Source organism: Streptomyces sp. NPDC092296 (assembly GCF_044755465.1).
Taxonomy (GTDB): Bacteria; Actinomycetota; Actinomycetes; order Streptomycetales; family Streptomycetaceae; genus Peterkaempfera.
This window is the reverse complement of the sequence record NZ_JBIVRB010000017.1, coordinates 1-110358: the sequence shown is the minus strand read 5'-3', so window position 1 is coordinate 110358 and position 110358 is coordinate 1. Positions and strand designations below refer to the sequence as shown.

Below are 110358 nucleotides of genomic sequence, written 5' to 3'. Positions count from 1 at the left end.
CGGGTCTCCGGCACCTTGGCGAAGACCACCAGCGCACAGAGCAGGGTGGCCGCCGCGTCCGCGACGAAGAGCACCAGATAGCCGTGCGCGGCCACCAGCCCGGCGACCGCCGCCGAGACGCCGAAGCCGATGTTGATCGCCCAGTAGTTCAGGGAGAAGGCTCGGACGCGGTCCTGCGGCGGCACCAGGTCTGCCATGATCGCGGAGGTGGCCGGCCGGGAGGCGTTGCCGGCCAGCCCGAGCAGCAGCGCCGAGACGGCGATCGCGGTCTGCCCCTGGGCGAAGCCCAGCAGCAGGGTGCAGCCGGCGGTGCTCAGCTGCGCCACCAGCAGGGTCGGCCGCCGGCCGACCCGGTCCGCCAGCACCCCGCCGACCAGCGCCGCGACCGCCGAGCCCAGCCCGTAGAGCGAGGCGACCAGGCCCGCGTAGCCGGCCGAGTAGCCCCGGCCCGCCGTGAGGTAGAGCGCCAGGAAGGTGACGACGAAGCCGCCCAGCCGGTTGACCAGGGTGCTGGTCCACAGCCACCAGAAGCTGCCCGGCAGGCCGCCGGTCGTCTCGGCCACCGCCCGGCGCACGGCAGACAGGGCGGGTGGCGCGGACATGGGGCGGCTCCGGAGCGGCGGCGAGGCAGGGGGGTTCGCGGTGAGCGCGACAGGGTGCACCGCTCACCATGCAGGTAAGTAGTGAAACCGCTGAGCGCAGATTACCGACACCCGGCCCAGTAGGGCCACCCGATAACCCTCGATTAGGCTGTGACCATGGCTGACTCCCCGTACCGACTCGTGCTGCTCCGCCATGGCGAGAGCGAGTGGAACCAGAAGAACCTCTTCACCGGTTGGGTCGACGTCGACCTCAACGGGAAGGGCGAGACGGAGGCCGCACGCGGCGGCGAGCTGCTGGCGGCCGAGGGCCTGCTGCCCGACGTGCTGCACACCTCCCTGCTGCGCCGCGCCATCCGCACCGCGCAGATCGCCCTCGACAAGGCCGACCGCCACTGGGTCCCGGTCCGCCGCAGCTGGCGGCTGAACGAGCGTCACTACGGGGCGCTCCAGGGCAAGGACAAGGCGCAGACCCTCGCCGAGTTCGGCGAGGAGCAGTTCCAGCTCTGGCGCCGCTCGTACGACACCCCGCCGCCGGTGCTGGCGGACGGCTCGGAGTTCTCGCAGTCCGACGACCCGCGCTACGCCGAGATCCCCAGCGAGGAGCGCCCGCGCACCGAGTGCCTCAAGGACGTCGTGGTGCGCATGCTGCCGTACTGGTACGACGCCATCGTGCCGGACCTGGCGGCCGGCCGCACCGTGCTGGTCACCGCGCACGGCAACAGCCTGCGCGCCCTGGTCAAGCACCTCGACGGCATCTCCGACGAGGCCATCGCCGGCCTCAACATCCCCACCGGCATCCCGCTGCTCTACGAGCTCGACGCGGACTTCAAGCCGGTCACCCCCGGTGGCCGCTACCTCGACCCGCAGGCGGCGGCGGCCGCCATCGAGGCCGTGAAGAACCAGGGCAAGAAGTAACGCCCGCGACGCCCGCAGCATCGGTGGCCCGGCCCCCCACGGGGAGCCGGGCCACCGTCACGCGCGGGTCAGCCGCAGCCACCGCCGCAGCGGCAGTTGCCACCGGACTTGCAGCCGCAGCCGCACCCGGCGCCGCAGCCGCAGGCCGCGACGGTCGGCAGCGGGATGCCGGCGCAGGAGCTCGGCGGCTCGACCGGGCTGCTCGGAGTGGAAACGGGCGGGGTGGGGGCTTCCTTCATGGTGCGGACCCTCCTTGTAGGCCATGCCTCTCGTAGGCCATGCCTCATCACCGATTGAAGCCGCCTGCTTCACGGAGCGTCAACGGCGCGCGGAAGCGGTCGGCCGGCCCGGTACGCGCCCCTACGCCCGCGCCCGGCACCGGCCGCACCCCCGGCACCGGCCGCACCCCCGGCACCGGCCCCCGCTACTGGCCGGACCCCTCCGCCACGAAGTCGTCCGCGTGCTCCCCGGTCACCAGGAACACCACCCGCTTGGCCACCGACACCGCATGGTCGGCGAACCGCTCGTAGTAACGGCCGCAGAGCGTGACATCCACCGCCGTCTCGATGCCGTGCTGCCAGCGGTCGTCCAGCAGGTGCGAGAACAGGTCCCGGTGCAGCCGGTCCATCTCGTCGTCGTCCCGCTCCAGCTCCAGCGCGGCGTCCACGTCCTTGGTGGTGATCACCAGCCCCGCCTTGGCCACCAGCCGCTGCGCCAGCTGCCCCATCGCCAGCACGGTGCTGTGCAGATCGGCCGGGACCGCCGACTCCGGGTAGCGCAGCCGGGCCAGCTTGGCGACATGGCGGGCCAGGTCGCCCGACCGCTCCAGATCGGCGCTCATCCGCAGCGAGGTGACGACGATCCGCAGGTCGGTGGCGACCGGCTGCTGCCGGGCCAGCAGGTCGATCGCCCGGTTCTCCAGCTCGTGGTGGAGCGCGTCCACCTTCTCGTCGGCGGCGATCACACTCTCCGCGAGCGCCAGATCGGCGTCGAGCAGCGCCGTGGTGGCCCGCCCCATCGCGGACCCGACCAGCCGGGCCATCTCCACGAGCCCGTCGCCGATCGAGTCGAGCTCCTCGTGGTACGCGTCGCGCATTGTCGTCCTCCCGGCTGCCGCCCCGCACCTCGCGGGGCGGACGAAAGCAGTGGTGTCGCGGTGTCGGTGGCGGCCGGACCGGCCTCCCGCCGCGGCCTCGCCGGGCGGGTACGACCACAGTGCGCCGCTCGGGCGACCCCCCACCGGGCGCGGAGTGAACCAATGGCAGCGTGCAGGTGAATTCTCGGCAACCAGTCACCGATCCGGGCATCAGGGTCTTGGGGCTGGTCAGCGCGGTGCGCTTAGGCTGGCGGTATGGACGTGAACGCGGCTGCCGCCGCAGCCTGCGCCATGGCCGGGCTCGGCGTCGGCCTCACGGCCGCACTCGCCTTCCGGTGGAGCGAGCGCGAGCAGGCGCGCAGTCGGGCCGGAGCGCCCCCCGAGTCAACCCTCCCGCCGGGCGTGGACACCGTGCTCTCGGTGCTGCGCTCCTGCGCGATCGTGCTGGGCGACGGCGACGAGGTCGTCAAGGCCAGCTCCTCCGCGTACGCCATGGGCCTGGTCCGCGGCGGCGGGATGGCGGTGGACGAGATCCTGGCCCTGGCCAGGACCACCCGCCGGGACGGCGAGATACGGCAGGTCGAACTGGACCTGCCCAAACCCGGGCTCACCCGGGCGGGCGACCCGCTGGCGGTCGCGGTCCGGGTCGCTCCGCTCGGCTCCCGGCTGGTGCTGGTGCTGGTGGACGACCTCACCGAAGCCCGCCGGATCGAAGCCGTACGCCGCGACTTCGTCGCCAACGTCAGCCATGAGCTCAAGACCCCGGTCGGCGCCCTCTCCCTGCTCTCCGAGGCAGTGCAGGACGCCAGCGACGACCCGGAGGCGGTACGCCGCTTCGCGGGCCGGATGCAGATCGAGTCCACCCGGCTGACCAGCCTGGTCCAGGAGATCATCGACCTCTCCCGGGTCCAGGACGACCAGCAGCTCGCCGACCTGGAACCGGTCGCGGTGGACGAGCTGGTCGCCGAGGCCATGGACCGCTGCCGGCACCAGGCCGCCGCCAAGCAGATCACCATGGCCGCCGGCGGCACCACCGGCCTCCACCTGCGCGGCAACCGGGGCCAGCTCGCCGCCGCGCTCGGCAACCTGGTGGAGAACGCGGTCAACTACAGCACCCCCCGCACCCGGGTCGCGGTCGCCGCCCGTACGGTCGCCGGCGTGGACGACAAGGGCTACGCCGACGGCTCCGTCCTGGTGGAGATCTCGGTCAGCGACCAGGGCATCGGCATCTCGGAGAAGGACCGGGAGCGGATCTTCGAGCGGTTCTACCGGGTCGACCCGGCCCGCTCCCGCGCCACCGGCGGCACCGGGCTCGGCCTCTCCATCGTCAAGCACGTTGCCGCCTCGCACGGCGGCACCGTCTCGGTGTGGAGCGTGGAGGGCCAGGGCTCCACCTTCACCCTGCGGCTGCCCGCCGGGAAGGCCCCCGCCGGCACGCCGGAACCCCCGGCGCCCGCGCCGTCCGGCAGCACCGCGTACCAGCCCGGTCCCCACTCCCACCCCCACCCCCACGACTCCGCGCCCGTGCCGGAGCCCACCCCCGCCACCACTGCCCCGGAGGTCCTTCCGTGACCAGAGTGCTCGTCGTCGAGGACGAGGAATCGTTCAGCGACGCACTGTCCTACATGCTCCGCAAGGAAGGCTTCGAGGTGGCCGTCGCCGCCACCGGTCCGGACGCGCTGGAGCAGTTCGAACGCAACGGCGCCGACCTGGTCCTGCTGGACCTGATGCTGCCCGGACTGCCCGGCACCGAGGTCTGCCGCCAGCTGCGCACCCGCTCCAGCGTCCCCGTGATCATGGTGACGGCCAAGGACAGCGAGATAGACAAGGTGGTCGGCCTGGAGATAGGCGCCGACGACTACGTCACCAAGCCGTACTCCACCCGGGAGCTGGTCGCCCGCATCCGCGCGGTGCTCCGCCGCCGGGGCGAGGAGGGCGGCTCGGCGGCGGTCGGCGGCCCCGGCGCGCTGGAGGCCGGACCGGTCAGGATGGACGTGGACCGGCACGTGGTGACCGTGGACGGCGGCAAGGTCGACCTGCCGCTCAAGGAGTTCGACCTGCTGGAGATGCTGCTGCGCAACGCCGGCCGGGTGCTCACCCGGATGCAGCTGATCGACCGGGTCTGGGGCGCCGACTACGTGGGTGACACCAAGACGCTGGACGTGCACGTCAAGCGGCTGCGGGCCAAGATCGAGCCGGACCCGGGCGCCCCGCGCTACCTGGTCACCGTGCGCGGGCTCGGCTACAAGTTCGAGCCCTGACCGGGCCGGCGGCTGTCCCCGGCGGCCGCCCGGTGTACGCGCGCCCCCGGGAGCGCTTCGGCTGCTCCCGGGGGCGTCGCGCTGCGTACCGTGTGCTGCGTACCGTCTGGCGCGTACCGTCTGGCGCGCGGGTCAGCTCCCGGCGGCGGCCGGGGCGCTCGGCGCGAAGGACGAGTAGTCGCCGGTGCCGCTGACCACGGCCGCCTCCGTCTTGACCGAGCCCGCCGAGTCGAAGGAGAAGGTCACCGGAGCGAAGCCGCCCCGCTGCACCTTGGCGTCGGTGACCCGCACCGACGGCTGGCCGGGACCGCCGAGCAGCACCGAGCCGCCCGCCGGGACGGTGATCTCCCGCACCGTGCCCCCGTCCGGACCGGTGAACTCGGCCGTGCCCGCGTCGCCCACGGTGACCGACTTCAGCACCTGCGCGGTGGAGCCGGCGTTGCTGATGTTGACGCTGACGGCCGCCGGGCCGGACTCGCTCTGGTCGGCGCCCTCGGCCGCCTTGGTGACCAGCAGGATGTTGTTCAGCTTGAGGGTGGTGCCGATGGAGGCGGCCGCGTTGTCCGGCCTGACCTGGAGCGTCTCCGCGTCGTTGGAGGCGGCGCAGGCGGACAGCGGCGCAATCGCCAGGACGAGAGCGGCGATGGCGCCGCGTCGAAGGCTACGGCTCACGGCGGCGGCTTCTCCTTGGACGTGGGTGCGGACATCCGGCGGGCGGGCGTCCGGTTGGGACGGCCCTAGATTACCGACCGCCCTCTTCCGCTCCTCACGGGGTGGGTCCGTGTCGGGGGGTGGGTCCGTGTCGGGAGGTGGGTCCGGGTCGCGACCCGGGTCGCCCGGCGTGCCGGACGGCGCTGTGAGCCTCGGCACACGGCGCGCGACGTCCGATGGCGGCGCGTACGCCCGAAGTGCGCCCGTCCGTCCCCACCTGTGCGTATGCCGACCAGGAACAGCACCGCACCACACGGACGCCGCATCCGATCACGATCCGGACACGGGCGAAAAGAAGATCCAATGAGGGTTTCGGCGCGGTTTCACCGAGCGGCCGAACCGCTTCCCACCTGCGGTAAACGGGTCTCGAACAGGGGTCGCAGCACGCCACGGGGGCGCTTGTCAAGCCCTGAGACCCGCCCTGACCTGCGAAAACGCCCTTCGGATACAGCCGAACCCGTGTTATTCTGGAAAGCCACGGAAGGGGTACCTGTCACATGACGTTCAAGGTTGGCGACACCGTGGTCTACCCCCATCACGGGGCCGCGCTGATCGAGGCCATCGAAACCCGCCAGATCAAAGGTGTGGACAAGACCTACCTGGTGCTCAAGGTGCAGCAGGGCGACCTGACGCTGCGCGTGCCCGCGGAGAACGCAGAGTTCGTAGGCGTGCGCGACGTGGTCGGCCAGGAGGGCCTGGACCGCGTCTTCGAGGTGCTTCGCGCACCGTACACCGAGGAGCCCACCAACTGGTCCCGACGCTACAAGGCCAATCTCGAGAAGCTCGCCTCCGGCGACGTCATCAAGGTCGCAGAGGTTGTGCGCGACCTGTGGCGCCGTGAGCGGGAGCGCGGCCTCTCCGCCGGCGAGAAGCGGATGCTGGCGAAGGCCCGGCAGATCCTGGTGAGTGAGCTGGCGCTCGCCGAGAACACCAACGAGGACAAGGCCGAAACGCTGCTCGACGAGGTCCTCGCCTCCTGATCCAGAGGCGACCACCTCGCTCGGTGCGCCGCCGCGGTCCCCTGACCGCCGGTGTCGACCCGTCGTCGCCTCAGCGCCCGGTGCGATGCGCCCGCGTACCTCTCGTACGTCGGCGCGGCACTCCGGGCGCTGAGGCGTTCCCGGACGCCCGCGCCCCCCAAAGCCTCCGAGGGCGCACGTCCGCGCGGCACCACCCACGCGTACGCCCGGCGCGTCCGCCGGCCCCCACTGTTCCTTCACTCCCCGGTGCCGCCCCGGACCGTCACGGAAGGGATACTCGCCCTGAGGCGAGCGGGCCCGGTCCGGCACGCCTTGGCCATACCCACATCGCCGAAGGAACGAAACCTGAACGCCGCAGCAGTGGTCCCCGCCGCCGGTCGGGGCGAACGACTGGGCCCCGGTGCCCCCAAGGCCCTGCGCGAACTCGGCGGGGTCCCCATCCTGGTGCACGCCGTACGGGCCCTGACCCGCTCCCGCGCCGTCGCCCTGGTCGTGGTCGCCGCACCCCCCGGCGGCGTCGCCGAGGTGGCCGCCCTGCTGGCCGACCACGGCCTGCCCGGCAAGGACGTCCGGGTGGTCGCGGGCGGCGCCACCCGCCAGGAGTCGGTCCGGCTCGGCCTCGCGGCCGTCCCCGACGACGTGGACGTGGTCCTGGTGCACGACGCCGCCCGCCCGCTGGTCCCGGTGGAGGTGGTGGACGCGGTGGTGGACGCGGTACGCGGCGGCGCCGACGCCGTCGTCCCGGCGGTGCCGCTGGCCGACACCGTCAAGCGCGTCGATCCCCGCCCCGGCGGCGGCCCCGAGCCGGTGCTCGACACCCCCGACCGCTCGGTGCTGCGCGCCGTGCAGACCCCGCAGGGCTTCCGCCGCGAGGTGCTGCGGTCGGTGCACGAGCGGGCGCTGACCGAGGAGTCCGCCGGCTCGCTGCCGCCGATCACCGACGACGCCGGCCTGGTCGAGCGGTTCGGCGGCCGGGTCGTGGTCGTGCCGGGCCACGGCGAGGCGTTCAAGGTCACCCGTCCGCTGGACCTCGTCCTGGCCGAGGCCGTACTCGCCCGCAGGAGGGCCACCGATGGCTTCTGAGCCGCTGCTTCCCCGGGTCGGCATCGGCACCGATGTGCACGCCTTCGAGCCCGGCCGCCCGCTCTGGGTGGCCGGGCTGGAGTGGCCCGGTGCCGCGGCCGGGCTGGCCGGCCACTCGGACGCCGACGTGGCCGCGCACGCCGCCTGCGACGCGCTGTTCTCCGCCGCCGGCCTGGGCGACCTGGGCGCGCACTTCGGCACCGACCGGCCCGAGTGGTCCGGCGCCTCCGGGGTGACGCTGCTCGCGGAGGCCGCCCGGATCGTGCGCGCGGCCGGCTTCGGGATCGGCAATATCGCGATCCAGGTCATCGGGGTCCGGCCGAAGATCGGCAAGCGGCGCGCGGAGGCCCAGGCGGCGCTCTCCGCCGCCGTGGGCGCTCCGGTGTCGGTCTCCGGCACCACCACCGACGGGCTGGGGCTGACCGGACGGGCCGAGGGCCTGGCCGCCGTCGCCACCGCGCTGGTGTACCTGGCGCAGTGACCGCCCGGAAGGGCGCAGCCGGGCCGGAGGGCGCTGCCGGGTCGGAGGGCGCTGCCGGGGCCCCGGAAGGGCGTGGATCGGTCGCGCTCGCCACCCCCGGGTGTTTGGATGGCGGGGAACCACTTCCGTGCAGTACGCCGTGTCAGCAACCGACGAAGAGGGGTCGCGCGTGTCCGTGCCACTGTCCGACAAGGCCAAGGAACTGCTGGACGCCAAGAGCTTCGCCACCGTCGCCACCCTCCAGCCCGACGGCAGCCCGCAGCTGTCGGTCATCTGGGTGAAGCGTGACGGCGACGACGTGCTGTTCTCCACGCTGCAGGGCCGCCGCAAGCACCTCAACATCGTCAAGGACCCCCGGGTCTCGCTGGTCATCAACCCGCCGGAGGCCCCGTACACCTATGTCGAGGTGCGCGGCGAGGCGACCCTCAGCACCGAGGGCGGCCGGGAGCTGATCGACGAGTTGTCCCACAAGTACACCGGCAAGGACTACGGTTTCGACGGCCCCGACGACGTCCGGGTGGTCGTCCGGATCAGGCCCGCCAGGGTCGTCAACCACCTGTAGCCGACGGCTCCGGCCGGAAGTCGTGACCGCCCCGTGGCGCACAGGTCGCGGGGCACCGCCGGTTTCCCACTACGCTTGACGCTGTGAGCATTCGCCTGTACGACACCAGCACCCGCCAGGTACGCGACTTCGCCCCGCTCGTGCCGGGTCGGGCCTCGATCTACCTGTGTGGAGCGACCGTGCAGGCCGCTCCGCACATCGGCCACATCAGGTCCGGTCTCAACTTCGACGTGCTGCGGCGCTGGCTCGGCCACCGGGGCTACCAGGTCACCTTCTGCCGCAATGTCACCGACATCGATGACAAGGTGATCGCCAAGGGGCATGAGTTCGGTCAGCCCTGGTGGCAGATCTCCTACGCCAACGAACGGGCCTTCAACGACGCCTACGCCGTCCTCGGCTGCCTGCCGCCCACCGTGGAGCCGCGCGCGACCGGCCATGTGCCGGAAATGGTCGAGATGATGCGCACCCTGATCGAGCGCGGCCATGCCTACGCCGCCGACGGGAACGTCTACTTCGACGTGCGCTCCTTCCCCGACTACCTCTCGCTCTCCAACCAGGAGCTGGACAACCTCCGCCAGCCCTCCGGCGAGGGCGAGACCGGCAAGCGCGACCCCCGGGACTTCGCCCTGTGGAAGGCCGTGAAGCCCGGCGAGCCCAGCTGGGAGACCCCCTGGGGCCGCGGCCGGCCCGGCTGGCACCTGGAGTGCTCCGCGATGGCCCACAAGTACCTGGGCAGCGCCTTCGACATCCACGGCGGCGGCATCGACCTGATCTTCCCGCACCACGAGAACGAGATCGCCCAGTCCCGGGCGTACGGCGACGACTTCGCCAACTTCTGGATGCACAACGCCTGGGTCACCATGAGCGGCGAGAAGATGTCCAAGTCGCTGGGCAACTCGGTGCTGGTCTCCGAGATGGTGCAGCGCTGGCGCCCGATCGTGCTCCGCTACTACCTGGCCGCCCCGCACTACCGCTCCACCATCGAGTACAGCGAGGAGGCCCTGCGCGAGGCCGAGTCGGCCTTCGGCCGGATCGAGGGCTTCGTACAGCGGGTCGTGGAGCGCTGCGGCGCCGTGGAGCCGGCCGCCGAGATCCCGCCCGCCTTCAGCGAGGCGATGGACGACGACCTGGGCGTCCCGCAGGCGCTCGCCGTGGTGCACACCGCCGTCCGGCAGGGCAACTCCGCCCTCACCGCGGACGACAAGGACAACGCGATGGCCCGGCTGGCCGAGGTCCGTGCGATGCTCGGAGTGCTGGGCCTCGACCCGCTGGACGCCATGTGGGCCGACACCGAGCGCGGTGACGACCTGCACGGCGTGGTCGACAGCCTGGTACGCCTGGTGCTGGAGCAGCGGCAGGCGGCGCGGGCCCGCAAGGACTTCACCACCGCTGACGCCATCCGCGACCAGCTCGGCCAGGCGGGCCTGGCCATCGAGGACACCCCGTCCGGCCCCCGCTGGACGATCAGCAACCCATAGACCACCGAGGCGGACTCGCAGTGAGGTGGGCCGCACCGCACCCGGTGCGGCCCACCTCACTGCGGGCCCACCCCACCTGACGAGTAGGACAGGACGTACACCCATGGCCGGCAACAGCCAGCGCAGGAACCGCCGCAACCCGGGGTCCAAGAAGGGCGCCAGTGTCGGTACCGGCGGCCACAGCCGGAAGGCACTCCAGGGCAAGGGCCCGACCCCGCCCGCCGAGGCCCGCAAGGGCCACCCCAAGCAGCGCGCCGCCAACGCCGCCCTCAAGCGCGAGCGTGACGCCAAGGCCCGTGGCGGCATGCGCCGGGCCGGCGGGGCGCCCCGTGGCGGGCGCGGCGGCGCCGGTGCCGCCGAGCTGGTCGTCGGCCGCAACTCCGTGGTCGAGGCGCTGCGCGGCGGCGTCCCGGCGACCGCGCTATACGTGATGCAGTTCATCGACACCGACGACCGGGTCCGCGAGGCGTTCCAGGCGGCCAACGACCGCGGCCTGCCGCTGATGGAGGCCCCGCGCCCGCAGCTGGACCAGATGACCGGCGGCCTCAACCACCAGGGCCTGGTCCTCCAGGTCCCGCCGTACGAGTACGCCCACCCCGAGGACCTGCTGGAGACCGCCGCCGACGCCGGCGAGGACCCGCTGATCGTCGCGCTGGACGGCGTCACCGACCCGCGCAACCTCGGCGCCGTGGTCCGCTCCGCCGCCGCCTTCGGCGGCCATGGCGTGGTGATCCCCGAGCGGCGCGCCGCCGGGATGACCGCCGGCGCCTGGAAGACCTCGGCCGGCGCCGCCGCCCGGGTCCAGGTGGCCCGCGCCACCAACCTCACCCGCGCGCTGGAGGGCTACCAGAAGGCCGGCCTGATGGTGGTCGGCCTGGCCGCCGACGGCGAGGCCGAGATCGGTGACCTGGACGCGCTGTCCGGCCCGGTCGTGATCGTGGTCGGCTCGGAGGGCAAGGGCCTGTCCCGGCTGGTCTCCGAGACCTGCGACCTGACCGTCCGCATCCCGATGCCGGGCGAGACCGAGTCGCTCAACGCCGGTGTCGCGGCCGGCATCGTGTTCTACGAGGCGGCCCGGCTGCGCGCCGCCCGCTGACGGCACCGCCCGCTGACGACACCGCCCGCTGAACGACGGCGCCGCTGCCCGGTCGGGCACGCCCCCGTACGGCGCGCACGCCCCCCGAACGCGCCCCCGCGCGTTCGGGGGCGCGCGCCTGCCCCTGACGCCCCCGCCAAGGCCGCCACGCCCGTCCGACCAGGCCCGCAGGCCCCGCGCCCCGCCCGGGACGGCCGGTGGCCGGGCGCCCGCGGTCTGCCCGATCGGGGCGGGTTGCGCTCCGGGGGGTGTCCTAATGGCGCGTCACTCGGTTAGTGGGGTGTGGACACCAGAACACCTCCCCGTTCCCAGGGGGGACGCTCCGCTGGGATAGGCGAACAGCCCGAGCTGAGCACCATCAAGGTGCCGAGCGACCCGGTGCGGCTCGGCGGCTCGCACGCCAGCTTCCGGGTCCGACTCGGGACGCCGGTCGCCCCGCTCATCGACGCGCCCGCGTACAGCTCCTCGTACGGCGGCCCCTACGCGCCCCCGGCCTTCGCCGCACCCCCGGCCATGGCCCTGGTGGGCGCCGGCGGCCCCGCCGCGCCGCGCCGCAAGGGCAGGGTCACCCCCGTCACCTGGAGCGGCCAGGCGTCCCCCGGCGACCTGGCGGCCACCCGGCTGCTGGACGCGGTCCGGCTGGTCCCCCAGCCCGCCGCCGCCCAGGACGGCGAGCAGAGCACCACCCGGCTGCTGCCCCGCCTCGCCGCCGCCGACAGCAGCCCGTACGGCCGCAGTGTGCCGCAGCAGGGCGGCCACGGCTCCCGGCCGCCGGCCGAGCGCGCGCTGCCCGAGCTGCCCCCGGTCGTCTGGACGCCGGGCGGCGAGGAGTACGAGCCGGAGTACGACGAGAGCTGGTCCCAGGCGCCCGGCGACCTCGCGCACCACGTCCGCTACCCCGGCCGCAAGGTCGACCTGGGCCTGGTCCTGCTGCCGCTGCGGGTCTTCCTCGGCTGCATCTCGGTGTACGCGGGCTTCAGCAAGCTGTGCGACCCCGTCTACTTCGACGGCGGCGACCGCGGCTCCATGATGCGCTGGCTCGGCTCGCTGCACCCCTGGAGCTTCGCCCAGCCGCTGCTGGACTTCGCCATGGCCCACCCGGTGGGCGCCGGGCTCGCGGTGGCGTTCACCCAGATCGTGGTGGGCGTGCTCTCGGTGCTCGGCCTCTGGCAGCGGGCCGCGGCCGCCGCCGCGACACTGCTCTCGGTGGCGCTGCTGCTGACCGTCAGCTGGCGGGCCGTGCCCGCGTACGACGCGCCCGACTTCATCTACCTGGCCGCCTGGAGCCCGCTGCTGATCGCGGGGGCGCCGTTCGGCTCGGTCGACGGCAGGCTGGCGCTGGAGGCGTGGCGGCGGCTCGGTCCGGCCGCCACGGTGGGCCGGATGCGGCGGCGGGTGCTGCGCCGGGGCGCGGTGCTGTCCTTCATGGTGGTCGGGCTGAGCCTGCTGCTGGGCTCGGTGCTGGGCACTGCGGTGCGCACCGGCGTGGTGTCCACCACGGTGGTGCCGCAGCACCCGGCGCCGCCCACGGACTACGGCAAGCCCACCTGGCCGGCCGACCGGCCCAGCGGCGGTGCCTCCACCGCCCCCACCGGCGGGGCGCACCCGTCCGCGCCGCCGTCGGTCCACCCGTCGGCCCGCCCGTCCGCGCGGACGTCCACCCCGCCGCCCGCCACGCCGCAGCACAGCGCCGTGCCCGGCGGGCAGCCCTCCCGCACCACGACCGGGGGAGCGGCGCCGGGCGGCGGCAGCCCGCAGCACGGCGGTGTGAGCCCGTCGCACACCCAGGCCCCGGCGGTCGGCGGCACCACGTCGCCCGGCCAGAACCCCGGCCCGTCGCAGTCGTCCAAGGGCGACGGCGGGGTGATCGGCGGTCTGCTGGGCAGCGACACCATCGGCGGGATGCCGGTGCTGGGAATGCCCGGCGGCGGGCACCCGGCGACTCCGGTCGGTCTCGCCTGACGGCCCGATCCGGTGACACTGCGGACGGCGGCGGCCGTGCCCTCCCGGTTCCCCCGGGGGGACGGCCGCCGCCGTCTTTCACGTACGGTCTGTGTGCGTACGGCCTGCGCGCGTCTGTGCGGGTACGGTCAGTCCTTGATGGCGCCTCGGACGGAGGCGAGTTCCCGGGCGGCCTCGGTGAGGTCCTTGGCGGTGTCGATGGCCCGCCAGTAGCAGCCCTGCGGCAGCTGGTAGCCGGCCAGCTTCCGCTCGCGGGCCAGCTGCGGGAAGGTGGTGCGCTCATGGTCGCCCACGTCGGGCAGCAGGGCGCTGAAGCCCGCTGAGAAGACGTACAGACCGGCGTTGATCAGGAACGGGGAGGGCGGCGCCTCCACGAAGTCCAGGATGTTGCCGAACCGGTCCGTCTCCACGGCGCCCCACGGGATGCGCGGCCGGGCCAGCGCCAGGGTGGCGACGGCGGCCCGCTCGTGGTGGAAGGCGGCCATGTCGCGCAGCGAGAACCGGGTCCAGATGTCGCCGTTGGTGGCGTACCAGGGCTCGTCGGGCCGGGGGAGCGCCTTGGCCGCGTACTTCAGGCCGCCACCCCGGCCGAGCGGCTCGGTCTCCACCACCGTGGTCACATTGACCGGCAGTTCGGCCTGGGTCAGCCAGTCCTGGAGCACCTGAGCGAGGTGTCCGCAGGAGACGGCGACATCGGTGACGCCCTCCTCGGCGAGCCAGGCGATCTGGTGCCCGATGATGGGCACCCCGGTGCCGGGGATCTCGACCAGCGGCTTGGGCCGGTCGTCGGTGTACGGGCGCAGCCGGGACCCCTGGCCGCCCGCCAGGATGACGGCCTGGGTGACGGTGGGGGCGGCCGGGTTCGCCGCAGGGGGCTGCGTGAGATCAGCGGTCATGGAGCCACCCTAAGGGGCGCCCGGCGGGCTCCGGTCCGGCCCGGGACGCCTGTTAGCGCGGCCCTGGGCGGGCAGGCGGGACCCCGCCGGCGACTGCGGGGAGGCCGTAGTCGCCGGCGGGGCGCAGCGGGCCCGGATGCCGGGGCGCCGGGGTGCTCAGTGGCCGGCGTCGACCGCGCCCGCCGCGAACGAGCCGTCACAGACCGGGCGGGCGAAGGAGCGGGCCCGTCGTACGTCGCCGTGGTACTTGCGCACGGCGGCGCGGCCGAGGTCCTGCGCCAAGCCGGTGCAGTACGGGGTGAGCGAGGGGTGCTCCCGCATGGAACGGTCCAGCATGGTCAGCGCGGTGCCCGGGTCGTGCCGCCGGAGGTCCTTCAGCAGGCGGTCGCGCAGCGCGTCCTCGGGGGACGCGTGCTTGGCCGGCCGGTCGGTCCGGTCCGGGGTGATGCCGATGGTGCCGTCGGCGGCGGCCGCGGCGAGCACCTGGTGGTCGGAGGAGGTCGGCGGCGCCCACGGAACGCGGGTGACGGCCAGGGTGCCGGTCGTCACCAGGACGACCGGCAGCGCGAATGCGATGGTCTTGCCGATGCGGCGTGCGAGCTGCTTCACGCCCTGGATCGTAGCGAGAGGTGACGAATCCGCGACATTCTGTAACACGGAAGAGTGATTGGCGTCCGTTTCGTCCCGACTTCCGGTTGACGCCGCCCAGTTGGGCGGGAACGCGGGAAGGCCCCGCCGGACGGTGTCCGGCGGGGCCTTCCTGGCGGACTGCGGGTCAGTCGGTGAGGCGCTTGCCGCTGCTGGTGGAGAAGACGTGCGTCTCGTTGGCCACCGGCACGACGTGGATGGTCTCGCCCTTCATCGGGATCTGGCGGCCGTGCACCCGGACGACCAGGTCCTTGGTCTCGCCGCCGACGTGCGCGGAGCCGTACACATAGCCGTCGGCGCCGAGCTCCTCGACCACGTTGACGGTCACGGCCAGGCCCTGGGAGCCCTTGCTCAGGCCCTCGGCGGAGACGACGTTCAGGTGCTCGGGGCGGATGCCCACGGTCACCGTACGGTCGCCGGCGTTGGCGGCCTCGGCGACGACGTCGCGGGAGACGTTGACCACCGCGTTGCCGAGCTTCACGCCGCCGTCGACGATCGGCACCTCGACCAGGTTCATCGCCGGGGAGCCGATGAAGCCCGCGACGAAGAGGTTGGCCGGCTTGTCGTACATGTTGCGCGGGCTGTCCACCTGCTGGAGCAGGCCGTCCTTGAGCACCGCGACCCGGTCGCCCATGGTCAGCGCCTCGACCTGGTCGTGGGTGACGTACACGGTGGTGATGCCCAGGCGGCGCTGGAGCGAGGCGATCTGGGTACGGGTGGACACCCGGAGCTTGGCGTCCAGGTTGGACAGCGGCTCGTCCATCAGGAAGACCTGCGGCTCCCGGACGATCGCACGGCCCATCGCGACACGCTGGCGCTGACCACCGGAGAGCGCCTTCGGCTTGCGGTCCAGGTAGTCGGTGAGGTCGAGGATCTTCGCGGCCTCCTCGACCTTCTTGCGGATCTCGGCCTTGTTGACGCCGGCGATCTTCAGGGCGAAGCCCATGTTGTCCGCGACGGTCATGTGCGGGTAGAGCGCGTAGTTCTGGAACACCATGGCGATGTCCCGGTCCTTCGGCGGCAGGTGGGTGACGTCGCGGTCACCGATGCGGATGGCGCCGCCGTTGACGTCCTCCAGGCCGGCCAGCATGCGCAGCGAGGTCGACTTGCCACAGCCGGACGGGCCGACCAGGACGAGGAACTCACCGTCCGCGATGTCCAGGTCCAGCTGGTCGACGGCCGGGCGCTCGCCGCCCGGGTACACACGGGTTGCCTTGTCGTACGTGACAGAAGCCATGGTGGGGCACTCCTCCACCGGCAGGAACGTGCCGGACGATCCGAGTAAAGGTCGATGTGACGGCCGACCGCAGTGGTCTAGTCCACTTGCAGGCCGACTCACCCGACGCTACCCGGCGTTCCTTTCCTTGTCAGCACCTCCCTGCCACCGATTTGGGCATCAATCCGGTGACATTCACGACACACCCCCCGCTACTGCCCCATCCCCCCACCCCAAAGATCCGTTCCCCGCCCCCACCACCCCACCACCCCGGTAGACTCCATGCCGGTGCCGCCGTGGTCCGCTGCGGACGGCCACCACGCCGCGTTAGCTCAGCTGGCCAGAGCGTCGCTCTTGTAAAGCGAGGGTCGTCGGTTCGAATCCGACACGCGGCTCATAGTCTGACCAGTAAGAACGCCCCCAGTCGATCATGGCTGGGGGCGTCTTTTGCCTCAGGTAGGAGACGAGACGGAGAACGCAAGCACGTCGGTTGTCCAAGGTGCGGGTGGTCAGTGGGGTTCGTCGATGACGGGGTTCTCCAGCGTTCCGATCTTCTCGATCTCGATGCGGACGGTGTCGCCCGCCTTGAGGTACCTGCCGGGCCGGTGCCAGGCGATGCCGCTCGGGGTGCCGGTGGACAGGACGTCGCCGACCTCCAGGGTGAACGCACTGGACAGGTAGGCGACCTGCTCGTAGAGGTTGAACAGCATGTCCGCCGTATGTCCGTCCTGGCGCAAGTCGCCACTGACGTATGTACGCAGCCGCAGGTCGAGCGGGTCACCGATCTCGTCCGGGGTGACGATCCACGGGCCGATCGCGCCGTGGGTGTCGAAGGACTTGCTGACCACCATGCCCGGCTCAAGCGCCTGCCAGTCGCGCACGCTCACGTCGTTGACGATGGTGAACCCCGCGATGACGTCCAGCACCGCGTGCTCGTCGTTCGGGACGTTCTTGCAGCGCTTGCCGATCACCACGGCGAGTTCGCCCTCGTAGTCGACCTCGTCCGGGGCGATCGCCGGGACCCAGATGGGATCGCCGGGCCCGATGATGCTGGTCTGCTGCTTGTTGAACCAGGCCTGGCGGCTGGGCCGCTCCATGTGGGTCTCTTCGAGATGCGCGGCGTAGTTGTAACCGATGGCGAGGAACTTGGGCGGCCGGGGCACCGGTGCGCACAGCTTCACCCCCGACAGCGGCAGCCTGGGGGCGGAGCCGGAGGTAGCCCGCACCTTCCTCGGATCGCGCTCCAGCAGTTCGATCACCGTCGCCAGCGACGGATCGGCCGCCGTCAGGTCCACCACTTCGTCACCGTCGACGCAACCGACATGCTGCCCGGCGCCGGTATCGAACGTCGCGAGTTTCATCGGTCACCTTTCGCGTAGCTGGGTCTCCTGGTAGCCCATGCCTGGTCGACAGGGGCTGGGAGCGGTCGAGGGGGATGTCGTAGCGTGCGGGTATGGGGACAGCCGGGCGGGGTGGGGGAGTGGACGTGGCGGGGACGGCGGGGTACGGGGAGGATGCCCAGGCGTTGGCCCGTCAGTATGAGGGAGTGGCCTTCGAGGCGGTGCACCGCGAAGTGCTGGCGTGGCTGCCGGCCGTTCCGAGCCGGGTGGCCGACATCGGGGCCGGCACCGGTCGGGACGCCGCCGCACTGGCCGCTCGCGGGCATCGGGTGGTGGCCGTCGAGCCCACGCCGGAGCTGCGGGAGATCGGGCGGCGCCTCCACCCCGACACCGCCGTCACCTGGGTCGATGACGCCCTGCCGGCGCTGCCCACGCTGTCCGGGGACTTCGACCTGGTGCTGCTGACCGCCGTGTGGATGCACCTGGACGCGCCGGAGCGCACCGCCGCCATGCGCCGGTTGCCCGAGTTGCTGAGACCGGCCGGCCAGGTGGTCATGTCGCTGCGGCACGGCCCGGTCCCGGTCGGACGGCGCATGTTCGACGTCTCCGCCGACGAGACCGCCGCCCTGGCGGCCCGGTGCGGCCTGCGGACGGTCCACCGCGCTGAGCGGTCGGACCTCCACGGCCGCGCGGAGGTGCACTGGAGCACGCTGGTGCTCCGCAAGGTGCCGTGAACCGATCACGTCGTCCCCCGCCCGCTGAGGCGGACCCCGCGGCTCCACGGCTCACGGCGCGGCGGGGCCGGCGGCGGACAGTGGCCGGCTTTCCTGCGTGCCGTGCAAGCCGCCTGCGACTGATCGCGGAGGCGGGTTCCGCGCCGGTCGGCCCCGGCCCCGGGCGGGGTCGGGGCCGGAAGGGGGGTCAGGAGGGGAAGGTGGCGTGGGCGTGGAGGGTGGCGGCGGTGTTGAGGTCGAGGGCGGCGTGGCCGCAGGCGGAGATGACGTCCAGCCAGCGGCGCTGCATGGGGTCGGTCTGGCGCTGGGCGTGGGCGCCGGAGGCGCGGAGCAGCTGCCCGGCGGCGGTGGCGCACAGGTCGGCCGCCACCGCGAGGTCGCGCAGGTTCTCCGCGACGGTGAGCGGCGTGGGTTCGGCGTGGTCCGCCCGCCGGCAGGCGTACTCCATCAGCAGCCCGGCGACGTGGATGTCGGCCGAGGAGCGGGCCAGCACCTGCTGGACGGTGGGCAGGTCGCGGGCGGGTCGGCCGTCCGGGCTGCGCCGGGCCGCCATGTCGGCGGTCCAGATGCGCAGCGCGGCCCGGGTCGCGCCGAGGATCGGGGCGGCGAACTGGAGCGAGGACACCAGCTTGAGGGGGACCGCGTGGCAGCGCGCCACCCCGGGCCGCACCTGGTCGAGCCCTGCCAGGGTGAAGGACCGGTACGCCGGGACGACGGCGCCCTTGACGGCGACGGTGTTGCTGCCGGTGCCCTTCAGGCCCATGTTGCGCCAGGTGTCCAGCACTTCGTAGTCGGTCCGGGGCAGGGCGAAGATCCTGCGCTCCCGCCCCCCGCCGTCGGTGTCGGTGTCGGCGGCCAGCAGCGCCCAGTGCGCGTGGTCGGCGCCGCTGGCCGGTGCCCACCGGCCGCTGAGCCGCCAGCCGCCGGGGACGCGGGTCGCGCCGCCGGGCGGCGGGACGATCGCGGCGGCGATCCGCACATCGGGCGAGGCCGCCCACAGGTCGCGCTGTCCGGCCTCGGGCAGGTAGGCGGCCAGCCGGCCGTGGGCCGCGTACAGGCTGGCGCACCACGCGGTGGAGGTGCAGCACTCGCCCAGCAGGGCGCTCGCGGCGGTGGCGGTGGCGAAGTCCCCGGCCGTGCCGCCCCAGCGGGCCGGGACGAAGTGCCGGGCGAAGCCGGCCGTGCTGAGTGCTTCGGCCAGCTCGGGGGTGAGCCGGTGCTGCTGCTCCAGCAGCGGCCCGGTCTCCTCGGCCAGGCGGGTGATGTCGGCGACGTTGTCCAGCAGGGTGCGGGCCGGAGGCGGCGGTAACGGTACCGGCACCGGGGTGGCTTGAGGGCGCGTCAACACGGGGTGACCTCCCGCTGCGGCGCGACGAGGCTGTCGTCGCGGTTCCTCCGGGCTCCGTGCAGCTGGGCGGTGGCGAGTTGCCGGCCCTGCTGTACGGCGGTCAGGTGGACGGTGCCGGAGGGTTCGGGCCGTACGGTGATGGCCACCGGGGGGTCGAGTTCACCGAACGTCTCGAAGGTGATCCTCCCGGTGGTGAACCGGTGGTGCGCGGCCGGGTTGGCCCCGCCGGTCAGCAGGCAGGCCTGCCGGAACGCTTCTGCGAGCACCATTCCCGGGATGTGGTCCGAGGAGTGCTCGAACAGCACCGGGTGGCTGCGGTCCAGGTCCAGCAGCCAGGTGCCGGCGGTGTCGGCGGTGCTGGCGGCCAGCAGTACGTCCCGCTGGTGCTCGTAGCCGAGGACGGCGGGCGGCAGCGGGAGCACCGGGGGGCGCTCCGCGGCGTCCCTGTCGGTGGGGGCCTGGGCGCGGCCTCGGCGGCGCAGTGCGTGGTAGCAGCGCGGGTCCATCGCCTCCCACCGTGTGCTGGCCCGGCCGCAGGGCCGGCCGGCGATGCGGATGTCGGCGTCCAGTGCCAGCTGGTGGCGGTGTGCGTGGGCGGTGGTCCGGGTGAGGGTCACCGTCAGCAGGATAGGCGGCGGGAGCGGGGAGCCGCCGCCGATCGCGGTCGCCGGGTCGAGATCGACCTCCAGGGAGAGCATGACGAATGGAAAAGTGTCAGGTACATGGTAAAATTCATGGGACAAGTGGATGGCGGACTGCCGCACCGTCTCCATCATCAGCAGCGGGTCGATGCCGGGATCGACGGCGCTCTGGTGCAGGAAGTGGTTGCGGGGCCAGTGCGCCGCCACCTCGAACCGGTCCTCGCCCAGTCTGCGGGAGCCGGTCAGCAGTACCTCGGTGTCGGTCGTCTTGTGCACGTCGGCGGGGGTGATCCGCCGTCCGACGGCTGGGGTCAGGCTTGCTCGCGGGGCGGAGAGGGTGCCGAGGGTGTGCAGCGGCGAGAGTATTTCGGGCATGACATCGGACATGGACGTGCTCCTCCCGGACATGGGTGTGAGGTTGTCGTCCTGGCGACGGTCGGGCAGCGGTGGCGATCCGCGCGGCGGGCGCCCGGCGAGGATGGCGTACGGGATGCGGTCGAGGTGCGGCTGCTCGCATGGGTGAGGTTGCGCGTCCTCGGGACCACGCCGACTACGCAGTGGTGCGGGCGGGTTGTACGCAGTGCGCGCGCCCCGCCCCGACGTGAGCCGGTCGATCCCCCCGTGCGCAGATGCCGGTCGAACGCCTCGCCCCCATGCGTACCGGTCCCCCAGTCGGGCATGATTGATCGAGGCCGTGCGTCGATGCTTGTCGTACCGGTCTCTTGCGCGGCCAAAATATACCTTCCGGAATGTATATAACAAGAGGTCTTGCAACCCGCTTTACCTGTTGCTCCCCGCAGCAGGCCCCCGGCCCCCAGGAGAGGCATTAGCGTGAAACCGTCATCCCCCGTACCGGGCTGGGAGATCCATCCCTCCCGTGCGGGCCAGAGCCCCGACCTTTCCCAGGACCGGGCGATGCGCACCCGGGCCAAGATCCTGCTGTGCGCGGCGGAGCTGTTCGCCGAGCACGGCTTCAAGGGCACCTCGGTCCAGGACGTCGCCACCCGCATCGGCATGACGAAGGGCGCCGTCTACTTCCACTTCCCCAGCAAGGACCTGCTCGCCGTCGCGGTGGTGGAGGGGCACTACGCCCGCTGGTCCGTCCTGCTCGAAGGGGTCCGGGCCCAGCGCCTGGGCGCGCTGGACACCGCCATGGCCGTGCTCGACGGGGCGGCGGACGCGTTCGCCCATGACATCGTCGTCCAGGCCGGCGCCCGGCTCCAGATCGAGAACAGCCTCATCGGCCTGCCGCTGCCCACCCCCTACGCGGGCTGGATCGAGCTGATGACCTTGCTGTTCAGCGAGGCCCAGGACGCCGGAGAGCTGCGGGCCGGAGTGGACCCGGCCGCGGTGGCCCGGGTCTTCGTCACCGGCTTCTTCGGCATGCAGCACGTCTCCGCCACCCTGCACCAGCGCAAGGACATGGACGAGCGGTGGGCGGAGCTGCGGGAGTTGGTGCTCTTCGCCGTCCGGGCCTGACCCGACCCCTACCCCCCATCGCTGCGCCAGGCCGCCGACGGACCGGCCTGGGCAGCGCCGGCGGCCGCGGTGGCGACCCGACCGCCCCGGGCCGCCCCGCCGTGCCCTGCCGTCCCCACCCGCGCACCTCCCCGTCCGCGCACCTCCCCCGTCCGCACAGCGTCCCCGCCCGCCCGCCCGGCCCGCCCGGCCCGCCCGGCCCGCCCGGCCCGCCCGCTCGTCCGTCCGTTCGCATGCCGTGCAACGGCCGGGCCGGCGGCCGGGATATCGCCGCAAGCCCGGTCCGTTCGCCATTCTCGCGCCCCGGAAAGAACAAGTCGCCGCTGATCAAGAGTCTGCGGCAAGGGCGGCAAAAAAATCGCGGCAATAGATTCGTATGCGCTTTCCCCGGCCGGATGAATGGCCGCGCGGAAGAATTCCTTCACGCCGTCGGCGCAGGTGGGGGCCCATCGCCCCGGCCCCCGAACGCGCCCGCGCCACCCGTGCGCGGCCCTCTCCCCAGGGCGCCCGGAGCCGTCCGCCGGCGCCCGGCGGACCGGTGGCACCCGGTGTGCACGGAGTTGCCAGATGCCGTGCGCGACAGCGCAACTGCGACCCGGAATCCTTGCCTAGTTTTGTCACCACAGCCCCACGAGGGCCGCAGCCTCTGGCCCCGGACAGCCGCAGGCCAGGAGACCACCGCACCGGGCCCCTTCGGCCGGCGGCCGAGGGCGGCCCCGTCCCCCGCGGTACCGGTAGTCGCACCGCTGCCCGCACGTTCGAATCCAGAGAGGAACCACCATGGCTCAGGCTGCTACCGACCCGGAACAGTCGGGCGTCGAGGCGCCCAACGACCTGTTGACCGGCGACACCTACCTGGAGAGCCTGTGCGACGGCCGCCAGGTGTACATCGACGGTGAGCTGGTCAAGGACGTCACCGAGCACCCGGCGTTCCGCAACGCCGCCCGCTCGACGGCTCACCTGTACGACGCGCTGCACCACCCGGACACCAAGGACATGATGACCACGGTGGACCGGTACACCGGTGCCCGGGTCCACCGCTTCTTCACCCCGGCCCACACCGCCGACGACCTGGTCAAGGCCCGCGACGCCATCGAGCACTGGGCGCGGCTCAGCTACGGCTTCATGAACCGGACGCCCGACTACAAGGCGTCCTTCATGGCCGGCCTGGCGGTCACCCACGACTTCTACGAGCCGTTCGGTGACAACGCCCGCGCCTGGTACGAGAAGTACGCCCGGCAGGGCCTGTCGATCAGCCACGCGATCGTCAACCCGCCGGTCGACCGGCACAAGGCCGCCCACGACATCCCCGATGTGTACCTGCGGGTGGTCGAGGAGCGCGACGACGGCATCATCGTCGAGGGCGCCAAGCTGATGGCGACCGCCTCCGCCCTCACCCACGTGGCCTTCGTCGGCCAGATCCACCTGGCCAACCTGGAGCAGGGCAAGGCCGAGGACATGGCCCTGGCCTTCCTGGCGCCGCTGAACACCCCCGGGATGAAGGTCATCTGCCGCTCCTCGTACGAGCAGAAGGCCGCCAGCCCGTTCGACAACCCGCTCTCCAGCCGGTTCGACGAGAACGACGCGGTGCTGGTCTTCGACAAGGCGTTCATCCCGTGGGAGAACGTGCTGATCTACCGGGACACCGAGAAGATCAACCAGTACTTCCCGCGCTCCGGCCTGCTGAGCCGCGGCTTCTTCCAGGGCGCGATCCGGATGGCCGTGAAGCTGGAGTTCATGGCCGGCATCCTGGACCGGGGCACCCGGCTCAACGGCACCGACAAGTTCCGCGGCGTCCAGGCCGGGCTCGGCGAGCTGCTCGCCTGGCGCCACCAGACCTGGGCCGTCACCACCGCCATGGCGATGGACCCCGAGCCCGGCGAGGGCGGCACCGTACTGCCCCGGATGGACTACTCGGCCGGCTACCGCGCCCTGGCCCCGATCAGCTGGGACCGCACCCACCGCTTCTTCGAGGAGCACCTGGCCGGCGCCCTGCTGATGACCCCGTCCAGCAACAAGGACCTGCAGAGCGCCGAGCTGCGCCCGCTGTTCGACCGCTACTACCGGGGCTCCGGCGGCAGCGCCGAGGAGCGCGCCAAGCTCTTCAAGCTCGCCTGGGACGCCATCGGCTCCGAGTTCGGCGGCCGCCACGAGCTGTACGAGCTCAACTACGCCGGCGGCCCGGACCAGGTCCGGCTGGACACCCTGAACTGGACCCGGGCGGCCGGGCTGCTCGACAACTACGGCGACTTCGTCCAGAAGGCGATGGACGACTACGACCTCGACGGCTGGCGCACCGGCCGCTGGGCCGACCTCGGCTGACGCCGAGTCACCCGAACACGGCGGCGGGCGTCCGCCCTGCGGTGGACGCCCGCCCTCCCACAGGAGGTGCTACATGAGCCAGGATCTTCGAAGTGTCATGCGCCATTTCGCGACCGGGGTCTGCGTCGTCAGCACGTACTCGGACAAGTCGGGCACCCGTCAGCATGACGCGGTCACCGTCAACTCGCTGAACTCGGTCTCCCTCCACCCTGCCCTCATCACGCTGTGCTTCCGGCACGACTCACGCTTCCTCGCGGACCTCAGAGCGGCCGGGGTCTGGGGGCTGTCGATCCTCGACGGGGACACCGAGGCGTACGCCCGAGTCTTCGCCCGGGACCCCGACACCCGCCAGGTCGCGCTGCGGGACGCCACGTACCAGATCGGTGACACCACCGGAACCCTGCTGCTGGACGGCGCCGCCTGGATGGAGTGCGCCTACCGGGACGAGCTGACCGTCGGCGATCACGTGATGGTGATCGGCGAGGTGGTGCAGCTCGGCGTCTGCGACTCCCGGCAGCCGCTCATCTTCCTGCAAGGCGGATTCCACACACTCGAACTCGAAGGAGTCTGAATCATGGCCCGCTCCCTCAACTCGCTCCGCAGACCCGTGCTCGCGGCCGCCGCGGTGGCCGCCATGGCCGGCGGCGCCGCGCTGGCGCTGCCCGGCCAGAGCACCGCCACCACCGGGTCCAACCCGACGCAGCCCACCACGATATGTCTGACCGGGTCGACCAGCACCGCGACCGAGGTGACGGTCACCCTCCCGCAGGTCGCCGCCGACCCGGTCCTCGCCTACACCCCCTCCTACGCCGGGCCGTGCGCCTCCTACGGCGCGCCCAGCAGCCTCGGCAACGGCACCCTGCGCACCTTCGCCCAGCTGGACAGCGCCCAGAAGCCGCTGGCGATCGGCATCGTCTTCCCCAAGCCGACGCTGCAGAACCTGCCGACCACCATGACCGACCAGCACCACTGCTACGACGTCGACGGCAACGGCCAGATCGACGAGCACACCGAGTGCATGGGCGGCCACGAGTTCCCGCTGCCGCTGCCCGGCGCGCTCACCAGCGCGCCCGGCGTGCCGTACAAGTGGGCGCTGGTCAACTTCAACCTGATGGGCCACGGCCCGGAGGGCATCTACGACGTCCAGCACTTCGACTTCCACTTCTACATCCAGCCGAAGGCCGAGCGCGACCAGATCCGCGCGGGCTCCTGCGGCCTGGTGATGAACTGCGACGACTTCGCCACCGCCACCAAGCCGGTGCCCGCGCAGTACATGCCGCCGGACTACATCAGCAACGGCACCGCCGAGGTCGCGATGGGCAACCACCTGGTGGACCAGACCTCGCCCGAGTGGCACAACGTGCTGTTCACCAAGACCTTCATCTACGGCGCCTACGACTCCAAGATCTCCTTCCTGGAGCCGATGATCACCAAGGCGTACTTCGACGGCCTGTCGAGCGGCAGCAACACCAACGGCTGCTTCCCGATCAAGCAGCCGCAGAGCTTCGAGGTGGCCGGCTGGTACCCGCAGGACTACTGCATCAGGTACCGCGCCAACCGCGACGACTACACCGTGTCCATGGAGAACTTCAAGCACAGCTGAGCCATCGATCATGCAGGGCCACCCTCGTCCTGCCAAGGGCCTGATGCGCTGAGGACTTCCCCGGCCCGGAGCGCCGGGCCCCCACTTCCACAGGCCATTCGCTAGCGGAGGAGACAGCTCATGTATGGCGCCGGACATCAGAGCGGGGCAGGGGACTGACCATGCCATCCGCGATCTCGATCGCAGTCATCGGAGGCGGCGCTTCGGCGGTCTGCCTGATCGATGCACTGGCCCAGCGGGAGACCGGCCCCGGCAGCCTCACGGTCTTCGAGCCCTCGCCGCACCTGTGGCGGGGCCGGGCGTACCAGTCGGACACCGCGACCCTCCGGGTGAACGCCACCCCCGACGACATGTCGGTCCGCCACGGGGACCCCCGGCACTTCGAACGCTGGCTGATCACCAGGGACCGGGTACTCGGGCTGCCGGAGGGGGTCGCCGGCCTGGACCACCAGGCCGGCGCCCGGTTCGCCCCGCGCACCGAGTACGGCGAGTACCTGGAGCAGACCGCGCACGCCGCGCTCGCCAAGCTGCGGCTGCGCGGCTGGCGGGTCGACCTGGTGAGCGAGGCCGTCACCGCCGCCAACCAGGCAGCCGGCCGGGTGATGCTGCGCACCGGAGCCGGCCGGGTGCGGGCCTTCGACTACGCGGTGCTGTGCGTCGGCGGCGACAGCCCCAAGGACGTGTACGGGCTGCGGGGCGCGCCGGGCTTCCTCGCCGATCCGTACCCGATCGTCCAGAAGCTCCAGGAGGTCGCCCCCGACCAGCACGTGGCGGTGATCGGCAGCGGCCTCACCTCGGTCGACATCATCATCTCGCTGGCCGCCCGCGGCCACCGGGGCCGGATCAGCCTGCTCTCCCGGCGCGGCATCCTGCCCGGCGTGCGGCAGCGGCCGGTCCACTTCGAGCTCAAGCACGTCACCCCGGTACGGATGCAGCAGCTGTCCCGGCGGCAGACCAGCATGCGGGTGCAGGACCTCACCGAGCTGATCGGCGCCGAGTTCGACGAGGCCGGCGCCGACCTCCGCGAGGTGGTCAGCGAGGTCACCGGGGCCTACCGCGAGGCGCCCGTGGAGCGGCTGCGCCGCCAGATGGCCGCCGTGGACTCGCCCGACCTCGGGCTGCGCATCCTCCAGCGGGCGGTGCCGGACACCGGCCCCGACATCTGGCCGCTGCTCTCCGAGCGGGACCGGGTCGAGCTGCTGCGCACCCACTACCGGACGATCATGAGTCTCTGCTGCCCGATGCCGCCGAGCAGCGCGGGCGAGCTGCTGCGGCTCGCCGACGACGGGCAGCTGGCCATCTACTCCGGGCTCCAGCAGGTCTCCCCCCGGTCGGACGGCGGATTCACCATCGAGACCGCCGAGGACGGCGACTTCCCGGTCGACGTCGTCATCAACGCGGTCAACGCCTCCGAGGGCAAGATCCCCACCAGCGCCGCACCGCTGGTCAACTCGCTGGTGGCCAACCGCCTGGCGGCCCGTCACCCGCACGGCGGACTCTACATAGCCCGGACCACCAGCCGGCTGACGGTGGACGGCCGACCCGAGCCCCGCTGCTACGCCCTGGGGAACATCGCCGCCGGGACGCTGTTCTTCACCTTCGGCATCCCCTCGCTGGTGGACCGCAGCCAGGACATCGTCCGGGCGATCCACGCCCACGCCGAACGGTTCCAGACCCTGCGGACGGAGCACGTCCTCCAGCACGCCTAGCGCGGGCACGCCCAGCGCGAGCACGCCCAGCGCAAGCACGCAGTACGCAGCACGCAGCACGTCGTACGAGCAAGCCGCACGGACCAAGCCGAAGGGACCACCGATGACGACCACCACACCCGTCTACCTCGCGGACACGGCCACCGGGCTGCCGCTTCCCGGCGACGCGGACTTCGCCAGCCCGGCGGCAGAGCGGGTGCACCGCAAGCAGAGACTGGCCGCCGCGCTCCGGCTGTTCGGCAAGTACGGCTTCGGAGAGGGCATTTCCGGCCACATATCGGTCCGCGACCCCGAGTACCCCGACCGGTTCTGGGTGAACCCGTTCGGCGTCTCGTTCAAGCGCGTCACCGTGGGCGACCTGATCCTGGTGGACTCCGAGGGCCGGGTGGTCGAGGGCCGGCACAAGGTCAACCCCAGCGCCTTCGTGATCCACTCGCAGATCCACGAGCTGCACCCGCACGCCGAGGCCGCCGCCCACGGCCACACCGCCCACTCCCGGGCGCTGGGCACCCTGGGCCGGCTGCTGGAGCCGATCGACCAGGAGTCGGCGGCCTTCTACGGCCGGCAGTACCTGTACGAGGACTACGAGGGCCCCTCGGTCGCCCTCGAACAGGGCCGGGACATCGCGGAGAAGCTCGGCGACAACCGGGCGATCCTCCTGCGCCACCACGGCCTGATCACCGTCGGCGGCTCGCTGGAAGAGGCCGTGCACTGGTTCTTCACCTACGACAGCTGCGCCCAGGTGCAGCTGCTCGCCGCCGCCGCCGGAACGCCCAAGAAGATGACCCACGAGCAGGCGACGGCCGCCGGTGACGGCTTCGGTGACGCGCAGCTCGGCCGCTTCAGCTTCGAACTCCTCTGGGACGAGATCGTCCACGAGCAGCCGGACCTCCTCGACGAGTAGCCCGGCGGCCCCCACAAGCCATCTGACCGCACCACACAGCAACTGAATGCATTGGGAGATCGACATGAAGGTTCTGCTCTTCGGGGCCACCGGGCACATCGGCAGCGCCATCGCCGCTGAACTGCTCAGCCGCGGCCACCAGGTGACCGGAGTCACCCGGTCCGGCTCCAACGGCGACGACGCCGGGTTCCCGCTGGTCGCCGGGGACGTCTCCAACGCGGCCCAGGTCGCCGAACTCGCCGCCGGGCACGACCTGGTGGCCTCCGCCGTCGGTCCCCGCCTCGGCGTGGACGACGACCGGGAGATCCTGATCGGCGCCACCAACGGCCTGATCGAGGGGCTGCGCAAGTCCGGCGTCAAGCGCCTGGTGGTGCTCGGCGGCGCGGGCAGCCTGGAGACCGCCCCCGGCGTCCGGGTGATCGACAGCCCGCACTTCCCCGAGATGTGGAAGGCCAACGCACACGCCCAGATCGAGGCGCTCGGCATCTACCGCGAGGTACAGGACCTGGACTGGACCTTCATCTCGCCGGCCCAGATGATCGAGCCCGGCGAGCGCACCGGCAGCTACCGGGTCGGCGGCGAGCAGCTGCTGGTCGACGCCGAGGGCAAGAGCCGGATCAGCATCGCGGACTACGCCATCGCGTTCGTCGACGAGATCGAGCGCGGCGCGTCCATCCGTACCCGGATCGCCGTCGCCTACTGACGGACCACCGGGTTTCCCAGGCCCGGCGCCCAGGGTTCCCCCAGCCCCGGACGCCGGGCCCCGGGCCCCTCCCCGCCGAGCCCCGCCGACACGGTCCCCCCGGCGGGGCTCGGCGGGGACGGCCCGGTCCTTCCGGCAACCCCAAGCCAAGCACCACCACCCCGCCCGGCCGCCCGACCTCGTAGGTCCGCCGGGCAGGGCCCGTACCCTGGAGGGAATCCATCGCCATGACATCGCCTGAGAACACCGCCAAGCCCAAGGGCGGCGGTGCACTCGTCGTCATCCTCGGCGCGCTCACCGCACTGGGACCGCTGTCCAACGACACCTATCTACCGGGCCTGCCCGACCTCACCCACGATCTGCACGCCACCGCCTCCGCCGGGCAGCTGAGCCTCACGGCCTGCCTGCTCGGCCTCGGCTTCGGTCAGCTGTTCGCCGGTCCGGTCAGCGACGCGCTCGGCCGCCGCCGTCCGCTGGTCTTCGGCCTGGGCGTCTACACCGCGGCGGCGCTGCTCTGCGCCATCGCGCCGAACATCTGGCTGCTGGTGGCGCTGCGCGCCATCCAGGGCCTGGGCGGCGCCGTCGGCATCGTCACCGCCGCCGCGATCGTCCGCGACCGGCACGAGGGCGCGGCAGCGGCCAAGTACTTCTCGCTGCTGATGCTGATCACCGGCCTGGCACCGGTGCTCGCCCCGGTGGCCGGCGGGCAGTTGCTGCGCTTCACCTCCTGGCACGGCATCTTCACCCTGCTGGGCATCATCGGCGCGCTGATGCTGGTCGTGGTCGCCGTCGGCCTGCCGGAGACACTGCCCGCCGAGCGGCGGCACTCCGGCGGCCTCAAGGCCACCGGGCCGGTGTTCCGCACCCTGCTCTCGGACCGCCTCTTCGTCGGCTACACCGTGGCCGGCGGTCTGGCGTTCGCGGCGATGTTCGCCTACATCGCCGGCTCCCCGTTCGTGCTCCAGGACATCCACGGCATGTCGCCGCAGGGCTTCAGCGCGGTCTTCGCGGTGAACGCCGGCGGCCTGGTGGTGGCGGCGCAGGTCTGCGGCCGGATCGTGCACCGCACCGGCCCGCGCCCGCTGCTGGCGCTGGGCCTGTCCGGCTCGGCGGTCGGCGGCGTCGGCCTGCTGGTCACCGTGCTGGCCGGCGGCGGCCTGGTGCCGCTGCTGGTGGCGCTGTTCATCGTGGTCTCCAGCGTCGGTCTGGTGATGCCCACCTCGACGGCGCTCGCCCTCCAGGACCACGGCAGCTCGGCCGGCTCCGCGGCCGCGCTGCTCGGCCTGTCCCAGCACGTCTTCGGTGCGGCCGTGGTGCCGCTGGTCGGCCTGGCCGGCGAGGGGACGGCGGTGCCGATGGGCATCGTGATCGCCGCGCTCGGCGTCTCGGCGCTGACCTTCTTCGCCACGCTCACCCGGTCCCGCGGCCTCCCCGCCGACGAGACCGCGGAAGCCCGCACCGAGCAGACCGCCACCGCCTGACCCCCCGGGCGCCCGGCCGATCCGACCGGGCGCCCGGCCCCCCTTGGCCGCGGCCCGCCGCCGAGGACACGCTGCCCGGCCTTTCCGCTAGCGCGACCCGCAGTTGCTCGGCACGACCGATGAACGCACCAGTTCCCGTGACCCGGAGATCGCCATGCCTGACCGCACCTCGCTCTACACCCTCTCTGCCGAAGAGTCCTGGCGAGCGCTGCCCGCAGCGCAGCAGCCGGACTGGCCGGACCAGGCGGCCCTCGGCCGCGTCCTCGACGAACTGCGCGCCTCGCCACCGCTGGTCTTCGCCGGCGAGTGCGACAACCTCACCGAACGGCTGGCGGCCGTCGCCCGGGGCGAGGCGTTCCTGCTCCAGGGCGGTGACTGCGCGGAGACCCTCGACGGCGTCTCGGCCGACCAGATCCGCGGCAAGCTCAAGACGATGCTCCAGATGGCGGCGGTCCTCACCTTCGGCGCCGAGGTGCCGGTGGTGAAGGTCGGCCGCATCGCCGGCCAGTACTCCAAGCCCCGCTCCCAGCCGACCGAGACCCGGGACGGCGTCACCCTGCCGACCTACCGGGGCGACTCGGTCAACGGCCTGGAGTTCACCGCCGAGGCCCGGGTGCCCGACCCGCAGCGGCTGCTGCGTACGTACCACGCCTCCACCGCCACCCTGAACCTGGTCCGCGCCTTCATCTCCGGCGGCTACGCCGACCTGCGCGAGGTGCACTCCTGGAACCAGGACTTCGTCCGGGAGTCGGGCTCCGGCCAGCGGTACGAGCGGCTGGCCGAGGAGATCGACTCGGTGCTGACCTTCATGCGCGCCTGCGGGGTCGACCCGTCCGAGGTGCGCGGCACCGAGCTGTACACCAGCCACGAGGCGCTGATCCTGGACTACGAGAGCGCCCTCACCCGGCGCGACAGCCGCACCGGCAAGCTGTACGACGTCTCCGGGCACATGCTCTGGATCGGTGAGCGCACCCGCCAGCTGGACGGCGCCCACATCGAGTTCGCCTCGAAGATCAGCAACCCGCTGGGCGTCAAGCTCGGCCCCACCACCACCGCCGACCAGATACTCAGCCTGATCGACCGGCTGGACCCGGAGCGCACCCCCGGCCGGCTCACCTTCATCACCCGGATGGGCGCGGAGAAGATCCGCGACCTGCTGCCGCCGCTGGTCGAGAAGACCACCGCCGAGGGCGCCCGGGTGGCCTGGATCTGCGACCCGATGCACGGCAACACCTTCGAGGCGTCCACCGGCCACAAGACCCGCAACTTCGATGACGTCCTGGCCGAGGTCAAGGGCTTCTTCGAGGTGCACCGCGCGCTCGGCACCCACGCCGGCGGCATCCACGTCGAGATCACCGGCGACGACGTCACCGAGTGCGTCGGCGGCAGCAGCGGCCTGGTGGCCGAGGACCTGCACCAGCGGTACGAGTCGGCCTGCGACCCCCGCCTCAACCGCTGCCAGTCGCTGGACCTGGCCTTCCTGGTGGCCGAGATGTACCGCAGCGGCCGCCTGGCCGAGGCCGCGCCGGCCCTGCGGGCGGTGAGCTGAATGCGAGCCATCCGCGGCGCCGTCCAGCTGCGCCGGGACGACCCGGCCGAGCTGCTGGAGGCCACCAGGCTGCTGCTCAGCGAGGTGCTGACGGCCAATCTGCTCGACCAGGACGACCTGGTGAGCATCTTCTTCACCGCCACGCCCGATCTGCGCAGCGACTTCCCGGCCAAGGCCGCGAGACAGCTGGGCATCACCGACGTCCCCCTGATGTGCGCCCAGGAGCTCGACATCGACGGCGGGCTGCCCCGGGTGGTCCGGGTGCTGGTCACCGCGGAGACGACGCTCAGCCGGGAGCAGATCCGGCACGTCTACCTCGGCGGCGCCGAGGTGCTGCGGCCCGACCTGGGGTCCGCCCGACTCAGCCCGGTCCGATGATCCGTACCGCAGCGGTGGTGGGGGTCGGCCTGATCGGCGCCTCCGTGGCCCTGGCGCTCAGCCGCCGCGGCGTGGCGGTGTACCTGCTCGACCTGGACCAGGACGCGGTACGCACCGTGGTGGCCCTCGGCGGCGGGATCGCCGGGCCGCCCGACCGGTCGGTGGACATCGCCGTGCTGGCGGTGCCGCCCAGTTCGGTCGGCCGGGTGCTGGCCGAGCAGCAGGCCAGGGGGCTGGCGGAGAGCTACACCGATGTCGCCAGCGTGAAGCGCGAGCCCGAGCAGGCCGTCGCCGACGGCTCGGCGGACCCGGCGAGCTATGTGGGCGGCCATCCGATGGCGGGGGGTGAGCGATCCGGCCCGCTGGCCGCCTGCGGCAATCTGTTCGAGGGGCGGACCTGGGTGCTCACCCCCTCCGAGGCGACCTCCCGGGAGACCCTCAACCGGGCGCTGGCCCTGGTGGCGCTCTGCGGCGCCGTCCCGGTCGTCATGGAGAGCGCCGCCCATGACCGGGCGGTCGCGCTGGTCTCCCATGCGCCGCACGTCCTCGCGGCGCTGATGGCCGCCCGGTTGCAGCACGCCCCCGAGGAGGCGTCCCGGCTGGCCGGGCAGGGGGTGCGCGACATGACCAGGATCGCCGGCGGCGACCCCGGCCTGTGGGGCGACATCCTGGAGGCCAACGCGGCGGCGGTCGCGGATGTGCTCGGGGAGTTCGCCCGCGACCTGGCCGGTACGGTGCGCGCGCTGCGCAGCCTGGCGGTGGCCGACGCCTCCCGCCGGGCGGAGGGCATGACCCGGGTGATCGACCTGCTCGGACGTGGGAACGCCGGCCGCTCCCGGCTGCCGGTCAAGCCGGGCTCGGCGTCCCGGGGTGCGGTGCTGCCGGTGGTCATCGGGGACCGGCCGGGCGAGCTGGCCCGGCTGTTCGCGGCGGTGGACGAGGCCGGGGTGAACATCGAGGACATCTCCATCGACCACGCGGCCGGCAAGCCCAGCGGCCTGGTGGAGATGGTGGTCGCCGCCGACCGGGCGGAGGCGCTCGCGGACCGCCTGATCGCGGCCAACTGGACCGTCCAGCAGCCGCACCCGGTCTACCCCGGGCGCTGGACGGACCCGGACCGGGGCGAGCTGCGGCCGTCGCTCTCCTCGGCGGCGTCCGGCTGAGCCCCCCGGCACGGGCCGATGGCGCCCGACCCGCTGGTGCTCCCGTCCCCTGTGGGTGTCCGTCCGCTGTGGGTGTCCGTCCACGGGCCGACCGGCTCGTGGACGGACTGCTGTCCGGCGGCGGCCGGGCGTACGGACGCCGCCGGGCGTACGACTGCGGCGCACGGCCGAGGCCGTGCGCCGCCGGTTGCCGTCAACTGACGGGGTTGAAGCGGGAGGGCGCGGCGAACTTCCAGCGCAGCGCGGTGAAGTTGTCCAGCTGGACGACCCGCTCGACCTCGAACTCCACCAGCCGCAGCGCCCCCGGGACGGCCTCGGTGCGCCCGGGGTCCCAGTCGATCCCGGCGCGGCCGGTCACATGCAGCGCATGGCCGTGGTCCCAGTCGAGGAAGGTCAGCCCGCAGACCGGGTCCAGTTGCAGATTGCCGAGCGTCATGTAGAAGGAGTTGCCGAAGTAGTCCGGCCAGACCAGCTTGCGGTCCCCGACCACCTGGACGAAGCCCGGTGCGCCGCCCCGGTGCGAGGCGTCCGCGCCGTGCTCGGGGGCCCGGCTGGCGATGAAGAAGGTGTCGGCCTCGGTGATCCAGCGCCGCTGGGCCTCGTCGAGCGCCGTGGAGTGCCGGGCGGTGGGCGGCGGGGTGCCGACGGCGTCCGGGAGCAGCACCCGCTGCTGGAGGTACTTGGGGCAGTTGCCCAGCGCCTGTTCGGTGCGGACCACCAGGAAGCCGCCCTGCCGCTTGGCCACCCCGTTGATCCTGACCCGCCGGCTGTGCTCCGGGTCGATGGCCAGCAGCCCGATGTCGCGGACCCGCTCGAAGACCCCGTCCAGCGGGTCGCCGGGGACGGGGAGCGCGTGCACGATGATGGTCCGCTCGTCGATGGTCTCGATGAAGCCGTACGGGCCGCTGAGCACGGTGGACCAGGCCGCGCCCGCGTCGTCCACCGCGCCGATCACCAGGATGCGCTGCCGCAGCAGGAACGGGACGAACCCGCGCGGGATCTCGGCGTCGAACATGGGGGAGCCCCAGCCCTCGTGCCCTTCGCCAGCGCGGCGCTGGACCGCCTGCTCGCCCTCGTGATGCGGTGTCTTGACCATTGGCCGGCCCTTCCTTCTGCTCGTCCGCCGACGGGGGGAAGCGGTCAGGCCCTGTCCATGACGGGCAGGGCCTGACCTCGGGGAGCGCTGATCAGCCGGCCGCACCGAGCAGCAGCACGGTGTCGACCACGCGGTTGGAGAAGCCCCACTCGTTGTCGTACCAGCCGACGACCTTGACCTGCCGGCCGTTGATCACCTTGGTGAGACCGGCGTCGAAGATGCAGGAGGACGGGTCGGTGACGATGTCGCTGGAGACGATCGGCTCCTCGGTGTAGGTGAGGATGCCGGCCAGCGGGCCCGCCGCGGCCTGCGCGAAGAGCGCGTTGACCTCCTCGACGGTGGTGTCCCGGCCGACGGTGACCGTCAGGTCGGTGATCGAGCCCACCGGGACGGGCACCCGCAGCGCGAAGCCGTCGAGCTTGCCGTTGAGCTCGGGGAGCACCTGGCCGATGGCCTTGGCGGCACCGGTGCTGGTGGGCACGGTGTTGTCGGCCGCCGAGCGGGCGCGCCGCAGGTCCTTGTGCGGCCCGTCCTGGAGGTTCTGGTCCTGGGTGTAGGCGTGCACCGTGGTCATCATGCCGGACTCGATGCCCAGCGCGTCGTTGACCACCTTGGCCAGCGGGGCCAGGCAGTTGGTGGTGCAGGAGGCGTTGGAGACGATGTCGTGCTTGGCCGCGTCGTACTCGTCGCTGTTGATGCCGTAGGCCACGGTCAGGTCCTGGTTGGTGGCCGGCGCGGAGATGATCACCTTGCGGGCGCCGGCGGCCAGGTGGGCCTTGGCCTTCTCGGCGTCGGTGAAGACGCCGGTGGACTCCACGACCACGTCGACGCCCAGCTCGCCCCACGGCAGGTCGGCCGGGTTGCGCTCGGAGGTGACCCGGATGGCGCGGCCGTCCACCACGATCTCGTTCTCACCCGCCGTCACCTCCACCCCGAGCTTGCCGAGGGTGCTGTCGTACCGGAGCAGGTGAGCCAGCGTCGCGGGGTCGGTCAGGTCGTTGATGCCCACGACCTCAAGGTCGGCGTTCTGCTCCAGCGCGGCGCGGAAGAAGCTTCGGCCGATCCGGCCGAATCCGTTGATGCCTACCTTGATCGCCATCGGTGGTCCCCTTCGTGGTGGTGCGCCGAGGCGCGCGCAGCGGCCCTGGTACGAGCGCTCGGCACTCATCAGTGCGTCCGACGCTAGCTCTCCGGCGGCGGCCCGGATTGCCGTTCCGTGCACGGTTTATGGCGTATGCGCGCAGACTTCGACGTCGCCCCCGGCGGCCGTCGGCGGCGGCAGACGGAGCGTCAACTTCCATCAGTCCTGCCGATTCCAATAGGAAACCTTCGGAAAGGTATGTTTCCATGATGGAGGGCCTGCCGCATCCGAGCAGACCGGTGAAGTGGAGCTGCCCCGACCCCCGGTGAGGGAGATGAATACTGTGCGAGCTGAGATCACACCGACCGTGGAATCGGTCGCGGGTGCCGTCCGTGAGGTCATCCTGGGCGCCGTCCGCATCAGGCTGGTGGAGGCGGAGCAGAGCGGTGCCGCACCGGATGTGGTCCGGCTCGACCGGCGCCAGGCGCCCACCGCGGAGGCCTACCTCCAGGTCCACTACCCGCTCTCCGGCGGCCCGGTGCTGCCCCGGCTGCTGCGTCAGCTGGCCGGGCAGGAGGCCGAGCCGGGCGGCCGCACCGCCGAGCTGCTGGTGGAGAACATCACCGGCCTCATCGAGCAGGCGTGCGCCGACTACGTGGACCGCAGCCGACCGAGGCCGGCCGCCGCCGACCACTCCCAGCTGGCCCGGGACGCGATGTTACTGCGCATCCAGGACTTCGCCCGCAGCCGGCTGGCCGACCCCGCGCTGAAGCCGGAGATGCTCGCCCGCCACCACCACATCTCCCTGCGCTACCTGCAGAAACTCTTCAGCGAGCACGGGCAGAGCCCGGCCAGCTGGATCCGTGACGAGCGGCTGAGCCGGTGCAGCGACGAACTGCGCGACCCCCGATTCGCCCACCTCACCGTCGCGGCCATCGCGGAGCGCTCCGGACTGTACGGCGCCTCGCACTTCAACCGGCTGTTCCGGGACCGGTACGGGCTCACCCCGGGCGAGTACCGGCGGCAACCCGCCAACCTGCGGATCGCGGCCTGAGCCAGGTGGACCGACCCGCAGCCACCCGTCGACCGAAAGGCTGTCCCTTGTCCAGCTTCGAGTTCCCAGGCGAGTACTACGAGGTCATACGCAAGGATTTCCGCGACCTCGCCGCCGAGACCGACTTCCTCGCCTCGTACCTGCCGCTCGGCGGCACGGTGCTCGACCTCGGCAGCGCCACCGGCACCAACCTGCGGGCACTGGCCGCCCTCGGCCACCCCGGAGTCGGCGTCGACCAGAGCGCCGCCTTCACCGCCCACGCCCGGAACGCGGCCCCGGCCCCCGGCGCGGCCCCGGTGGAGTATGTGCACGCCCGTACCGCCGACTACACCACCGAGCAGCGCTTCGACCTGGTCTACAGCCTGTTCGGCACCCTCAACCAGCTGCCCCGCGCCGAGCTCAAGCAGCTGTTCGCGGACGTCCGCGACTGGCTCGCCCCCGGCGGCCACCTGGTCGTCGACATCGGCCACCTGCTGAACTTCGTGGACGGCTTCCAGCCCAACATGATCGCCCACCACCAGGGCGACGACCTGCTGATCACCCGGCTGGCCCGGCAGTCCGTCAACCCGCACGCGGCGATCTGGCGCAATGAGGAGACCATCATCGCCCGGGGCGCGGACGGCACCGTCGCCATGTACGCCAACTTCTTCGACCAGGCCGTGCTCACCTCGCCGGAGATCCGCGACCTGCTGGCCGCCGCCGGTCTGGAGGTGGTCGCCGAGTACGGCGGCTTCCGCAAGGAGCCCGGTCCGCGGATCGGCCGCGGCCCGCTGCTGTTCGTGGCCCGCGTCGCCGGGGCGGTGACGGCATGACCACGACCGTCGACCCCATCGCCAGCGTCGAGCCCGCCGACAGCGGAGAGCCCGCTGACCGCAGAGCGCCCGCCGACGGCAGAGCGCCGGCCGTGCTGGACGGCGGACCGCTGCCCGAACTGCCCGTCGCCACCCTCGGCGCGGCACTGCTGCGGGCGGCCGCGCTGCCCGACGCCGGGCTGATCCACTTCGTCCGCCCGGACGGCGGCGATGTGAGCATGACCTACGCCGAGCTGCTGGACGACGCCCGGTCCATCCTCACCGGCCTGCGGGTCGGCGGCGCGCGCCCCGGCGACAAGGTGCTGCTCCAGATCCGCTCCGAGCGCGAGGCACTGGGCACCTTCTGGGCCGCCCTGCTCGGTGGGCTGATCCCGATCCCGGTCGCCCCCGGGACGGTCGAGGACCGCGCGGCGGCGGCCGAGCGGCTGGAGCTGGTCTGGGAGGGCTACGGCCGCCCCTGGGTGGTGGTCGGCAGCGACGGCCCGGCGGCGATCCCGGCGATGGACGCGGTCGGCTCCTGGCTGGGCCGGGTCGGCTGGCTGCGCGCCAACGCCCCGGCCGACGAGTTCCACCAGGCCCGGCCGGAGGACCTGGCCGTCCTGCTGCTCACCTCCGGCAGCTCCGGCACCCCCAAGGCGGTGGCGCTGACCCACCGCAACATCATCGCCCGCAGCACCGCCACCGCCGCCGTGCGCGGGCTGGACCGCACCACCCGGTCCTTCAACTGGATGCCGCTGGACCACATCGGCGGCCTGGTGATGTTCCACGCCCGGGACGTGCTGCTGGGCTGCACCCAGGTGCACGCCGGGTTCCAGTGGATTCTGGACGACCCGACCCGCTGGTTCGACCGGATCTCCCGGTACCGCGCCGACACCACCTGGGCGCCCAACTTCGCCTTCGGGCTGGTCAACGACCGCGCCGAGCAGCTGAGCGGGCGCGACTGGGACCTCAGCCGGCTGCGCTACATCATGAACGGCGGCGAGTCGGTCAAGGCCCGGGTGATCCGCCGCTTCCTGGACCTGCTGGCGCCCTACGGGCTGCCGCGCGACTCGATGCACCCCGGCTGGGGCATGTCGGAGACCTCGGCCGGCGTGGTCGACTGCGTCTTCGACCCGGACGCCCCCGAGGGGCGCTTCGTCGAGGTCGGCCGCCCCCACCCCGGCGTCACCCTGCGGGTCGTGGACGAGCACGACCGGCCGCTGCCCACCGGCACCGTCGGCCGGCTCCAGGTCCGGGGCGCGCCGATCACCTCCGGCTACTACGAGAACCCCGCGAAGAACGCCGAGGCGTTCACCGAGGACGGCTGGTTCCGCTCCGGCGACCTCGCGGTGATCGAGGACGGCACGCTGACCGTCACCGGCCGGGTGGACGACCTGATCCTGCTCAACGGCACCGAGTGCCACGGGCACGAGATCGAGGCCGCGGCCGAGGAGCTGGACTTCGTGGAGCCCTCGTACACGGTCGCCTCACCGGTCACCGTCGGCCCGGACGGCGGCGAGCAGCTGGCCGTCTTCTACCACCCGCGCGGCGACCTGCCGCCCGGCGAGGCCGCCCGGCGCATTCAGGAGCGGGTCGCGGCCCGCTGCGGCCTGGAGGTCGGCCAGGTGCTGACCATCGCCAAGGAGGACGTCCCCAAGACCGGAATCGGAAAACTCCGGCGCGCCCAGCTGCGCCAGCAATTCGAGGCGAGGACCGCACCAGGAGGCGTCGGCTAGCAGCCGTACGGAAACGTGCGAGCCGTCGGTTTCCGCCCTATCCCAGTGGTCCCCGTCCGGTAATGGTACCGGACGGGGACCACTGGGCCTTTGGCGCGGGCGCGGAAATATGCCGGGGTAATTCCCCCTGTATCCCGGCGCGGAAAATCATCTCACCGGGCACGGCAAGCCCGGAATGGAGGCAGTAGATGGCTAAGCAGGAAAGGGCCAAGCGCACCTATGAGGCGGTACTCGACGCGGCGGCACGTGAGTTCGCCGCGCACGGCTACGCGAATACCAACCTGGGTCTGGTCGCTGCCCGCAGCGGGCTGACCAAGGGAGCCGTCTACGGCCACTTCGCCTCGAAGGAGGACCTGGCCGCGGAGCTGACGGGCCATCTGGACCAGGCGTGGAAGCTGATCGAGAAGACCACCGGGGAGCCGGGGGACTCCCCGGTGCACACCCTGCGCGCGGTCACCTGCGAGCTGACCGCCATGCTCCAGGGGGACATCCGGGTCAACGCGGCGCTGCGGCTGGTCATCGAGGACGGCCAGGCGGTCGGCCGTACGCCCGTCTTCGTCTCGGACGTGGAGCGGGTGATGCACCGCATGGTGATGCAGGCGCAGCAGGCGGGTGAGCTGAGCGACGTCTACCCGGCGGAGGCGGTGGCCCGGCTGCTGGTCACGGTGATCTTCGGCTCGCACTACCTGGGATCGGCCAGGGCGGAGCTGGATCTGATCACACGGGTGAGGTCGAGCTGGGACGTGCTGCTGCCCGCGCTGGCAGCACCGCCTGGGGCGGCGGGCCACTGAGCGACCGGGCCTCCGGAAGGGGCCGCCTGCCCCGGGCTCGGGGGGCGGGCGGGCGGCTGCCGGCCCCCGCGACCTCCTGCCGGGCGAGGTCGGCCAGCGCCACGATCCGCTCGGCGACCGGCTGGAGGCGCCGACCGCCCTCGGTCAGCGAGATGGTCCGCCCCTGCCGGTCGAACAGCAGGGTGCCCAGCGACTCCTCCAACTGCTGGATCTGGGCGGTGACGCTCGACTGGGCGTAGTGCAGCTTCCGGGCCGCCCGGGTGAAGCTGAGCTCGCTCGACACTTCGAGGAACGATCGGAGGTGCTGTAATTCCATCATCTCTCCATCCGTGGCTCGCTCTCCCGGTACCGTCCGCGCCGGCGCCGGGAGAGGTCGTCAGGCGGGGCGCGAACCCGCGTGGACGGTGCTGCGGGCGGTGGTGGGGTGCAGGAAAAGGAGGCTGCCTCAGATCCGCCGGGCGGAGAGGGCGTACGGCACGGTGGCGGGCTGCTGCTCAGGCAGGGGCCGCGCCGGGGATGGGGCGGGGTCGACCTGCTGATCCGGTGCGCGGGTATCCACTGCGAAACTCCCCCCGAAGTTGTCTGGACGGCAGCAGGGGCGCCGTCCGGGGCTGTTCGGGGCCCCGGCTCTGCGCCACGGAAAAAAGATACCTTTAAGAAGGTATTTTGGGCAAGGCTCGCGGTCGGCCGACTCGTTGATCGATTACGGCGGCGGGCCCGGCGGAGAAATCAGGCCGCGACCGGGCGGGATTCACCGGCCGCGGAATGTTGATCAATTCCCGGGAGGGCCCCGCAGCGCGGTCCGCCCCGCCGCCGGCAGCACGCTGGCTGCCGGCGGCGGGGCGGGGGTCACTGCGGGGCGGCCCCTGGTGGGGCCAGGGGTCACGCGGACATCTCACTGGGGAGCAGCAGGTCCCGGGCGATCTGCGGCAGCAGGGAGTCGAACAGCGCCTGCGCCCGCACCTCGCCCTCCAGGGTGCAGGGGATGCCGTCCACCGGCACCACCAGGGCGGGCAGCGCCGGCACGATCCGGGCGCAGACGGCCCGGACCGCGCGCAGCGCGCTCGCCTCCCGCTCCGCGTCGACCGGCACATAGGCGACGATCAGGCTCTCCCCGTACTGCGGCACCTCGGCCAGCAGGACGGCGGTCGCCCGGGAGAGGGGGAGTTCGGTCAGCGCCGCCTCCAGGGCGGGCAGCTGCTCGGCGAGGTCGAATTCCAGGACACCGTCCTCGTGGGTGTCCGGGGGCAGCGCGGTGGTCATGCGGGGACCTCCTTCGCGTACTGCTGGTCGAGGTGGACGTTCAGGGAGATCAGCGGCAGCACCCGGGCGGTCAGCTCCCGGGTGCGGATCTTGCCGGTCGGGCTGTACGGGATCTCGTCCACCGCCACGGTGTGCGTGCGCAGCCAGGGCACCCGGCGGGCGCAGGCGGCCTCGATGGACCGGTGGCCGGCCGCCTCCCGGTCCGGCGCGACCGGGACGAACGCGACGGCCAGGGCGTCGCCGTACTCGGGCAGGTCCAGCCGGAGCACCGCGGCGTCCCGGATGCTGGGCTGGCTGAGCAGGTCGGCCTCCAGGCCGAAGACGGCCGCGTCCCGCTCGCCGTCGACCTGCACCTTGGGCACGCCGCCGGTGCGGCCGGTCACCTCCAGCCGGCCGTCGTAGTCGATCACGCCGTTGTCGCCGGTGAGCAGGAACCGCCGGGGGCCCTGCTGGTCGCCCAGGTCGACCAGGACGGCGGGCGCCGGGGTGCTGCCGTAGCTGTCCATCAGCTGGTAGCCCGCGACGGCCACCCGGCCCCGGACGCCGATCGGCACCGGCCGGTCCAGCGGGTCCAGGATCGCGATGGTGGTGCCGGGCAGCGCCCGGCCGGAGCGGCAGGAGGCGACGTGCAGCTCATCCGGCGTGATCATGGTGATCAGACCGGTCTCGGTGGTGCCGTAGTAGAGGTGCAGCACCGGGCCGAGCCGCTCCCACGCCTCGTTGACGATCCAGCGGTTGAGGTGCCGCCCGCCGGAGAAGACGTAGCGCAGCCGCGAGGCGACGCGCAGCTCCGCCGAGTCGGGGTGGGAGAGCAGCCGGGAGAGCGTCGGCGGGACGATCAGGGTGGCGGTCACCCCCTCGTCCACGATCAGCCGGGCCATCTCCGCCAGGTCGTGGTAGGGGCCGAGCACCACGGTGCCGCCGAGCGCGAAGAAGATCCGGGCCCAGCTGGGGCTGGACGCGTGGTACATCGGGACGGTCACCAGGTAGATGTCGTCCTCGTCCAGCGCGAACTCGTCCGCCAGGTCGGCCAGCCGGCGCCGCTCCACCGAGCCGGCGCGCACCACCAGCCGGGGCGGTCCGTCCACCTCGTAGGTGAGCGCCAGCGACTCGTACGGCTGGTCGCAGGGGGTGGTGACCGGGCTCTGGGTGGCGGCCAGCGTCGCGTAGCTGACCGGCTCGCCGGCGCTGGGCTCGAAGACGATCGGCTCGGGTGCGGCCAGCTCCTCGCCCACGCCGTGCAGGTGGACCTGGAGCACGCCCTCGCGGTCCGCCCAGCCGGCCGCGATCAGCAGCGGGCGGTGCAGCTTGGTGCTGAAGACCACGGTCGGCCGCAGCTGCTCCAGCGCGGCGGCGGTGGCCTCGGGGCCGGCCTCGAAGTCCAGGCCGGTGATCGGCAGGCCGATCGTCTCGCAGGCGGCCATCGCGACCACCAGTTCCCAGCCGTTGCAGGCCAGGAAGGCGGCTCTGGCGGGGCGGCCGGCTGGTATGATCTTCGACAGCCCGCCGGCCACCTTGGCTATCTCATCGGTCAGTTCGGACCAGGTGATGCGCCGCCCGCCGTCGATCAGTGCGATGTGGTCCGGGCGGTCTGCGGCGTGCCGCAGGGCATCCTGAAGCTTGATCATCTCTCACTCATTCCCCATGGGCTCGAGTTCCGCCCGGTCGGTTCCATCGGGTGTGACGCAGGCGTGCGTCGATCTCCCCGGTGCTGTGCCCACCTGTGGTGCTGGGCGCGCGGAGACGCTGATTCGATGAAAGCAAACCTTCCCGAAGGTATGCAACTGCCATCGGCAGCTTCGATCCGGTCGCGCGTACACCGGATCTCCCCGCCCGCACAACCACTCTGACAGCACGTCAGCACCGTGGTGACGGCCCGGCGGGGACGGGCGTGGATGCGCAAGGAGCCGTGCGCTGGCCCGCAACACCGGCCCGTCCGGGATGACTAGCTTCGGCCTGGAAGCGGCCGCAGCAGCCCCAGCCGGCCCACTCCGGAAGGAACCCGCCATGAACCGCAAGCTCGTCTCGCTCGCCGTCCTGCCCCTGCTCGCCACCGGGGGCATCGTCTACGCCGCCCAGGGCGCCGCCGCCGCACCCGCCCCGGCCGCCGTGACCGCCAACGCCGCCTCGGCGCACGTCCTCCCGCCGCTGTTCGCCGGCCACACCTACCTGGTCACGATGGACAACGGCAACGTCTACCGCAACACCTACTCGGCGGACGGCAGCACGCTGCACTCCGAGACGGTCCAGGGCGACGGCGTCGGCGACAGCTTCGACGCGCCGCTGCAGGTCGTCCAGACCGGCATCGCCCAGTACTTCGTCTCCTGGGTCGAGCCCAACGGCGTGACCATCAGCCATGTGATGAACCTGCTCACCTCCACCGTCCAGGCGTACGTCACCTTCGGCACCGCCGCCGGCGGCCGGGTGGGCCAGCTGCACTCCGCGACCCTCACCCTGGTCCGCCGGTAGACGCTGCCCCGATCCGCCGACAGGGCGAGTGACTGATGGCACGTCAGATACGACTCCCGATCGGCCGTCAGGCATCGTACGGAGCGGCGCCCGCCCCCCACGGCGGGCACCGCTCCGGCCGCGCTCCGGGCGTCCGCCGACCCGACCGGCCCACCCCCGCCGGTCCGGCCCGACCGGGGCGGCCCGGCGGGGGGCCGCCCGCTGCGCCGAGGAGGTGAAGCGGCCGACGGCCAGCCGATAGGGTCCGGTGGACACTGTTGGTTGCCTGCCCCCGCCTCCGTCGTGCCGCGCGTCTCGATCCGCGTCGTTCCCCGCGACGGACCTCAGCGGGTGGGCGTCCCGGAGAGGAACCCAGCCGTATGAGCCGCCGCTCCAGCGGGCTGATAGCCACCTTCGCCGAGATCCAGCGCCAGCAGCGGCGGCAGCAGGAGGCCCAGCACCGGGCCCGCGTCCAGCAGCAGCGCGAACAGGAGCGGCAGCAGCGGGCCGCCGAGCGGGCGGCCGCCCGCAGCCAGCGGGAGCAGCAGGCCGCCCACCGGCAGGGATGCGAGGCGGCCGCGGCCCGCCGCACCGAGGAACTGGCCGCCCGGCTCGCGGAGTTGCGCGGCCTGCTGGCGGCGGGGTGCCGCGCCCCGGCGTTCGGCACCGCCGCCCTGACCCGCCCCGAGCAGGTCGAACCGTTCGCGCCCGGACCGCTGGCCACCCCCGTCCCGATGCCCGACCCCGCCGCCTACCAGCCGCCGCCGCAGTCCGGCTGGGGGTTCGGCGCCCGGCGGCAGGCCGAGGAGCAGGCCCGCGCCCGCTATGAGCAGGACTGCCGGGCCGCGCAGGCCGCCGAGGCGGAGCGCCGCCGCCGGCTGGACGCCTACTGGCAGCAGTACCAGCGCTGGGCCGAGCAGCAGCTCGCGGCGGTCCGGGAGCAGAACGCGGGCGTCGAGGGCCTGGTCGCCGCGGTGCGCCGGGGCGACCCGGAGTCGGTGGTGGCGTACTTCTCGGCGGCGCTCTACGCGTCGCGGAGCTGGCCGGAGGGGTTCCCGCAGCAGCCGACGGCCGCGTACGACCCGGCCGCCCGGCAGCTGGTGCTCGACTGGGAGCTGCCCGGCGACGAGGTGGTGCCGGAGATCGCCTCGGTGCGCTACATGCCGACCGCCGACCGGGAGAAGGAGACCCGGCTGACCCGGACCGAGCGGCGGACGCTCTACCGGGAGGTGCTGGCGCAGTGCCTGCTGCTGGTGCTGCACGAGCTGTTCGCGGCCGACGGGTTCGGGGTGCTGGAGTCGGTGGCGCTCAACGGGTTCGTGCCGGGCGCCGACCCGGTCACCGGCCTGCCCAAGGAGGTCTTCCTGGCCACGGTGACGGTGGCGCGCGGCGACTTCGAGCGGCTGCACCTGGCCCAGGTGAGCCCGGTCGACTGCCTGGTCGAGGGGCTCCGGGGGCAGCTCTCCCAGGGCGCGGACCGGCGGGTCGAGGTGCGGCCCGGCCGCACGCCCGCCCAGGTCGGCCGTGCGGTGCCGTCGTACGCGGACGAGGTGGAGCCGGACCTGTACGAGATGGACCCGATCGAGTTCGAGGAGCTGATCGCGGAGCTGTTCCGGGCCCGGGGGATGCGGGCGGTGACCACCCAGCGGTCCGGTGACGGCGGGGTGGACGTGGACGCGCTGGACCCCGACCCGATCAGCGGCGGCCGGATCGTCGTCCAGGCCAAGCGCTACCGCAGGACGGTGCCGCCGACCGCCGTCCGCGACCTGTTCGGCACGGTGCAGGACAAGGGCGCGAACAAGGGGCTGCTGGTCACCACCTCCTCCTTCGGGCCCACCTCGTACGAGTTCGCGGCCGGCAAGCCGCTGACCCTGGTCACCGGCCCGGAGCTGGTGGACCTGCTGCACCGGCACGGTCTGGGCGGCCGGCTGGGCGACGGCCCGGCGGCGCCCGCCGCCCCGGCGGCAGCGGCGTCCGCACCGGCCGACGACGCCAATGTGCTGGGCATGTCGTGGTCCGGCAGCGTGGCGCTGGATGTGTGCGCCCTGGTCTGCACCGGCACCCGGGTCGTCGCGGAGGAGCACTTCGTCTTCTACAACAACCCGGCCACCCCGGACGGCAGCGTACGGATGCTGCCCCCCACCGGCCCGGACCGGGCCGCGCTCCGGGTGGCCTTCGACCGGCTGCCCGCCGCCGCCGACCGGCTGGTGCTGGTCGCCGCGATCGACCCCGAGGCCGACCCCGCCGCCGACCTGGCCGGCTTCACCGACGCCCGCATCCGGCTGGCCGACGCCGCCGGCACCGAGATCGAGCAGCTGGCCGTCTCCGACGGCCGCCCCGGCGAGACCGCCCTGGTGCTGGGCTCCTTCCGCCGCCGCGCGGGCGACGACTGGGCCTTCGTGCTCGGCGGCAAGGGCTACCCCGGCGGCCTGGCCGCCCTGGTCGAGGAGTACGGCATCGAGGTCGCCTAGGACCCGGGTCCCGTACGGAGCCGATCGCGCTGGTCAGGCCGTGCCGGCCTGCAGCCTGCCCTTGATCGTTGATGTTGGTCCCAGAGAGTGATCTCAGTAGCGTAGCGGCCGAAGTCGGTATGGACATCAGTACTATGCTCGAACGGAGCCAACTTCGTGCACGTCCCTAGCGCGTCTCTGATCACCGCCTTCGTGCTCCTCGGTCTGATGTGGGGGAGCGTGATGGTCTCAGAGTCCGTCAGCCCCCAGCGTGGCCAGGTGGTCGCGGACCACCGTGACGTCCGGCAGGTCTAGCCGCTCGTAGAGCACCAGCGCCTCTGACCAGAACGTCCGTGCGGCGGTGGCCCTGTGGAGGGCCACCGCTGTCTTGGCCAGTCCCTCCAGCGCCCGAGCGGTCTCGAAGGTCGCGTCCAGCCGTCGGGCGATTGCCAGTGCTTCCCGGTCCGCCGCCAGGGCAGCCTTGTACTGCCCCATCCCCCGCCGGGTCGCCGCGATGCCGAGCAGGGCCTGCTGCCGGGTGAGTCGGCTATCGATCCGCAGGGCGATGCGCTCGGCCATGGTGAGGTGGGTCAGGGCTTCCCGGTACCGCGCCAGCTTCAGGTATGTCAGGCCGATGTTGATCAGGGAATCGCTCTCCGACCTGGGGTCGCTGAGCCCCCGGAAGAGGTCGACTGCCTTGCGGGCGAAGGTGAGGGCGCGGAAGGGTTCCCCGGTGTCCCGGTAGAAGTTTCCGAGACTGTCGAATAAGTTTCCGAGTTCCTGGACGCCGCCGACGCTTCGGACCAGTGCCATCGCCTCGTCGTAGTGGGACCGGGCCAACTGGTGTCGGCCTAGGCGGCTGTAGCTGTCCCCCATGTTGTTCAATGCCCATATCTGGCCATGCTTGTCGCCGATCTCCAGGTTCAGCATCAGCATCGACCGGAACTGCTCCAGCGCCTGGTAGAACAGGCCCGCCCGCGATAGAGCGATCCCCTGGAGGTTGCGTACCTCCGCCTCGCCCCGGTGGTTGCCGGTCTGCTGGTGCAGCAGCAATGCCTCCTCCAGATCGGGAAGTACCTCCCGGGGGCGCCCGGAGACCAGGCGAACCCGGCTGATCTGGCAGAGTGCCTCGGCCTGGCCGCGCGGGTCACCGACCGCCCGGCTGAGCCGCAGAGCTTCGAGCCCGCAACGCAGTGCTTCTTCGTGCGAGCCCAGCGTCCAGAGCATGGAGGCACGTTCCATCAGGATCTGTGACCGGGCGACCTGGTCACCGCTCTCGCCCCACGCTGTGAGCGCGGCCTGATGGAGGCCGTCCGCGATCTGCCAGGCCCCCCATCCATAGAACGCCTTGGCCAGTACGTGGGGGAGCAGCCGGGCATGCATCGGTGAGTGGGCGGCGGCGACGCGGGAGACAGCCAGCAGATTGGAGCGTTCCACATCGAGCCAGGCCCCTGCCTCGTCCGCGTCCGCGAAGACGGGACGCACTGCCGGAGGGTGCTCCAATCGGTTGGCCAGCCTCCGGCGGCGTGGATGGGCCAGCCGGTCGGCGTGGTCCGCGACGGCCAAGTAGTAGTCCAGCAGGCGTCCGACAGCCGCGCGCCGGTCCTGCTCGGTGTCGTCGCGGCGACTCATCCGCAAGGCGAAGGCATGCATCAGATAGTGCAGTTGATGGCGGTCCCGGAGCAGCTCGCTCAGGAAATGGCAGTCCGCCAGCTCATCCAGGCTGCGGCGGACGTCCGGGACCTGGCGCCCGTCCAGTGCGACAGCGGTGTACAGCGTCAGGTCCGGCCCCGGGTGCAGCCCCAGCAGGCGGAAAAGTCGCTGCTCGGCTGGGCCCAGCTCGCTGTACGAGAGTTCGAAGGACCCCAGGATGCCCGGCAGTGCGTCCAGCTCCCCGGGTTGGTCGGGTGTCCGGCTCAGTCGATCCACCAAGTCGTCCACGTCCCAGGCGTGCTGATGGCGCAGCCGACTGGCCGTGAGTTGCAGGGCCAGGGGGTGGTGGCCACACAGGTTCACCACCCGGCGCACACTCTCCGGGTCGGAGATTCGGGACGCGCCCGCGATCCGGGTGAACAGCTCTACAGCCTCGGCCGTCGCGGGTACGTCCAGCGGCAGTGGTTCGGCGCCTTCCAGCTCGGCAAGCCGATGCCGACTGGTGACGAACACCCGGCAGTTGGGCGTACCGGGCAGCAGCAGGCGGATCTGTGCGGCGTCCCGAACGTCGTCCAGTACCAACAGGGTGCGGCTACCAGCCATCCGGTCACGCCACAACGAAGCCCGTCCGTCCAGGTCGGCGGGCAGCGTCTCCGGTGGAGTACCCGCCATCGTCAGCAGCAGGGCGAGCGCGTCGGCCGGCTCCCGGGGGGCCGGCCCGCTGTAGGCGTGCAGGTCGAGATGGAGCAGGCCATCCGGGTAGCGGTCGCGCAACAGATGGGCCGCGTGGATAACAAGGGTGGTTTTCCCCACCCCTGGCATCCCGGTGACCACTTTCAAGGACAGCGAGGTCGCGTTCGGGGGATTCTCCGCGAGGAGGACGGCCAGTTCCGCACGGCGGCCGGTGAAGTCGGGCAGGTCGCGCAGCAGGGTGTCCGGGGCCCGAGGGGGCCGGTGCTGCGGGTGGTTGGTCGGGGCCGGGGCGGCTGCCAGGGCCGGGTCGCGGTGCAGGATTCGCTGGTGGAGTCGGCTCAGCTCCGGCCGGGGGTCGAGGCCGAGTTCGTCCCGCAGGCGGGCCCGAGCGTCGCGGTACACGGCAAGGGCCTCGGGGTGTCGGCCGCTGCGGTACAGCGCCAGCATCAGGTCCATCACCACCGGCTCCGCCACCGGCCGCTCGGCCGCCAGCTCACCCAGCTCACCGATGAGTTCGGCGTGCCGTCCGAGGTCCAGCTCCAGCCGGACGCGCTGCTCCCGGGCCGCGCGCCGCTCCTCGCCGAGCCGGGCGCGCAGGCCGGCGGCCCAGGTGCCGTCGAAGCCGGACAGCGCCTCCCCGCGCCAGAGCGCCTCGGCCTCCCGCAGCAGCTCCACAGCCCGCCCTGGGTCGCCGCCCGCGGCGGTGGCGCGGCCCTGCCGGTGCAACTGCCGGAATCGGTGCAGGTCCACCGCTGTGGGGTCGATCTGGAGCCGGTAGGTGTGCGCGGCGAAGTCCACCCGGGCGCGCTCCCCGGCCGCCGGCCGCAGCCGGCCGCGGAGTCGGGAGACGTAGGACTGGAGGGTCTCGACCCCCGGCGGTTCCTTGCCGTCCCAGATCCGCTCCAGCAGGGTGTCCACCGTGACCGGTGATCCGGCCGCACAGACCAAAATGGCCAGCAAAGCCCGCTCTTTTGTCGATCCCAGCCGGATTTGCCGACCGTCGGCCCACACTTCAAGCGGTCCCAGCAAACGGAACTCCACCAGCGGTTCCCCTCTGCGCCGGTTGTTCCTGACATTTGGTGATCGATTTCGCTCGTGTGCATCGCGCGGTGGACCGATTTTGGCATGTTCCGTCATCTAAGGGCAGTGGGCCGCTGCAAGTCGGCTGCAGGTCTTCTGCAAGCGCCGCATCCAGCGGGCCGGGCATCCCTCCGTCATCGGCTGCGGGCATGGCAGCCGACAGGACAGCGCGTCGCGCGGGCCGCCGGTTCGGCCGGTCCGGCGCGGACGCGCCTGGGCAACGGGGGTTCAATTGAGTTCCGCATGGGATGTCAGCTGGCGGCAGGTGCCCGTACGGCTGGACGCCGAACGCTGGGCCACCAGGCCGGGATGCCGGATGGTCCTGGCCGTCGTCCACACCGTCACCACCGGTCAGCGGCTGCTCGACTCCATCCGCCTGCTGGAGGGCGACCTGCGGGTGCAGGTGGTCTTCACCATGGCGCCGGACGTCTTCAGCAACGGCGTGCCCGAGTTCCTGGCCGGCCTCCGGGCCGTGGTGGTGCCGTGGGAACAGGCGGTGGAGACACGGTTCGACCTGGCGCTGGCCGCCGGATACGGGGGGATACACCAACTGCACGCACCGGTGGTCGTGCTGGCGCACGGTGCCGGGTACAACAAGGTGGTGTTGGACGGTCACCGCCCGCACGCGGTACCGGACGACGGTGCCTACGGCCTCGGCCGGCAGTGGCTGGTCAGGGATGGCGCGGTGGTGCCGGCGGCGATCACCCTCGGCCACCGCGAGGAACTCCTCAGACTCGGCCGAGGCTGCCCGGAGGCGGTGCCTGTCGCCTCGGTGGTCGGCGACCCGAGCTACGACTGCATCCGGGCCAGCATGCCGCTGCGCGCGGTCTACCGCGCGGCGCTGGGCACGGGAGTCCACCAGCGGCTGGTGGTGGTCACCTCCACCTGGGGTCCGGACTCACTACTGGCCCGCGCATCGGAACTGCTGGAACGGCTGGTTGCCGAGCTTCCGCGGGAGGGATACCGGGTGGCGCTGCTGCTGCACCCCAACGCCTGGAACGCACACGGGGAATGGCAGATCCGGGCCTGGCTCTCCCGGCTCCGCCGGACGGGCCTGGCCCTGGTGAGCCAGCACGCCGACTGGTGCGGCGTGCTGGTGGCCGCCGACCACATCATCGGTGATCACGGTTCCGCGACCCTGTACGGCACGGTGACCGGCGCGCCCGTCCTGCTCGGTACCTTTCCCGAACGGGGGGTCGACCCTGTCTGCCCGATGGCCGAGCTGGGGGAGCTGGCACCCCGCATCGCGCCCGGGAAGCCGCTGGCCCGGCAACTGGTAGGTGACCCGCGGACCCAGCGGTGCGACGACTACGCCCGGATCGCCGCCCGGATCTCCTCCGAACCCCAGCGCTTCGCCCGCAACATGCGGGCCCTGATGTACCGCAAGCTCCGACTGCGCCTGCCCAAGCAGCACTTCCCCGATATCGAGCCGGCCGCTCCGCCGTTTCTGGCCCGGGGACCGCTCGAAGAGAGTGAGGCATCGTGATCCCGCGTACGAGAGCCGGGGCGGCTCCGGCCATGGACCACCCGGCGCACGAGCCGGGGCACTCCGCGGCGGTCCTGCTCCCGTTGGACGGCGGACCGGCCCGCGGCCGGGCCGTCCTGTGGTCAACCGGCCACCCCGCCGACCACGCCGTGCACATCAGTACCGCCGTCTGGCACCCGGAGCGCACCGGCCCGTTCCTCGACCGCCATCTGCGAGCCGCCGCCCACGGCCCGCACCCCTGGCCGCAACTGGCTGACGTCCTGGTCCGCGTGAGCGACCCCACCCGGATGGAGGAGGAGCCGGACCGCCACCCGGGCGCACTGGTGGTGGCCTCCGTCCACAGGGCGCGGCACTGCACACTGCGGCTGGCCACCGCCACCCCGCTGACGCTGGACGCCGCACCGGTGGCTTCGGCCGCCGCGTGGCTGCCCTGGGAGGTGCTGGCCTCGCTGGTCCACGGCTGGCTGGCGGCGGGGCTGCCCCCGCTGGCGCTGGCCCCGGCGGTGGTCCAGCCGCTCCGGCCCGGGGCGCCGGGCTGCCCGCCGGAGCGCATCCTGCTCCGGCGTACCTAGCGGCCGTACGGGAGGCCGCGCGACTGTCCGCTCCACTGAAGGCGGCCGCGCGGCTCCCTCACGTCCCGGGCCGGAGGGGACCGCCCAGTCGATCGAGCCGGGCCCTGGCGGCGGCTGCTCCCGGGGCCCCCAGCTCGCCGTAGAGCAGCGCCGCCTCCTCGTACCGGGTGCGGGCGAGTTCCGGCTGCCCGCGCCGCTCCGCCAGTTCCCCCAGCGTCTCCAGTGCCTTGGCCACCTCGCGCCCGGCGGTCATCCGCCGCAACTCGGCGTGGGCCTGATCGAGGTGAGCCTCGGCCGCGTCGTACCGGCCCAGGCAGAGCAGTGCCCGGCCGAGCAGCACACCGGCACGGGCGGCGTTGTACGGGTCCTGCTCCGCCGACAGGACCGCCTGGGCTGCGGCGGCCTGGGCCTCGGCGGCAGCGGCGTCGGCGCGCTGCGGGTGCTCGGGGGCGAGGGCGGTCTCCGCCAGGTTCAGCCGGGCCAGCGCGGCGCCCCGTACGTCGCCGTACTGGGCGCACTCTTCCGCCGCCCGCTCGAAGCAGCGGATGGCCTCCGCCGACCGGCCGAGCCTGCGGAAGGCCAGCCCCCGGTAGTTGAAGGTCCGGGCGAACCCGAGCCCGTCGCCGGTCTCCCGCAGGATCTCGGCGGCTCGCGAGAACATCTCCAGTGCGGCGACGTGGCCGCCGGCCCCCAACTCGCCGAGCCCGCCGGAGGTGAGCATCCGCGCCACCGCCGCAGGATCGCCGCACACCTCGGCCGCCGCCAGGCCGTCCAGATGGGCGGCCCGCCAGTCCGCGTAGTACTTCCGCCGGACGAACAGCGGCCACATGGCGTCGACCAACTGCCAGGCGGTGGCCGGGAAGCCGTCCCGTCGAGCGCAATGCACCGCAGCCATCAGATTGGACCGCTCGGCCTCCAGCCACGCCAGCGCTCCCGCGCTGTCGTCACCGAAGTCCGCGGTCACCGGATCGGGCCCCAGCTCGCGGGGGAGCGAGCGGTGGTGCGGATCGAGGATCTCCTCGGCGCGGGTGGCGGAGGCGAGGTAGTGGTCCAGGATGCGGCGCCGCACGGCCGCACGTACCTCTGGCGGATCTGCCGCCGCCTGCGCGGTGGCGTGCAGCCGGACCAGGTCGTGCAGGCGGTACCGGTCGCCGCCGTCGTCGGACAGCAGGCTGGCGTCGATCAGCAGGTCCAGCCAGTCGACCGGGTCGCCCTGACCGGGGTCGGCGGCCAGCACTGTGGCAGCCACCCCGGCGCCGAAGTGCGGCCCGGGGTGCAGCCCCAGCCCACGGTAGAGCCGGGCGGCGGGCTCGGGCAGCGCCCGGTAGGAGAGGTCCAGCGTGGCGCGGACGGCATGGTCGCCTCGGATGGCCAGGACGTCCAGCCGGTCCCGCTCCTCCGCCAGCGCCCGCACCATCGTGGTGATCGCCCGCTGTGGCCGGGCGGCCAGCCGGGCGCCCGCGACGCGGACCGCGAGCGGCAGCCCGGAGCACAGGTTGACCAGCGTCCGGGCTTCGGCCAGCTCCCGGTCCACCCGGTCGTCGTCCAGGGTGACCGCCAGAAGTTCGACGGCCTCGTCGACGCCCATCGGCTCCAGGTGCAGCGCGGAGAACCCGTCGACGGACAGCCCCGTCAGCCGCCAGCGGCTGGTCACCACCGCCACCGAACGTCCGCTGGGCAGCAGCGGCCTGACCTGGGCGGCGGTGAAGGCGTCGTCCAGCAGGACGGCCAACCGGCGGCCCGCGGTCAGGGACCGGTACAGCCCGGCCCGCTCCCCGGCTGTCCGGGGGATGCGTTCGGACGGTACGCCCAGGGCGCGCAGGAAGCTGCCCAGGATCTCGTCTGGAGCGACCGGGCCGGCTGTGCCGTTGCCCCCCAGGTCCGCGTACAGCTGGCCGTCGGGGAAACGGGAGCGGTTGCTGTGCAGCCAGGACAACACCAGGACGGTCTTGCCCACCCCGCCGAGCCCGCTGACCGCGATCAACGCCTGACCGCTCGACTGCTCGGCCTGGTCGCGCAACTGCTCCAGCGCGGCGGTCTCGGCGGCCCGTCCGGCGATCCGGATCGCGGGCGGGAGCTGCCACGGCTGCTGCGCGTCGCGCGGCTGCGCCGTGCCCAGGTGGATGCCCCCGTAGACCGTACCGGCTTGGAGACTGGGTCCCTGCACCGTCCCGCTCAGATCATTGCGGGCCTGCTGCCCACGCCCCGGCCCGTTACCGCCAGTCGCATCCGCTCCATGCATGCGTCCCCCCGTACTCAATAACCCAAGACCTGCCGCCGACCGGATTCGCTGCTTTTCTGGGCAGGAGTTGACCTGGTCCCTACAAGTTCTTTCCGAAGTCGGCGGCCCCCACACGGGTGGGCAGCGTGACATGGGCCGTCTGCCCAGGCCGGAGGGCGCGGCGGCGGAGTCCTCGTACACAGCAGCCCGGTCGCGGTTGTGACCGGTTCAGTGCGGGTGCCCGGTGCCGCCGGCGGGGGAGCCGCCCATCGTCCGGAGCATCGCCGGGCCGCCGGTGCGGGCGAAGCGGACCACCAGGGCGGCGGCGAGCAGCAGGAAGACGATGTTGAGCCAGGTCGTGTAGTCCCAGGAGACGCCCTGGTCGGGGAGGGTCGCGGCCGCCTGGTCGGGGACGAGCCCGAGGCCGCCGAAGGCGAACTCCACCGCGAAGCCCGCCACCACCATCGCCGCGTAGAAGGTCCCGGCCAGGAAGAGGGCGGTGCGCAGGCCGTAGTACTTCCGGTAGATGGACAGGATCGGCAGGATCAGCAGGTCCGCGAAGATGAAGGCCAGCACCCCGCCGAAGCTGATGCCGCCCTTCCACAGCACCACGGCCAGCGGCACATTGCCGATCGAGCAGACGAACGACACCACCGCCACCACCGGGCCGATCACCGGCCCCCACAGCCGGGCCGCCAGCGGATGCCCGTCGAAGAAGAACGCCCGCCAGAAGGAGTCCGGCACCCAGGCGGCGATGGCGCCCGCGATCAGCAGCCCCACCACCAGGTCGCGCAGGATGGCCGCCCACTCCATCACGAAGACGTGCGCCACCGCCGTGAAGCCGTCGCGGGAGAACAGCCGCCGGGCGAACGACCCGCCGCCCCGCACCGACATCTCCATCGCGGCGTGCCCCTCCATCGACCCGGCGACCCCGCGCTCCGCCTGCCGCCGCGCCTCGTCCAGCAGCCGCCGGCGCAGCAGCAGCCGGAACAGCACCGCCAGCACCACGATCATGATCGGCCCGCCGACGAACTCGGCCACCGTGAACTGCCAGCCCATCAGCAGCGCCAGGATCACCCCCAGCTCGACCACCAGGTTGGTCGAGGCGATCTCGAACGCCATCGCGGCGGTGAAGTCCGCGCCCTTGCGGAACAGCGAGCGGGCCAGCGCCACGGCGGCGTACGAGCAGGACGAGGACGCCATCCCGAGCCCGGCGGCCAGCGCCAGCGTGCGCGGCCGGTTGTCGCCCAGCGCCCGCACCACGGTCGACCGGCGCACCACCGCCTGTACGACGGCGGAGAGCGCGAAGCCCAGCACCAGCGCCCAGGCGATCTCCCAGGCCATCGAGCCGGTGAGGGACAGGGCGTGCAGGACCGCATCCATGGCGGGCGCCTCCGTGTGCTGCTGCGGGCGGTGCTGCCGCCCGAACCCGGGCGCCGGTCAGTAGCGCTGCGCCTTGGCCACCTTGGGCGTGGTCGGCGCGGTGCTGGTCTTGGCACCGAAGGCGAGCACGGTGGCGGACGCCCCGGCGGCCAGGTCGCGGGTGCCCACCACGGTGCTCTGCACGGCCTTCCCGGCGCTGTCGACGAAGTCGATCCGCACGGCGTACGACGCCTGCTTCCCGGAGTGGTTGGTGATGTGCACGGCGGTGGCCGGGCGGCCGGCCGGGGTGGTCGCGGGGATGCCGGTGAGCCGGACGTCGGCGACGGCGTTGCCCTGGCCGGTGACCGACTTGAGCGCCGCCGACGCGGAGGCCCTGGCCGACGAGGCCTGGGCTGCCACCGACGACTGGAAGGACGCCGCGCCGCCGCCGGGGGTGCTGGGGGCGCCGGTGGCGCTCGGGGTGGGGGCGCCGGGGGCGCCGGTGGCGGCGCTCGGGACCGGCGGCGTACCGGTGGAGGTGTTGGGGGAGCTGCTGCACGAGGAGGCCCCGGCGGTGATCCCGGCGGCGGCGAGCAGGATCGCCGCCGCGAGGGCGGCGCGGTGCGGGCGCAGCGGCTCGGTGCGGGCGGTGGTGCGCTGATCGGTGCGGCTCACGGGTCTCTCCTCGGGCGGGTCTCTCCTCGGGCCGGGCTCTCCTCGGGCGTCCTGCCTCGGCTGCCACCAGGCTGGCGGCCGTTCCAGCCTGCCGCGACCGGGGTTGATCCGTCCGGGGTGCGGGCTGGAATTCGCTCATTCGAGCTATTCAGTGAAAGTACGGGAATGAATGATGAGTAGTTTTATATGACTTAAAGATGCACCCATTCGAGTGATGGTTTACTCGCGCCCCACCAGTCACCATGGATCACGCAAGCCATGGCAAATCTGCTGGGAGGGCCCCGAATGTCGGTCGAGACAGGTGTGGATGCGGCGTCGCAGGACGGACGACCGCAGCTCAGCCTGGGTACGGCGGCGGCCAGGAATCTGGCGTCGACGACCAAGTCCGTGCCGCAGATGCAGGAGATCAGCTCCCGCTGGCTGCTCCGGATGCTGCCGTGGACACAGGTGACGGGCGGCACCTACCGGGTGAACCGGCGGCTCAGTTACACGGTGGGCGACGGTCGGGTGACCTTTGTCCAGACCGGTTCGCAGGTGAAGGTGGTGCCCGCCGAGCTGGGCGAGCTGCCGGTGCTGCGCGGCTTCACCGACGCCGGTGTGCTCCAGGAGCTGGCCGGCCGGTTCGAGCAGCACGAGATCCAGCCGGGGCAGGTCCTCGCGGAGGCCGGGCAGCCGGTCGACCGGGTGGTGCTGATCGCCCACGGCAAGATCACCAAGGAGGGCGCCGGAGCGTACGGCGAGCAGACCGCGCTCGGAGTCCTGGCGGACGGCGGCCACTTCGGCGGCCATGTCCTCGACGGCTCGGACGGCCGCTGGCCGTTCACCGCCCGCGCGGCCACCGCCTGCACCGTGCTGACCCTGCCGCGCGTCGAGCTGACGGCGGTCGCCGAGCGCTCCCCGCAGCTCCGCGCCCATCTGGCCGAGGCCGCGGCCGACGGCCCGGCGCGCAACAAGTACGGCGAGGCGGCCATCGAGCTGTCGGCCGGCCACCACGGCGAGGCGGTGCTCCCGGGCACCTTCGTGGACTACGAGCCCGAGCCCCGTGAGTACGAGCTGAGCGTCGCCCAGACCGTGCTGCGGGTGCACACCAGGGTGGCCGACCTCTACAACCACCCCCACGACCAGGTCGAGCAGCAGTTGCGGCTCACCATCGAGGCCCTGCGCGAGCGGCAGGAGCACGAGCTGGTCAACAACCGCGAGTTCGGACTGCTGCACAACGCCGACTACGGCCAGCGCATCCAGCCGCACTCCGGCCCGCCCACTCCGGACGACATGGACGAGCTGCTGTCCCGGCGGCGCGGCTCGCGCTTCTTCCTGGCCCACCCCCGCGCCATCGCCGCGTTCGGCCGCGAGTGCAGCAAGCGCGGGCTCTACCCGGGCAGCGTGGAGATCCACGGCAACATGGTCCCGGCCTGGCGGGGCGTGCCGATCCTGCCCTGCAACAAGATCCCGATCAGCGACGCCCGGACCAGCTCCATCCTGGTGCTGCGCACCGGCGAGGACGAGCAGGGCGTCATCGGGCTGAACCAGACCGGCATCCCGGACGAGTACCAGCCGAGCCTGTCGGTCCGCTTCATGGGGATCAACGAGCAGGCGATCATCTCCTACCTGGTCAGCGCCTACTACTCGGCGGCCATCCTGGTCCCCGACGCCCTCGGCGTCCTGGAGAACGTCCAGATCGCCCAGCGCGACTGACACCCGTCCCGGCGCTGCGGGGGCACCCGCTCCCGCAGCGCCGGCACCGAAGCCGCCGCCCCGCCGCCCGGGGTCGGCGGGTCCTGCTGCGGAGAGGGAAACGGCCATGGGAGGCCGCACACTGGAGCGCGAGAGCGACGAGGCATCGGACCTGCTGGCCCGCACCCGCCTGCTGGTGGACCCGGTGCTGCGCACCGCCGTCGACTCCCTGCCCACCGCCATGCGCCGGGTCGCCGCCTACCACTTCGGCTGGGCCGAGGCCGACGGCACCCCCGCCCACGGCGACCCGGGCAAGGCGATCCGCCCCGCCCTGGTGCTGGCCGCCGTCCAGGCCCTCGGCGGGCGTACCGACCAGGCCGTGCGGGCCGCTGCCGCAGTGGAGCTGGTGCACAACTTCACCCTGCTGCACGACGATGTCATCGACCGCGACCCGACCCGCCGCCACCGGCCCACCGCCTGGTCGGTGTTCGGCTCGTCGGACGCCATCCTGGCCGGCAACGCCCTGCACGCGCTGGCGCTGCGCCTGGTGGCCGAGGAGCGGCACCCGGCGGCGGCCGTGGCCACCGCCAGGCTCGCCGACTGCGTGATCGAGCTGTGCGAGGGCCAGCAGGCGGACTGCGCCTTCGAGACCCGGTCCGGGGTGACGCTGGCCGAGTGCCTGCGGATGGCCGAGGCCAAGACCGGGGCACTGCTCGGCTGCGCCTGCGCGCTGGGCGGGCTGTACGCGGGGGCCGGGTCGGTCGCGGTGGAGGCGCTGGACGGCTTCGGCCGGTTGACCGGGCTGGCCTTCCAGTACATCGACGACCTGATCGGGATCTGGGGCGACCCGGAGACCACCGGCAAGCCGGTCGGCTCCGACCTGGCCGCGCGCAAGAAGTCGCTGCCCGTGGTCTTCGCGCTCTGCTCCGACACCCCCGCCGCCACCGAGCTGGCCGACCTCTATGCCACCGGCCGACCGCTGGACGACGCCGAGTTGGCCCGCGCGGCGGACGCGGTGGACCGGGCGGGCGGCCGGGACTGGGCCCAGGCCCAGGCCTGCGACCGGATGGCCACCGCCATGGACTTCCTGGCCCGCGCCATCCCCGACCCGGCCGCCGCCGGCGACCTGCTCACCCTGGCCGAGCTGGTCACCCGCCGCAACCGCTGACCCGCCCTGTCGGCCACCACGGGCGGCCCGGCCTGTCCACGGCGGCGACCGTCTCCATGCCGACGACGCCCATGTCGGTGTTTATGGAGCGGCCGGTCTCGGCAGGAACCCATGCGAAAGCACGCGGGTCGAGACGGTGGCTCGCGCTTTCCGCCGGCGCCGACAGGACGGGGTGAGCATGGGCGGGAACGAGCGATCGCGACTGGTCCTCTGGGACATCGACCACACCCTCCTGGACGGCGGAGGCGTGAGTCGGGACGCCTACCGCAGCGCCTTCGAGCGGGTGACCGGACGCCCGCTGGAGCACATGGCGGACATGGCCGGCAGGACGGAGCTGCTGATCGCCGGGGACACGCTCAGGCTCCACGGCATCGCCCCCGCACCCGACCTGTTGACCCGGTTCATCAACGCGGTCGCGGCGGAACTCGACGCCCGAGCCGACCTGCTGGCCGCTCGCGGACGAGCGCTGCCGGGAGCGTCCGATGCCCTGGCGGCGCTGAGCCGGGTCCCGGGCGTGCGGCAGTCGGTCCTGACCGGGAACATGCGTGTCCTCGCGGAGCTGAAGCTCAGGGCCTTCGGGCTCACCGACCACCTCGACCTGGCGGCGGGCGCCTACGGGGACGACGCCGAGGAGCGTATCGCCCTGCTCCCCAAGGCCCTGGAGCGCGCCTACGCCCATTACGGCCACCGGTTCACCGGCGCGGACACAGTGATCGTCGGGGACACCGTCCTGGACGTGGCCACGGCGAAGGCGGGAGGCGCGACCATCCTGGCCGTGTCCACCGGGGTGACCTCGGCCGAGGCGCTGCGAGCAGCCGGGGCCGGCACGGTGCTGCCGAGCCTGTCCGACACCCGGGCCGTCGTCCGAGCGGTACTGGCCGCCGACCCGGACGGGGATGCCGCTGTGGCAGTCGCTCAGTGACCCGACAGCCGGCCTCGACCGGGCGGTGGCGGTCGCCGTGAGCCCTGCTGGACCAGCTCGCCGGGGACGACCGGATCAGCGACCACCACCGGCTGCACGCGGTCCGCGCCCATCTGCTGGAGCCGGCCGGCGACCACCCGGCGGCTCGGGAGCACTACCTCCCCGCCGCCCACCGCACCGGCAGCCTGACCGAGCGCCGCTACCTGGAAGCCCGCGCTGCCCGGCTGGCGTCACCTGCGGTCGCCGGGTGACCCGTTCCGCGCCGCCGGGCCGGGGTGGCCGGGCCGCCGCACTCAGGGTGGTCCGGCGGGGGAGTTGTCAGAGGGGGCTGGCAGAGTTGGGGCATGGCGGACGAAGAGAGCGACGACGCGGTGGAGCGCCTGGTCGTGGCGGACGCGGAGCTGATGGCCCAGGTCGGGCTGGTCGAGCGGGGGCTGCTGGGGCCGCTCGCCGACCCGGCCGAGGGCGCCGGCACGGCGCTGCCGGAGCCCGCCGCCGCGCTGGCCGCGCTGCGGCGGGTGCGGGAGGCCGTGTCCCGGGCCGTGGCCGCCGGGCCCCGGGTCTGGGCGCCGAACAGCCGCTGGGAGCACGCCGGCCTGCGGCTGGTCTCGCTGGAAGCGGCCGACACCGACCTGCTGTACGCCACCCTCCGCGCCCTGTCCGGTGCCCTGGTCGGCACGGCCCCCGCCGAGAGCGGCCTCGCCCGGCGGCTGGTCGCGCTGGCGGCGGCCACCGGGGACAGCCCGGCCGCGCTGGTCGGCGCTCTGGCCCGCTCACTCGCCGCCGTCGACCTGGTACCGGACGCCGACACCGACCGGCTGGCCGCCGCCCTGCGCGCGGCCGACGACGGGCAGGTGCGGCTCACCGCCGAGCAGGAGGCCGCCTGGCAGCGGCTGGCCCACCGGGTGACCATGCTGCTCACCGAGTCGGCTCCGCTGCACCGCTTCCTCGGCTGAGAGCCGTACCGGCCACCGCCACCGGGCCCGGCCGTTCGCGCAGCAGCAGTACGGCGGTCAGCGCCACCGCGACGCCGGTGGCGCCCGGCCCGGTGTCGGCTGCCTCCCCTGATGTCCCATCCGGCGGCCCCGACCCGACCCGGTGTCTGCGGCTACCTCGCCCGCCGGTGGCGCCCGGCCCTGCGTCCGCCGCCGCCCCTGAGGCCCCACCCGGTGGCCCTGGGCCCGGTCGTTCGCGCAGCAGCAGTACGGCGGTCAGACCACCGCGCCGCCGGTGGTGTCCGGCCCGGCGCCCGCTGCCTCCCCTGATGTCCCATCCGGCGGCCCCGACCCGCCCCGGCGTCCGCCGCTTCCTCGCCCGCCGCCAGCCCCCAGCCCGGCGCCCGCCGCCACCTCTGACGCCCCATCCGGCGGCCCCGACCCGACCCCGCCGGCCCCGGCTCACCGGCGGCGCCGCACCTGGCCCGGGGTGGTGTCCAGGCGGTCGCGGAGGAGGGTGGTGAGGGTGGTGGCGTTCGCGTAGCCCACGCTGCGGGCCACCGCCTCCGTCGGCAGGGCCGTGGTACGCAGCAGGTGCACCGCGTGTTCCAGCCGGATGCGCTGGGCGAAGCGCAGCGGCGAGACGCCCAACGCCCGGTCGAGCGCCCGCTGTAGCGTGCGCTCGCTCGTACCGAGCGCCCGCGCGGCGTCCGCGATGCCCAGCGGCCGGTCGAGGTGGTCGCGGACCCAGCGTTCGAACGCGGCGACCGTCGGATCGGTCCGGGCCAGCTGGCCGGGGATGGCGTAACCGGCCTGGGTCGGGCGGGAGTCGATGACGAGATAGCGCGCGGCCAGGTCGGCCAGCGTCGGGCTGCTGTCCCGTACCAGGCCGAGCGCCAGGTCCAGGTGGGCCATGGCGGCTCCGGCCGTGGTGACGCCGGGCGCCCGGACGACCATCAGGCTCTCGTCCAGCGCCACCCGGGGATAGCGGCGGCGGAACGCGGGCGCCAGCCACCAGCTGGTGGTGGCGGCCAGCCCGTCCAGCACGCCGCTCTCGGCCAGTACGAAGGTGCCGGTGCAGGCCGCCGCCAGCAGCACGCCGTCCGCGCGGGCCTGCCGGACCGCCGCGCGGACCGGCCGCTGCTCCGGCGCGGCGACCCACGCGGCGAGCGGCTCCGGCCGCCGGTGCCAGGCGCCGGGTACGACCAGGACGTCCGGCGTCCCGGCGGCCTCCGGCGGCACCGCGTCCACCAGGTTCCCGGCCGCCGTCCGCACCGGGCCGCGCGGGCTGACGCACCGCACCTGCCACGGCGGCGGCGGTTCGGGCAGCTCGCCGCGCAGCTCATTGGCGGTCCGCAGTACGTCGAGCACCGAGGAGAGGCCGGAGTCGAAGACCCCGTCCACGACCAGCACCGAGATCTTCATGGCGGAAACGGTAAGGGATCTGTCGTATCCGCCACTGGGAGGGCGGCCGGACCGGCCCCTACGTTGATCGGCAAGCCCGCCGCCGACACCCCCGCCGCCGACACCCCCGCCGCCGATACCCCCGCCGCCGACACCCCGGAGCGAACCCATGACCACCACCGTCCCCGCGACCACCCGCGTCGGCCTCCTCGTCCGCCTGGAGGCCAAGCCGGAGCACGCCCGGGAACTCCAGGAACTCCTCACCGAAGCCCTCCCCCTGGCCGAGGCCGAGACCGGCACCACCGCCTGGTTCCTGCTGCGCCTCGGCCCGACCTCCTTCGGCATCTTCGACGCCTTCCCGGACGACGACGCCCGCCAGGCCCACATCGAGGGCAGGATCGCGGACATCCTCCGCACCGAGGGCCCCCGCCTGCTGGCCGCCCGGGTCGACGTCCGCCCGGTCGACCTGCTGGCGGTGAAGCTCCCCGCCGCCTGACCGCCCGCAGCGCCGCACGACACCGGCGCCGCCGCCCCGCGACCACGCGGGACGGCGGCGCCGGGACACCGGTCGGCGGGACCGGCGGTTCTCGGTGCCCCGGGCGTCCGGCCGCTCCCCGGCGGTCGGAGCGGGCGCCCCGGGGGCTTCAGCCGCGCGGCCGGGCGATGCGCGCGGTGACCAGGTTGGGGTCCTGGCCGGTGAGGTACGCGGCGGACGGTACGTAGACCTTGCCGCCCCGCACGGCCACCGACGTGGGGTTCTGCAGGCCGTCCCGCGCGGTGAGCACGATGCGGTGGCGGCCGTCCGGCTCGACCAGCGCGACCTCGCTGGACTGGTCGAGGGCGGCCAGCAGCCGGTCACCGCGGCCCGGGAACGCGAAGTCGTCGATGCCGTCCAGGTTGCGCGCCCTGACCTCGGGCGCCCCCGCCCGGCCGTCCCGGGTCACCGGGAACCGTACGACCGTCCCCTTGTCCATGTTGGACACCCAGACGGCGCCGCCGTGCACCTTGAGCCCGTTGGCGCCGAGGAAGCCGGTCGACGCCAGCTCCGCCCCGTCCGCCCAGACCGTCGGCCGGCCGCCGCCGGTCGGCACCCGCCAGATGACGCCCCGGACCGAGTCGGTGAGGTAGAGCGTGCCGCTGCGCGTGTCCAGCGCCAGGCCGTTGGGCAGCCCGTCGGCGGGCAGCGCGGCGATGCGTCGCGGGGTGCCGCCGGGGGTGAGCCGCCAGACGCCGGTCAGGTCGGCGGTGCCGGTGGCGTACAGGAAGTACAGCGTGCCGTGCTCGGCCCTGACCAGGCCGGTGACCAGCGGGAATCCCAGGGCGGGCGTGTTCACGCCGTCGTCGGCCGGCTTGGGCAGCGTCGCCAGGACGCGGATCTTCCCGGCGGGGCTGACCCGGGCGATCTGCCGGGCACCGGCAAAGGTCAGGTCGACGCTGCCGTCCGGCTCCAGGGCGATGTTCTCCGGCATCTGGCCGGCCAGCAGGTCGAAGTGCTCGGCAACGCGCGCCTGGGAGACGGGCTGCTTCACAGGCTTGCCCGCAGCCGACGCCGCAGCCGCAGCCGACGCCGACGCCGGGCCGGACAGGCCGGCCGTGAGGGAGGCGACCGCGACGGCGGCCACCAGCATGGTCCTTGCGAACTTCCGGGACATGGTCTTCCTTCTGCTGCTGTATAGCTGAGGTGCTTGAGCACCACCCTGCTGCGCGGCGGAAGGAGCAACCAGCCCCGCTGCTGCCTATCCCCGGCAGGGTCAGGCTGCTCGCGGCACCCCGATGCATACTCGGGCCATGGACGGACACGGACGGCTCGGCAGCTTCCTCCAGGCACGCCGGGCGCAGCTGCGGCCCCAGGACGTCGGGCTGCCGACCTACGGCGACCGCCGCCGGGTGCCCGGACTGCGGCGCGAGGAACTGGCCCTCCTCGCCGGGGTCAGCGCCTCCTACTACACCCGCCTGGAACAGGGCGCCTCCTGCCACGCCTCGGTGGAGGTGCTGGACGCGATCGCCCGCGCCCTGCGGCTGGACGAGCCGGAGCGGCTGCACCTGCGCGACCTGGCCACCGGCTGCCGCCACCGCACCGCCGCCCGCCGCCCCCCGGCCGAGCGGGCCGGCCCGGCGGTGCGCGACCTGATCCGGGCGATGGGGGAGGTGCCGGTCCTGGTGACCGGGCGCCGCAGCGACGTACTGGCCTGGAACACCCTGGGGCACGCCCTGCTGGCCGGGCACGTCGACCCGACCGGGCCGGACCGCCCGGCCGACCGCCCCAACATGGCGCGCCTGGTCTTCCTGGACGCCCACCTCCGCGAGCTGTACGCCGACTGGCCCGCGAAGGCGCGGGCGGTGGTCGGCAACCTCCGCCTGGTCGCGGGCCGGCACCCGGAGGACGCGCAACTCACTTCACTGATCGGGGAGTTGACCACCCGCAGCCCCGAGTTCGCGGGCATGTGGGCCGACCACCGGGTGCGGCCCTGCGACCTCGCTGAGTACGAGCTGCGGCACCCCCTGGTCGGCACGCTCACCGTCACCCAGCAGACCCTCACCGCGGCCTTCGCCCCGGAGCAGTCCCTGACCGTCGTCACCACCGCCCCCGGTTCCCCCTCCGAAGCCGCCCTCAAACTGCTCACCCAGGCCACCACCCCGGCCCCTTCGCCCACCCGCGTGCGCTCTGCTGCCACCGCGTGAATTGCGGGCCGCCCGAGGTATCGGTAGTGGAGCGGCAGAAAAGGCCGGGGTTTCAGCCTTGTGCGCCCCACACCTGGAGATTTCCTTCGGTGCTCAGTCCGCTTCGGGTTTCGGTGCGGCCGCTTACCGCATCGTAGGTGGCGAGGGTGCCGTCCTGCGGGTTGGCGGTGATCAGGCGAGATCCGGACCAGGCGGAGGGCATGTCCTCCTCGATGTCACGCGGCGCCCCGGGGATCAGGGAAGCATATGTGCCGAGGGTGCGTACAGTACCGGATTTCAGGTCGCAGACCACCAGATTCAGGGAACCGTCCGGTGATACTGCGGCGGAGGCGAAGTAGCGGCCGCTGAGATCCATGATTCCGGCCCCGGCGAGGAAACCCCCATTGGGCAGCGGGCCGATTTTCGGCTGATTTCCGCTCGTCAGGCCGATGGCTTTGACGCAGTCCGACCGGTCGCATTTCTGCTGGAAGGCGAGGACGGTTTCACCAGCGGCATCGAGCAGCGTGGCATCGGCCTGCACCGTGCGCAGAGTGCGGAGATCCTTGCGGTCGATGAGCTGGACGTCCGCGAGGACGGTGCTTCCGTTGCCGGAGGGCTCCGCCTGGGGGTGGAGGGTCTCCACGAGCAGGCCGGCGGCTGTGTCGGCGGCGGGCCGCTGGCGGCAGGGAAGGTAGCGGGCCGCGTCCAGGACCGCTCCGTCACGCAGTCGGAAGTGCTCGACACGGTATCGGACCGTACCGGCGCTGGTGCCGGGGATGGCGGGGCAGACTCCGAGGTCGGGGGACTGGGTGACCGTCCAGGCGCCGGTGGAAGCCGCGTCGGGGAACCAGTCGCCGGCCGGGGCGATTGTGCGCGGGGTGCCCGGGTGGGCCGGGTCGAGTGCGATGAGCTTGCCGTCACGGAGCCCGGCCACGGTGTCGGAGGCGGGCTGCCGGACCTGGCTCAGGCTGAGCGGGTCCGCAGCGACTCCACCTAAAGGCTCCCCGGCAACAGGATGGGCCGGGCCGGTGGTGCCGTCGAGGACTTCGACCACACCGTCACGGTCGATGACGATGCCGCGCGGCGCGCCCGACAGCGCCGCCGGGGCGTCTGGCCGGCTGCAACTGACCGTCAGTGCCGTTGCGGCCAGGGCGAGGAGTGCGGCGGCTGCTGTCAGGCGCGTCGTCGGCATGGAGTGAATCCTTACGGCTTGGGAGTGCGGGCGCCAGCGGCGACGCACTCCGAGACACGTGATGGTGAACGGGCGGTCGGTCCGTGACTAGCGGAGTCGCCGTTCGAAGCAGAGGGAGCGGGGGGCGTCGGCGTATGCGCCGAAGTTGGCGATCCGTTCGTAGCCGGAGCGGGTGTAGAAGCGGACGGCGTCCGGTTGGGCGTCGCCGGTCTCCAGCCGGAGCCGCGTCCAGCCCTGGTCGCGGGCCCATTCCTCCAGGGCGGTCAGGATCTGGGCGGCGACGCCTGTGCCGCGCCGGGCCGGGTCGACGTACATCCGCTTGACCTCGCCCACTCCGGGTTCGAGTCGGCGGAGTCCGCCGCAGCCGACGGGGGTGCCGTCGTCGTCGCGGGCCACGAGGAACACCGCGATGTCGGCCTCGGACGGTGCCACCCCGGGTTCGCTGTCCGGGGTGCCGTAGCGTGCGGCGATCTCGGCCCGCTGCCGGGCGCGCAGTATGTCGGCGTCCGGGTCGGTCCACTCGACCTGTTCGATCTTCATGCCGCCGATTGTGCCAAGCCGCTGCTCAGGCCGGTCGCCCGCCTGGCCTGAGCAGCGGCTTGGCGGGTCACCGGGCTTCCGGCGCGTCGGCGTCCACGGCTCGCGTACGGGAGGTGACGGTGACGGCCGCTGCGACCGCCGCCAGTGCCGCGCTGACCCACGCGGCGTGTCGGTAGTCGTGCGCTGTGCCGGTCGCGGCGCCGGTGAGGAGTGGTCCCAGGAACGCGCCGACGTGCAGCGCGGCCCTGGCGCACGACCCGCTCAGGGAGGGGGCGCCGGACGCGACGACCATGACGCGATGGACGAGCGTCGATCCGATGCCGAACGACAGCCCGCCCTGCACGATCGTCACGGCGAACGGCGGGACCGGCCGGGTGCCCGCTGCGGCCGGGGCCGCCCAGCCGGTCGGCAGGGCGCACCGGGGGAGGACCGGGGCCCGCCGCAGCTGTCCGTCGGCGGTACGACCGGCTGCGGTGACCCCGATCAACACGCCGGTACCGAACGCGGTGAGCAGCCCGGGAACCGCACCGCCGGGCAGCCGGGCAGCCAGGCGGCGTCCGTGGTGATGACGGCGAGGTGGCAGAAGGTCGCGAAGGACGTCATGCCGGTGTGCGGAACGTCGCGGCACCGCGCGGCCGGCGACGGCCGGCGACGGATGGCGGCGCAGAGCACTCCCGGGAGTCAGTCCAGGATGGCGTCCAGCTCCAGTTCGACGAGCCATTCGGGATCGATGAAGCGTGAGACCTCAACGAAGGTGCAGGCCGGACGGACAGCGGCGAACCGTTCCCCGTGCGCTCGCGCTGCCTCTTTCCAACGAGTCACGTCGGTGAGCATGACGCGGGTCCGCACGACGTCCTCCAGCGACGCCCCCGCCGCCTTGAGCGCGGCGTCCGCGATGTCCAGGCACCGGACCGTCTGGGCGTAGACGTCGCCGCGCCCCACGGTCGTGCCGTCGTCCCCGATGGGCGCGGTCCCGGCGACCGCGACGTGCGCGCCCTTGCGTACTGCCCGGGAGAAGCCGATCTGCGGTTCGAGCGGCGATCCGGAACTGACCATCTGTCGGACGTGATCCATCGCCCCATGCTCCCAGACCACCGCCCTTCGGAGACAGCCCCGGCGGCCGTCGCGACACCGGACTGCCCGCCGCCGCTGAGCCTGGCCGGGCAGCCCGGCCATGGTGACGATCCCAGGGCCCGCCGACTGGCCTGCGGCGAACCGAAGGGTTGGTCGGCCCAGGCGGGGCCCGCCGCTGTGGGTCAGGCCGACTCGCCGGGGGAGGCGAGGGCGAACACGACCGCCTGGGCCCGGTCGCGCAGCGCCGGCTTGGCGAAGATCCGGGCCACCAGCCGTACGGCGGCGGCGAGGGCGGCATGGACGTCGTGGTCGAGGTCGAAGGCGGTCAGCGTGATCACCCGGCAGTCCGGGACCTGCGCGAGGACGCGGCGGGCGGCCTCCAGACCGTCCATGGCGGGCGTCCGGAACCGCCGTCCCGGCTAGCCGAGGGCGTGCCCCGGCGCGGCGCGCCCGGTGAGGGTGCGCACTGTGCCTGACTGTGCGTGTAACAACCATGCGTCAGGCGGTGGTCGGCGGCACGGTTCGCGGGGCCGGGCGGGTCCTGCTGATCAGAGACGCCCGCTCGTACCGACCCGTACCGAGAGCCCGGCACCGCCAATCGATACCGAGGAAGAAACGATGCGCGTTCACAAGCTCACCTTCGCGGCCCTGGCCGTTGCCGCAGGTCTCTCGCTCACGGCCTGCCAGAGCGACAATGACGGCCTGGGGCAGAGTGACCCATCGTCTGCGTCATCCGCGTCCACCTCGGGCGGCGGTTCGCGCTCGGGCAGTTCGGATCAGGGCGACGACAAGGTCTCCGACGGGACGAGCTCCAGCGGGAAGGGCACGGCTGCCGGGACCGGCTCCAACCAGAACGGCAAGGCTGGCAGGTGCCGAACCGACGAGCTGGCGATCACGGCCGCGAACAACACCATCGACGGCGACCCCGACGGGACCGTCACGGTGCAGCTGAAGAACCGCAGCGGCCGGGACTGCGCGATCTCCGGGTACGCGAGCGTCGACCTGAAGACCAGCGCAGGGTCGCTGTCCGCGAAGCGCACTGGTGAGAAGGCCAACCCGGTCACCCTCAAGAACGGGGAGTCGACGGCCTTCGGCATCAATTACCCGCTCAACAAGTCGGGCGGCTCCGGCGTCCGCATCACGGGGCTGCTGGTGACCCTGCCGGACGAGACGAAGTCGGTCACCCTCGACTGGCCGGGCGCCGCCACGCTGCCCGTCACGGACGGCTCCGGCTCCCCGGTGAAGGTCGGCCCGGTCGGTAACGCCGGTCAGGGCGGCTGACCCGTACGCCCTGGAGTCCGCCGTCGAAGTGATCTCGGGTTGTGGCTCATGGCGTGGTCATAGGTCGCCATGATCCAGGTGCGGCAGCCGCGCCCTCACGTCCGCGTGGGCGGCCGGCTGTCAGACCAGGCAGAACTCGTTTCCTTCCGGATCTCCCGACACACGGAACTAGCAGTTCTGGAGTGTCGTCGTGGTTGCATCGGTCCTGGTCAAGCCCGGTACGGAGTCGGACAGCGAGATCCCCCCCGCTCCCTACAGCGGGCATGACGACTGCCAGCACCCGGAACCCCCTCGCGGGGACGGTCTACACCGAGACCCTTCGGGGTGTGCGGTGTGTCCGTCTGTCCGTGCTCACCGACGAGACCACTTCGCCCGAGCGGCAGCGCGAAGCCGGAGACATAGCCGCAGCGGCACTCAACATCGACTTTGGGTCGGGCGACCAGCTTCGGGAAGCCGTAGACCTTGACGTGAGCGCGAGCGCGTTCGGTCGCTTCGAGCGTCCCGAGCTTGGCGGGTGGCTCAACCGGCCCAATGAGTACGACGCCTTGGTTTGGTGGCGTTTTGACCGTGCCATTCGGTCGATGGGCCATGCACGAGCTTGCGAAGTGGGCGAAGCAGCACCGGAAGATGCTCGTCTTCGCGGAGGGGATCGGGGGGAGGCTCGTCTTCGACTTCCGCAACCCGATGGACCCCACCAGCGAACTCATGATGATGACGCTTGCGTTCGCCGCTCAGGTGGAGTCGCAGAGCATCAAGGACCGGGTTACCGGCGCGATGGCGGCAATCCGCCGGATGGCGCTCCGGTGGCGTGGTGGCGGCAAGCCCCTTACGGCTATATGCCCGCCGAGATGCCCGCCGAGCACGGCGGCAAGGGCTGGACGCTCGTCCCGGACCCCGAAGCGGTTGCGGTCATTACCCGCATCGTCAAGGAACTGTTGGAGGGCGTCAGCGTCTCCCTGATCTCCGCCGGTCTCCACCGGGACGGAATCCCCACCCCGCGTGATCACTGGGCGTTGAAGCAGAAGCGGAAGACGGGCGGCAAGACCGGCGGGGCGAAGGGCGAGAAGGGGACCGTCCGCGAGCGGTTCGCGTGGAACCCGGCGGTCATTACCCGGATGCTCCGTAACCCGACGCTGCTCGGCTGGAAGATGCACAAGGGCAAGCCCATCCGCGACGACCAGGGCGACCCGATCACCTCACCCTCCCCGATCCTGCGCGGCAGGGAGGGAAAACTCGCGCCGCAGCTACCGCCCTTTGCGCGGGGTCGCCCCTCGGGAGTCGTGGCGCGTCATCCTGGCGGTCGGGCTTCCTGGCCGTGGCTCATGGGCAAGCCTCATCACGCGCATGAGCCGGCGACCGACGCCCACGCCCCGCACAGCCCCCGTACTGCCCGCCCCCACGAGGACGGGCAGTGCGGGGGCTTCTCGCGTGTCAGTAGCAACTACGCCTCTGGCAGGCGCACTTGACGGCCTCCCTCGACTGGGCAACGATCGAGCAATCATCTGCAATCAGATCGACACAGGCGGTAGTCATGCGCTTGCGTTTCCTTGGGATCATTCCGAACACCGGCAAGGACGATTCGCCCACCATTTGGCTGGACGAAGACTCCGGGGATCTACTGATCCAGTCGTACACCGCAACGGAAGAAGAGGTGAAGGCGTGCCAGGAAATCGGCTCGATTCCCGGGCACGGCACTGACGTGCCGAGCCATGAGAGCGTCATCCGCCTTCCCAAAGTCATGATTCAGTACATCCCACGCCCGGATGGAGACTAGTCGCGTGAAGCCCCCCGCTCGTGAGCCACTGGCAAAGGCCACAGCCTCCGCCATTCACCTTGAAGTTCGTGATCACTACGCAAGTAGCGACCCGGACTACTTGGAATGGCGCAACGGGAATAGGGAGTTCACGCGCGAAAACCGGGACACTTGGTGGGAGGGCTGGCACGAAGCCGTTCAGTCGGCCGTCAGTCGCGGAGTGAAAGTACGGAGGGCGCGCGTTGTCTCCGAGCCGTTGAGCGAATACGTACAGTGGGAGTACGCCTACACGCTAACCAACTGCCTGGCCGGGGAAGAAGTGCGGTGGCTGCCTCGGCGGGAGACCAAGAATCTTGCCGTGCCCGCCGTGGACTTCTGGGTATTTGACAGTAGTCTCGTCCTCTTTCACCATTTCAGCGGTGACGGTGTTCTGATGGAACGCGAGTACACCGAAGATCCCGAGTTGGCGAAGTGGTGCACAGCATCCTTTGAGGCTGTCTGGGAACGCGCAACCCCGCACGAAGGATACTCGCCGGTCTAATTCACCATGTCTCAATCGGAATCCTCTAGCGTTCAGCAAGCCCGCCAGGTTCTTGCGGGCAGGCTTCGCGAACTAGCGCAAGACGCTGGGCTGGAAGGGAAGGGGCTGGCCGCTTTGTGCGGCTGGCATCCTTCCAAAGTATCTCGGATCGCAACCGGGAAAACTCGACCGAGCGAAGATGACATCCGCCTTTGGTGTGCCGCTTGTGGAGCGGAGGACCAGATGCCGGACTTGCTTGCTTCTCTACGTGACGTAGAGGGCATGTGGCGTACCTGGCGCCGACTGGAGCGGGCCGGGCTTCGGCGCTCTCAAACTGAGCGACTTCCGCTGTATGAGCGAACCCAAAGGTTCCGTTCGTACAGCTCGTGGGTATTTCCTGGACTTCTGCAAACTTATCAATATACCGAAGATGTGCTGCGGATGATTCAGAAGCAACGGGTCACATTGGATGACGTTGCGGACGCGGTAGCCGCGAGAATGGAGCGCCAGCGGGTTATCCGCGAGGGGCGGCGGGCTTTCTCTTTTCTGGTCGAAGAGTCCGTTCTGCGAAACTCGTTGAGTTCCGTGGAGGCGCACGATGAACAGCTCGCACACATCATGACAGTAATCGGGTTGGCGAACGTGAGCATCGGAGTAATTCCGATGCGAGGGCAGCGTATGCAACTGCCCGTTGAGAATTTCTGGATTTACGATTCCACGCAAGTGAATGTTGAACTGGTCTCCGGATATCTAACCCTTACGCAACCCAGTGATATCGAAGCGTATTCGGAAACATTTTCGCGGATGGCTGATATGGCCGTTTATGGAGCCAAGGCGAAAGCGCTGATCAATAGGGCCCGAGAAGCCATCCAGTAAGTGGCGTGCAATCGCATAGAATCGGCTTGGCCGCCTGTCGTTGAGTTACCTAGCGTAGTACGGAATCGCGCTACGTAAGGGGGCTACCCGGTGAGCCAAGATCGTGCTGAACCGCCCGAGTTGGGCACGCTGCTGGTGGACGCGAACGGCAAGCTCGGCGTGTTCATGGGCAGGGGCGGCCCCCGCTACATGCTCCGCCCCGTGCGTGGCGGGTGTGAGTGGGAGGCCGAGCCCGCGACCGTGCGCGAGCCGACCCCGGCGGAACGGGAGACCGCCGAGCGGCAGCGCGCCGAACAAGAGACGGTGCGTGCCGCATGAGCACCCGCAGCCTGTTCCGCTTCGTCTCCTGGACCGTCAAGACCGACCGCGAGCCCGACGCCGCCCCCGTCACGCACCTGTACCGGTGCACCAGCGAGGACGAAGACGGAAACGTTTGCGGAGCCGAGTCCGAGCGCACCGAAGACGGGGCGTACGCCGAAGACTGGGCGCTCGTACGCGAGTTGGACGGGCCGCACAGCGGGGCCGTCTGGGGCGTCTGGACGGACCGCATCCCGCCGTACCGGGTCCGGCAGATCCCCGACTGTCGGGTGATCAGCCCGGAGGGGAGGGGCAGGCGTGCCCGCTGTACGAGGGGCACCCGGGCCGTTGCCCGTTCGAGAGCGCCAACCCGCCCGCGACCCCTGGCACCACCCATTGACTCCGGTCCGGGTAGCGGCTGCCCTGACGCGTCGCCACCCGGGCCGGCTACACCCCTGAAGGGAAGGGGAGTCCCTTGGAACCGTCCGACAGAGCCCGACTCAACACCTACTGGTCGCGCATCGCTGCCGACTTCGCCCCCGAGCCGACTGCCCGCCCGTCCTCGCTGCTCATCACGCACCTGTTGCCCGAGCGGCCCGCATTCGTCCGCGCCGTGGGGGCCGTCTCCAATCTGCGCGCCGTACTGCCCAAGCCGAAGTCGATCAACGACAACGCGCGGCGCGAAGTGGAACGGGCTTTCAACGTAGACGAGTTGACGCGCGAGCTGTTCACCGATCCGGACTTGGCGTTGGCCTATATGGAGAGCCGGGCGCCCGGCGAACGAATCGTGCTGCTCGACGTGGGCGGGTACTTCGCGCCCGTGCTGGACGACCTGTGCGCGCGGTACTCCGGCACGATCCTGGGCGTGGTCGAAGACACGGAGAACGGCCACAAGCGCTACGCCGAGCGGGACGAGCTGCCGTGCCCCGTGGTCTCGGTCGCTCGTTCTCCGCTCGAAGACCCGGAAGACTTCCTAGTCGGTCAGAGCGTGGTGTTCTCCGCCGAGGCGCTGTTGCGTGAGCGCGGGGACATCCTGCACGGCCGTTCCGCGCTCGTGATCGGCTTCGGCAAGCTCGGGTCCAGCATCGCCCGTCTGATGCACGCGAAGGGGGTCCACGTCACGGTGTACGACATCGACCCCGTACGGCGTGCACAGGCGCTCTCGCAGGGCTTCGGGGTCGCCCGGGACCGGGATGCGGCCATACACGCCGCCGGGCTCGTCCTGTGCGCCACGGGGGCTCTGTCCCTGCGGGGTGAGGACTTCCCCACGCTGCGAAACGGCGCGTACGTCGCCACGGTCACCAGCTCGGAAGATGAGTTGGAACTGTCCAGCCTCCCGGAGGGGTACCGGCGTTCCAACTTCGGCGACCACGTGACGCGGTACGAGACGAGCGGTCACTACTTCTACTTGCTCAACGGCGGGGAAGCGGTCAACTTCCTGCACGGGGCAAGCGTCGGACCGTTCATCTTCCTGGTACAGGGCGAGATCATCGCAGCGACGCGAGCGATAGCCCGGGGCGAACTGTCGCCCGGGATGCACGAAGTCCCCGCCGCCGACCGAAGCGCCATCGCGGCGCAGTGGCTCAACTACTGGAACAGGTAAGGCACATGGCCATTTCAGCCGAACACATCCGGACCGTTCTGACGGGCTACGCGGACGAGCACCCCGAGGACAAGGACAGCCTTGCCCCGGTGTTCGCCGCGCTGGACCGGGACGACGACCCGACCAGCCGCAGCACGTCCCCGCTGCACGTCACCGCCGGGGCGGTGCTCATCAACGACGCCGGGAACGTGCTGCTCATCCACCACAACGCAACCGGCAAGTGGCTCACCCCCGGCGGGCACCTGGAGCCCGAAGACGCCGAACTCATGCGCGCCGCGCTGCGGGAACTCGCCGAGGAAACCGGCGTGGACGGAGGGTTCCTCCCCATCCTGGAGATGCCCGTTCACGTGGACGTGCACGACATCCCCGAGAACCCCGCGAAGGGCGAGCCCGCCCACCAGCACGCGGACTTCCGGTTCGTCTTCCGCGCGGTCCGCGAGGTGAACCCCCGGATTCAGGAAGAGGAGGTCTCCGCCGCCGAGTGGCGACCGCTGGACGACCTTCCGAAGACGCTGCACAAGCGCGTTGCCGCGCTGGTGTAGCACCCCCAAGCCCCACCCATCCGGCGTGCTCTCTCTCCGCCGGGCGGGTGGTCGTCGGCCCCGCGTGACGTGGGGCTGACCGCACGGGTCACGGCGTCCGGGGTGCGGTCCCCGTCCGCACCTTCGTGACCCGCGAGAGCCCCGCTAGGCGATCCCTCCCCCGAGGCTGCCGTGCGGGGCTCTCATGCGTCCGGGGCGTCGTCCTGGCCGTCGTCGGTGCCCGTCGGCTCGGCGACATAGGTACCGCGTTGAGGCACCGTGAAGACCAGCCCCGCCGCAACCAGCTCGGCCACGGCTCGGCGCACCGTGGGGCGTGACAGCTCGTAGGCGTCACAGAGCGCGGACTCTGACGGGATGGGGCTCCGGGGCTCAGCCGACCAGCTTTAGGGAGCTGACCGACCGTGCGCGAGTTCATCGCCCTGCTTTCCTTCGTCCCCGCCGCAGCGACGCTGTGGTACCTGATCAACCCCCGTTCGAAGAAGACACCCCGCCGCCCCGGGCGGCACTCCGCCGAATCCTCGCTGCCGCTCGCCCCGAGCCTCACCGGTTCTGTGTCCATCACATGGACGTGACCGTCCCCGCGCACGTCCTCGCCCGCACCATCCGCCCCCGACCGGACGACTTGGACCCCATTCGGCCGTACTACCGAGCGTGGGAGAACGACCCGTCCCACACGGTCCGACTCCGGGTGATCCGCGAGCGGCAACGCGAGGTGCGATGGCCGCGCGTGGTCCAGGTGGAGGAGCGGCTGACCGCCGCAGGCGCGACCGTGGTCCGCGAGGAGGACTTGCACGGCAGACCCGACCACGTGGTGATGGCCGACCCCGACACGTCTGACTACCAGTTCTCGGTTCCGGCGCGTGCTCGGGGCAGCCGTACAGGGTCACCCCGGGGCCGCTCTGCCGTTCGATGTACCGGAGGGGTCGCGGGTCGTCGGTCCACTCCTCGCAGACCACGCAGGCTTCCGCGTCTCTGCGCGCCTTCCTAGCGCTCTCTCGTCTCCTCGGTGGGGCTCAGACGGCCCGGCGTCGCTCGGCGCTCATGCGGTCGCCCTCTTGGCCACGGCGGCGAACTGGTCACCCTCCCACGGTGTCTCACGGCCGCCGCCGACCTGGACGTCCACGTGCACCCGGTTCTTCACCGCCTTTGGCTCCGGCACCTTCAGGAACGACAGGTGGGGACCGGCCCCCTCGGGATCGCAGAGGTACGCGCCCTCGTCCCACTCGTCTGCCGGGACCCCGTGCTGAACGGGCGGCGCCCGGCCGTGCGAGGCGCGGCATTTCGAAATGTTTCGGCGCCGGCGCGGCGGTTTGCAGAGTCATGGGATGCAGCTGAATGTGTTCGCCTGACTGACCTGGGGTTACAAAGGGCCACTCTCGAAACTTTCGGAAAACTTATCGATACGAATGCATTGACGGCCCTGCTGTGAGGTTTCACAATCGCTCACGGCTTCCGGGGCTGCCCGGGTCTGCCATCGCCCGATCCCCCGAGGAGGAACACGGTGACCCAACCCCGACACCGTGGGCCGCATCTCCACCGCCGCCTCACCCTGCCGGCCGTCGTGGCGGCGGTCTGCGCCGCGCTGCTCACCCCGGTCGCACTGCCTGCGGCACCCGCCCGAGCCGACACCCTGCTGATCACCTCACAGGCCGAGGCCATGACCAACGGCGGGGGCTGTACCAGCCTCCAGGCCACCCAGGCCGTCTACTACTGCAACAACGACAGCACCCGCGCCACCTACAACTTCGCCCAGGCCGGCCGCTACCGCATCGACGTCACCGGTGCCTCCAGCGCCAACAACACCGCCGGGATCAGCGTGTACGTCGGCGGCAAGAAGGCCGCCGCCCTCTCCTTCACCGGTACGGCATGGACCGTGCAGCAGGCCGTCTTCGACATAGCGACGCCCGGCCCCACGGAGATCCGGTTCACCCTGGAGACCGACAACGGCAGCAACGACACCTTCATCGACCAGTACGCGGTCTTTTACCAGGGCCCCATCCCGCCGCCGCGCCCCGCGCCCGTACCCCCCACCACCGGCGCGTACGCCAGCGGCCAGTACCGCAACCTGTTCCGGGAGTGGGACCCCACGCTGACCGACGCCGCCGTGCAGGCCAAGCTCGACGGCTACTGGAACTCCCTCTTCGCCAGTACCGACGACACCAAGCGGCTGTACTACCCCGCCGGTTCCAACGCCCAGGGTCCGCTGGCCTACATCGAGGACACCGGCAACTCGGACGTACGCACCGAGGGCATGAGCTACGGCATGATGATCGCCGTCCAGATGAACAAGAAGCCGCAGTTCGACGCCTTGTGGAACTGGGCCAAGTCCCACATGCAGCACACGAGCGGCTCCCGCACCGGCTACTTCTGCTGGAAGGCGACCCTCAGCGGCTCCTGCTCGGACGACAACCCCGCCACCGACGGCGAGGAGTACTTCGCCACCGCGCTGTTCTTCGCCGGGCACCGCTGGGGCAACGGCACCGGCATCTACAACTACACGGACCAGGCCAATGCCATCCTGAACGTGATGCTGCACAAGGAGGACATGAACGGCGGCGTGGTCGACAGCGTCACCAACATGTTCAACCCGACCAGCAAGCTGCCGGTCTTCGTGCCCTACGCCAGCTCCGCCCAGTTCTCCGACCCGTCCTACGACCTGCCCGCGTTCTACGACCTGTGGGCGCGCTGGGCCGACGGCTACCAGGGCAAGCAGGCAGCGGACCGGAAGTTCTGGAGCGACGCGGCCCAGGCCGGCCGCGCCTACTTCGCCAAGGCCACCAACCCCACCACCGGCCTGGCCCCCGACTACGCCGAGTTCACCGGCAGCCCCAACAACACCGGCAACCACGGCGACTTCCGCTTCGACGCCTGGCGCACCGCCGTCAACTGGGCGGTCGACTACGCCTGGTGGGCGGGCAACACCAGCGCCAAGACGCTCACCGACCGCCTCCAGAACTTCTTCGAGTCCCAGGGCGTCAACGGCTACGTCAATCAGTACTCGCTCTCCGGCAGCCCGCTGTCCAGCGACCGTTCACCGGGGCTGATCGCCTCCAACGGCGCGGCGTCCCTCTCGGCGACGGACGCCCACGCCTGGGACTTCGTCCAGGGGCTGTGGAACCTCCAGCCCCCCACCGGCCAGTACCGCTACTACGACGGCCTGCTCAGCTTCATGGCCCTGCTGCACGCGAGCGGCAACTTCCGCATCTACCAGCCGAGCGGCACCCCCACCGCGCCGCCGACCACCGCGCCCCCGACCACGGCCCCGCCCACTACGGCCCCGCCCACTACGCCCCCGCCGACCACCGCGCCCCCGACCACCGCGCCGCCCGGCACCCGCGACCCGTACGCCACGATCGAGGCCGAGTCCTATGACTCCGCCTCCGGCACCGCCACCCAGAGCGGCGACGGCGGCACGGTCGTCAAGCTCAATGGCGCGGGCAGCTACCTGGTCTTCAAGGACGTGCAGTTCGGGTCCGCCGGCGCCGGCGGCGTCCAACTGCGCGTCTCCACCACCACACCCGGTGTCAACGTGAACATCCGCCTCGGCAGCGCCACCGCCGCCCCGGCCTGCACCGTCTACCCGGACAGCAACGGCACCTGGCACCTCAAGTCCAACTCCTGCTACCCCAAGCCCGCCGGTACCAGCACCGTCTACCTCACCGTCACCGGCCCCGCCACCCTCAACAGCTTCACCTTCACCCGCTGACCCACCGCTCCACCGCTCCACCACCACCCGCCCGGCGTACCGGCCACCCCGCCGGTACGCCGGGCACCCCGACCCGTTCACGCCCGCCGGTACCGCTCCTTGCGAGCCTTCCGCAGTCCCGTCAGCCGATCCGTCAGCCGACCCTCCACAAGGCGGCCTCACAGGCACCGCACCCCGGCCGCCACCGCACCTTCGCCCAGGCGCGGTGCCGGCCGAGTGGGCTTGGTGTCAGCGCGGAACCTCGGCCTGGGCCCGGAACTGCCGCAGGTCCTCGGCGGTCTTGGCGATCTGCATACCGGACTGCACCTCGCTCTCGCTGTACACGATCGCCGTGTTGACACCCACCACCGCACACCGAATGCCGCTGGAGTACTGCTGGCCGAGCACGTCCGGCTGGTCCATTTTGGTGATCGACTTCGCGCACTGCATCTCACCGCCCAGCGGGCCGGGGTCGACGTCCTGGATACCGGAGAAGACGGTGTGGGTGGCCGCATAGGCGGGCTCGGGCGCCCATGCCTCCTGGAGCGCCTGCTTGCGCTCCGCGTCGGTCAGCGGCTGGCCCTGGGAGGCGGCGAGCACCGTGGCGTGCCGCTCGCCGAACTGGCCCCCCGTGTACACGTCCATGGCGATGTCGGCGTTCGGCTGCTCGACCCGCATGGTCTCCAGCGCATCGCCGAATCCTTCAGTGATCTGCTCGTTGTGCTGCATGCCCAGAAACGAGTTCGGGAACTGGACGCGCCACAGCTTCCGGTCCGCCGGGACCCGCACCTTGCCGCCGGTCCCGCCGGTGCCTGTCCCGATCCCGGTTCCGGGGTTCGCCGCGTCGCCGTCCGGGTTCGCCGCGTTGCCGCCCTGGTCCCCGCCGCCGTTGCCGTCCGGGGCCGGCCCGTTGCCGGACGACCGGCCCGCAGCCAACGGCTTGCCGTTCCCTGCGGCCAGCGCGTAGCCCCCGCCTCCCGCCAGCAACACCCCGACCACTGCGAGCGCCACCCACAGGCCGGTGCGCGGGCGCCGCACCGTAGTGGGCGGCGGCCCGTACCCGGGCGGCGGCGGGTAGCCGGGCGCCGGGCCGGCCGACGGAGGCGGCGCGTAGTACCTGGGCGGCGCGGACGGCGGATAGGACGGGGGCAGGGGCGGAGGGGGCGGAACGTCCCCGGACGGGGTACCGGGCGGCGGTTCGTACATCGGTGGACTCCTGGAGTCGCAGTGGGCCTGTTGTGGCCCAACTGTGCTGCTCCGGTGAAGGATGGCGGACGGCCGAGGCCGTCCGATACTCCTCCCGGTCCACTGTGGCCGATCTGTAGCACCACAGGTACACGGTCCCTGGCGGGCAGTCAGCCCGTGCGAGAGGACGGCCGACAGATGCGAACTACGGTTCGACACCAACCAACCAACCACCTCGGCCCTGCGCCCCGACGAACCTGCTCCCCCCTGGCTTGTGGTCCCCGGACCCCCCGCATCCGGGGACGCCGGTAATCCGGCATGCCGAGCATCGCAGTGCACCGCAGGCCGCGTCTTTGACGCCCGGCAACCAGTGATTTGACGATCCGTGCCCGGGGTCCGCGCCGCAGCCGAGCCGACCGCGGCGGGGAGGTTAGCCGCCTGCCCCGACCGGCTCGGCGGACCTCCGGCGGTAGTCCTTGGGCGGGATGCCGTAGGCGGAGCGGAATGCCCGGGTGAAGGTGGCGTGGTCCTTGAAGCCCCAGCGCGACGCGATCAGGTGGACGGGCAGGGCCCGCCGGGCGGGGTCGGTGAGGTCCTGGCGGGCGCGTTCGAGGCGCTGGTGGCGAATCCAGGCGGCGACCGTCGTGTCCCGCGCCGAGAACAGCCGGTGCAGATGGCCGACCGAGATGTGGTGGGCGGCGGCCACGGTCGTCGGTGAGAGGTACGGGTCGGGCAGGTGGCGCAGGATGAACGCGTCGACGCGTAGCAGTAGTGTCCGGTGGCGGCAGTCCTCCGGCACTGCGGCGTCGGCGTCGAGGTGGTGGGCGGCCAGGGCGGTCATCAGGTCCTGGGCGACCGAGGCCAGGCGGGGCACGTCGGCCGGGCGATAGGGCGTGGGATCGGCGGTCACGGCGGTGAAGAACTGCCGCAGCAGGCCCCCGAACCCCGTCGCCCCGGGGAGGGCTCGGGCCACCAGGCGCTCGGCTCCGTCGGCGGAGAGCGCCAGCATCGCCCGGGGGATGTGCGCCCGCAGCATGGTGGTCGGCTCCCCTCCCGCGCCGATTCTCAGTCCGAACGGAAGCGAACTGTCGTAGAATGCGATGTCCTGCTCGCCCAGCACCGCCTCCCGCCCCGCCTGGCTCACGACGAGCTTGCCGGTGGACGCCACGACGACGCAGCACAGCTCGGGGTCCGCCTGCCGGACCATCTTCGGCGTACGCAGCACGTCCGAGGCCGCGACGGTCAGCTCGACCAGGTTCACCGCCGAGATGTCGGCGGCCCTCGCCGTCGCCGTGAAGTCCCCGGGCCCTCCGTTCGAGATCCCCATGGGGTGCTCGCTGGTGACGAACAGCTCGTTCAGCGCGGCCAGTCGGTCCCGTGGCGGGAGATCTCCACGGTCGAACATCGTCTTCAGCATCCGCCCTCCCCCTCGGACAAGGGTTCGTCGCCCCTGGAGCCCCCGCGCGATCGTACGCTCGCCCCGCCCGCAGGCGGTGCGGAACCGGCCAGGGCGGCTCCGGCCTCACCCGCCTCGGTGCGGCCGCAGCGAGCCTGCCGAAACGGAGCCCCCCAGCCGTCAGCGCGTGCGCCTTCCGCCCATGGCCGGCGGCGGGCGTCTTCAGGCCGCGTAGTCGAGGAAGGCGCGGACAGCCGGGATGTGCTGGTGGCCGGCGAACTGTCCGCGGAGTTCTTCGAGGGCGTCGGTGGCGCGGGCGGAGTCGATGCCGCCCATGGCGGTGATGACCTGGTGGCCGATGTCGAGGGCGGCGTCGATGTCACCGAGGGCCAGGTGGGCTTCGGCCTTGCGGGCCTGGTAGATGGCGGCGCCCCGGGTTTCGCGTTCGGTGTCGTACGGGTCGGCGTGGGTGAGGGCGGCGTCGAAGTTCTCCAGCGCCCGCCTGGGCTCGCCGAGGCTGAGGGCGGAGCTGGCGGCGACCTGGTGGAGTTCGCCGTGGTTGATCCAGTACATCGACGGCAGGTCCGCCTCCGGGCTGTCGGCCCGGCTGTAGGCGTCGAAAGCGGCGTCGACCTGGTGCCAGGCGGCAGTGGGCTCGCCCGCTTTGGACTGGGCGCGGGCAGCGCGGGCGTGGAGCATGGCCATCACGCGGGGCGAGGAGATCCTTCGGCGGTGGGCGAGGGCTCCTTCGATGAGGTGGAGGGCGCCCTGGGGGTCGTCCGCGTTGTAGCGGAGGTTGGCCCAGAAGGCGAGGGTGACCGCTCCCAGGGTGGGGTCCTCCGCGCAGGCGCAGGCGCGCAGAGAGGTGATGAAGTGCCGCTCGGCAGCGGCGGTGCGGCCGTGGTCGTACGCGCACCAGCCCGCCAGACGGGATGCCTCTGCGGCGGCCGCGAACAGACGCCGTCCGGTTGCTTCGCTGTACGAGGCGTGTTTCAGGAGGTCGGTGACCAGCCGCAGCTCCAGGGCGGCGGCGTCGTAGACCTGGCCGGCGCCGACGGTGTCATCGAGGTGGCGCAGTGCGTCGAGGCGTACCTCGAACAGGGCGGCGGCCTCGCCGCCGACCCGGCGCCCGCGGCCGGTGACCGCGAGGGCTGGTTCGGCGGTGATCCATTGCGCGACGGCCGCGGCCAACGTGCTGGTGGAAGCGATCAGAAAGCCGCGCCGGTCCACTGGACCTCCCACATCCGTCGGTGAGTTCACCGTACCCACCACCGTCCACGGCGACTCCAGTACGGTCCGGTGGTCGTCGAGGCCCGCAGCAGGAAGTCCGGCCGGCCGTACCGGTCGATGTCCGAGGGCTCGCCTGGCTGACCCTCGGTGCGGCTGAAGGGCGCCGGGCCCCCGATGCCCTGCCCGCTGAGCACCGCTTGGCTCACGACGAGCTTGCCGGCGTACGCAGCACATCCGAACCGGCGACGGTCAACTCGACCAGGTGCACAGCCGGGATGTCATCTGCATCCGAACAAGAGCGCGTCGCCCTTGGAGCACCCAGTCGGCCCGGGACCCGACGCCGGCTCCGCCGCGTCATGACCGATCCGCGTCCAGACGGCTTCGTCGATCGACAGCCGTACGTGGCCCTGGCGCTCCAGGGCCTGCGCGTACGTGGCCTTGCCCGAACCCGCGATGCCGCACAGCATCACGACGGCTGCGTGCTCACCCATGGTCCCCGGTGAAAGGCATGCGGACCGCCCGTGGCCAGCGGCGGCCCGCATGTCTCAGGCGCTGGGGAAGTCGCCGGTCTTGACCCCGGCGATGAACCCGGTCCAGGCGGCGGGGGTGAAGGTGAGGGCGGGGCCGTGGGGGTCCTTGCTGTCGCGGACGGGTACGGCGCCGGGGAGGCCGGGGGCCCACTCGACGCAGTCTCCGCCGTTGGTGTTGCTGTAGCTGGATTTGACCCAGGTCACGCTGGAGAAGTCGGTCATGCGGGCAGCTCTCCGAAGTCGCCGGTCTTGACTCCGGCGAGGAATCCGGTCCAGGCGGCGGGGGTGAAGGTGAGGGCGGGGCCGTGGGGGTCCTTGCTGTCGCGGACGGGTACGGCTCCGGGGAGGCCGGGGGCCCACTCGACGCACGAGCCGCCGTCGCCGTTGCTGTAGCTGGACTTGACCCATTCCACGCGGGAGAGGTCCGGGGTCGTGCTCATGTGGGCAGTCCCTTCATGACTTTACGGATGAACGCCGCCGTGTCCGTCGGCGACAGGGCATATGCCCTGAGAAGATCGTAGGCCCGAATCCGAGCCGTGACCCTCACCGTGTCCTCCAGGAGCTGCCCGGTTGCGATGCTCTCCTCGTACGCGACGGAAGTGCCGTCATCCAGGGTCAGCAAGTCCAGCTGTCCGCCCATCAACGCGTGGCTGCCGTGCGCGAACGGCAGCAACTGGATCACGCAGGAGGACGTGTGCACTTGCTGGGCCAGCAGCTCCAGTTGAGCGCACATGATGTCGTGGCCGCCCACCGGCCGCAGGATCGACGCCTCGTCCAGGATCACCGACAGATGCGGCGCGCGGTCGCCCCGCAGCAGGGCCTGCCGACCCAACCTGACCGCCACCATCTCGTCGATTTCTTCCTTCGTGGCCTCCGGGTTGCTGACCTCGAAGAGATCCCGGGCGTACTCCTCTGTTTGTAGGAGTCCCGGCACCACCTGGCCCGCGTAGCAGCCGATGCTCCGCGCCCGGGTCTCCATCTCCATCCGGCGGCGGTAGCGGTCCGGGTGGATCTCGTGCCGGGCGATCCCGTACAGCCGTCCGAACAGCCCGTCCGTACCGAACGCCGCGTCCAGCGCGCTCGGCAGGTCGGGCGGGATCATCGAATCAGCCACCTCGATGCGGGACAGGTGACTCCGGCTGTACTTCACGACTTCGGCCAGGCGGTCGAGGTTCATGTTGGCGAGTTCGCGGTAGCGGCGGATCTCGGCGCCGAAGAGGTGTCGGGCCGAACGGTCCGGTGTGAGCTGGCGAGGAGGCCGTGCCATGGGTGATCCCCCATTCTCTCTGCCGCCCTGTCGGGACGGGATGGTGCTTCAAATCCTAGACGCGGAGGGCGACTCTTGAGTCACGGATAGTAAGAAAGGACCCTCGTGACTCTCTTTCCGCGACCGACCAGTGACGACCCGTACTTGCTGGCGCTCCGGGCGGCCAACGAACTCCAGGCGTCGTGCCGCAGCATCGGCTACGACCTCCGAGTGCTGCCCCAACTGCCGCACCAGGGACGGCCGTACGTCTCCCTGCTGGCCCCGACCGACGAGGCCACCCGGGTCGTGGCCCGGCTGCGGCGGGGGAGCGGGGTGCCGGATGCGGGGGAGTTCCCGCCCGGTTCGATCGCCTTCCCGCCGTGCCGCTGCGGTCACCCCAAGTGCCCGGACTATGACGAGGTCGGCGCCCGGCTCCGGGCGGTCCACGGGAGGCACACGCAGTGAGCACCACCGAACACGCCCCGGTCCGGCACCGAGCGCCCTGGGGCGCGACCCTGCTGGCGGGGGGCGACCCGCTGCGGCCGTACCGGTGCGAGGCGGTCGCGTACCAGGCCGGCACCAACCGCGAATGGCTGCTCGGCCGCTACGCCGCGCCCAACACCGGCCGGGCCGTCGGCTGGCTGCGGCACCGGGCCGTCCGCTTCGCCGTCCAACTGGGCCCCGGTACGGCATGGATCGCCCGGGAATGGGCTCGCGACCGGTCCGAAGCCGCCTGGGCGGCCCGGCTGCTCGCGGAGGGCGAACCGTACAGCTTCACCCTCCCGGACGGGGACGTCCTCTACCGGCTCACCGCGCGGCCCGCCCCGGCCACCGCCCTGTCGAGGAGGGCTGCCCGGTGACGGCACGACCCACCGTCGTCCCGCACGTGACGACGTGGAGCGGCGAGAAACCGGTACGGCTGCGGGAGTTGACCGTACGACCGGACGGCAAGGGGCTCGGCTACCGGCACGAACAGCCGGGCGACCGGGACGCGCACGGTGTGCTCTGGGTCCGGCTCGGCGGCGAGCCGGGGACGGGCCGGCCGACGTACCGGGTGATGCACTCCGAACGCCAGCGCCGGACCATGCTCGACCTGCGCTGCCAGATCTGCGCCGGGCCCGCGTCCCGTACCGCGCAGGGGTGGCTCTTCCTGGTGGCCCACACCGAGCAGCAGATCGCGGAGGCGGGCGGCACGGAGGACATGCTGACCATGCAGCCGCCGCTCTGCCTGCCCTGCGCGGACACCGCCGTGCGGCAGTGCCCCCGGCTCACCGAGCAGTACACGGCCGTCCGCTCCCGCAAGCCCGTCCTGTACGGCGCCTGGGGCAGCCTCTACCGCCCCGACCCCCACGGCCGCCTGGCCGAACTGGGCGACGGCACCGTCCTCCCCTACAGCGACCCCGCCGTCCGCTGGCTCCTCGCCGCCCAACTCGTCCGCGAACTCCGCCGCACCACCGTCATCCCCCTCCCCACCGAACTCCCACCGACCCCACCCACCCCGGTCCTCAGGCAGCCCGCAGCCGCTCCAGGAATTCCGGTACCCCGTCGACCTGCCGGTAGGGCGTGAAGGCGCCTCAGCTGCCCCAACGCGCGCAGGTCCGCGGTGCACCTGCCACGGCTGACAACGGCCCGGAGCCAGGCACTGACCGAGTTGGAGCTGCCGAAGTGGGACCGCGAGGCATTGCCCCGACTGCAGTTGACCGCCCTGACCGCCCTGACCGCCCTGACCGACTTCGTGGCCGAACTCGACGAACTCATCGAGGGCATCCGACCGATCTCGGCCGTTCCTTGATGGAGGCGTTCGAGAGACTCATGCACGGGGTGCCGGAGATCACCGATGGGACGGTGACGGTCGTCAACATCTGTACCGAGGCGGGCATCTCGCGCGCGTCCTACTACCGCTCACCGGTGGCCGCTGCGGTGGCGGCCAACTTCGGCAGGAACTGGAGACAGGCAACGGCCAGGTTGTCGCGCTACCGCCATCCGCTTGATCGCTGGGCAGTAACTTCCCTTCTGATCCCTGTGCCCCCGCGCTTCACCGGGTGAAGCTCAGTCCGATCGTGCGTCGGACGGTGCCCGGGAGGACTACTGTGGCTCGGCGTGACGAGCTTTCTCTGGCACCGCGTCTGGCCCGCTCCCGAGGGCCTGCCGGCGCGTCAGGTATATGCCTGGATCGTCGACGAGGACGCCCGGGTGCTGCTGCTGGAGATGCCCGGCGGCTGGAACCTGCCCGGCGGCACCCCGGAGGACTTCGACGGTGACTGGCTGGCGACGCTTGAGCGCGAGGTGCTGGAGGAGGCCGACGTGACGGTGCGGGACGTGGTCCCGCTCGGGTATCAGGAAGTGCGACCGGAGGCCGGTAAGCCGTTCGCGCAGCTGCGGGTCGCGGCACGGGTGGACCAATGGCTCCCGGCGACGCCGGACCCGGACAACGGCCAGGTGTACCCGCGGGTGTGGGTGCCGCTGGGCGAGGCCGCCGAGCGGTTGGGGTGGGGCGATCCGGGCCATGCCCAGGCGGCTGCCGCCGCTCAGGTCGCGTTGACGCTCTACGGCTTCGCCGCCGCAGCCCCGATCGCCCAGGGCGACAGGGCAGCCAGCACCCCGGTGATGCAACTCGTGTAGTCGCGTCCGGCGACCAGGAGCTTCCCGGCCTGCCGCAGTCGTGTGACCTCGGCTGGGGGTGCGGCCAGTGCGCGGCCGATGGCACGGGCCAGGGAGCGCGGGTCGTCCGCAACGGCGCTGTAGCCGGTGGCGTTGTCGATGACGGTCTCGGCCAGTCCGCCAGCGGTGGTGGCCACCACCGGTCCGGCTCCGGCGGCGAAAGCTTCGAGCGGGATGCGGCCCAGCGGTTCGCTGCGCGAGGGGACGACGACCGCCCGCAGCGCCGGGTGGTGAAGCAGTCCGGGCAGTCCGGGGTCGAAGCGGGTCCACAGCGTCACCTCCAGCCCGAGCGCGATGGCGCGTCGGCGAAGGTGGTGCTGGTAGGCAGTGGTCGGGCCGTCGGTGACCGCGGCCAGCAGCAGGTGCGGCAGGCGTACGCCGATGCCGGCGAGGTGGCCGAGGGCGTCGAGGAGGTCGTCGAAGCCCTTGTAGGGCTGGGCGCGGCCCATGCTGAGCAGGAATCCGCCCTCGGCCTGGTCGGGCAGGGGCGGGGCCGCAGTCAGCGGGACGTGGTCGGTGGCGGTCAGGCCGCCGGGGATCTCGATGATCTGCTCGTCCGGGACGCCCTTGCCGGTCAGCAGGGTGTGCATGTGGCTGCTGATCGCGCCGAACGCGGCTCCCAGAGCGGTCCAGCCGTCCAGTCCCTGCTGTTCCCAGGCGGCGCGCTTCGGGTCGGCGTGGTGGTCGGCGCTTGAGCGCGGCAGGTACAGCAGGGTCCATCCGGGCGGAGCGGCGAGCAGTGGGCCAAGTCCCGCGAAGGGCTGGTCGATGGCGATCAGCAGCCCTTGCGGGTGATGGCGCATCAGCGGGTTCAGCACCTCGGCGGCGTGGCGGTCCACGTGCTCGAAAGCGCTCAGGTCGCCGAAGCGCTGCTGTCCGGCGGTGCCGTTGTCCAGAGCGGTGACATGGTGGGGCACGTCGGCGAGGAGGTCGAGCACGGCCCGGTGGGCGGTGGGTGCGTACTCGGGACTGGTGGGGTGCAGGTCGACGGGCAGCAGGACCATGCGGACCCCGGGGGCCAGGGCGTGGGCGACGGTAGTGATCAGGGCCTGGTTGCTGCGGCCGGCTCCGGTCGCAGCGCTGAAGTAGCCGTCGTGCAGGGCGATGGCAACCACCGGGGCGTTCACCGCGCGCACACCGCATCGACCGCGCTGGCCAGCTGGCCGGTCGACGCAGTGGCGTCCACCCTCTGCCGAGGAACGGCGGCGACCAGTTCGGCCAGCCTCGGATGCGCCGTGGCCAGGTGGGTGGGCGGATCGAGGTAGAAGGCGCGCAGCCGTTCCAGGATCGTGGGATCGGACCATGGGTGCCCGGGGTGGAGGCGTTCGGATCGGCGCTGGAGGCTGAGGTGCGGCGGCAGGTCCAGGATGATCCATCGCCCGGGTGGCATCAGCCGTCCGGCGGCGAGGTGGCAATAGATCCAGTCGGCACGGCGGGCAAGGCCGCCAGTGCTCGCCGCCCAGGCCAGGGCGGTGAGCCAGTCCCGGTCCACCCACACCGGCCCGCTGTGCCCACACAGTTGGTCGGCCTTGCGCAGCCAGTTCGCCAGATGGCTGTCCTCGTCGTCGTGGTGCGGGTGCCGGTCCTGGTCCAGGAGGTCTCCGGCGGGGGTGGTGTACTCGGGCAGGACGGTGCGGCCAGCCCTGGCCAGGGCGGCGAGCACGGTGGTCTTGCCCGCCCCCGGCATCCCCTCGACCACGGTGACCGGTGCGGGCAGGTCAGAAGAGCGCATCCTGTTCCTCCTGGTGGCTGGGCTTTGCCAGGGCGGCTAGGGCGGCGGTCGGGGCGGTGCCGGGTTCGGCCCGGCCCAGGGCCCATCCGGCTAGCAGCCGGGTGTCCAGCAGTACCAGCCCCGGGGCTGTGTGCAGATACAGGTCGGTCCCGATCCGGCAGGAGATCCGCCCGCTGATCACCTCTCCGGGGGTGAGCGGCAGCATGACGGCGTCCGGCTGCAGTCCGCCGCCGGGCAGGTCGTAGGCCGTGGCGTGGTCCACCACCTGCGGCGCGCACCGGTTCTGGCCCTGCGGCCACTCCAGCTGGGCGGCGCGTTCGGCGGTGGTGAGCAGGTCGGCCGCGCGTTCGACGGCGGTCCCGGGGCGGATGCGGGCCTGCCACTTGCGTACCGCGCTCATTCGGTCGGGCAGGCCCAGGGCCGTGCTGAGCAGGCTCTCGGCCCGGCGGGCGGCGATGAGGGTCCCGGTGGAGATGATGGCGGAGGCCAGCGCTCCCTGTTCCAGCAGGCGGGCGTCGCCGCGTTCGACGGCGGTGATGCCGACCTTGACGGCGGTGCCGTGGTGGGCCAGGTAGACCGCGAAGGGCCGCGGATCGTGGAGGCGGGTGTCGGCGGCAATGGAGTCCGCGCGGTCCGCCGCCTGGCAGGCCGGGCACAGCACGTAGCGCACGGCCGGGTCGAGTGCGGCCGACACCGGGCAGGCGCGGCGGCGGTCCGAGCGCCACACCCCGACGCATTGTCGATCGGCCCCCACGGTGAAGGCCAGGTCAGTGCCGGTGTTCAGCGGGCTCGTCCTGGAGGTTCCGCCGCTGGGGGCCGACCATTCCAGCAGCGCGGTGCCCTGGTCCCAGATGAGCCCGGTAGCCCGCCATGCGGGCGGCGACCCCTCGCTGATCATTGCCCTCCCATCGCCGGTAGACCTCTTCGAGTACGTGCCAGCCCGCCAGTTGCGCGATGTCGGCCAGGGCCTCGGCCGGGTTGTCGGGCATGTGCAGGTGGTTGACCAGCATTCCGGCGCCCAGGTCGGCACGCACTATCCGTTTGAGGACCGTGCCGGCTTGGACCGCGTCCGGTCCGCCGGCCAGCACCACGATCTGCACGCTACCGCTGGTGAGGTAGTTGGTGCGCTCGGCGACGAAGGAGGGGCCATAGGCGTCCGGGTAGAGCCGGTCGCAGTCGGCGGCCGACAACTGCCGAGTCGTCACGTGGACCTCGCGCAGCACCGACCGCAGCCGAGAGCGGATCGCCCGCACCGGTGCCCCGGGCTTGAGCATCGCCAGCGTCAGCCGCTGCTCGGGCGCCGGGAGTTGGGTGTCGGCCAGGGGCGCGCGCATCGCCTGGGCCCAGACCCGGTGGCAGTCGCAGTCCCACTCGCCGTGGCCCGGGTGCTCCGGCACTGCGGCCGAAGCTGCGGCGGCGGCCCGCTGGGTGCACTGTGGGCATGCTCCGGTGGTGCCCGTGGCAGGCCGGGCCAGGCCGCTGGAGCGCACCGCCGTCCACCACGCGTCCCAGGGATGCTCCAGCAGGGTCGGTGCGGCGGACCGCCCCGCGCTGAGCACACCGTCCAGGGCCAGGCCAAGAACGGCGGCCAGGTGCCCCCGGCCCACGCCGGGAACGGGGGCGGTCACCGCAGCACCGCTTCGGCGGTGGCGGAGCACTCGGCCGATTCCGTCAGCGTCAGCTCCAGTCGCTCGACGGCGGGGCAGACCGCGCCCAGCCGACGGGCGAGCTCGGCGACGAGGTAGCAGGCCAGGGCCTCGGTGCTGGTGCCCGCGATCGGCAGCAGGGCCGTCCAGGAGCGCGGCAGGCTGAAGCAGGCCCCGCCGCCGGTCACCCGCAGCTGGTCACCGCCAGTCTCCTCGACCCGGACACCGGGGGTGTCCACCGCGATCAGGGTGCGTCGTTTCAGCGGCGCGATGACCTCGCGCAGTTGCTGCTTGAGGACCCGGAAGTCGGCGACCATCCCCGACTCATCCGGCAGTCCCCATGCGGCCAGCACGACCTGGTAGGTGTGCCCGTGCAACGGTTCGAACGCCCCTTCGTGCAGTCCGGTGTGGGCGGCGTTGAAGTCCCACCCGGCCCCGCCGACCCGCGCCTGCACCAGCGGGCGGGCACTGGCCTGGACCGCGGTCACGACGCTTTCACCGCCAGCGACATGAACTCCGCGCGAGCGGCCGGGTCGTCCAGCAGCGCCCCGCGCAGCGAGGAGGTCGTGGTGCGCGAGCCGGTCGCCCCGACACCGCGCAGCGTCATGCAGGTGTGCTCGGCGGTCATGAGCACCGCCACCCCGGCCGGCTCGAGGTGCTCGACCATCCAGTCCGCGATCTGCCCGGTCAGCCGTTCCTGGACCTGCAGGCGCCGCGCGCAGTGATGCACCACCCGGGCGACTTTGCTCAGCCCCAGGATGCGCTTGCGCGGCACGTAGCCGATGTGGGCGACGCCGGTGAACGGCAGGACGTGGTGCTCGCACACCGAGACGAAGCGGATGTCGCGCACCAGGACCAACTGGCCGGGCTCGGCGGTGGCCTCGAAGTCGGTGGCGGTGAAGTCGGGCGGGGTCGTCATCTCCTTCAGCGCCCGCACCATCCGGCCAGGCGTCGCGGCCAGCTCCGGGCGCGTGAGGTCGAAGCCCAGGGTGGCCAGCAGCCGGGCGGCGAGGTCCGCAGCCTCGTCCAGGGGGGCAGGGGCGGTGATGAGGGGGGTCATGGTCGACACGCTCACGTGGACTCCTGACGGGTACGGCCCCGCCAGCGGGGCCACCGGGATGCGCGGGCGGACTGGAGCCGCCCTTGCCGCGGGCCGCCCGGAGCGGGGGGAGCTGTCGCCCCGAGCGGCCTCGGGTTCCAGTGCACCGCCGACCGGGCCCGTGCGGGGCCGGCCCGACCGGACGTTTCACCGGACGTTTCCGGTGACGGGGCGGGTGGGCAGTGGCATGGTGGGCTGACTGCACGTCATCGACCGGGGAGCCGCGGTGGCACGGAGCAACCTGGCGCACTTACGCAGGGCCGCCGGGCACACCCAGGAGTCCTTCCTGGCCGACTTCACCCAGTGGGCGCACCGGATCGGGGCGAACGCCGCAGTCGGCGTGCGCCAACTGCGGCGCTGGGAGGGCGAGGACCCGCCGCCGCTGCCCCACCCCGGCCAGCAGGACGTCCTGGAGGCGATGTTCGGCGTCCCCCTGGCGGAGATGGGCTTCACCGTGCCCCAACACCGGCACCGCCCGGTCGCCCGGGTGCGCGAGACTGGACCGGTGCGCAGACGGGAGTTCATCGCGGACCTCAGCGGCCTGGCCGCCGCCGCAGCCCTGTCCGCCCCCGGGCCCAGGGTCGGCATGGACCAGGTGCGCGACCTGCGCGGCCGGATCGACGGGCTGTACCGGACCGACCACGCCAGCGGCGGCCAGAGCGCCCGTCAACAGGCACACGGACTGCTTGAGCACATCGGCGAGCGACTGACCGGGAGCCTGTGCACGGAGCGGGTCGCGGTGCAGCTGCACGCCATGCTCGGCGAGATCCACTGCCATCTCGGGTGGCTGTGCCACGACGCCGGCCGCGACTCGGAGGCCCGCTCCTCGGTGCTGGAGGCGATGGCGGCGGCACGGATGACCGGCGACGCCCAGCTGGAGATGCGGGCCCTGTCCACCCTGTCGCTGCTGGCCGTCGACAGGCACCAGCCCTGGGAGGCAGCTTCGGCCGTCGGAGCCGCCCAGGACCTGGCCAGCCGTCACGCCGGGCCTGGAGTCCGGCTGGTGCTGTCGCTGCGCGAGGCGCGCGCGACCCTGGCCGCAGGCGACCTGACCGGCTCGCGACGCGCGCTGAGCGGGTCGATCGCCCTGCACGACCGCGCCGCCGAAGAGCCCGACGCCCCGCGCTGGGTACGTTTCGCCGGTCCTGTCGAGATCGACTACGCCACCGGCACCCACTACCTCCAAGCCGGACAGCCGAAAGCCGCAGTGCCGTTCCTGCGCGCCGCCGTCGACGGACTGGCCGTCGGATACGCCCGCAACACCGCTCTGTACCGCGCCCGGCTCGCCTCCGTCCTGCTGCAGGCCGGAGAGGTAGAAGAGGCATGCGCCCAGATGGCCACCGTCGTCGCAGGTGCCGACGCGCTCACCTCGGCCCGCTTGACCTCCCGCATCACCGTCTTCCGCCAAGCAGTCTCCGGGATCGACACCGCCGCCGCTAGGGACACCGTCGAACTCCTGGACAACGAGACGCAGGAGGGGGCATGACTATCGAGCGGTTCAACGGCGAGGACGCCGCCTGGATCGAGGACGAGCTGCGGCAGGTCTACCGCGAGGCGTTCGCCGAACCTCCCTACAGCAAGACCGACCTGGACGCGGAAACGAACTTCCAGCGCTTCCGCGCCCAGGTGAAGAAGGACGGCTTCCGCGCTGTGCTGGCCCGCAGCGACGACGGCGAGCCCGTCGGCATGGCATACGGCTACCCCATCCCCGCGACCACCGGATGGTGGAGAACCCTGACCACGCCCGCACCGGCCCGGGTAAGTCACGAGGACGGCCAGCGGACCTTCGGCCTGTTCGAACTCGCCGTCCGCCCCGCCTGGCGCCGCCAGCACCTCGCCACCGCACTCCACCGCGCCCTCACGGAGGGCCTCACTCACGAGCGGGTCCTACTCAACACCCGACCCGAAGCCGAAGCAGCTCGCCGTGCATACCGGTCCTGGGGCTACGAGAAGGTCGGCGAGAACCATCCCTGGACAGATGCCGCACTACACGACGTGCTGATCCTGACCCTGGCCGGGCAGAATCCGGCAGCGCGATAGTTGCCAGGACCGGCTGCTTGAGACTGGGCCTGTCTGATCGGCAGCTGCCGTCCTGAGACATTCTGGGATGAGACAGCTTGACAGCTTCCATAACGGCCGGGCTCATCCACGCGCACCAGCCCGGGGCCGGGTCGGAGGCGGTGGCCGACAGGGCGGTCTCGGCGGCGGTCAGGTCGCGGTAGCAGTCGGAGCTCTCACCGAGCGCCGCATTCGGCTCCAGCCAGGTGCGCTACGGCGCGGGGGAGATGACCTCTCCGGTCCGGGTGCTCGTCAACGGCCGAGCGGCGCGAGCGTGCGGGGACACCGAGATCCCGGTCGACGAGCTGGCGGAGGAGACCGTCCGGGCGTTCTTCGCCGAGCGGCTCCCCGAGATTGTCGACCACCTCGACGTCCGCCTCCGCGTCACCAGCAACTCCAGCCCCGGCGCGGTCCTCACCGGCGACGGCACTCCGGAGCGGGGTCGGTGGTTCGCGCCGCGCTCCGTGGACGACCTCCGCGAGCGTCGGACGCTGCTGGCCAACGACACGTCGCTGGGCACCGGCTGGGCACCGCTGGGCCCGTTCGAGTCCTTCGTCCGCGAGCTGGCCGACGACTTCTCCGGAACCAGTACGTTCACCCAGACGCATCCGTGGTGCGGCAGCGACGTCAAGGTCATGGGCTACTTCGAGGGCGACCGCGCGGACGTCGTGCTCTGCGTCCCGCAGAAGAGCCCGTTCGTGCCGGACCGCACCGCCTACCTGGCGAACAAGCGTGCCGTACTGGCCGAGTGCCGCCGCCTCGCCGGTCTGCACCTGCCCGGAACACCCGTCGGCTTCCGCCTCAACGTGCGCGACGTGCCCGAGAGGGACGAGCTCTACCTCACCTACACCGGCAGCTCCATCGAGTCCGGCGACGAGGGCGTGGTCGGCCGAGGCAACCGGGTCAACGGACTGATCACGCCGCTGCGGCCGATGAACCTGGAGGGCGTGAACGGCAAGAACCCCGTCTACCACGTGGGCAAGCTCTACAACATCGCCGCCACCAGGCTGGCCCAGAGGCTGCGCCAGGAGACTGGTGGCCACGCTGAGGTCCACCTGGTCAGCGCGACCGGCGAGCCGCTCGACCAGCCCTGGCGCGTCCTGATCCGCCTGTCCGAACCCGACGCCCAGGTGGACCAGGTGCAGTCGCTCGTCCTGGAGGCGCTCGCGGGATTCCCCGCGCTGACGCAGGAGCTGGTCCGGGAGGGGGTGCTGTTGAGTTGACCGGCTCGGCCTTCCTCGCCCAGGTACCGTCCGGCTGCCGAGAGCGGCTGACCGCCCACTACGGATCAGCGGCTGCTCCGTGGCTCGACGAGGTTCCGCGTCTCCTTGAAGCCGCTGCCCGGCAGTGGGGCCTGACGCTCACCGAGTTCCACGACGCCGGCCATGCCTCTGTCCTGGCCATGGCAGCCGACCCGCGAGGAAAGGCCGTCGTGCTGAAGGCATGGTTTGATCCCGAGCGTCACCAACGGGAGCTTGCAGCCCTTCGCTTGTGGTACTCGGGCGTGCGCCGGGTCGTCCTCGCGTCCGACCCGGCGCACGCGGTGGCCGCGCTGCGTCTGGTCGGAACGGCGCCCGGCGGCAGCCCGCCTCCGGACGACGAGTTGGCGCAGGTGGCCAAGGCCATCACCGCCTTGCACTCAGCAGGCCGGCGGTCGCCGGGTCGATCGTTCCCGCTCCTCGACGGTTACCTGGCCGAGGAGGTGCTGCCGCGCATCCGGCGACGAACCGAACGTCGAACGGGCACTCGCTTCGCTGACCACGCGGCCGACGTGCTCCCGCTGCTCGGACGGCTCCCGGAAGGCCCGGCTCCCAGGACCGTCCTGCACGCGGACCTGTACCGCGAGAACATCGCGTTCGACGTCACAGGCAAGCCCGTCCTGCTCGACCCGCTGCCGATGCGCGGGGACACCCTCTTCGACTGGGCGTTCTGGTGCGTCTACTACCGGCTGGGACGGGGAGCAGCGGCACGCCTCCGCCTCGCGGGCCGGCACTCCGGCACGGCTCCGACGCTTCTGCTCCCGTGGTGCCTGATGCTCGCCCTCGATGGCCTCCTCTACTACGAGGAGTCCGGAGACCGTCGGTTGCACACGATGGCCCGCCTTTTCGACGCTCTTCTCGAACAGCTCCGGAGGGACCAGGCATGACCAGCGTCCTGCTGCGGGACGTCAGCGACGAGCCGGATCACGTAGGGCCGGCCGAGGGGGACGGGGGGAAACGGCTCGGGCGGCACCGCCGTTCCTTGCTACCGTCGATGCCCTACGGAAACCGCCCGAGAAAAGACTCCCTCATGCATGATGCACGCGCTCTGATCGACATGGGGGACGAGGCAGTCCGCCGCCTCGCCCGCCGCGGCTACACCCTGGACCTCTCCTCCATCGAGTCCCTCCAGTCCCGCCGCAACCAGAGCATCCGCATCGCCGACGAGTTGCGTTCCGAGTCCAAGCACGTCGCAACCGAGGTCCAGCGGGCCGCGAAGGCGGGCGAGGACACCTCCGAGCTCAAGGAGCAGGCCCGCAAGCTCAAGGAGCAGATCCGCGAGACCGAGGCCGAGCACGAGGCCATCCAGGAGGAGCTCACCCAACTCCTGCTCACGATCCCGAACCTGCCCGCCGACGAGGCCCCCGACGGCGACTCGGAGGAGCACGCCATCGAGCAGCGCCGCGTCGGCAACCCGCCGACGTTCGCGTTCGAGCCGAAGGACCACGTCGACCTGGGCGAGTCCATGGGCATCCTCGACTTCGGCCGCGCCACCAAGCTCTCCGGCCCGCGCTTCAGCGTCCTCAGGGGTGTCGGCGCAGCTCTGGAGCGGGCGCTCACCGCGCTCTTCCTCGACCTGCACACCCAGCGCCACGGCTATGTCGAGCACTCCGTGCCGTTCCTGGTCACCCGCAAGACCATGACCGGCACCGGACAGCTCCCCAAGTTCGAAGAGGACCTGTTCGCGACCGGCGTGGCAGACCGCGAGCTGTTCCTGATCCCCACAGCGGAAGTTCCGCTGACCAACCTCTACGCGGACGAGATCATCCCGCCGAACGAGCTGCCGATCGCGCTGACCGCGCAGACGCCCTGCTTCCGCTCGGAGGCCGGCTCCTACGGGCGTGACACCCGCGGCCTGATCCGCCAGCACCAGTTCGCCAAGGTCGAGATGGTCCGCATCTGCTCGCCGGAGGATGCTCGCGCCCAGATGGAGCTCATGGTCGGGCACGCCGAGGCGTGCCTCAAGGAGCTCGACCTGGCCTACCGTGTGGTCACCCTGGCCGCCGGGGACACCGGCTTCTCCGCCCGGCTCACGTACGACATCGAGGTCTGGCTGCCCAGCCAGAGCACCTACCGCGAGATCTCCTCGGTCTCCGACTTCGGCACTTTCCAGGGCCGCCGCGCCGGCATCCGTACCCGCGACGAACGCGGCAAGACCACCCCCGCCGCGACCGTCAACGGCTCCGGCCTGCCCGTCGGCCGCACCCTGGCCGCCGTACTCGAACAGCACCAGCAGCAGGACGGCTCCGTCCTGCTGCCGCAATCCCTCGTCCAGTACCTCGGCTTCCGCCGGATCACGGCGGACGGAGCGCCCTCGGAGGCATAGGTGTTGGTCGGCGTCTGCGACTTCCCAGGCCGGTACGCGTTCCCACCCGTCGGCTACGGCGGAATCGAGCGGTGGCTCTGGGCAACCGCAGTAGGGGCAAGAGCCGCAGGCGCCGACGTCCACCTCCTCGGGCCGGGGTGGCGTGAGGAGCTCGGCCTTGAGTGGACCCGGATACCCGTCCGACTGGAGGACGTCCCACCGGGCTCGCGCACCGCCCGCATGCTGGCTTCCAACGGCTACGACCTGCTCATCGCCGGCCACGAGTACCCCAGCCTGCCCGCTTGGCGGCGCATCCAGGAGACGCTGGGCTGCGACGTCGCCACCTTCCAGCACGACCGCGACTTCCAGCACACGCCCGACGCCTTCGACGGTGTCCGCGACCGCCTGTACTGCTACTCCCCCGAGATGCTCAGCCGCTACGCCACGCATCTCCCGATCCAGGACCTGGCCGTCCACCTGGGCTTGGCAGAGCAGGAACCACCTGCTGTCCACGGCCGGGACCTCGTCTGGCTCGGACGCATCGACGAACAGAAGGCTCCGCACATCGCCGTGCGCGCCGCCCGGCTACTGCGGCGCCGTATCCGCCTCGTCGGCCCCGTCTTCGACAACGACTACGTCCGCCGGCACGCCCGGCTCTTCGACGCCGACCACGTGGAATGGGTCGGTGAACTCGGCGGCCCGGACAAGACCGCAGCGATCCACAGTGCCACCACCTTCGTCTACACCTACGCCCGCGACTACGTCGAAGCCGGAGCTGCGGTCTTCGGCGAGGCCCTCCGCGCCGGCACGCCCGTTGCCGCCCTCACCTGGCGCGACGGCACCTGCGCCCAAGCCGCCCTCTGCCCGGACACCGGGGCCACCGCTGTCCTGCCGCCCGAAGCCGACGACGAGACCGCCGCGAGGACCCTTGCTGACGCGATTGCGCGCACGGATCACCTCGACGCCGTCGCGGTCCAGGAGATCGGACTGCGCCGATTCGACCCGCGACGCCACTTCCGGGTCCTCGCGGCGCGTCCGTGCTGACGGCCCCCGGCCCGGCCGGCATCCATCACCTGCTGCGCAGGACCCTCGGACCGGCCTGGGATTTCATCAGCGACGGTGACCACCTGGAGGTCCGTCACCGTGACCACGGCACGCCCTATCGGCCGCCCCGACGGCTGCTTCCGTGGGCGGAACTCCTCTCGGTGCTTGAGGACGCCTTCGCGGAGCAGGGCGTCCTACGAGTGCCCGTCCTTCCGCTGCGCTGGGGCCGAGAAACCGAACTCACCATCTCCGCCATCCAGGCCATGGACCCCGTCCTCAAGGACGGCCGCACGACCCCGTACCGCCAGGGCTTCATCCCCCAGCCCGTCGTCCGGCTCACCGCCGAGCGGCTGCCCACCGGGGCGCTCGCTGACGGCTTTCTGACCTCCTTCGTCAACACATCCCGTGTGGAGCTGATCCCAGACGTCAAGGCATACGCGACGGCCTTCGACGAGTTGCTCACCGTCCTGTCCCGCCTGGGTCTGCACGCCCGCCACGTCAGCTTCCACGGCCGACTCGCCGTCTGGCGCCGCCGCCAGGTCGAGGGCGTCAGCCTCCATTTCCACCACGCCGACATGCCCGTGGGGGACCTGGTTCTGCTGTGGAACATCGACCGCCCGGATCGCCTCATCCTTGACCTCGGCACGTCCCTCGAACGATTGGCGTGGGCCCGGAGCCGAACCTCCTGGTGCGAGCTGATCTTCGGCCGCCTTGCGACGGCCGCCCCGTTCGATGTCCTGGACACGCTCCGCACCGCCACACTGCTCATCGGCAACGGCATCGATCCGACAGCCCGGGGAGCGGGGAGCATCACACGGAGACTGCTCCGCCAGATGCCCACAGGCACGGTGATCCCAAGCATGTGCCGAGTCGTCCGCGAGAACCTCCTCTTCTGGAACCTCATGCAGCCGGCACAACGGTGCTGGCCGGACGTGGCGACGATCATGGAGCGCGAGCATGCCCGTGCCACCGGAGCGGCAGCGTCTCCGAGGTCGTCGGCTATGCCGGTGCCTTCGACTACTCCTCCGGCAGCGGCTCGGTGACCCGGCAGTTCACCTTCCGCGTCACCGTCGAGCAGCGCGAGCCGGTCGTCCTCACCGAGCACGACGCCTCGACCTGGGCGGCCCCGGCCGACCCGCCGGCCGTCAGTGACGAGACCTGGGCACTCCTCACCGGCTGAGCGGCCGTGCGTTCCCCGGTCGCGGTCGTACCGGGTGCGTCGGCGGTGTGGCTCAGGACTGCTCCTGGGGGCCGCCGGTGAAGAAGTCGATGAAGCCGTACGGTGCGCGGTCACCGAGGGAGAGGTCCAGGATCTCGTGCGCGTCCGCGTAGAAGCCCTCGCAGCGCGGGAACAGCGCCTCCTCGTAGGCGGTGAGCGCCGCTTCGGGGTCGCCGGGGTGGGCGGCGATGGCCTTGCCGAGTTCGGCGCCGTCGAACATCGCCAGGTTCGCGCCGTCGCCGGACGGGGGCATCAGGTGCGCGGCGTCACCGAGGAGCGTCACCCCGGGCACGCGGTCCCAGCGGTGTCCGTCCGGGAGGGTGTGGATCATGCGCGCGACCGGAGGGGTCTCGCCGTCGGTGATCAGCGCGGTGAGGTGCGGGGCCCAGCCGTCGAACTCGGCTGCGACCCGGGCGCTTGCGGCGGCGGCGTCGGTGAAGTCGATGCCGGCGATCCACTCGGCGGAGCGGTTCAGCTCGACGTAGGTGTGCAGGATGTCCCCCGCCTCGCGGTGCGCGACGATCCCCTTGCCCGGTGTGAGCGCGCACATGGCGCCGGCGCCGACCGCCGCAGCCGTCGCGGGGTGCCGCTTGTCGACGTCGTACAGGTAGGTTTCGATGAATGTCGTGCCGATGTATTCGGGCCTGGCAGCCGAGAGCAGCGGCCTGACCCTCGACCAGGCGCCGTCGGCGCCGACGAGGAGGCTGCTGGTCACGGTCGAGCCGTCGGCGAAGGCCAGTTCATGGCGGCCGTCGCCGAGGGGCCGGATGCCGGTGACCTTGCGTCCCCACTGGACCGTCCCGTCGGGCAGGGAGTCGAGCAGGACGCGGCGCAGGTCGCCGCGGAGCACCTCGGGACGCGCGGCCGTGCCGTCGTCGGGGATGTCGAGCAGCACCGTGCCGTGCTGGTCGAGTACGCGCGCCGCCTCGGCGCCCTCGTGGATGATCGCGCGGAACTCGTCGGTGAGGTCGGCGTCCGCGAGCGCGCGCTGCCCGTCGGCCGCGTGGATGTCGAGCCGGCCGCCCTGGGTGCGGGACTCGGCCGAGGGGTCGGCCTCGTAGACCGTGGCGGGGATGCCGTGGACGTGGAGGACGCGCGCGAGGGTGAGGCCGCCGAGGCCCGCGCCGACGATCGTGATCGGTGTCGTCATGGTGATTCCTTCCGGAACAGGATTGGAACGCTGTTCCATCCGCCATGTTGGAACAGCGTTCCAGGCATGTCAAACTGGTGGACATGGCGACCAGGGCACAGCGGGCCGAACGGCGCACGGACGCGCTCTCGAAGGAGCGCATCGTGGAGGCCGCGATCGAGATCCTCGACACCGGCGGCGAGAGCGCCCTGACCTTCCGCGCGCTCGCGGCCCGCCTGGCCACCGGGAGCGGGGCGATCTACTGGCACGTCGCCAACAAGGACGACCTGCTCGCGGCGGCCACCAACGACGTCATCGCCCGTGTCGTGACGGACGTGGCCGGTGACGCGGAGCCCCGGGAAGCGATCCGCGCCGTGGCCCTGGGGGTGTTCGACGCGATCGACGCACACGCCTGGGTGGGCACCCAGCTCGCCCGCGCGCCGTGGCCGACCGCGATGCCGCAGATCTTCGAAGGCATCGGCGGCCAGCTCCAAGCCCTCGGCGTGCCCGAACGGGCGCAGTTCGACGCCGCGTCCGCCCTCGTGAACTACACCCTCGGCGTCGCCGGGCAGAACGCTGCCAACGCCCGCCTGCACGCGCACGGGACCGACCGAGTGGCCTTCCTCAGCGCGGCCGCCGCACGGTGGGCGCAGCTCGATCCCGCGCGGTACCCGTTCGTACACCAGGTGGCGGCGCAGCTGCCCGAGCACGACGACCGCGAGCAGTTCCTCGCCGGGATCGACCTCATCCTGGCCGGCATCGAAGCCACCCGCTGACCGGTACCCGCCGTGCGGGGACGTACGGCGTGGCGGTCCTGGGCGTTGCCGGATTCAGGGCGGGCATGCGGTCAAGCGGTGTCTGTCCCGCCGTCAGCTCTGCCGGGCTCGCCGGTGTCTGGGAGGATCGGCGCATGAGCGGAGAGCTGGCGCGGGACCGGGGCGAGCACGTGCGGCGTACGCGGGAGGCGTACGACCGGCTGGCGCCGGTGTGGGCCGCGACGACCGACGACGGCGCGTACAACGGGCACCTGGAGCGGCCGGCGCTGCGCTCGCTGGTGCCGCCGGACCTGCGGGGTTCCGTGGTGCTGGACGCGGGGTGCGGTGCCGGCGCCCAGGCCGAATGGCTGCTGGACCAGGGCGGCGAGGTCGTCGGGGTCGACCTGAGCCCGGCCATGGTCGAACAGGCCCGGCTCCGCTGCGCCGGGCGCGGCCGGTTCCTGGTCGCGGACCTGGCGGAGCCGCTGCCCCTCGGACCCGCGTCGGTCGACGGCATCACCTGCTCGCTCACGCTGCACTACCTCAGGGACTGGACGGTCGCGCTGCGGTCCTTCGCCCGGGTGCTGCGGCCCGGCGGCTGGGTCGTGCTCTCCCTCGACCACCCCTTCGGCCCGCCGCTGCCCGGCCGGCAGGGCGGCTACTTCGAAACGGAGCTGGTGAGCGACACCTGGCGCAAGGCCGACGTCGAGGTCACCCAGCACTTCTGGCGCCGGCCGCTGGCCGCGACCGTCGACGCCTTCGCCGAAGCGGGCTTCGCCGTCGACCGGGTGGTCGAACCGCAGCCCTCGCCGGAGGCCCTGCGCCGCTTCCCCGTCGAACTCGGCGGCCTCGTCGGCGTCCCCGTCTTCATCGTCTACCGGCTGCGGCTGCGGCTGCCGACCGGCTGACCGCCGGTACCTCCGGCAACTGCTCGCTGCCCCGGCGGTTCGGCGGACCCGGGCGCGCCGCCGACCGCCGGCGACGCGCCCGGGGCACTCCTCACCCGCTGACCGGCCCGGGTCGGTGCGGGAGCGAGGGGCCGGATCTCACCCCAGGCTGATCACGGCGATCCGCCAGGCGGTCTTCGGATCGGCCGTGACCTTCCAGTCGAGGCTTGTGAAATTGGCTCGCGGAACTTCCCCGCCGAATACGTTGCTGTTGCCGGCGGCGTCGCAACTGCCACCGACATGGACCTTCCCGTCGCTCTCGAATGTCATCCGGCCAGGGCCGGCACAGCTCCAGGTGACTTTGAGCGCGGTGGCCGAACGCGGCATCCCCCGGAGGTCGAGGGCGGCCGATCCCGCTCCGGTCCCGTGGTAGAGGACCTTGGCGCCGAGCGGCACGGCGCTGTCCATGGGGTCGGGCAGCCGTGGTGCGGCCGGGGCGCTTGCCACCGCGCTCGGCGGGGAAGCGGGCGGCGCGGCGGCCGGCTTCCCCCCGGTGCATCCGGCGAGAGCGAGGACTGCTGACAGTGCTGCGCCCACAGTGACGGCTCTCGCGGTCGTGCGCATGGGGTGCTCCTCGCGGTTCAGGAATGGGCCACGTAAGGAGTCTGGGCCGGCAGCTTTGCCGTACCGGACCCCAGGGTGCTCTCGCCACTGCAATTGCCGTTGGTCCGTGTGGTCTTCCAGTTCATGGAGTACCCCTGCGAACCGATGGCGAGCCACCCGCTGGACTGGGAGCTCGGTACCTTCCACGAGCCCGACAGCGTCACCGTAGTCGTCTTCGAGTAGGCGATACTGGCGCTTATGGTCTGCTTCGCAGCCACGACGATGAGGCTCTCGTCGATCTCCCCGGACCCACTCACGGTGCCGGTCAGGACACTTCCCGCAGCGGCCGAAACCGTCAGCGTCGTACCCGAGTCCCCATAGACGATTTTGCCGGGGTCGGGCACGAAGACCGCCTTGCTGTTGGAGACGGTCGTGGAGAGGTCCGGCGGGCAGGCGTGGGGCTTTACGGTGCCGGCGAATGATGCCGGTGCCTGAGCGCTCAGCGCCAGCACGACGATTGATCCGACAGCTGCCACGCGAGCGGCGTTTATGCCCTTCATTTATTTCCCTTTGTTCCTGTCAGGGATCATCAATCATCTCGTGGGGGTCTCCCGCGTGTCCCTGACATGTCAAACCTTAGGGTCCGCAGAGGCCAAAGGAAGGGCTGGCAGTAGGGGATATTTGTGACCTGCATCACAGGGGATATTCACTTCGTACAGTATCTATGATTTCCGTCCGATGAAATGGGTAGTTGCCCGTATCGAATGCATATCTCCCGGATTCGTCGCGGCGGCCTTGTTTCCACCGCCACGACCGGCGGGGTGACTCCCGCGCCACGGCAGGCCCGGCAGCGGGTGCTCTCTGGAAGGATCGGCGCACGAGTGGAGAGTTGGCGCGGGACCGGGCGGGCACGTGCGGCGTACGCGGGAGGCGTACCACCGGCTGGCGCCGGTGTGGGCCGCTGCCGCGAGCCGATGACCGGACGCGGCTAATCGCCCGTGAGCCGCAGATAGCTGCCCGGTGCTGCCGCGCGGGCATCGGGCAGTTCGGTGAGGTTGTGGAGGGGAGCCGCCTGGGGGCCGTCGGTGTGGTGCCGTGACAGGGCGGCGACTTCACGGGAGGACGGCCTGTGCTTGCTGCTCGTTGAGCGGGGGGTGCCCCGGGCGCGGGTCGCTGATTCGCAGCACCGTCCGGCCGAGAAAAGTCGCCGCAGGTGTCACCCGGGTCGGTGGTGGACGGCGTTGTAAGGGGTGGAGAGGCGCCCTCCGCACCTACTGGATCTGCCGCAAGGAGTTCATCCATGATCCGGATGATCCGGACGAAGAAGTACCTGGTTGCCGCTTGCGCGGTGGCCGCCTTGGCCGGTGCCCCCACCGGGGCGTTCGCCCTCGGCACTCCCGATGTGGCGGCGCCGCTCTCCGCCGGGCACTCGGGGGCCGCCGCGCACTCGGGGGCCGCCGGGAACGAAGGGGCGGTCAAGGTGGTGGCCCCGGGGGAGAAGGTCCCGATCGGCGGTGGGGCGACGCTGTGGCTGACGGAGGACGGTCGGCAGTGCGTCCGGCAGCCGGGGTCGGCCGAGGCGCGGTGCAACACCGCGAGCAGGAGCAGGCCCTGGGTGGTGATGACCTTCGTCAGCTCGGGCAGTGACGGCCGCACCACGATCGCGGGCTCCTTCACCGCTGGGGACGCTCCGGCTCGGATCAGCGCGCGTACGCTCAACGGGGTTGCCGAAGGCACCGTGGTGACCTTGGCCGGGAACCCCGGCTGGGGTGCCTGGTACGCCGATGCCGGCATCGGTGGCGCCTCCCGGTCGCCTCTCAAGGGTTCCAGGATCTTCCTGCGCGGCCTCACCCTCTACGGTGTCGACGGCCGGGCCATGGTGTCGTTCGAGGAGGGCAAGCACATCGTTCCTCGGGGGAAGACCCCGGACGGAGAAGTGACGGTCGCGTCCCCCACCCCCTGATCCCTCCAGGGGCGGGGGCCGACCCGGGCCCCCGCCCCCCTTCTGGTGCCCTGAGGACGGCTGTCCGTGAAGCCCGTACTTGATGACGACGGCGATTTCGCCCAGTTCGCCACCACACGCTGGAACCGGCTGCTGCGCATCGCCTACATGCTCACCGGTGACTTCCACGACGCCGAGGACCTGGTGCAGATCACGCTGGTCAAGGTGTGCGACCACTGGCGGCGCCTCCCCAAGGCGGAGATCGACCTCTACGTCCGCCGCGCGCTGATCAACAACCACCGAAGTCGCCTGCGCAAAAGACGCGTCACCCAGTTCCTGACCTCGCTGGTGCCCGAGCCCGCCCACCACGGACACACCGAGACCGCCGAGCACCGCGTCGCCCTGGTCCAGGCGCTGGACTCACTGACCGTCAGGCAACGCGCGGCGGTGATCCTTCGCTACTGGGACGACATGAGCGAACAGGAGACCGCCGAGATCCTCGGCTGCTCACCCAACACGGTCAAGGTCCACACCCGCCGTGCCCTGGCCGCCCTGCGCGCCCACCCCGCCCTGGCCGCCTACGCCCCCATCCTCACCGGAGAGATGCCATGACCTCCACCGCCGAGGCCGAGCAGTTGCGCCGGGCCCTGGACGACTTCGCCGGCACCACCCCCGCCGCCCCCCTCCGGATGGAACGCATCCTGTGGGCGGTCCGCAGGCGGCGGGCCCGCCGCCGCGCCGCAGGCATCGCCGCCGGCTGCGGCCTCCTCCTCACCCCGCTGGCCCTGCTCGCCGGCGCGGGCGGTCCTGCATCGACCACGGTCTCGCCGGCCGCTCCCCGGGGCGCCGCCGGTCCTCGCATCGTGGGACCCGGGGAGAAGATCACCGTCGGGAGGGGCATCACCATGCGGCTGACCGAGGACGGCAGGCAGTGCGTGCGGCAGCCCGGGGAAATCGAGCCGTTCTGCAACCGTGTCGCTGGCCCCGGGTCCGGCGGCGCGAACAAGTTCACCCTCAGCTGGGACCAGAACCGCCGGGCCATCCTGACCGGCAGCTTCGGCGGCACGATCACCCCCGCCCAGGTGGTGGTCCGCACCCGCAGCGGCAGCTACGAAGGCAGGCTGGTGACGCTGGCCGGTCGGCCCGACTGGGGGGCCTGGTACGCCGACGCCGGTGTCAGCGACGCCTCCCCGGCCGACCTCGAGAAGAGCCCGGCCTTCCTGCGAAGCGTGACCCTCTACGACGCCAACGGCGAGATCATCGCCGGATACGTCGGCACCGGCCCCGAGCCCAACGCCATCGGCGGAATGAGCCTCCAGCTCACCGGCGCACTCACCGGCACACCCGAGAGCCCCTGACACCGGATCGCCACGGAGCGCGACCGCTGCCGGCCCAGGGTGCGTATCGAGTCATGATCAGCGGGTCGTTCGGGTGAGGTCTTCGATCCAGATCAGCGAGGCGCACAGGTGGCGGCCGGCGAGGCGGCTCTCCGGGGTCTGGTCGTACCGGATGGCTCTGCCCCGCCGGGCTTTCAGCTTGTCGATCAGGCGCTCGACGGCCTTCCGCCCCTTGGAGGGGCGGCGTGGCCCGCTCCTGAAGCCCTGCTAGCAGGGCGGCGGTTCGGCGTTGGAGAGGTCGACGTCGTCGAAGAGTTCCAGCATCCGGCCCAGCACCCGGACGCAGGCGGCGACGTCCGTACCGGTGAGGTCGCCGGACGCCTGGCGCAGCAGGGCGTGCTCGCGGGCGGTGACGGCGGTGATCGCCGCGTGGCCGTCGTCGGTCAGCCGGATCAGCGAGGAGCGTTGATGCGCGGGGTTGGGGATGCTCTCGACCAGCTTCCGCGCGGCGGCGTCGTTGACCATCCGCTGGACGAACTGGCGGCTCAGCGACTGGGCGCGGCCCAGCTGCGGGACGGTCATCGGGCCGTGCGCGCGCAGCAGGTCCAGCACGGCGCGGACGCCGACGGAGAGGCCCTGGGCGGCGTCCTGCTCGATCTTGCGCTGGACGCGGCGGTAGAGCGGTCCGACGAGGGCGAAGACCTCCATCAGCCGTTCCGGGAGTTCGTCGGGGGAGAGGGGGCGGTCGGTCTCGGTCACCGCACCATCATGACACCTCGGTTGCCATGTGGGCGGAGGATATGACACCTTGGTTGTCATGACTGAGCCTGCCATCTCCGTCCCGGCCACCGCCGCCACGCCCGATCTCGCCACCTTCGCGTCCGACGACGGCCCGCTCGCCTACCGCGACGCCGGCCCCCGCGACGGCCGCCCGCTGGTGCTGCTGCACAGCGGCTTCGTGGACCACACCCAGTTCGACAACCTGGTCCCCGGCCTGGTCGCCCAGGGCCACCGGGTCATCGCCCCCGACGCCCGAGGCCACGGCTACTCCGCGAACGCGAGCAAGCCCTTCCGTCAGGCCGACGACCTCGCCGCCCTGCTGCGCCACCTCGACCTCGGCACTCCGGCGGTCCTGGTCGGCGTCTCGCTGGGCGGGCTCATCGCCATCGACACCGCGATCGAGCACCCCGGACTCGTCCGGGCCCTCGTCGTCAGCGGCCGCGGCCTCGGTGAGCCCGACCTCAGCGACCCGTGGTCCGCAGCGCTTCAGGAGGCCCAGGCCAGGGCGCTCGCCACTGGCGACATCCCCGGCTGGCTGGACTGCTTCGCCCAGTGGGCGGCGGGCCCCACCCGCACCCTCGACGACCTCGACCCCGACCTCGTGCGCCACATCAAGGAGATGGCGCTGCGCACCCTGCTGAAGCACACCCCGGACGAGCCGAACCACTGCGTCCCGGTCGCGGACGTGGCCCTCCGCGCCAAGGACATCGCCGTCCCGGTCCTGGCCGTCAACTGCGCCCTCGACACGCCCGGCTGCCTCGACACCGTCGCCGCCCTGCTGGACGCCGTACCCGACGGCCGCAGCACGCAGCTGGCCGGCGCCGCCCACTACACGACGATGGAGCAGCCGGCGGAGTTCACCCGCATCCTCATGGACTTCCTGCGCGAGGTCCATGCCGGGGAAGGCCGGTAGGGGACCGGTCCAGATGGCCCGAGCCGCCACCATCCCCGCCGAGCCCAGGCGGATACCGGGATTCCGGTGTGGCCGGGCCTGCGGTGTGCTGACATAGGGCCATGGCGAATCGGACGGGTGATCAGGCGGGTGATCGGACGGGTGATCCGACGGGTGATCCGACGGCCGTGATACGACCCGCCTGCGGCGCGGTTCCCCACCGTACGTCGCGGCGCGGGAGGCGATGGTGGAGGTCCTGAAGCGGTGGGCCGTGGCGGGGCGCGTGGACTCGTACAGCGCGCTGAGCGCGGACCTCGATGCCGTCGAACACCCGGTCTGCCACCACTCGAGCACGATGAGTCGGCTCCTGGAGGAGGTCTGCCGCCAGGAGCAGCGTGCCGGGTCGCCGGTGATGCTGTCGGCCATCGTGGTCAAGGCGCGTCGGGTGCCGTCCGAGCAGTTCTTCGTCCTCGCCAAGCAGAGCCCCTTCCACCGCCAGGACCAGGCCGACTGGACGTGGGAGAAGGAGCGAGACCGGGTCTTCGCCCACTACCGGCAGGCGGGATGACGGCCCCCGAGCCGGCACCGGCGCTGACGCGGCCGGTGCTGGAGCAGCAGGGTTTCACCGGGTTCGTCACCTTCGCGGAGCTGCCGGCCGCCCCGGTCCCCGACCAGGGCGGCGTCTATGTCGTCGTACGGACCGGTGACCAGGCCCCCGTCTTCCTGCCGCACAGCACCGCCGGGTGGCGCAAGCAGCGTGACCCGGCGGTCGGCGTCGAACGGCTCGCGGCGAAGTGGGTGCCCAGCGCGGAGGTGGTCTACATCGGCAAGGCGGCGGCGGGCGCGACCGGCCGCCACGGCCTGCGGGGGCGGCTCGGGCAGTACCGCGCCCACGGGCTCGGCGGGACCAGCCACCACGGCGGGCGCTATGTCTGGCAGTTGGCGGACTCGGCCGCACTGCTGGTCGCATGGCGTACGACGCCCGGTGAGGACCCGCGCGCGGCGGAGAAGGCGCTGCTCGCCCGGTTCCGGGTGGCGTACGGGGTGCTGCCCTTCGCCAACCTCAAGGGCTGACGCACTCGGCGTCACCCCTGGATGCCACCCAGGAGGTTGCGGACCAGGGCGTCGGCGAAGGCGGTGTCGAGCGCTTCGTCCGGCAGTAGCAGGCGGTGGTAGCAGGCGCCCCAGAGCTGGTCCACGACCACCTGGGGGTCGACCTCGGCGCGGATCTGGCCGAGGTGCTGGGCTCGGGTGAGCCGGTCGACCGCGAGTCGGCGGCGCGGGTGGGTGTAGTGCGTGGCGAGGGCGGCGGCCAGGGCGGGGTCGGTCTGCGCGGCGCCGACGAGCTGGGCGATCACGGGTCCGGTGGGCGGTTCGGTGAGCAGGCCGACGAAGGAGTGGAGCTGCGCGGTGAGGTCGCGGGCTATGTCGCCGCTGTCCGCGAACGCGAGGGTGTCCTCGACGGCCGCGAAGTAGGCCTCGAAGGCCAGGGCCCCCGGTGAGGGCCACCACTTGTACAGCGTCATCTTGCTGGCGCCGGCGCGGGCGGCCACCTTCTCGAAGGTGATCTCGGCCAGTCCCGATTCGAACAGCATCGCGCCGGCGGCCTCCAGCACCGCCTGGCGCACCTGCGCGGTCGGCCGGCGGCCGCGACCGCGCCTGGGGGGCGCCTTCGACTCCTCCACCTGTGTCCTCCTCTCAAGCTTGCCGTATATGGACGATCAGTCTACAGTCATTTTATGGACGAGTAGTCCATAAAATGACAGGAGGCCGAACCCCATGGACGACACCGCAGCACCCGCCCCGCGCGCCGCAATCGTCACCGGAGCCTCCGGAGGCATCGGCCGCGCCGTCGCCGTACGCCTGGCCGCCGACGGCCTCGCCGTCGTCGTGCACTACGGCCACGACCGGACCCGCGCCCAGGACGTCGTGGCCCACATCGAGGCGGCGGGCGGGGTCGCGACCGCGATCGGCGGCGACGTCGCCGCCGAACAGGAGATGACCGCGCTCTTCGAGGCCACCGAGCAGCTGTACGGCGGCGTCGACGTGGTCGTGAACACGGCCGGCATCATGCTGCTGGCACCGATCGCGGAACTCGACCTGGCCGACTTCGACCGCATGCACCGCACCAATGTGCGCGGGACGTTCGTCGTGTCCCAACTCGCCGCCCGCACGCTGCGCCCCGGCGGCGCACTGGTCAACTTCTCCACGTCCGTGACCCGGCTCCAGCAGCCCGGCTACGGCGCGTACGCCGCCACCAAGGGCGCCGTCGAGGCGATGACGCTGATCCTGGCCCGCGAACTGCACGGCCGCGACATCACGGTGAACGCCGTCGCGCCCGGCCCGACCGCCACACCGCTGTTCCTGGACGGCAAGCCGCAGGCCGTCATCGACCACATCGCATCCCAGACCCCGCTGGAACGCCTCGGCACCCCGGCCGACATCGCCGAAGCCGTCGCCTTCCTGGCCGGGCCGGGCCGCTGGGTCAACGGCCAGGTGCTCTACGCCAACGGCGGCATCGCTTGACCTCCGCAGGCATGGCGGGCAAGGCACACCGGCCGGTTCCGCTGCGGCGCACTACCGTCCCGGTATGAGCGCATCCCACGAACCCGACCCGGCTCGCTACGACCGGTCGCTGCCCCGCAAGCGCATGGCTGCGGGCGTCCTGCTCTTCGACACTGCGGGCCGGTTTCTGCTGGTCGATCCGGTCTACAAGGACGGGTGGGAGATGCCGGGCGGCACGGTGGAGCAGGACGAGTCCCCCCGGGACGCCGCCTGCCGCGAGGTGAAGGAGGAACTCGGGCTCGTCCGCACCCCGGGCCGGTTGCTCTGCGTGGACTGGGTGGCCGCCAGGAGCGGGCGCAGCGAGGGGCTGGTCACGGTCTTCGACGGCGGTGTGCTGCCCGAGGCGTCCGTGGCGGAGATCCGCCTCCAGCCGGAGGAGTTGCGGGCGCACGCCTTCATGGACCTGACCGCCGCCCACCGGTGCCTGCCCCCGCTGCTGGCCCGCCGAGTGGCGGCAAGCCTCCGCGCGCGCGACCTGGGCGGGACGTCCTACCTGGAGAACGGCCACCCGGTCTGCTGACGCCCCGGAGACCCCGGCTACGTGGGGTCGTCGCGGTGCGGACGCGACCGGTGGGCTGCGGGTGAGGGCAGGCCGACAGCAGCGTGGACTTCGGGCTGCGGGGCGGTGAGGGCCTGTCCGGCGGAGCGCAGCAGGGCGTCGTGGATTCCGTCGGCCAGTTGCAGGCCACCGAGGTCGGCGGCGGCTTTGGCGAGCGGGGAGGCAGCCTGGAAGGCGTGCGCACCGATCAGCGGGGCGGGCGGTGGGTAGCGGTGTGGCGGGGGGGGGGGGGGGGGGCCCGCCCCCCGGGGGGGGGGGGGGGGGGGGGGGGGGGGGGGGGGGGGGGGCGGTGGTCGGGTAGCCGGTGGGTGGGTAGACGGTGCGGGCGCGGTCGGTGCCCTCCACGACGGCGAAGCGGGTGCCGTCGCGCAGCAGGCCG

The 110358-nt window shown here is 72.1% G+C and carries 114 protein-coding genes, 1 tRNA gene and 3 pseudogenes (1 of these 118 only partly in view); 72 read left to right on the top strand and 46 right to left on the bottom strand.

Annotated features, from left to right (window positions below):
* On the bottom strand, positions 1–602 hold the beginning of the coding sequence (locus tag ACIQGZ_RS26345) for an MDR family MFS transporter (RefSeq protein ID WP_402606308.1). 679 nt of this gene lie to the left of the window's left edge; the window shows 602 of its 1281 coding nt (coding positions 1–602); it begins with the start codon at positions 600–602; its stop codon lies beyond the left edge, outside the window.
* Positions 603–758: 156 nt separating this feature from the next.
* On the opposite strand from ACIQGZ_RS26345, the gene ACIQGZ_RS26340 reads away from it, so the two are divergent.
* On the top strand, positions 759–1517 hold the full coding sequence (locus tag ACIQGZ_RS26340; protein ID WP_402606305.1) for a phosphoglyceromutase: 759 nt from the start codon (positions 759–761) through the stop codon (positions 1515–1517).
* Between the two features lie 57 nt (positions 1518–1574).
* On the opposite strand, the gene ACIQGZ_RS26335 is transcribed toward ACIQGZ_RS26340, so the two are convergent.
* A complete protein-coding gene (locus ACIQGZ_RS26335) occupies positions 1575–1781 on the bottom strand; it encodes a hypothetical protein (RefSeq protein ID WP_402606302.1) in 207 nt (68 codons plus the stop codon).
* Positions 1782–1941: 160 nt separating this feature from the next.
* Positions 1942–2613: a phosphate signaling complex protein PhoU gene (phoU, locus tag ACIQGZ_RS26330; RefSeq protein ID WP_402606300.1), complete on the bottom strand. Its 672-nt coding sequence runs from the start codon at positions 2611–2613 to the stop codon at positions 1942–1944.
* 255 nt (positions 2614–2868) lie between these two features.
* Between phoU and ACIQGZ_RS26325 the strand changes: the two genes are divergently transcribed.
* On the top strand, positions 2869–4185 hold the full coding sequence (locus ACIQGZ_RS26325; protein ID WP_402606298.1) for a sensor histidine kinase: 1317 nt from the start codon (positions 2869–2871) through the stop codon (positions 4183–4185).
* A complete protein-coding gene (locus ACIQGZ_RS26320) occupies positions 4182–4874 on the top strand; it encodes a response regulator (protein WP_402606295.1) in 693 nt (230 codons plus the stop codon). Before ACIQGZ_RS26325 ends, ACIQGZ_RS26320 begins: the two co-directional genes overlap by 4 nt.
* A gap of 132 nt (positions 4875–5006) precedes the next feature.
* Here ACIQGZ_RS26320 and ACIQGZ_RS26315 read toward each other — a convergent pair whose 3' ends face one another.
* Positions 5007–5546, bottom strand: a complete 540-nt coding sequence (locus ACIQGZ_RS26315) for a DUF461 domain-containing protein (RefSeq protein WP_402606293.1) — start codon at positions 5544–5546, stop codon at positions 5007–5009.
* A 536-nt stretch (positions 5547–6082) separates the two neighbouring features.
* Here ACIQGZ_RS26315 and ACIQGZ_RS26310 point away from each other — a divergent pair.
* The 7 genes from ACIQGZ_RS26310 to ACIQGZ_RS26280 all read left to right on the top strand — a co-directional run bounded on the left by ACIQGZ_RS26310 (position 6083) and on the right by ACIQGZ_RS26280 (position 13227).
* Positions 6083–6565 (top strand): CarD family transcriptional regulator, encoded by a 483-nt coding sequence (locus ACIQGZ_RS26310; protein ID WP_014136563.1) that lies wholly within the window; start codon positions 6083–6085, stop codon positions 6563–6565.
* A gap of 312 nt (positions 6566–6877) precedes the next feature.
* The gene (gene ispD / locus ACIQGZ_RS26305) at positions 6878–7648 is read left to right on the top strand and encodes a 2-C-methyl-D-erythritol 4-phosphate cytidylyltransferase (protein ID WP_402606291.1); all 771 of its coding nucleotides are present in this window, start codon (positions 6878–6880) and stop codon (positions 7646–7648) included.
* Entirely contained in the window at positions 7638–8129 is a 492-nt protein-coding gene (gene ispF / locus ACIQGZ_RS26300) for a 2-C-methyl-D-erythritol 2,4-cyclodiphosphate synthase (RefSeq protein ID WP_402606288.1), read from the top strand. Before ispD ends, ispF begins: the two co-directional genes overlap by 11 nt.
* A gap of 169 nt (positions 8130–8298) precedes the next feature.
* A complete protein-coding gene (locus ACIQGZ_RS26295; protein ID WP_402606286.1) occupies positions 8299–8691 on the top strand; it encodes a PPOX class F420-dependent oxidoreductase in 393 nt (130 codons plus the stop codon).
* A gap of 83 nt (positions 8692–8774) precedes the next feature.
* Positions 8775–10169, top strand: coding sequence for a cysteine--tRNA ligase (gene cysS, locus ACIQGZ_RS26290; protein ID WP_402606284.1), 1395 nt, complete (start codon positions 8775–8777; stop codon positions 10167–10169).
* A gap of 103 nt (positions 10170–10272) precedes the next feature.
* The gene (rlmB, locus tag ACIQGZ_RS26285) at positions 10273–11265 is read left to right on the top strand and encodes a 23S rRNA (guanosine(2251)-2'-O)-methyltransferase RlmB (RefSeq protein ID WP_402606282.1); all 993 of its coding nucleotides are present in this window, start codon (positions 10273–10275) and stop codon (positions 11263–11265) included.
* Positions 11266–11628: 363 nt separating this feature from the next.
* Positions 11629–13227 carry a DoxX family membrane protein gene (locus ACIQGZ_RS26280; protein ID WP_402606279.1) on the top strand — a complete coding sequence of 533 codons (1599 nt, stop codon included), beginning with the start codon at positions 11629–11631 and terminating at the stop codon, positions 13225–13227.
* Positions 13228–13355: 128 nt separating this feature from the next.
* On the opposite strand, the gene ACIQGZ_RS26275 is transcribed toward ACIQGZ_RS26280, so the two are convergent.
* The 3 genes from ACIQGZ_RS26275 to ACIQGZ_RS26265 all read right to left on the bottom strand — a co-directional run bounded on the left by ACIQGZ_RS26275 (position 13356) and on the right by ACIQGZ_RS26265 (position 16008).
* Positions 13356–14123, bottom strand: a complete 768-nt coding sequence (locus ACIQGZ_RS26275; RefSeq protein ID WP_402606276.1) for an NDP-sugar synthase — start codon at positions 14121–14123, stop codon at positions 13356–13358.
* Positions 14124–14279: 156 nt separating this feature from the next.
* Complete coding sequence (locus tag ACIQGZ_RS26270; protein ID WP_402606274.1) at positions 14280–14732, bottom strand: hypothetical protein; 453 nt, start codon at positions 14730–14732, stop codon at positions 14280–14282.
* A 166-nt stretch (positions 14733–14898) separates the two neighbouring features.
* Complete coding sequence (locus tag ACIQGZ_RS26265; RefSeq protein ID WP_402606272.1) at positions 14899–16008, bottom strand: ABC transporter ATP-binding protein; 1110 nt, start codon at positions 16006–16008, stop codon at positions 14899–14901.
* A gap of 300 nt (positions 16009–16308) precedes the next feature.
* On the opposite strand from ACIQGZ_RS26265, the gene ACIQGZ_RS26260 reads away from it, so the two are divergent.
* Positions 16309–16382: transfer RNA gene (locus ACIQGZ_RS26260), tRNA-Thr, on the top strand.
* Between the two features lie 114 nt (positions 16383–16496).
* Here ACIQGZ_RS26260 and ACIQGZ_RS26255 read toward each other — a convergent pair.
* Positions 16497–17348, bottom strand: a complete 852-nt coding sequence (locus tag ACIQGZ_RS26255; RefSeq protein WP_402606270.1) for a fumarylacetoacetate hydrolase family protein — start codon at positions 17346–17348, stop codon at positions 16497–16499.
* 92 nt (positions 17349–17440) lie between these two features.
* On the opposite strand from ACIQGZ_RS26255, the gene ACIQGZ_RS26250 reads away from it, so the two are divergent.
* Positions 17441–18061, top strand: a complete 621-nt coding sequence (locus ACIQGZ_RS26250; RefSeq protein ID WP_402606268.1) for a class I SAM-dependent methyltransferase — start codon at positions 17441–17443, stop codon at positions 18059–18061.
* 187 nt (positions 18062–18248) lie between these two features.
* Here ACIQGZ_RS26250 and ACIQGZ_RS26245 read toward each other — a convergent pair whose 3' ends face one another.
* Both ACIQGZ_RS26245 and ACIQGZ_RS26240 read right to left on the bottom strand, forming a co-directional pair.
* Entirely contained in the window at positions 18249–19382 is a 1134-nt protein-coding gene (locus ACIQGZ_RS26245) for an acyl-CoA dehydrogenase family protein (protein ID WP_402606265.1), read from the bottom strand.
* A gap of 20 nt (positions 19383–19402) precedes the next feature.
* On the bottom strand, positions 19403–20437 hold the full coding sequence (locus ACIQGZ_RS26240; RefSeq protein WP_402606263.1) for a ScbA/BarX family gamma-butyrolactone biosynthesis protein: 1035 nt from the start codon (positions 20435–20437) through the stop codon (positions 19403–19405).
* A 444-nt stretch (positions 20438–20881) separates the two neighbouring features.
* Here ACIQGZ_RS26240 and ACIQGZ_RS26235 point away from each other — a divergent pair, with 444 nt between their 5' ends.
* The 11 genes from ACIQGZ_RS26235 to ACIQGZ_RS26185 all read left to right on the top strand — a co-directional run bounded on the left by ACIQGZ_RS26235 (position 20882) and on the right by ACIQGZ_RS26185 (position 33341).
* Positions 20882–21529, top strand: a complete 648-nt coding sequence (locus ACIQGZ_RS26235; protein ID WP_402606260.1) for a ScbR family autoregulator-binding transcription factor — start codon at positions 20882–20884, stop codon at positions 21527–21529.
* 780 nt (positions 21530–22309) lie between these two features.
* Positions 22310–23851 (top strand): 4-hydroxyphenylacetate 3-hydroxylase family protein, encoded by a 1542-nt coding sequence (locus ACIQGZ_RS26230; RefSeq protein WP_402606259.1) that lies wholly within the window; start codon positions 22310–22312, stop codon positions 23849–23851.
* A 97-nt stretch (positions 23852–23948) separates the two neighbouring features.
* The gene (locus ACIQGZ_RS26225) at positions 23949–24422 is read left to right on the top strand and encodes a flavin reductase family protein (RefSeq protein ID WP_402606257.1); all 474 of its coding nucleotides are present in this window, start codon (positions 23949–23951) and stop codon (positions 24420–24422) included.
* Positions 24423–24425: 3 nt separating this feature from the next.
* Positions 24426–25454 (top strand): hypothetical protein, encoded by a 1029-nt coding sequence (locus ACIQGZ_RS26220; RefSeq protein ID WP_402606254.1) that lies wholly within the window; start codon positions 24426–24428, stop codon positions 25452–25454.
* 161 nt (positions 25455–25615) lie between these two features.
* Positions 25616–27163, top strand: a complete 1548-nt coding sequence (locus tag ACIQGZ_RS26215; protein WP_402606252.1) for an FAD/NAD(P)-binding protein — start codon at positions 25616–25618, stop codon at positions 27161–27163.
* A gap of 103 nt (positions 27164–27266) precedes the next feature.
* On the top strand, positions 27267–28067 hold the full coding sequence (locus ACIQGZ_RS26210; protein ID WP_402606249.1) for a class II aldolase/adducin family protein: 801 nt from the start codon (positions 27267–27269) through the stop codon (positions 28065–28067).
* 64 nt (positions 28068–28131) lie between these two features.
* The gene (locus ACIQGZ_RS26205) at positions 28132–28770 is read left to right on the top strand and encodes an NAD(P)-dependent oxidoreductase (RefSeq protein ID WP_402606246.1); all 639 of its coding nucleotides are present in this window, start codon (positions 28132–28134) and stop codon (positions 28768–28770) included.
* Positions 28771–28997: 227 nt separating this feature from the next.
* The gene (locus ACIQGZ_RS26200; RefSeq protein WP_402606243.1) at positions 28998–30251 is read left to right on the top strand and encodes a multidrug effflux MFS transporter; all 1254 of its coding nucleotides are present in this window, start codon (positions 28998–29000) and stop codon (positions 30249–30251) included.
* A 154-nt stretch (positions 30252–30405) separates the two neighbouring features.
* Complete coding sequence (locus ACIQGZ_RS26195; protein ID WP_402606241.1) at positions 30406–31800, top strand: class II 3-deoxy-7-phosphoheptulonate synthase; 1395 nt, start codon at positions 30406–30408, stop codon at positions 31798–31800.
* Positions 31801–32178, top strand: coding sequence for a chorismate mutase (gene aroH / locus ACIQGZ_RS26190; RefSeq protein WP_402606238.1), 378 nt, complete (start codon positions 31801–31803; stop codon positions 32176–32178).
* Positions 32178–33341 (top strand): prephenate dehydrogenase, encoded by a 1164-nt coding sequence (locus ACIQGZ_RS26185; RefSeq protein ID WP_402606369.1) that lies wholly within the window; start codon positions 32178–32180, stop codon positions 33339–33341. The genes aroH and ACIQGZ_RS26185 overlap by 1 nt, the downstream gene beginning before the upstream one ends.
* A 193-nt stretch (positions 33342–33534) precedes the next feature.
* Here the strand turns inward: ACIQGZ_RS26185 and ACIQGZ_RS26180 are convergent, their stop codons facing one another.
* Positions 33535–34437: a pyridoxamine 5'-phosphate oxidase family protein gene (locus tag ACIQGZ_RS26180; RefSeq protein ID WP_402606236.1), complete on the bottom strand. Its 903-nt coding sequence runs from the start codon at positions 34435–34437 to the stop codon at positions 33535–33537.
* A 91-nt stretch (positions 34438–34528) separates the two neighbouring features.
* Positions 34529–35536, bottom strand: a complete 1008-nt coding sequence (gap, locus tag ACIQGZ_RS26175; protein WP_402606233.1) for a type I glyceraldehyde-3-phosphate dehydrogenase — start codon at positions 35534–35536, stop codon at positions 34529–34531.
* Between the two features lie 325 nt (positions 35537–35861).
* On the opposite strand from gap, the gene ACIQGZ_RS26170 reads away from it, so the two are divergent.
* From ACIQGZ_RS26170 to ACIQGZ_RS26155, 4 genes are all read left to right on the top strand, one after another.
* Positions 35862–36572, top strand: coding sequence for a helix-turn-helix domain-containing protein (locus tag ACIQGZ_RS26170; RefSeq protein WP_402606231.1), 711 nt, complete (start codon positions 35862–35864; stop codon positions 36570–36572).
* Between the two features lie 47 nt (positions 36573–36619).
* The gene (locus tag ACIQGZ_RS26165; RefSeq protein WP_402606229.1) at positions 36620–37384 is read left to right on the top strand and encodes a class I SAM-dependent methyltransferase; all 765 of its coding nucleotides are present in this window, start codon (positions 36620–36622) and stop codon (positions 37382–37384) included.
* Entirely contained in the window at positions 37381–39099 is a 1719-nt protein-coding gene (locus ACIQGZ_RS26160) for an AMP-binding protein (RefSeq protein ID WP_402606227.1), read from the top strand. Before ACIQGZ_RS26165 ends, ACIQGZ_RS26160 begins: the two co-directional genes overlap by 4 nt.
* Positions 39100–39287: 188 nt before the next feature.
* Positions 39288–39890, top strand: coding sequence for a TetR family transcriptional regulator (locus ACIQGZ_RS26155; RefSeq protein WP_402606225.1), 603 nt, complete (start codon positions 39288–39290; stop codon positions 39888–39890).
* On the opposite strand, the gene ACIQGZ_RS26150 is transcribed toward ACIQGZ_RS26155, so the two are convergent.
* From ACIQGZ_RS26150 to ACIQGZ_RS26140, 3 genes are all read right to left on the bottom strand, one after another.
* The gene (locus tag ACIQGZ_RS26150) at positions 39817–40206 is read right to left on the bottom strand and encodes a LysR family transcriptional regulator (protein WP_402606222.1); all 390 of its coding nucleotides are present in this window, start codon (positions 40204–40206) and stop codon (positions 39817–39819) included. The two genes, ACIQGZ_RS26155 and ACIQGZ_RS26150, sit on opposite strands and share 74 nt — an antisense overlap.
* A 566-nt stretch (positions 40207–40772) precedes the next feature.
* Positions 40773–41153, bottom strand: coding sequence for a hypothetical protein (locus ACIQGZ_RS26145; protein WP_402606220.1), 381 nt, complete (start codon positions 41151–41153; stop codon positions 40773–40775).
* Positions 41150–42781, bottom strand: coding sequence for a class I adenylate-forming enzyme family protein (locus tag ACIQGZ_RS26140; RefSeq protein ID WP_402606218.1), 1632 nt, complete (start codon positions 42779–42781; stop codon positions 41150–41152). Before ACIQGZ_RS26140 ends, ACIQGZ_RS26145 begins: the two co-directional genes overlap by 4 nt.
* A gap of 379 nt (positions 42782–43160) precedes the next feature.
* On the opposite strand from ACIQGZ_RS26140, the gene ACIQGZ_RS26135 reads away from it, so the two are divergent.
* Complete coding sequence (locus tag ACIQGZ_RS26135) at positions 43161–43622, top strand: MoaF-related domain-containing protein (RefSeq protein ID WP_402606216.1); 462 nt, start codon at positions 43161–43163, stop codon at positions 43620–43622.
* Between the two features lie 359 nt (positions 43623–43981).
* Positions 43982–46072, top strand: coding sequence for a restriction endonuclease (locus tag ACIQGZ_RS26130; RefSeq protein ID WP_402606214.1), 2091 nt, complete (start codon positions 43982–43984; stop codon positions 46070–46072).
* 228 nt (positions 46073–46300) lie between these two features.
* Here ACIQGZ_RS26130 and ACIQGZ_RS26125 read toward each other — a convergent pair whose 3' ends face one another.
* Entirely contained in the window at positions 46301–49534 is a 3234-nt protein-coding gene (locus ACIQGZ_RS26125; protein WP_402606212.1) for a BTAD domain-containing putative transcriptional regulator, read from the bottom strand.
* A gap of 259 nt (positions 49535–49793) precedes the next feature.
* Here ACIQGZ_RS26125 and ACIQGZ_RS26120 point away from each other — a divergent pair, with 259 nt between their 5' ends.
* The gene (locus ACIQGZ_RS26120) at positions 49794–50963 is read left to right on the top strand and encodes a hypothetical protein (RefSeq protein ID WP_402606367.1); all 1170 of its coding nucleotides are present in this window, start codon (positions 49794–49796) and stop codon (positions 50961–50963) included.
* A 32-nt stretch (positions 50964–50995) separates the two neighbouring features.
* Complete coding sequence (locus ACIQGZ_RS26115; protein ID WP_402606209.1) at positions 50996–51535, top strand: hypothetical protein; 540 nt, start codon at positions 50996–50998, stop codon at positions 51533–51535.
* A 58-nt stretch (positions 51536–51593) separates the two neighbouring features.
* On the opposite strand, the gene ACIQGZ_RS26110 is transcribed toward ACIQGZ_RS26115, so the two are convergent.
* From ACIQGZ_RS26110 to ACIQGZ_RS26100, 3 genes are all read right to left on the bottom strand, one after another.
* On the bottom strand, positions 51594–53702 hold the full coding sequence (locus tag ACIQGZ_RS26110) for an ATP-binding protein (RefSeq protein ID WP_402606206.1): 2109 nt from the start codon (positions 53700–53702) through the stop codon (positions 51594–51596).
* Between the two features lie 282 nt (positions 53703–53984).
* Positions 53985–55139 carry a permease gene (locus ACIQGZ_RS26105; protein ID WP_402606204.1) on the bottom strand — a complete coding sequence of 385 codons (1155 nt, stop codon included), beginning with the start codon at positions 55137–55139 and terminating at the stop codon, positions 53985–53987.
* A gap of 57 nt (positions 55140–55196) precedes the next feature.
* Positions 55197–55793 carry a hypothetical protein gene (locus ACIQGZ_RS26100; protein ID WP_402606202.1) on the bottom strand — a complete coding sequence of 199 codons (597 nt, stop codon included), beginning with the start codon at positions 55791–55793 and terminating at the stop codon, positions 55197–55199.
* Positions 55794–56078: 285 nt separating this feature from the next.
* Between ACIQGZ_RS26100 and ACIQGZ_RS26095 the strand changes: the two genes are divergently transcribed.
* From ACIQGZ_RS26095 to ACIQGZ_RS26080, 4 genes are all read left to right on the top strand, one after another.
* Complete coding sequence (locus tag ACIQGZ_RS26095; RefSeq protein ID WP_402606200.1) at positions 56079–57488, top strand: family 2B encapsulin nanocompartment shell protein; 1410 nt, start codon at positions 56079–56081, stop codon at positions 57486–57488.
* A gap of 106 nt (positions 57489–57594) precedes the next feature.
* A complete protein-coding gene (locus ACIQGZ_RS26090) occupies positions 57595–58635 on the top strand; it encodes a family 2 encapsulin nanocompartment cargo protein polyprenyl transferase (RefSeq protein ID WP_402606198.1) in 1041 nt (346 codons plus the stop codon).
* 178 nt (positions 58636–58813) lie between these two features.
* Positions 58814–59557: an HAD family hydrolase gene (locus ACIQGZ_RS26085; RefSeq protein WP_402606196.1), complete on the top strand. Its 744-nt coding sequence runs from the start codon at positions 58814–58816 to the stop codon at positions 59555–59557.
* Positions 59558–59901: 344 nt separating this feature from the next.
* The gene (locus ACIQGZ_RS26080; protein WP_402606194.1) at positions 59902–60513 is read left to right on the top strand and encodes a hypothetical protein; all 612 of its coding nucleotides are present in this window, start codon (positions 59902–59904) and stop codon (positions 60511–60513) included.
* A gap of 441 nt (positions 60514–60954) precedes the next feature.
* Here ACIQGZ_RS26080 and ACIQGZ_RS26075 read toward each other — a convergent pair whose 3' ends face one another.
* Positions 60955–61917, bottom strand: a complete 963-nt coding sequence (locus tag ACIQGZ_RS26075; RefSeq protein WP_402606192.1) for a GlxA family transcriptional regulator — start codon at positions 61915–61917, stop codon at positions 60955–60957.
* Between the two features lie 148 nt (positions 61918–62065).
* Between ACIQGZ_RS26075 and ACIQGZ_RS26070 the strand changes: the two genes are divergently transcribed.
* Entirely contained in the window at positions 62066–62392 is a 327-nt protein-coding gene (locus tag ACIQGZ_RS26070) for a putative quinol monooxygenase (protein WP_402606190.1), read from the top strand.
* 148 nt (positions 62393–62540) lie between these two features.
* On the opposite strand, the gene ACIQGZ_RS26065 is transcribed toward ACIQGZ_RS26070, so the two are convergent.
* Positions 62541–63548, bottom strand: coding sequence for an SMP-30/gluconolactonase/LRE family protein (locus ACIQGZ_RS26065; protein ID WP_402606187.1), 1008 nt, complete (start codon positions 63546–63548; stop codon positions 62541–62543).
* A 136-nt stretch (positions 63549–63684) separates the two neighbouring features.
* Here ACIQGZ_RS26065 and ACIQGZ_RS26060 point away from each other — a divergent pair, with 136 nt between their 5' ends.
* The gene (locus tag ACIQGZ_RS26060; protein ID WP_402606185.1) at positions 63685–64578 is read left to right on the top strand and encodes a helix-turn-helix domain-containing protein; all 894 of its coding nucleotides are present in this window, start codon (positions 63685–63687) and stop codon (positions 64576–64578) included.
* 52 nt (positions 64579–64630) lie between these two features.
* Here the strand turns inward: ACIQGZ_RS26060 and ACIQGZ_RS26055 are convergent, their stop codons facing one another.
* From ACIQGZ_RS26055 to ACIQGZ_RS26035, 5 genes are all read right to left on the bottom strand, one after another.
* Positions 64631–65749 (bottom strand): hypothetical protein, encoded by a 1119-nt coding sequence (locus ACIQGZ_RS26055; RefSeq protein WP_402606182.1) that lies wholly within the window; start codon positions 65747–65749, stop codon positions 64631–64633.
* Positions 65750–65836: 87 nt separating this feature from the next.
* Positions 65837–66289 carry a GNAT family N-acetyltransferase gene (locus ACIQGZ_RS26050; protein ID WP_402606179.1) on the bottom strand — a complete coding sequence of 151 codons (453 nt, stop codon included), beginning with the start codon at positions 66287–66289 and terminating at the stop codon, positions 65837–65839.
* A 67-nt stretch (positions 66290–66356) separates the two neighbouring features.
* Complete coding sequence (locus ACIQGZ_RS26045; RefSeq protein ID WP_402606176.1) at positions 66357–66779, bottom strand: hypothetical protein; 423 nt, start codon at positions 66777–66779, stop codon at positions 66357–66359.
* Positions 66780–66970: 191 nt separating this feature from the next.
* Positions 66971–67363, bottom strand: a complete 393-nt coding sequence (locus ACIQGZ_RS26040) for a RidA family protein (RefSeq protein WP_402606173.1) — start codon at positions 67361–67363, stop codon at positions 66971–66973.
* A gap of 182 nt (positions 67364–67545) precedes the next feature.
* A complete protein-coding gene (locus tag ACIQGZ_RS26035) occupies positions 67546–67755 on the bottom strand; it encodes a hypothetical protein (protein ID WP_402606171.1) in 210 nt (69 codons plus the stop codon).
* Positions 67756–67981: 226 nt separating this feature from the next.
* Between ACIQGZ_RS26035 and ACIQGZ_RS26030 the strand changes: the two genes are divergently transcribed.
* The 9 genes and pseudogenes from ACIQGZ_RS26030 to ACIQGZ_RS25990 all read left to right on the top strand — a co-directional run bounded on the left by ACIQGZ_RS26030 (position 67982) and on the right by ACIQGZ_RS25990 (position 74235).
* On the top strand, positions 67982–68644 hold the full coding sequence (locus ACIQGZ_RS26030; protein WP_402606169.1) for a DUF4232 domain-containing protein: 663 nt from the start codon (positions 67982–67984) through the stop codon (positions 68642–68644).
* Positions 68645–69492: 848 nt separating this feature from the next.
* Positions 69493–70110, top strand: a complete 618-nt coding sequence (locus ACIQGZ_RS26025; RefSeq protein ID WP_402606167.1) for a recombinase family protein — start codon at positions 69493–69495, stop codon at positions 70108–70110.
* A gap of 65 nt (positions 70111–70175) precedes the next feature.
* Positions 70176–70418: a hypothetical protein gene (locus ACIQGZ_RS26020; RefSeq protein ID WP_402606164.1), complete on the top strand. Its 243-nt coding sequence runs from the start codon at positions 70176–70178 to the stop codon at positions 70416–70418.
* Positions 70419–70422: 4 nt separating this feature from the next.
* Entirely contained in the window at positions 70423–70938 is a 516-nt protein-coding gene (locus tag ACIQGZ_RS26015; RefSeq protein ID WP_402606161.1) for a DUF6879 family protein, read from the top strand.
* 6 nt (positions 70939–70944) lie between these two features.
* A pseudogene (locus ACIQGZ_RS26010) lies at positions 70945–71148 on the top strand (helix-turn-helix domain-containing protein); the annotation flags it as partial.
* Positions 71149–71160: 12 nt separating this feature from the next.
* Complete coding sequence (locus tag ACIQGZ_RS26005) at positions 71161–71793, top strand: DUF5753 domain-containing protein (RefSeq protein ID WP_402606364.1); 633 nt, start codon at positions 71161–71163, stop codon at positions 71791–71793.
* Between the two features lie 90 nt (positions 71794–71883).
* Positions 71884–72111 carry a hypothetical protein gene (locus ACIQGZ_RS26000; protein ID WP_402606158.1) on the top strand — a complete coding sequence of 76 codons (228 nt, stop codon included), beginning with the start codon at positions 71884–71886 and terminating at the stop codon, positions 72109–72111.
* Between the two features lie 454 nt (positions 72112–72565).
* Complete coding sequence (locus ACIQGZ_RS25995) at positions 72566–73693, top strand: adenosylhomocysteinase (RefSeq protein ID WP_402606155.1); 1128 nt, start codon at positions 72566–72568, stop codon at positions 73691–73693.
* Positions 73694–73698: 5 nt separating this feature from the next.
* Positions 73699–74235: an NUDIX hydrolase gene (locus ACIQGZ_RS25990; RefSeq protein WP_402606152.1), complete on the top strand. Its 537-nt coding sequence runs from the start codon at positions 73699–73701 to the stop codon at positions 74233–74235.
* A 182-nt stretch (positions 74236–74417) separates the two neighbouring features.
* On the opposite strand, the pseudogene ACIQGZ_RS25985 reads toward ACIQGZ_RS25990, so the two are convergent.
* Positions 74418–74594, bottom strand: a pseudogene (locus ACIQGZ_RS25985) (winged helix-turn-helix domain-containing protein); the annotation flags it as partial.
* A 42-nt stretch (positions 74595–74636) separates the two neighbouring features.
* Here ACIQGZ_RS25985 and ACIQGZ_RS25980 point away from each other — a divergent pair.
* Positions 74637–74944 (top strand): annotated as a pseudogene (locus ACIQGZ_RS25980) (hypothetical protein); the annotation flags it as partial.
* Between the two features lie 330 nt (positions 74945–75274).
* Here ACIQGZ_RS25980 and ACIQGZ_RS25975 read toward each other — a convergent pair.
* Positions 75275–75523 (bottom strand): VOC family protein, encoded by a 249-nt coding sequence (locus tag ACIQGZ_RS25975; RefSeq protein WP_402606362.1) that lies wholly within the window; start codon positions 75521–75523, stop codon positions 75275–75277.
* A 213-nt stretch (positions 75524–75736) separates the two neighbouring features.
* Between ACIQGZ_RS25975 and ACIQGZ_RS25970 the strand changes: the two genes are divergently transcribed.
* Positions 75737–77941, top strand: coding sequence for a glycosyl hydrolase family 8 (locus ACIQGZ_RS25970; protein WP_402606149.1), 2205 nt, complete (start codon positions 75737–75739; stop codon positions 77939–77941).
* Positions 77942–78169: 228 nt separating this feature from the next.
* On the opposite strand, the gene ACIQGZ_RS25965 is transcribed toward ACIQGZ_RS25970, so the two are convergent.
* From ACIQGZ_RS25965 to ACIQGZ_RS25935, 7 genes are all read right to left on the bottom strand, one after another.
* Positions 78170–78931 (bottom strand): hypothetical protein, encoded by a 762-nt coding sequence (locus ACIQGZ_RS25965; RefSeq protein ID WP_402606146.1) that lies wholly within the window; start codon positions 78929–78931, stop codon positions 78170–78172.
* 604 nt (positions 78932–79535) lie between these two features.
* Entirely contained in the window at positions 79536–80522 is a 987-nt protein-coding gene (locus ACIQGZ_RS25960) for a helix-turn-helix domain-containing protein (RefSeq protein WP_402606143.1), read from the bottom strand.
* A 201-nt stretch (positions 80523–80723) separates the two neighbouring features.
* The gene (locus ACIQGZ_RS25955) at positions 80724–81692 is read right to left on the bottom strand and encodes a transcriptional regulator (RefSeq protein WP_402606141.1); all 969 of its coding nucleotides are present in this window, start codon (positions 81690–81692) and stop codon (positions 80724–80726) included.
* 317 nt (positions 81693–82009) lie between these two features.
* Positions 82010–82222 carry a hypothetical protein gene (locus ACIQGZ_RS25950; protein ID WP_402606138.1) on the bottom strand — a complete coding sequence of 71 codons (213 nt, stop codon included), beginning with the start codon at positions 82220–82222 and terminating at the stop codon, positions 82010–82012.
* Between the two features lie 54 nt (positions 82223–82276).
* Positions 82277–82483 (bottom strand): DUF397 domain-containing protein, encoded by a 207-nt coding sequence (locus ACIQGZ_RS25945; RefSeq protein ID WP_402606135.1) that lies wholly within the window; start codon positions 82481–82483, stop codon positions 82277–82279.
* Positions 82480–82701, bottom strand: coding sequence for a DUF397 domain-containing protein (locus tag ACIQGZ_RS25940; protein WP_402606132.1), 222 nt, complete (start codon positions 82699–82701; stop codon positions 82480–82482). Before ACIQGZ_RS25940 ends, ACIQGZ_RS25945 begins: the two co-directional genes overlap by 4 nt.
* Positions 82698–83528, bottom strand: coding sequence for a helix-turn-helix transcriptional regulator (locus tag ACIQGZ_RS25935; RefSeq protein WP_402606129.1), 831 nt, complete (start codon positions 83526–83528; stop codon positions 82698–82700). The genes ACIQGZ_RS25940 and ACIQGZ_RS25935 overlap by 4 nt, the downstream gene beginning before the upstream one ends.
* A gap of 105 nt (positions 83529–83633) precedes the next feature.
* Here ACIQGZ_RS25935 and ACIQGZ_RS25930 point away from each other — a divergent pair, with 105 nt between their 5' ends.
* From ACIQGZ_RS25930 to ACIQGZ_RS25905, 6 genes are read left to right on the top strand one after another with little or no spacing between them, the layout of a single operon-like run.
* Positions 83634–83972, top strand: a complete 339-nt coding sequence (locus ACIQGZ_RS25930) for a hypothetical protein (RefSeq protein ID WP_402606126.1) — start codon at positions 83634–83636, stop codon at positions 83970–83972.
* Positions 83969–84367, top strand: coding sequence for a hypothetical protein (locus tag ACIQGZ_RS25925; protein ID WP_402606123.1), 399 nt, complete (start codon positions 83969–83971; stop codon positions 84365–84367). The genes ACIQGZ_RS25930 and ACIQGZ_RS25925 overlap by 4 nt, the downstream gene beginning before the upstream one ends.
* Positions 84364–85074, top strand: coding sequence for a hypothetical protein (locus ACIQGZ_RS25920; protein WP_402606120.1), 711 nt, complete (start codon positions 84364–84366; stop codon positions 85072–85074). Before ACIQGZ_RS25925 ends, ACIQGZ_RS25920 begins: the two co-directional genes overlap by 4 nt.
* Positions 85075–85110: 36 nt before the next feature.
* Positions 85111–85299 (top strand): hypothetical protein, encoded by a 189-nt coding sequence (locus tag ACIQGZ_RS25915; protein ID WP_402606117.1) that lies wholly within the window; start codon positions 85111–85113, stop codon positions 85297–85299.
* A gap of 29 nt (positions 85300–85328) precedes the next feature.
* The gene (locus tag ACIQGZ_RS25910; RefSeq protein ID WP_402606115.1) at positions 85329–85553 is read left to right on the top strand and encodes a hypothetical protein; all 225 of its coding nucleotides are present in this window, start codon (positions 85329–85331) and stop codon (positions 85551–85553) included.
* A 54-nt stretch (positions 85554–85607) separates the two neighbouring features.
* Positions 85608–86129 (top strand): NUDIX hydrolase, encoded by a 522-nt coding sequence (locus tag ACIQGZ_RS25905; RefSeq protein ID WP_402606112.1) that lies wholly within the window; start codon positions 85608–85610, stop codon positions 86127–86129.
* Here the strand turns inward: ACIQGZ_RS25905 and ACIQGZ_RS25900 are convergent.
* Genes ACIQGZ_RS25900 through folE form a run of 6 tightly spaced genes read right to left on the bottom strand, consistent with a single transcriptional unit; the run spans position 86054 to position 90606 of the window.
* Positions 86054–87295: a glycosyltransferase family 4 protein gene (locus ACIQGZ_RS25900; RefSeq protein WP_402606109.1), complete on the bottom strand. Its 1242-nt coding sequence runs from the start codon at positions 87293–87295 to the stop codon at positions 86054–86056. The genes ACIQGZ_RS25905 and ACIQGZ_RS25900 overlap by 76 nt on opposite strands.
* Positions 87292–87900, bottom strand: coding sequence for an AAA family ATPase (locus ACIQGZ_RS25895; protein WP_402606107.1), 609 nt, complete (start codon positions 87898–87900; stop codon positions 87292–87294). Before ACIQGZ_RS25895 ends, ACIQGZ_RS25900 begins: the two co-directional genes overlap by 4 nt.
* Positions 87887–88627 (bottom strand): DUF2797 domain-containing protein, encoded by a 741-nt coding sequence (locus ACIQGZ_RS25890; RefSeq protein WP_402606105.1) that lies wholly within the window; start codon positions 88625–88627, stop codon positions 87887–87889. Before ACIQGZ_RS25890 ends, ACIQGZ_RS25895 begins: the two co-directional genes overlap by 14 nt.
* A gap of 40 nt (positions 88628–88667) precedes the next feature.
* Complete coding sequence (locus tag ACIQGZ_RS25885; RefSeq protein ID WP_402606103.1) at positions 88668–89528, bottom strand: hypothetical protein; 861 nt, start codon at positions 89526–89528, stop codon at positions 88668–88670.
* Positions 89525–90034 carry a 6-pyruvoyl trahydropterin synthase family protein gene (locus tag ACIQGZ_RS25880; RefSeq protein WP_402606101.1) on the bottom strand — a complete coding sequence of 170 codons (510 nt, stop codon included), beginning with the start codon at positions 90032–90034 and terminating at the stop codon, positions 89525–89527. The genes ACIQGZ_RS25885 and ACIQGZ_RS25880 overlap by 4 nt, the downstream gene beginning before the upstream one ends.
* Complete coding sequence (folE, locus tag ACIQGZ_RS25875) at positions 90031–90606, bottom strand: GTP cyclohydrolase I (protein ID WP_402606098.1); 576 nt, start codon at positions 90604–90606, stop codon at positions 90031–90033. Before folE ends, ACIQGZ_RS25880 begins: the two co-directional genes overlap by 4 nt.
* A gap of 265 nt (positions 90607–90871) precedes the next feature.
* Here folE and ACIQGZ_RS25870 point away from each other — a divergent pair, with 265 nt between their 5' ends.
* The 8 genes from ACIQGZ_RS25870 (at position 90872) to ACIQGZ_RS25835 (ending at position 98491) form a co-directional block, all read left to right on the top strand.
* Positions 90872–92131, top strand: a complete 1260-nt coding sequence (locus ACIQGZ_RS25870) for a hypothetical protein (protein ID WP_402606096.1) — start codon at positions 90872–90874, stop codon at positions 92129–92131.
* The gene (locus tag ACIQGZ_RS25865) at positions 92128–92685 is read left to right on the top strand and encodes a GNAT family N-acetyltransferase (RefSeq protein ID WP_402606094.1); all 558 of its coding nucleotides are present in this window, start codon (positions 92128–92130) and stop codon (positions 92683–92685) included. Before ACIQGZ_RS25870 ends, ACIQGZ_RS25865 begins: the two co-directional genes overlap by 4 nt.
* Before the next feature lie 224 nt (positions 92686–92909).
* On the top strand, positions 92910–93926 hold the full coding sequence (locus ACIQGZ_RS25860; protein ID WP_402606091.1) for a methionine adenosyltransferase: 1017 nt from the start codon (positions 92910–92912) through the stop codon (positions 93924–93926).
* Entirely contained in the window at positions 93923–94849 is a 927-nt protein-coding gene (locus ACIQGZ_RS25855) for a phosphotransferase (RefSeq protein ID WP_402606089.1), read from the top strand. The genes ACIQGZ_RS25860 and ACIQGZ_RS25855 overlap by 4 nt, the downstream gene beginning before the upstream one ends.
* Positions 94850–94992: 143 nt before the next feature.
* A complete protein-coding gene (gene serS, locus ACIQGZ_RS25850) occupies positions 94993–96288 on the top strand; it encodes a serine--tRNA ligase (RefSeq protein ID WP_402606086.1) in 1296 nt (431 codons plus the stop codon).
* 219 nt (positions 96289–96507) lie between these two features.
* Entirely contained in the window at positions 96508–97311 is an 804-nt protein-coding gene (locus ACIQGZ_RS25845; RefSeq protein WP_402606083.1) for a glycosyltransferase, read from the top strand.
* Entirely contained in the window at positions 97305–98354 is a 1050-nt protein-coding gene (locus ACIQGZ_RS25840) for a hypothetical protein (RefSeq protein ID WP_402606081.1), read from the top strand. The genes ACIQGZ_RS25845 and ACIQGZ_RS25840 overlap by 7 nt, the downstream gene beginning before the upstream one ends.
* Positions 98351–98491 (top strand): hypothetical protein, encoded by a 141-nt coding sequence (locus tag ACIQGZ_RS25835; RefSeq protein ID WP_402606078.1) that lies wholly within the window; start codon positions 98351–98353, stop codon positions 98489–98491. Before ACIQGZ_RS25840 ends, ACIQGZ_RS25835 begins: the two co-directional genes overlap by 4 nt.
* 52 nt (positions 98492–98543) lie before the next feature.
* Here the strand turns inward: ACIQGZ_RS25835 and ACIQGZ_RS25830 are convergent, their stop codons facing one another.
* Positions 98544–99680: an FAD-dependent oxidoreductase gene (locus tag ACIQGZ_RS25830; RefSeq protein ID WP_402606076.1), complete on the bottom strand. Its 1137-nt coding sequence runs from the start codon at positions 99678–99680 to the stop codon at positions 98544–98546.
* 83 nt (positions 99681–99763) lie between these two features.
* On the opposite strand from ACIQGZ_RS25830, the gene ACIQGZ_RS25825 reads away from it, so the two are divergent.
* A complete protein-coding gene (locus ACIQGZ_RS25825; RefSeq protein ID WP_402606073.1) occupies positions 99764–100435 on the top strand; it encodes a TetR/AcrR family transcriptional regulator in 672 nt (223 codons plus the stop codon).
* Between the two features lie 134 nt (positions 100436–100569).
* A complete protein-coding gene (locus tag ACIQGZ_RS25820) occupies positions 100570–101322 on the top strand; it encodes a class I SAM-dependent methyltransferase (RefSeq protein ID WP_402606070.1) in 753 nt (250 codons plus the stop codon).
* A 138-nt stretch (positions 101323–101460) separates the two neighbouring features.
* Here the strand turns inward: ACIQGZ_RS25820 and ACIQGZ_RS25815 are convergent, their stop codons facing one another.
* Positions 101461–101925 (bottom strand): hypothetical protein, encoded by a 465-nt coding sequence (locus ACIQGZ_RS25815; RefSeq protein WP_402606068.1) that lies wholly within the window; start codon positions 101923–101925, stop codon positions 101461–101463.
* A 17-nt stretch (positions 101926–101942) separates the two neighbouring features.
* A complete protein-coding gene (locus ACIQGZ_RS25810; RefSeq protein WP_402606065.1) occupies positions 101943–102464 on the bottom strand; it encodes a hypothetical protein in 522 nt (173 codons plus the stop codon).
* A gap of 740 nt (positions 102465–103204) precedes the next feature.
* Between ACIQGZ_RS25810 and ACIQGZ_RS25805 the strand changes: the two genes are divergently transcribed.
* The 3 genes from ACIQGZ_RS25805 (at position 103205) to ACIQGZ_RS25795 (ending at position 105204) form a co-directional block, all read left to right on the top strand.
* Positions 103205–103867: a hypothetical protein gene (locus tag ACIQGZ_RS25805; RefSeq protein WP_402606063.1), complete on the top strand. Its 663-nt coding sequence runs from the start codon at positions 103205–103207 to the stop codon at positions 103865–103867.
* 66 nt (positions 103868–103933) lie between these two features.
* The gene (locus ACIQGZ_RS25800; protein ID WP_402606061.1) at positions 103934–104458 is read left to right on the top strand and encodes a SigE family RNA polymerase sigma factor; all 525 of its coding nucleotides are present in this window, start codon (positions 103934–103936) and stop codon (positions 104456–104458) included.
* Complete coding sequence (locus tag ACIQGZ_RS25795; protein ID WP_402606059.1) at positions 104455–105204, top strand: hypothetical protein; 750 nt, start codon at positions 104455–104457, stop codon at positions 105202–105204. The genes ACIQGZ_RS25800 and ACIQGZ_RS25795 overlap by 4 nt, the downstream gene beginning before the upstream one ends.
* 246 nt (positions 105205–105450) lie before the next feature.
* Here ACIQGZ_RS25795 and ACIQGZ_RS25790 read toward each other — a convergent pair whose 3' ends face one another.
* A complete protein-coding gene (locus tag ACIQGZ_RS25790) occupies positions 105451–105942 on the bottom strand; it encodes a MarR family winged helix-turn-helix transcriptional regulator (RefSeq protein ID WP_402606057.1) in 492 nt (163 codons plus the stop codon).
* A 58-nt stretch (positions 105943–106000) separates the two neighbouring features.
* Here ACIQGZ_RS25790 and ACIQGZ_RS25785 point away from each other — a divergent pair, with 58 nt between their 5' ends.
* The 3 genes from ACIQGZ_RS25785 (at position 106001) to ACIQGZ_RS25775 (ending at position 107929) form a co-directional block, all read left to right on the top strand.
* Positions 106001–106876 (top strand): alpha/beta fold hydrolase, encoded by an 876-nt coding sequence (locus tag ACIQGZ_RS25785; RefSeq protein WP_402606054.1) that lies wholly within the window; start codon positions 106001–106003, stop codon positions 106874–106876.
* A 226-nt stretch (positions 106877–107102) separates the two neighbouring features.
* Positions 107103–107423, top strand: a complete 321-nt coding sequence (locus ACIQGZ_RS25780; RefSeq protein ID WP_402606052.1) for a hypothetical protein — start codon at positions 107103–107105, stop codon at positions 107421–107423.
* Positions 107420–107929: a hypothetical protein gene (locus tag ACIQGZ_RS25775; RefSeq protein WP_402606050.1), complete on the top strand. Its 510-nt coding sequence runs from the start codon at positions 107420–107422 to the stop codon at positions 107927–107929. The genes ACIQGZ_RS25780 and ACIQGZ_RS25775 overlap by 4 nt, the downstream gene beginning before the upstream one ends.
* Positions 107930–107940: 11 nt before the next feature.
* Here ACIQGZ_RS25775 and ACIQGZ_RS25770 read toward each other — a convergent pair whose 3' ends face one another.
* Complete coding sequence (locus tag ACIQGZ_RS25770; RefSeq protein ID WP_402606047.1) at positions 107941–108540, bottom strand: TetR/AcrR family transcriptional regulator C-terminal ligand-binding domain-containing protein; 600 nt, start codon at positions 108538–108540, stop codon at positions 107941–107943.
* Positions 108541–108634: 94 nt separating this feature from the next.
* Between ACIQGZ_RS25770 and ACIQGZ_RS25765 the strand changes: the two genes are divergently transcribed.
* Entirely contained in the window at positions 108635–109381 is a 747-nt protein-coding gene (locus tag ACIQGZ_RS25765) for an SDR family oxidoreductase (RefSeq protein ID WP_402606044.1), read from the top strand.
* A 64-nt stretch (positions 109382–109445) separates the two neighbouring features.
* Positions 109446–109940, top strand: coding sequence for an NUDIX domain-containing protein (locus tag ACIQGZ_RS25760; protein WP_402606041.1), 495 nt, complete (start codon positions 109446–109448; stop codon positions 109938–109940).
* Positions 109941–110358 lie beyond the last annotated feature (418 nt).

Bases quoted from the DNA above. Each gene is read 5' to 3' on its own strand.
- ACIQGZ_RS26340 (WP_402606305.1), top strand. From the start codon at position 759: ATGGCTGACTCCCCGTACCGACTCGTGCTGCTCCGCCATGGCGAGAGC.
- ACIQGZ_RS26335 (WP_402606302.1), bottom strand. From the start codon at position 1,781: ATGGCCTACAAGGAGGGTCCGCACCATGAAGGAAGCCCCCACCCCGCC.
- phoU (WP_402606300.1), bottom strand. From the start codon at position 2,613: ATGCGCGACGCGTACCACGAGGAGCTCGACTCGATCGGCGACGGGCTC.
- ACIQGZ_RS26325 (WP_402606298.1), top strand. From the start codon at position 2,869: ATGGACGTGAACGCGGCTGCCGCCGCAGCCTGCGCCATGGCCGGGCTC.
- ACIQGZ_RS26310 (WP_014136563.1), top strand. From the start codon at position 6,083: ATGACGTTCAAGGTTGGCGACACCGTGGTCTACCCCCATCACGGGGCC.
- ispF (WP_402606288.1), top strand. From the start codon at position 7,638: ATGGCTTCTGAGCCGCTGCTTCCCCGGGTCGGCATCGGCACCGATGTG.
- rlmB (WP_402606282.1), top strand. From the start codon at position 10,273: ATGGCCGGCAACAGCCAGCGCAGGAACCGCCGCAACCCGGGGTCCAAG.
- ACIQGZ_RS26275 (WP_402606276.1), bottom strand. From the start codon at position 14,123: ATGACCGCTGATCTCACGCAGCCCCCTGCGGCGAACCCGGCCGCCCCC.
- ACIQGZ_RS26265 (WP_402606272.1), bottom strand. From the start codon at position 16,008: ATGGCTTCTGTCACGTACGACAAGGCAACCCGTGTGTACCCGGGCGGC.
- ACIQGZ_RS26255 (WP_402606270.1), bottom strand. From the start codon at position 17,348: ATGAAACTCGCGACGTTCGATACCGGCGCCGGGCAGCATGTCGGTTGC.
- ACIQGZ_RS26250 (WP_402606268.1), top strand. From the start codon at position 17,441: ATGGGGACAGCCGGGCGGGGTGGGGGAGTGGACGTGGCGGGGACGGCG.
- ACIQGZ_RS26240 (WP_402606263.1), bottom strand. From the start codon at position 20,437: ATGTCCGATGTCATGCCCGAAATACTCTCGCCGCTGCACACCCTCGGC.
- ACIQGZ_RS26230 (WP_402606259.1), top strand. From the start codon at position 22,310: ATGGCTCAGGCTGCTACCGACCCGGAACAGTCGGGCGTCGAGGCGCCC.
- ACIQGZ_RS26225 (WP_402606257.1), top strand. From the start codon at position 23,949: ATGCGCCATTTCGCGACCGGGGTCTGCGTCGTCAGCACGTACTCGGAC.
- ACIQGZ_RS26220 (WP_402606254.1), top strand. From the start codon at position 24,426: ATGGCCCGCTCCCTCAACTCGCTCCGCAGACCCGTGCTCGCGGCCGCC.
- ACIQGZ_RS26215 (WP_402606252.1), top strand. From the start codon at position 25,616: ATGCCATCCGCGATCTCGATCGCAGTCATCGGAGGCGGCGCTTCGGCG.
- ACIQGZ_RS26210 (WP_402606249.1), top strand. From the start codon at position 27,267: ATGACGACCACCACACCCGTCTACCTCGCGGACACGGCCACCGGGCTG.
- ACIQGZ_RS26205 (WP_402606246.1), top strand. From the start codon at position 28,132: ATGAAGGTTCTGCTCTTCGGGGCCACCGGGCACATCGGCAGCGCCATC.
- ACIQGZ_RS26200 (WP_402606243.1), top strand. From the start codon at position 28,998: ATGACATCGCCTGAGAACACCGCCAAGCCCAAGGGCGGCGGTGCACTC.
- ACIQGZ_RS26195 (WP_402606241.1), top strand. From the start codon at position 30,406: ATGCCTGACCGCACCTCGCTCTACACCCTCTCTGCCGAAGAGTCCTGG.
- aroH (WP_402606238.1), top strand. From the start codon at position 31,801: ATGCGAGCCATCCGCGGCGCCGTCCAGCTGCGCCGGGACGACCCGGCC.
- ACIQGZ_RS26180 (WP_402606236.1), bottom strand. From the start codon at position 34,437: ATGGTCAAGACACCGCATCACGAGGGCGAGCAGGCGGTCCAGCGCCGC.
- gap (WP_402606233.1), bottom strand. From the start codon at position 35,536: ATGGCGATCAAGGTAGGCATCAACGGATTCGGCCGGATCGGCCGAAGC.
- ACIQGZ_RS26160 (WP_402606227.1), top strand. From the start codon at position 37,381: ATGACCACGACCGTCGACCCCATCGCCAGCGTCGAGCCCGCCGACAGC.
- ACIQGZ_RS26155 (WP_402606225.1), top strand. From the start codon at position 39,288: ATGGCTAAGCAGGAAAGGGCCAAGCGCACCTATGAGGCGGTACTCGAC.
- ACIQGZ_RS26150 (WP_402606222.1), bottom strand. From the start codon at position 40,206: ATGGAATTACAGCACCTCCGATCGTTCCTCGAAGTGTCGAGCGAGCTC.
- ACIQGZ_RS26145 (WP_402606220.1), bottom strand. From the start codon at position 41,153: ATGACCACCGCGCTGCCCCCGGACACCCACGAGGACGGTGTCCTGGAA.
- ACIQGZ_RS26140 (WP_402606218.1), bottom strand. From the start codon at position 42,781: ATGATCAAGCTTCAGGATGCCCTGCGGCACGCCGCAGACCGCCCGGAC.
- ACIQGZ_RS26135 (WP_402606216.1), top strand. From the start codon at position 43,161: ATGAACCGCAAGCTCGTCTCGCTCGCCGTCCTGCCCCTGCTCGCCACC.
- ACIQGZ_RS26130 (WP_402606214.1), top strand. From the start codon at position 43,982: ATGAGCCGCCGCTCCAGCGGGCTGATAGCCACCTTCGCCGAGATCCAG.
- ACIQGZ_RS26125 (WP_402606212.1), bottom strand. From the start codon at position 49,534: ATGACGGAACATGCCAAAATCGGTCCACCGCGCGATGCACACGAGCGA.
- ACIQGZ_RS26120 (WP_402606367.1), top strand. From the start codon at position 49,794: ATGGTCCTGGCCGTCGTCCACACCGTCACCACCGGTCAGCGGCTGCTC.
- ACIQGZ_RS26115 (WP_402606209.1), top strand. From the start codon at position 50,996: ATGGACCACCCGGCGCACGAGCCGGGGCACTCCGCGGCGGTCCTGCTC.
- ACIQGZ_RS26105 (WP_402606204.1), bottom strand. From the start codon at position 55,139: ATGGATGCGGTCCTGCACGCCCTGTCCCTCACCGGCTCGATGGCCTGG.
- ACIQGZ_RS26095 (WP_402606200.1), top strand. From the start codon at position 56,079: ATGTCGGTCGAGACAGGTGTGGATGCGGCGTCGCAGGACGGACGACCG.
- ACIQGZ_RS26090 (WP_402606198.1), top strand. From the start codon at position 57,595: ATGGGAGGCCGCACACTGGAGCGCGAGAGCGACGAGGCATCGGACCTG.
- ACIQGZ_RS26085 (WP_402606196.1), top strand. From the start codon at position 58,814: ATGGGCGGGAACGAGCGATCGCGACTGGTCCTCTGGGACATCGACCAC.
- ACIQGZ_RS26080 (WP_402606194.1), top strand. From the start codon at position 59,902: ATGGCGGACGAAGAGAGCGACGACGCGGTGGAGCGCCTGGTCGTGGCG.
- ACIQGZ_RS26075 (WP_402606192.1), bottom strand. From the start codon at position 61,917: ATGAAGATCTCGGTGCTGGTCGTGGACGGGGTCTTCGACTCCGGCCTC.
- ACIQGZ_RS26070 (WP_402606190.1), top strand. From the start codon at position 62,066: ATGACCACCACCGTCCCCGCGACCACCCGCGTCGGCCTCCTCGTCCGC.
- ACIQGZ_RS26065 (WP_402606187.1), bottom strand. From the start codon at position 63,548: ATGTCCCGGAAGTTCGCAAGGACCATGCTGGTGGCCGCCGTCGCGGTC.
- ACIQGZ_RS26060 (WP_402606185.1), top strand. From the start codon at position 63,685: ATGGACGGACACGGACGGCTCGGCAGCTTCCTCCAGGCACGCCGGGCG.
- ACIQGZ_RS26055 (WP_402606182.1), bottom strand. From the start codon at position 65,749: ATGCCGACGACGCGCCTGACAGCAGCCGCCGCACTCCTCGCCCTGGCC.
- ACIQGZ_RS26050 (WP_402606179.1), bottom strand. From the start codon at position 66,289: ATGAAGATCGAACAGGTCGAGTGGACCGACCCGGACGCCGACATACTG.
- ACIQGZ_RS26040 (WP_402606173.1), bottom strand. From the start codon at position 67,363: ATGGATCACGTCCGACAGATGGTCAGTTCCGGATCGCCGCTCGAACCG.
- ACIQGZ_RS26035 (WP_402606171.1), bottom strand. From the start codon at position 67,755: ATGGACGGTCTGGAGGCCGCCCGCCGCGTCCTCGCGCAGGTCCCGGAC.
- ACIQGZ_RS26030 (WP_402606169.1), top strand. From the start codon at position 67,982: ATGCGCGTTCACAAGCTCACCTTCGCGGCCCTGGCCGTTGCCGCAGGT.
- ACIQGZ_RS26025 (WP_402606167.1), top strand. From the start codon at position 69,493: ATGCCCGCCGAGCACGGCGGCAAGGGCTGGACGCTCGTCCCGGACCCC.
- ACIQGZ_RS26020 (WP_402606164.1), top strand. From the start codon at position 70,176: ATGCGCTTGCGTTTCCTTGGGATCATTCCGAACACCGGCAAGGACGAT.
- ACIQGZ_RS26005 (WP_402606364.1), top strand. From the start codon at position 71,161: ATGCCGGACTTGCTTGCTTCTCTACGTGACGTAGAGGGCATGTGGCGT.
- ACIQGZ_RS25990 (WP_402606152.1), top strand. From the start codon at position 73,699: ATGGCCATTTCAGCCGAACACATCCGGACCGTTCTGACGGGCTACGCG.
- ACIQGZ_RS25960 (WP_402606143.1), bottom strand. From the start codon at position 80,522: ATGCTGAAGACGATGTTCGACCGTGGAGATCTCCCGCCACGGGACCGA.
- ACIQGZ_RS25950 (WP_402606138.1), bottom strand. From the start codon at position 82,222: ATGGGTGAGCACGCAGCCGTCGTGATGCTGTGCGGCATCGCGGGTTCG.
- ACIQGZ_RS25945 (WP_402606135.1), bottom strand. From the start codon at position 82,483: ATGACCGACTTCTCCAGCGTGACCTGGGTCAAATCCAGCTACAGCAAC.
- ACIQGZ_RS25940 (WP_402606132.1), bottom strand. From the start codon at position 82,701: ATGAGCACGACCCCGGACCTCTCCCGCGTGGAATGGGTCAAGTCCAGC.
- ACIQGZ_RS25935 (WP_402606129.1), bottom strand. From the start codon at position 83,528: ATGGCACGGCCTCCTCGCCAGCTCACACCGGACCGTTCGGCCCGACAC.
- ACIQGZ_RS25895 (WP_402606107.1), bottom strand. From the start codon at position 87,900: ATGCGCTCTTCTGACCTGCCCGCACCGGTCACCGTGGTCGAGGGGATG.
- folE (WP_402606098.1), bottom strand. From the start codon at position 90,606: ATGACCCCCCTCATCACCGCCCCTGCCCCCCTGGACGAGGCTGCGGAC.
- ACIQGZ_RS25865 (WP_402606094.1), top strand. From the start codon at position 92,128: ATGACTATCGAGCGGTTCAACGGCGAGGACGCCGCCTGGATCGAGGAC.
- serS (WP_402606086.1), top strand. From the start codon at position 94,993: ATGCATGATGCACGCGCTCTGATCGACATGGGGGACGAGGCAGTCCGC.
- ACIQGZ_RS25845 (WP_402606083.1), top strand. From the start codon at position 96,508: ATGCTGGCTTCCAACGGCTACGACCTGCTCATCGCCGGCCACGAGTAC.
- ACIQGZ_RS25830 (WP_402606076.1), bottom strand. From the start codon at position 99,680: ATGACGACACCGATCACGATCGTCGGCGCGGGCCTCGGCGGCCTCACC.
- ACIQGZ_RS25825 (WP_402606073.1), top strand. From the start codon at position 99,764: ATGGCGACCAGGGCACAGCGGGCCGAACGGCGCACGGACGCGCTCTCG.
- ACIQGZ_RS25820 (WP_402606070.1), top strand. From the start codon at position 100,570: ATGAGCGGAGAGCTGGCGCGGGACCGGGGCGAGCACGTGCGGCGTACG.
- ACIQGZ_RS25815 (WP_402606068.1), bottom strand. From the start codon at position 101,925: ATGCGCACGACCGCGAGAGCCGTCACTGTGGGCGCAGCACTGTCAGCA.
- ACIQGZ_RS25810 (WP_402606065.1), bottom strand. From the start codon at position 102,464: ATGAAGGGCATAAACGCCGCTCGCGTGGCAGCTGTCGGATCAATCGTC.
- ACIQGZ_RS25805 (WP_402606063.1), top strand. From the start codon at position 103,205: ATGATCCGGATGATCCGGACGAAGAAGTACCTGGTTGCCGCTTGCGCG.
- ACIQGZ_RS25795 (WP_402606059.1), top strand. From the start codon at position 104,455: ATGACCTCCACCGCCGAGGCCGAGCAGTTGCGCCGGGCCCTGGACGAC.
- ACIQGZ_RS25785 (WP_402606054.1), top strand. From the start codon at position 106,001: ATGACTGAGCCTGCCATCTCCGTCCCGGCCACCGCCGCCACGCCCGAT.
- ACIQGZ_RS25775 (WP_402606050.1), top strand. From the start codon at position 107,420: ATGACGGCCCCCGAGCCGGCACCGGCGCTGACGCGGCCGGTGCTGGAG.
- ACIQGZ_RS25765 (WP_402606044.1), top strand. From the start codon at position 108,635: ATGGACGACACCGCAGCACCCGCCCCGCGCGCCGCAATCGTCACCGGA.
- ACIQGZ_RS25760 (WP_402606041.1), top strand. From the start codon at position 109,446: ATGAGCGCATCCCACGAACCCGACCCGGCTCGCTACGACCGGTCGCTG.